The sequence below is a fragment of the Geobacillus sp. TFV-3 genome (assembly GCF_009901865.1).
Classification (GTDB): domain Bacteria; phylum Bacillota; class Bacilli; order Bacillales; family Anoxybacillaceae; genus Geobacillus; species Geobacillus thermoleovorans_A.
Map to the genome: position 1 here is coordinate 2,544,647 of NZ_MPSP01000001.1, position 111,476 is coordinate 2,656,122.

Consider the following 111,476-nt stretch of genomic DNA (forward strand, 5'->3'; position numbering starts at 1 on the left):
CATGAACCCGATTCCTTGGTTAGAATAGATGTGTCACCAAACCATTCACACAAGGAGGTTCATGTCTCATGAATAGATTAGCACATCATCAAGGAATCCACAAGTTTTTCATAACATTGGGATTAGCACTTTACTTCTCGAAACCGGTCTTGAAGCATCTCGTTCATATCGTCGATGTCTTGACGACCAAAGGATTTTCAGGAACGCTGACCGATCTCCATCATGGGAGCTTTCATCCGAACCATCGCACGACACTCAGCCATTTTTTCACGAAAAGCCCTTGGGATGAAGAGACGTTGCTTCGTAAACTCCAGCAGTGGATTCTTCGTCGTGTCGAACGCAGCTCGAAACGAGAGAATTCCCCTCTTTTTGTTTCGATCGATGATACGATTTGCCAAAAAACGAAGCCTTCGTCACGGGCTATGCACGCCATTCAAGGGTGTGATGGGCATTATTCTCACACAGAGAAAAAATCAAAGACCAGCTGAAGCCAGGTGGATACCGCGTTCGCCACGTTCGGGCGGTCAAACGGTATTGGATCACCGTGTTGTTGGCTTGCGTGTACAGCATCGCCGAATCTCAACAAGACCTCTCCGCCGGACTGGAGCTTCTTCGATCGCGGAAAGGACACAGCCTAGTCGAGTTCATTTACAACGCAGCGAAGCAAGATATTCCCATTAATGTGATCAAAAAACAGCTCCATGTCGCCTAAGGGGTACCCTGTTTGTCTCTTTATACATGGAAATTATTGTAATAAAAAATGCTCATCTACAGTTCCTTATTATTTTGGGAATCATTTTTTGTAATCCACGGCCAAAATATTAATGCTATTAAAGCATAAAATTGCACCAGATAAGATATATCTTCAGTATATGGAATTATTTCTTTTGGATAAAAGAGTGGATCATTATAATCAATTAAACCATGAATAAAAATAGACACATATAGGTTACTCGTTCTAAGATAAGCAAGTACAAAAAATATACCAAGTACGAAGGTTTGAATCAAATAATCCCATGCCATTCCTAACTCTAATAATTTAGGTAAGTGACTCATACTAAAATAAGCCTGTGATATCATTAAAGAAATGAAAATGCTCCACTCTTTGTTTAATGAAAATTTACTTAAAAAAAGCGAATAAAGTTGAATAAACATAAACCCCCGCATGAAAAACTCCTCGGGTAATCCCACACCAAAAATATACGCGAAATAATTGCCAAGCCATTCTGCCGGCATGATGTGATCATAGCTAAATACCCAAACAACTTTATTCGCCAAAAAATAAACAACTACAAATTGTGTGAGCTGAACCAAAATCCAAATAAAAAAAAATATTGCGATACCGTTTATCAAGCTCAATGCATGGAATAGCTCTAACCTTCTAATATTTAACTTGCCAAACAACTTTATGCTTATTAAAAGCAGAATAAAGCTAACAGCACCAATCACCAGAACTGGTTGAATAAAATGAAACGTTTTGTTTTTGAGATATTGGGTTATGTAAAAAATTTCTTTTCTACAAATTACGATTGTTATTGTGATAAAGAATTCAACTATAGCGATAACAAGTAATCCGATAAAAGAAGAGGTCTCTGACGGTTTACTGATCGGAAGCTTCTTAATAGCTAATACCATTAAAATTATCTGTAATAACAATAAAACATTAATGATCGTGTCCATATTGTATAAAGGAATAAATTTAAAAATATAGGGGCCAATAAAGAAAAAAATGCAACAAACGCCTACTAAACTATAAAAAATTAGCTTCTTTTGGAGTTGGAAAGGTTTCTTTTTTTCCATTACCAAAATAATATTTAATATTACTAGTAAAACCACAAATATAAATTCATCTTTGAGTACGAGTGTTTTCCGATTCTCTATGAACAATTCTACTAAGCTATATGCAATACGTGTAAAGAAAAAAGAACATATTAAGATTATGAATAAAAAACTAATGAAAAAAATAGTGAAGTTTTTTATATTTATTTTTCTTTGCAGGTGAGTCACTATTCATCACTTCCTCTATTGTATAAAAATTCCACAATTGAGGTTCTATTACTTTCTGTTCATTTCTTTAGGAGCAATATCGACTAAATGTGCCAATGTTATTTATAATAGAGGACGAATCACTGAGTAACATTATATAGAATAAACCCGTGGTGCTAGATAAAATCGAGTAAGCAAAAAAATAGCTCTTGCCTGCGGATCTCCCGTAGAATGAAAGTGCGACCAAACATTCGAAAGAAAAGTCCCCATGCAGGAGCACTTTCATTTTACTACAGATCAAGCGAAGATTCCAAAACAATATGCAGCCATTTTCTTTTTTGTTTCTGCCCAACTTCCATCCATTCAAATGTATTTGCAACGCCGAAATGTTCATTTAGTGAAGCAAGAAGATGCGGTCATCATTGCCGTTCATCTGTTAGGAAAACGGTTGGGTTTCTTCTTCGGAACGCGCATGGCATCGTTTTGTCACTGGCGACTTGTTCGCTGATCAATCGTTTCTCGAACGTTCTCGATACAATCGCCGTTGTCGAGCGCTACGCTTTGCGATCAAATGGATTCGCCATGAGCTTGCCAAACGTGGACAACATCATGCCTATGCGGTCGTAGACAGTATACCGATGGAGTTGTGTCACCACGCAAGAATACATCGCGTTCAACGATTCCAAGGCATAGCTGACATCGGGCATTGTGTGTCGAAAAAGCAGTGGTACTATGGATTCAAGTTGCATCTTCAAGTGACCGATCAAGGACTGCCGATGGGATACGTGGTAACCGAAGCATCCTGTCATGATCGAAACGCTGCTGAAACTGTGATGACGCAAATTCCTCACCCCTACCATTTAGGTGACAAGGGATTTATTAGCAATGATTTACAAAGAAAGCTATATGAGGAATATCAAATCGCCCTCTGGACTCCATCTCGCAAAAATCAGAAGCATCGCCCATCTGCATCATGGGAGAGGTGGCTCACGAAAAAACGAAAAGTGATTGAGACGGTGTTTTCCGTCCTTGTCGACCAGTATCGGATCACAGATATTCGTGCCAACTCTATTTCAGGGTTTGAGGCTGCACTCGATGGAATCTTGTTGGTCTATTCACTTGTCACACTCAGGCTAGTTGAGCGTTAGGGTTCAACTAGCACCACGAGTTTATAAAAAGATGAAATTAGAAAAGGATATTACATTGCACTCATTAAGGCATACACATGCAACTTTGCTGTTACAACAAAATGTTCATATGAAGGTCGTTTCGGAACGGTTAGGACATGCGAGTATCAAAATGACAATGGATACTTACTCTCATTTGCTTCCAAGCATACAAGAAACAGCAGCCGAAAAATTCGAGCAATTGTTTGAGGAGGAATAAAGTTTTAAATCAATCACTCCAAAAATCACACCAAATCACCAAAAACACCAAAAATAACGAATGACAACAGAAATAAAAAATCCCTTGAAGCCTTGTGGCTCAAGGGATTTCACTTGATGATTCCGACTGGGCTCGAACCAGCGACCTCCACCCTGTCAAGGTGGCGCTCTCCCAGCTGAGCTACGGAATCATATGTTGTTGTTCGCTGTTGAACACATTTTTAATTATATAAACGGAAATACAGGTTGTCAACTATTTTTTAAAAAATAAGTGTTCACTGTGAAAAAAGGGAAGCTCGTGCCGTCCTCGATCAGAACAACCCGTGATCGAACGGCTCGAGCAAAAGCGGGGTATACCGGCGGCGGGCGGATTCGTACTGTGTGATGATGCGGCGGCGCTGCTGTTCGGGCGAGAGTCACAGTTTCAACCAGCTCAGTGGCAAACTGCGGACTGACGGTCGAGCCGACGCCGCGTTCAAGGATGAGTGAGGCGGCGAAGTGGAATATTATTGACACACAGACGGACAAATAACCAACACGGAGGGAGATCGTACAGCGCATCGCATTTTTCTATTACATTCTCATTGTCCTATGAAACGAGAATCAGTATATTAGAAATAAGTCCGTAGTCTTAGAAGAAAGGCGGAACAACATGTATCGTTCATTCGTGCACCAGTTGCTGCGTCATTATGTTACCGGCTCAGCCATCGCTGTGATCGGCGTCGGCGCGACATTGATGTTGACGACGCTCGTCATCTCATGGGAAGAAGCCAAATGGCTGATCGGCATTTTGTTGTTTTCAACCATCGTCATGGGGGCGTCAGAATGGACGGTGTTTCATCGCGATTTGGCGCCGATTCGGCAATTTTTTGGCGCTAAGCATCCGGACGAAAGGTTGGCTGCGAAAGCCCTAGAACAAGCGCGCCGCTTGCCTCTATTGGCGGTTCGCCGCATTTTAGGCCCGCACTTGTTCGGGCTGTCGATTCCCGGCATGGGGCTGACGGCTTTATGCATCCACTACCGTGTGCTGTCCCTTCCATATCGATACATTTTGTACGCCTTTATCGGCGCCATTTTGATTGCGTCACTTCACGGGTTGGTTGAATTTTTCTTAACAACGAAAGCTTGCCGGCCGCTGATGGCGTATTTGCTTACGAAGGGTGTCAGGATCGATGAAGGGCATTCGCCGCTCCCTGTGTCGCTCAAAACGAAACTGCAGCTGACGGTCTTGTTCAGCAGCACGTTTCCTGTCTTATTGTTCAGCTTAGCGACCGAAATCAAATGGTCGCTCACCGAGCCGAGCGCCTCTCACTGGTCGTATTGGCCATGGGCGGCCGTCATCTTGCTGTTTTCGATCACCTTCTCCGTTTTTTTGACTCGCTTGTTGGTGGATGAGATCAATGAGCCGGTCAGCGTGCTGGCAACCCATATGGAACGGGCGGAAAACGAAACGTATGAGCCTGTCGCCCACAATGTGTATACTGATGAATTTGCCTACTTGCTTCGCGGATTCAACCATATGATCGATGCTGTGCATCGACGCGACCAAATGAACAAAGAGCTGCTCAACAGTTTTATCACTGTCCTGACAGCAGCGCTTGACGCCCGCGATCCCTATACAGCGGGGCACTCGTCGCGCGTGGCCCGCTATGCGCTCGCGATCGGGAAACAGCTTTCCCTACCGGATGAACAGCTTGATGCCTTGTATCGCTCCGCGTTGCTGCACGACATCGGAAAGATCGGCATCCCGGATGCCATTTTGCTTAAAGACGGAAAACTAAGCGATGACGAATTTGCCTGGATTAAAAAACACCCCGCCCTTGGAGAAGCCATTTTGCGCGAAGTTAGGCCGATCAAACCGATTGAGCCGCTTTTAGCCGGCATCCGCTCCCATCACGAACGCATCGATGGAAAGGGATACCCAGATGGTTTAACAGGCGACGAAATTCCGTTGTTTGGCAAGATTATTGCCGTCGCGGATGCGTTTGATGCCATGACTTCGGACCGTCCGTACCGTAAAGGCATGGATATTCGCCAAGCCGTGGACATTTTAAAAAACGGAAAAGGAACACAATGGGATGAAGAAATTGTCGATGTATTTTTACAATATGTAGAACAACAACTTTTGCCTTCGTCCACAGCTGTCTCCTAATCAGCACTGTCCAAACCTTCTTTCTAGCACGAAGCATTATTCGGGCTGCGTCTTTCTTCCGTTCACACAGTGCAAACGGTACGCCCCCGTCGCAAGGGGCATACCGTGTGACGCCTTGCTAGGTGGATGGGACGGACCGCTGTTCTTTCACAAACGACAACGCCCGCTCAAAATCGGCGATCAAATCGTTCACATCCTCAAGCCCGACGCTCAGCCGCAGCAGTCCGTCGGTAATGCCGCGGCGGAGCCGCTCGTCTTTTGGCATCGCCGCATGCGACATTTTCGCTGGGTACGATAAAATCGACTCGACCGCCCCAAGGCTGACGGCGAACACGGGCAGGCCGACGTTTCGGACGAACGTCCGGGCCGCTTCTTCATCGGCGAGTCGGAACGACAACACAGCGCCAAACCCAGCCGCTTGGCTGCGTTGAATGTCATGGCCTGGATGGTTCTTCAGTCCCGGATAATACACGTCTTCCACTTTCGGGTGGCGCGCCAAATAGTCGGCGATGGCCATGGCCGATTCGGATGACTGCTTCAAGCGGACATGGAGCGTTTTGATCCCCCGCAGCACAAGCCACGCATCTTGGACGCCGAGGACGGCGCCAAAGGCGTTTTGCAGTTTGTACAGCTCTTTTCCCAATTCTTCATCTTTCACCACCGCCAGCCCGGCGACGACGTCGCTATGGCCGGCTAAAAATTTCGTGGCGCTGTGGAGGACGACATCAACGCCAAGATCAAGCGGCCGCTGCATCGCCGGCGTCATGAACGTATTATCCAAGAACGTCAAACAGCCGTGCGCTTTCGCCAGCTTGACGACGCCTTGAATGTCGGTCACTTTTAAGAGCGGATTGGACGGCGTTTCCATGTAAATGACTTTCGTGTTCGGTCGGATGGTTTCGGCGACGGCGCGCAAATCGGTCATATCGACAAACGTATATTCAATGCCAAAGCGGCTCAATACTTCGGTGATCATCCGGTACGTGCCGCCGTAGACGTCTTCCGTCACGAGAACGTGGTCGCCTCGGGACAAGAGCAAAAACGCCGTCGAAATGGCGGCCATGCCAGAAGCGAAGGCGAATCCGCGCACGCCGCCTTCTAACGCCGCGATCGTTTCCTCGAGCGCCTCGCGCGTCGGGTTGCCGGAGCGGCTGTAGTCGTATTTGCCGAACGAGTCGAAATCGAACTGATGGAACGTGGAGGCGTGCTGGATCGCCACGCTCACCGCCCCTGTACGGCGATCGAATTTCCATTCGTTATGGAGCAGTTTCGTCGAAAACGACCATTCCCGTTCCATCGCTCACACCTCTTTCATGTTTTTCAATGCCTGCGCCAAATCGGCGATCAAGTCGTCGGCGTGCTCGATGCCGATGGAGAAGCGAAGCAGACGGTTGCAGACGCCGTTTTGGATGCGAATTTCTTCTGGAATGTCGGCATGCGTCTGCGTCGCCGGGTACGTGATGAAGCTTTCGACTCCGCCCAAGCTTTCCGCGAACGTAATGAGGCGCAAGCTTTTTAAAAACCCGTTCACCCACTTCTCATCAGCAATCCGGAACGACAGCATCCCGCCTCTTCCCGGATACAACACATCGGTGACATCTTCATGTTCGCGCAAAAAGGCGCTGATGCGCTTGGCGTTTTCTTCGTGTTGGCGCATCCTTAGGGCCAGCGTTTTCATCCCGCGGATCAGCAACCACGAATCAAACGGCGACAAAACAGCGCCGATGGCGTTCTGATACTCGGCCAGGCGTTGACAGAGCTCCTCGCCCTTGGCGACAACAAGGCCGGCCAAGACGTCGTTATGGCCGCCTAAATATTTCGTCGCGCTGTGGAGGACAATATCGGCGCCCTGTTCGATCGGGCGTTGAAGCACCGGTGTATAAAACGTGTTGTCAACGATCAACAAAAGCCCGTGCCGCTTGGCGAGCTCGGCGACCGCAGAGATATCCGTCTCGTGCATGAGTGGATTTGTCGGTGTTTCCAAAAAGATGGCTTTTGTTTTTTCCGTAATTTTTTCCTCTACAGCAGCAAGATCGGTAAAATCGACGTAATGGAACCCAAGACCGTACTTGCGCCAGCCGCGCTCAAACAAGCGGTACGTGCCGCCGTACAGGTCGGCCGATACGAGAAACTCATCTCCGCTCTCAAACAAGGCGAGCACTGTCTGAATGGCGGCCATGCCGGAGCTGAACGCATAGCCTTGGTCGCCGCCTTCAAGCTTTGCGATCGCTTCTTCGACGATTTTGCGCGTCGGGTTGCCGGTGCGGATGTAGTCAAATCCGGTCGACTCTCCGATGCCGGCATGGCGGTAAGCGGTGGAAAAATAAACAGGCGGGTTGACCGTCCCCGTCGCCGTTTCGCTCCGGTTGCCGATTTGCGCTAACAACGTCTCCAGTTTCTCCATCTCATCTCTCTCCTTCTGCTGAAAATTCCATCATGGGTCAACGGCCGACCGCTTGGCGCAAAACGAAGCGCCGCTGTCTCTCGGGCAGCGGCCGAGCGCCTCGGTCCTAGACCGCCACGCGGTTCATCGGAGCGGCCGCTTGAATAAATAAAAAAAGTCTTCTAAGAAGAAGACTTTTCCATACACATGGTCATGCTTCTTCTTATCTGCCGAATTGAATGCTCAATTCGCTGGATTTAGCACCTGGCCGCCGGGCGGCTGGTTGCTGAAGCTTCATTGGGCCAGTTCCCTCCGCTTCTCTTGATAAGAATGAGACGCGTATTCAATTTTTCTAATTTAATAAAAAATGTAGCGCATTCCCCCTGTTTTTGCAAGTCATTTTTTTATCAATGGCACCATTCGGCAAATTCACAAAAAATTCGAGCCGTTCATTAACATCTTTTGGTGCAAATATGTTACAATAACAGATGAACTTACGCTTTCATGGAGGATGGTCATGGCGACAGCAACAGGAATCATGCGCGACTACAAGCTGTACAGCGGAGAGCTTCAAGAAGAAATCGAACTGCTCGTCTACTTGCCAAGCAATTTTTCGCCGCTTTACAAATATTCTTTACTAATCGCGCAAGACGGCAAAGATTATTTTATGTATGGAAAAATAAAAACGGTCATCGAAACGCTGATGGAAGAAGGAACAATCGACCGGACGATCGTCGTCGGCATCCCGTATCGGAACGTCAACGACCGCTACGAGAAATACCACCCACAAGGCCGAAAGCTCGAAGCATACATTCGTTTTTTAGCCCATGAACTCGTCCCGTTTTTGGACCGCGAACTGCCGACGTATCAAATGGGCAAAGGCCGGGCGCTGATCGGCGATTCGCTCGGCGGAACCGTGTCGCTTCTAGCCGGGTTGTTGTATCCACATACATTTGGGAAAATCGCCATGCAGTCCCCCTATATCGATGACTCGGTATTGGCGCGCATCGGCTCATTTCGCGATCCATCGCTCCTTTCGTTTTACCATTCTGTCGGCACGGAGGAAACAGCGGTGAAAACGACGGACGGTCATGTGCGCGATTTTATCACCCCGAATCGAATGGCGCGGGACTTGTTTATGGAAAAACGGTTTGCTTATACGTACCATGAGTTCGAAGGCGACCATGCGTGGACGTATTGGCAGCCGGATGTGCCGCGGGCGGTAGCCGCTGTTTTATCGTTATAGGCCAAAACAGAACGGCTTCGAGGATATCGAGCCGCTGCATCCTTTCCGTGCGCCGTTTGCGCATGGAAAACAAACTGGTTCAAGGAGGGAAACCAAAATGAAGTACGGCATCGTGATCTTTCCGCCAAAACAAATTCAAGATTTTGCCAACTCGTACCGGAAACGGTACGACAGCCATTACGCCCTCATTCCGCCGCACATTACGCTGAAATATCCGTTTGAAGCGGGTGAGGAGCAGCTGAAGGAAATGACGAAAGAGCTGCGCCGGATTGCGGCAGAAACGCCTCCCATTCCAATCAAAGTGACGAAATTCAGCTCGTTTTATCCGACAAGCAACATCATTTATTTGAAAGTGGAGCCAAACGACGTGCTCGAGCGCCTTCATGAACAACTGCACAGCGGTTTGTTTGCCGGAAAGCCGGAGTTTGTGTTCGTGCCTCACATTACGATCGGCCGCGATTTGCCGGGAGCGGAATATGCAGACGTCTACAGCCAGCTGAAGCTGCAAGAGGTGCACTTCGAGGAGACCGTCGACCGCTTCCATCTCCTTTACCAGCTTGAGGACGGTTCGTGGACCGTGTATGAAACGTTTGTTGTTGGAGGAAAGGAAACAATCTGACATGAACGTCGCGATTGGAACGACAAACGACCTCGCCTTGTATGCAGACGCCCTGCGCGTCCGCCGGCTCGTGTTCATTGAAGAACAAAACGTCCCCGAAGAAGAGGAAGTCGACGCATTCGAGCACGACTCGTTCCATCTCGTCCTGTATGACGGCGAAGCGCCGGTCGGCGCTGGCCGGCTTCGCTTCATTGACGAAGGCGTCGGCAAAATCGAGCGCATTTGCGTCCTGCCGTCCCACCGCGGCCGCGGCGCCGGACGGATGGTGATGGAAGCGATCGAACAGCTGGCAAAAACAAAAGGGGCGAAAACGGCGAAACTGAACGCCCAGACGCACGCGGAACCGTTTTACAAAAAGCTCGGCTACACGACCGTCTCCGGCGTCTTTATGGATGCTGGCATCCCGCATGTCACGATGGTGAAATCGCTCGAATGATGGCCATTAGAACAGCCTCGTCTACACTGATCCGAGGCTTGGAGGCATTGAACATCATTTCGCTCCCCTGAGCCAAGCAGAGCAAAAGGGAGCTGCGCGCGCAAGCTCCCTTTTGCTTATTTTTTATTGTTCAGCATATTGGCAATCGTATTGAAATCAATTTGCTTGCCGTTATGGACGATCGCCTTGACGATTTGGTCTTCAAGTTCTTTTGGCACTTTTCGGTTGGCGATTTGCGCCACCCGCTTCACGACTTGGCGCACCGTTTTTTCGTCGCTGAAATTGGCGTTTTGCAGCGAGTTGGCGAGCTCCAAAATGTCTTTCATGTTGACGCCCGTTTTCTTTTCAATGTTTTTAAAAAATTGTTGATCCATCTCTCCGCCTCCTTCTCCCTGCTATATCGTATGATGCTCCCGCGTCGGCGTGCATCAAAGGAAAGAAAAATACGAGCCGCTCCGTGGCGCCGAAACGGCCCGTATCCCATTCGCTTTTTCCCGTTAGGCGACAAATGCCGCGCCGACAATAATCAACAAGATAAACAACACGACAATCAGCACAAAACCACCGCCATAGCCACCGCCATAGCCGTAGCCATAAGGATAACCGTAGCCGCAGAAGCCCATCATAATGTGCACCTCCTTCTCCGTTTACTGTATCGTATTCACCGGCTTAGTGAGGCGTATGGGCGCAAACGCCATTTTGTCATCCAAATCGGCGGAACAGCTCGGCAAATTCCCGCTCCTTCTTCGCAAACCATTGCTCGATGTAGTCTAAGTTGCCTTGCACACTTTTGAGAAACCCATTGTTCAATTTTTCGATTTCTTGCAGCTGTTTGTTAAAGTCCTTTCCCCATTGTTCAAACAGGCGGATGAACGTTTCATGCCCTTCTTTGCGCGACGCAACCCAACCTTCGAGCGCCTTTTCCAGCTCTTTGCTCATACGTTTCCCTCCTTTTCTTACTGTTGTATGCAAAAACGGCTGCCCGTGGTGAAGGCGTCACCGTTCTTTTTTTGCCTCGCCATATGATAAAGTAAAGATGAACGGCAACATGAAAGGGAGGGAACGAATATGAAAACAATTGAAACGACTGAACAATTCCAAGTTGCCATTTCCAGCGGCAAACCAGCCATCATCAAATTTTATACGACTTGGTGCCCAGACTGTATGCGCCTCAATATGTTCATCGATGACATCGTTCGCGACTATGGGCAATACGACTGGTTTGAAATCGACCGCGACCAGTTTCCGGAACTTGGCGAGAAATACCAAGTGCTTGGCATCCCGAGCTTGCTCGTCTTCCGCAATGGAGAAAAAATTGCTCATCTGCACAGTGCTGACGCCAAAACGCCAGAAGAAGTGCGCGCCTTTTTGCAGTCTCTGCCGGAGTAAGGCAAGTCAGCGCCCTTGCAAGAGCAACAAAAAGAGAGGCTGTCCGAGAAGGAAGTTTTCCTTCCCAGACAGCCTTGCGAATGAACAGACAGCTCCTTATGATCGGCGATTGTGGAAACGGAAGCCGTCAATATTCGATTTCGTCGTAGTCTTTCGGCTGGCGCGTCAGCTGTGGGCTGTCAAACATCAATTCAATCGAAATTTCCTCATCAGTCGTTCGCGCCCGCTCGGAGCGGTCGTTCGTTTTCAATTGGATTTGGATTTCCTCATCGGTCGTTTTTGTCCGTTTGTCTTCCATCGTCGTTTCCTCCTGTGTCATCAGTTTCGCAAGAGCGGCTCGACTTTTTGCACAAGCTCTTGCATTTTCGAGGCGTTTCGTTCATACAGCGCCTTCGCCTCTTCGGAATTGGTCTGCAATGCATACAGCTCCAAGTCAGCTTGCACTTTTTTCATCGCGGCCAAAAGCAGTTTTTTCTCCTGCGGCTCGGCAATTTGGATCTTGTCGTCATACAAATCGATTGTCAGTTGCCCGTATGAATCGACTTGGGCGAGAAAGACGTTTTCGACCGCCACCCCTTGCTTGTCGAGCTGCTCCTTCAGCCAGCCGCGCCCAAGCCCCATCGTAGCGAGCGGTTCATCCAAAATTATGCCGTCCATAATGACTGTTTGCGGCTCTTTTTCCCGCGGCGGGTTTGGGAACACGTCTCCGACGGTGAGCGGCTGCTTTTCCCGTTTCAGCAGGATGTTCAAATCGCCGTTGGGCTCAAGCACCGCAAATTCGACGTCGGCGACGCGGAACACATCTTTTTTGCGCAGCTGTTCGAGCAGCTCGTCAACCGTATATTTCTCCCGTTTCAAGTTTTCCTCTAAAATTTTGCCATTTTTAATAAAAACCGTGGAATTGCCCTCGACAAAATCACGAAATTTCTTGTTGCGCAGTGAGAGGCGAGCGACAGCCACTGGAAACAGCGACCAAATCAAAATGCTGGTGATGCCTTCTTGCAACGAAATGCCTAAATCGACGGACATCGTTCCAGCGATATCGCCAACGGTAATGCCGACGATGTATTCAAAAAACGACAATTTTGATAATTGCTTTTTGCCGAGAATGCGGGTGATCACAAACAACCCGATCAAAATGCAAATCGAACGAATGGCGGTTTCTAACCATATAGGCATCGATCATGCTCCTTACTTTCCGTGATATTGCGGCTCTTCGAACTCGAGCCGGCCGATCCGGTTTTTGATGTCCGCGATGATCTCCTCTGTCGCAAGCATCGCTTCATGAAACGTCCGCTGCGCCGTTTCATCCTGGGAAGTGAGCGCCAGCTGCTGCAGCCCAGCGTGAATGCCTTTTAAGCTCGCCAACGTTTGTTTCACCTGCGAAGCAACGGTCATGGAAGATCCCTCCTATCCTTTCGGGCGGAACAAGAGCGCTCCGATAAACCCAAAGACGATCGCCGCGGAGATCCCTGCGCTCGTCACTTCAAACATGCCGGTCAATACGCCGATAATGCCGTGTTTTTCCGCCTCTTGCATCGCGCCGTGAACGAGCGCATTTCCAAAGCTCGTAATCGGAATCGTCGCCCCGGCGCCGGCAAAATCGATGAGTGGCTCATACAAACCGAATCCATCCAAAATCGCCCCGACGACGACGAGAATCGTCAACGTATGCGCAGGTGTCAGTTTAAAGACATCCATCAAAATTTGCCCGATCACGCAAATCAGCCCGCCGACGACAAACGCCCAAAAAAACATAGCCAACACGCTACGCCTCACCTCCATACTCGATCGCCACCGCGTGGGCGATGCACGGAATCGTCTCGTTTTGCTGGAACGACAGCGGTGACAATAGCGCTCCTGTCGCGACTGCCAAAATGCGCTTCAGCTCGCCGCGCCGCATCCGTTTGATGAGATGCCCGTAAACGACAACGGCGGAACAAGCCGCCCCACTTGCCCCGGACAAAACCGGCTGCCCATCGCGGTAAATGAGCAGTCCGCAATCTTGGTAGCGCTCTTCATCGATGTCAATACCGTGCTGACGCAGCAAGTCAAGAGAGACTTGGCGTCCGATTCGCCCTAGATCGCCGGTGACGATCAAATCGTAATACGATGCATCGATTTGCCTATCGCGCAAATGCGCCTCAATCGTATCGACCGCCGCCGGCGCCATCGCTCCACCCATGTTGAACGGGTCGGCAAGCCCCATATCCACAACGCGGCCGATCGTCGCCGCGGTCACGCGCGGCCCGTCCCCTTTCGGGCTGACGATCGCTACGCCTGCTCCCGTCACCGTCCATTGCGCCGTCGGCGGCTTTTGCCCGCCGTATTCGGTCGGGTAGCGGAACTGCTTTTCGACGGCGGCATTGTGGCTTGAGGCTCCGGTTAATATATAATCTGCCCCGCCGTAGTTCGTAATAAAAGCGCTGAGCGCCAGTCCTTCCATTGAAGTGGAACAGGCGCCAAAAACACCGAGATACGGCATGCCGAGCGTCCGGGCGGCAAAGCTTGTCGGGGTCATTTGGTTGATCAAGTCGCCGGCGATGAGAAATTGCACTTTTTCTTTCTCCAGGCCCGCTTTTTCCATCGCCTGAAACGCTGCTTCTTCCATGAGCACGCGGTGCGCCTTCTCGTATGACTCTTCGCCGAGCCATAAATCTTCATGGAGAAGATCAAAGTCTTCCGCAAGGCGGCCGTTCGCCTCAAACGGCCCGCCGACTGCCGCTGTGGCGATGATCGCCGGCTTGTTCGCAAACACCCATGTGCGGTGTCCTTTCAGCATTACAATCCCCCCCACTGGGTCGCAATCGTTTTGACAAGGGCAATGACAAAGGCGGAAAACGTACCGAACAAAATGACAGAGCCGGCAAGCTTGAACATGTTCGACCCGACGCCCAACACAAATCCTTCCGTCCGGTGCTCAATCGCCGCCGAGATGACGGCGTTGCCAAACCCTGTCACCGGCACGGCGCTTCCCGCCCCGGCGAATTGGGCGATTCGGTCATAGAAGCCAAGCCCAGTTAAAATCATCGATAAAAAGACCATCGTCGCCACTGTCGGATTGCCGGCCGTTTGCTCGGTGAAATCAAAGAAGTACATATAGAAATAAGAGATCGCCTGCCCGATTGTGCAAATGATTCCGCCAACGAGAAACGCGCAAACACAGTTGCGCACGATGGGGCGCTTCGTTTCCCGTTCTTTTTCGAATAAATGATATTCCTGTTGAACTGGGGTCAGCTTTTTCCGTTTCTCATTCGCCATAATGACACCTCTTATGTTTGCTCTTTGCTTAGCTTTTCAATACGCCTAATTTCCCGATTGACTTTTCGTTCATCCCAGCGTCGATTGTCCATGTTAGCTTTTAATTCCTTCGTCTTCCAAAAAATTTTCAAATCGCTCGAGGAAACGACGTCGTAGCCGGGAAACATGCCGCGCAGTTTTTGGTCAATGTCTTTCTCAATTTGCTTTCGGCTCCACCGCTTCATATGGGGAATTTGATAAGCGACAAGCAACCGATCCCCGCTGTTGACTGCCACCACGTCCCGAACATCGTCGCGCCCGCGCAAATAGCTGGCCGCCCGCTCGGCCGGACCTTGGTTCAGCTCCGCATGTTTTGCCGTCCCGGACGTGTGGGTTCTCAGCAAGTTCGCCCCTTGCAGCGATTGTTTTTGTTCCGTTTCTTCCTTGGCGCAGCCGCTCGTTGCCATGATTGCCGCCACGGCCGCCAACCACCATTTTTTCATCTCCATCAACCCATTCGTTTTATGTATTTCCGCAAAGCCGGGAAAAGGTTGGCGTGCTGCCAACCTTCCCGCCTGAACCATCCTATTCGCCTTAACGAAGGTTATTGTTGTTTATATTGTGGCTCTTCATTTTGAATTTCTTGCATGCGTGAGTTTACCAAGTCAATCACCGCCTGCGTTTGTTGGGCAGCTTGTTGGTAAAGCTGTTTGGCAGCTTGGTTTTCCGTTTGCAAAGCAAACGTTTCGAAGCTCGCTTGCGCCGATTTTAACCCCGCCAATGTTTGCTTCACTTGTGTTGCAACTGTCATGATTCATGTCCTCCTTATATGGTGTAAGAATTGGGGGTGACAATGTTTAGAATGTTTTTTTGCCGAAGCTTCCGTTGTCCGCATCCTTGGCTTCACATAGATGACAATGTTTAGAATGTTTTTTTGCCGTCAAATTATAATTGTCATTTTCTGCAAAACGTTCTTCCGCCTTTCCCGCCTTTCCGGGCGCGAAAAGGGCGCCTTCTGCAGGCGCCCATACGGTTTACGGCTTGTTATCAACTTTATCAGAATAACCGCGGCCGAGCGACGGGTTGTTTAAAATACCGGCCATCACCAAAATGCTTAACAACGCATGATACAACTGTTCATACTTGCCAAGGTCGATGTCGACACCGAACGTCTCAAGCGCAATCACGACAAATGACCCGATTCCGAGCCAAAGCCCGTAATTTTTAAAACGCTCCACCGTTTGCGTCCTCCATTTGCTTTATGGCTAGATCCACGAGAACGGCCTCCGTTCTCCTTCGTTTCGATCATGGCCTCCTTCACCATGTTCTTCCTTATCCAAGTCCCGCACATCTTCAACGGCTTCCATTTCCGTATCATCACGGTGCGGGAACAACCATGGATCGCGAATGCGGCCGCGCGGCATAATGACGATGTCATCGGCATGAATGATCAGTTTATCGACATGGATCACTTTTGCTTTTTTCCGATCCGACATGCCCTTCCCCCCTTCCTTTCGCCTAGTTGCACTGTTAGACTATGCAAGGAAGCGAAGCAAAGTATAGGCATCTCTCACGGATTTCAGCTATTTCTTCTTGATGACGGCTGGCCGGCCGCATCCGCATCCACTCGGACGCCGCACAGGCTGCGTTGTCGAGGAAAGCACCCTTGTCACCGGTTTCGACGGAGTTGGTTTCTTCATTTCTCATCCCCCCATCCTGAAAAAGTGTAGCCTTCGCCGATCAATCCATTTATGTTCAAGTTCATTTCCGTACGATTCGTCTCTAATCGAAATGTCATTCAACGGCGAGAGGAAAAGCGAACGGCTACTGCTATTGTATGGCTTGGTGAGCCAAGGGTGCCTCTCATTTTTCTTTGTTTCGCTCCAGGCGGGGCACGATGGCATTTTCTTGCCTCAGTGTGCGGAAAAACCAACTGTCCGGCCGTTCGTCCTCATCTGTCTTGCCCGTTTTTTCGCTCCATGGCGATTGCAACAGCTGACGGCGAAGCTCGTCATTTTCCTTCGCCAGCTGTTTGATCTGCTCGTAGCGCTTGGCGCTTTGGTAAGCCAGCTCCTTTAACACAATGTTTTCGGCTTCCACCTCTTTCAGCCGGCGCTCCAGTTCAGCCATTCGCTCAGCAAGCCGCTGTTCACCCGTTCCCCTTCTCTCTGCGCTCATCGCCCCGTGTTTGTCTTTCATCATTTGACATCTCCCCCTTTGATTCATCGCTGGCTGCGCCCACCAGCAAAAAATCCGCATCTGTCCCAACACATTTACCTAAGCCATTCCATAGTATACAGTAGTCCCAAACCACCAGGCGTTGGGGAACCAACTGAACGATAGGAGGAACGAAGAAAATGGGTCATCATCACCGTCGCGATACAGAAAGAGTATGCATCAGAACGCGCAAAATTTACGACTGGGTGACGCGCCAAGTCGATGTACCATTGCGAAGCTTCAGCGGTGAGGATTTGGAAGCGATTTTCCCGATGGACCACTGCCGGCGGGAAGGAACAATTTGCGATTTTTTAGGAACGCAACATACAAACCCGCAACACTTGACGATCCGCTGCTTCCTGACAGACGCCGACGGAAACCCGATCGACTCGGTCGTTGACCAAGACGCATTGATTTGCCAGGAAATTACGCAGCCAAACGGCCGGCAGTCCGTAAACGTCACCCTTCCTTCTGGAGAAACGGTGACGTTGCAAAAAGTCAAAGCGCTCATCAAAGGGCATGTCGTCGTGCAAATTGTCAGCCCAGCCGGCACGGTCATTTGCCAATCGAAGCCAATTCCGTTCGCTACCGCCCAAACGTTCATCTTGTGCGCCCCGGAAGGCACGCAGCTCAACTGCCATATTTCGTTCTTCGAATGCGACACGAGCCTAGTCTGTACAGACAACTTTGCACAACTTGATGTTTCCATCACCTTATGCCTTGAAGTTCAAGTGGAAGCTGATGTCAAAATCGAAGTCGAAGCTCGTTTCTGCCAACCGCGCGAAGAATTGGCCGAAGCCGTGCTTTGCCCGACAACCAAATTCCCGCCGCAATGCCCGGACGTATTCCCGGCCATGTAGCATCCTGCACTGTTCAGGCTGTTGTTCCCACAACAGCCTTTTTTATATGGCATGCTCCTGCAACGGATACATAAGATGAGAATGGAAGGGGTGGAAACGGTATGAAAAACAAAAATGACCAACATCTCCGTCTGCAGCAGCAAATCATCCACTACCGGTCAGAAGCGGCCTCATGCCGGCAACAAGTGCAACAACTGGAGGCCGAGCTGACCAAGGAAAAAATGCGCAGCGCCTATTTGAAAGAAAAGCTGCGTGAAGCAGAAACAACCACCGTTGAAACGTACAAGAAAAAAATCGCCGCCTTGGAACGCCAGCTTTTGTTGTGTGAAATTGCACTGGAAGAAACGCGATCGAACCTCTCAAAGGAGACAGAGACACCAGCGTTGGAACGAGCCGCCGCCGTGTCGTCGTTGTTTCACTACTCTGTCGTCATTCCGACACATTTTGACGAGGAAGAACTGACCATCATTGGTGATTTCATCATTCGTAATCACGGAACGACATCGCTTCACCATTTGATTGTCTGTCTACGCCTTTCTCCTCCAAAAGCAGCGGTGCTCAGCGGGAAAATCATTTTGCCAAACAGCGTGCGGGCCGAGCAGGAAGCGATGATCTCCAACAGCGCGGAAAGCTGGACGTTCACCCACGAAAACTGGCGGGAAAAAGTGCGGCAAAGCGGGGAATACTGGCTTGCCCCGCTTTATGACGCCCCGCTTGAACCGGGTGGGGAGCGGCGCTTTTCCCAGTTTGAAATCACGGTTCCCTCGTCCAGCAATGCCCGCTCATTGACGGTCGATGGATTCGTGTATTGCTCGGAACTGCCAAAGGGCGTTCCTGCCGCCAACCATATTGCCATTCAATGGTGACCCGCTCGTTTTCCGCCTTCATGCCGACAAGCGGCGCACCTGCTGTTTTGGCCGGCCGTTTTGGACCGGCCTCGCGATTTTAAACATAGCAGTTGGGCGTTTCCTTTCATCAGTGTCATCCCGACAAACTGCACGGCTGTTTGGGCATCACCAGTTGACGACGGCTTGACGACTTCCATCCACACCGCGGCCATCCCTTCAGCGAACGTTTCCCAACCAGCAACAGCAGTTCGCTGTCCATTTTTTGATCAAAACGACGCCCGCTGGCATCCCTCATCGGTTGTGCCATGACTGCCATGGACGCCTTTCTCTTACGCCAGCCATTTACTGACGATCGTCTCCATGATCGCCGCCCCGCCGGCAATGGCTAGAAGCGTAATAAGCGGCTCAAAAACGGCCGGCCACAACGCCAAGCCGAGGTAACAAAACGCGGCGCACCAGATCCCCGTGCACCAGTAACAGCTCAATAGTTCCCCCATCCATCGCCGCAACCCATCGCCCTTGAAAGAAAGAAATACTTGTTTGCTTCCATCTGGGAGCTCCTGCTCTGCCCATTCGTGAAATGGACGGCGAATCCAGGCGGTGATCGCATCATATACAATCAGCCGTGTCAGACGAAAGCTGGCTAAACAAAGAAGGATAAATGAAAACGGATCGTCCATGCTCCTCTCCCCTTTCCGTCGATCGTGACCATCCAAAACCGATTGCCTTCTGTCGTTCCAACTTGGCAGCCAGCGAATTCCCTTTAGCGCGGACGTTTACCCAAACGCTCTCCTACGCCAATCATATGATGGAATATAGGTTTTTAACACAAGGACCAGAAAGGAGGCGACGCGATGTACCATGTCTTTTTCGACCGGCGCCCAGCCCGCCCCCGCCTTCCACACGCCCTTTACGAACAGTTGATTGCACTTCCGCCCTACGTTGAAATCAACGTGCACACCGCCAACGAGACGCATTACAATGCGCTTTTTCTCGGCTTCGAGCCGCGGACGAACAGTGTTTCGCTATTGGTCGACCGCTTTTATAAAGAGGGAGAGCGCTCGCTTACGATCGATGCTGCCACGATCACCTCAATCGATCTCCCTGCTTCCATGAGGCCAGCTCCATCCGCTGGTACAGATGAAGAAGAAGAATAGCTAGAAAAGAAGGCACAGCCGGCTGACGCCAACCAGCGCGGTCGGCGCTTATTTTTTGGCGGCGCCGTTTTCTCATTGACTAGTGCGCTTGTCTATACTTTCTCTTCTCGGATGACATACACTTTTACTAATCGACAATGGATGCTAGGAGGAACTGATCTTGGCTTCGAAACGATCCCGCCTGTTGTTTGACATTTTAAGCCATTACGACCTGTATGGAACGGAAATCGACATCATGAAGGAACTAAAAAAGGAAAAAGTATGGCTTGTGCAAAACAAAAAAACAAAGGAACGGTACGTGCTGAAACGACTGAGCGAAGACAAAACGAATTTTCCGATTTTGCTCCATTCAAAGCTGTACCAAGAAAGATTTCATGTCCCAAAAATCTTCCAAACGAAAACAGACCAATATTACATCCACCGAAAAGGCCATTACTACTATTTGATGGACTACATCGTCCCAAGCGGAATGAAGCCCTCTTTCCAACAACGAATCGAAGGGCTCGCCCGCTTTCATGCTCACAGTCTGTTTGCCGATTGGATCGCCCCCCGCCCTTCATCGTTTCTGGAGCCGAAAGACGTGCTGAGCGCACATCGACAAAAAGCAGCACAGTTAGAGGAGCAGGCAAAGGCCATCGATCATGGTGACGCTCTTTCTCATATAATGAAACAGATGGCCTGGATCGCTAATCAAAGTTATGCATGGCTTGAAAAAAGCAATCTAGCTGATTTTTGCCGCACAGCGAAAGAACGAAAGGCCATTTGCCACGGGGATTACAACAGCAACAACCTTTTATTGGCGAAAAACCGCGAAATCATGATGATTGACTTTGACCGCGCCTACTACGGCCTCCCGCTTGATGATTTTCGCTTTCTGCTTGTTTCGTTGATGAAAAACCCGAAAAACGACGCTGTAAAGCGAACGAGGCTGCTATTTGCCCTTTATTTCTCCATTTGCTCGCTGTACACTCCGTACAAGAGCGTCTATGCCGCTGATGCGATGTTTCCTCATGTGTTTTACAGCGAAACGGTCGGCCGGGAAAAACAAAAGCAAGTGTTGCACAGCCCATCGTCCTTGGACTTGCTCACCCGCCTCGCCGAACAGGAAACAAAAAAATTCGCATTCTTGTCCGATTTTTTCAAAAGCGAGGGATAGAGAAAAATGAAACAAACGATCGCCCACTTTCTTCATGAAAAAATGAAAATCAATCAACGCTTTATTTACAACCAAATGGTTCATTTAAAAAAATATCGCCCGATCATGATCGGGTCATTCGCCGATGACGGCAGCCATCCGTTTCCTCTCATTAACTACTATCGTCTCAACGACATCGACGATTTCAGCCGCTTCGCCAAAAAACAAAATATTGTCGCCATTCACGCTCACCATGGAAAGCATGCCGTCGAAATTCTCCCACTTTGCATCGCCCATCGCATTCCACTTGTCGTCAGCATCCGCGGCCGCGATGGATCGGCGAAACATCAAAGTTTGCGGCGCAATCAAACACGGTACAATTTGCTCAAACAACACGGGGCGCTCTTTCTTCCTGTCTGCCGCTATCTTGCCAATGAACTGATCACGCTAGGCTTTCCGCCGGAAAAAATCCAAGTTCTCTACGGCGGCATTGAGCTCGATTTATTTCCGTACCGGGAACGGACGATTCCTAAAAACGGAGGCAGCATCATTCTCTCGATCGGCCGGCTCGTCGAGAAAAAAGGGTTTTTAACGCTCGTGCGCGCCTTTCAGCGTGTGCATGCCAAACATCCGCGCTGCCGCCTTCGCATCATCGGCAGCGGCAAAGAGGAAGAAAACATCCGCCGGCTTGTCAGCGAGCTGAAGCTCGATCCGTTTGTCGATCTGCTTGGCGCCATGGACGCCGCTTCGATCGCTCGCGAAATGGAGCGCGCTCATCTATTTTGCCTGGCGAGCGAGACTGCTTCTGATGGAGACGTCGAAGGCATCCCCAATGTATTGAAAGAGGCGATGGCCAGCGGGCTGCCGGTCGTCTCGACAAACCACGCCGGCATCCCCGAATTGATCGAACACAAACGCACCGGCTATCTCGCGCCAGAAAGAGACGACCTTGAGCTAGCGAACGGCATTCGCTTTTTTCTGGAACATCCGGAACGAATTCCGTCCTTCACGAAAAAAGCGCGCAAAGTGATTGAACAGCGGTTTGATATCACGAAACAAATCAAGGTGCAAGAACGGTTGTATGATGAATTCATCAAAAAAACCAGGTAACTGTCACCTGGTTTTTTTGTTGCTCAATTCTTCCCTTTTCCTTTCCAAACAGTAGAAGCGCCATATAGCCGTCTGCCGCGCCAATATCAAAGCGCTTCCCAGCGATCAGTTTTCCGCGGCATCCTTTCGTTGTGCCAGACAACGGCGGCTGGCTTCCGTCAGTTGAAGTTCCTCTCCCCTAGAAGGCTGGTGATTTAGTGAAAAGTCGCGGAAAACGGACTCCCTTCTCAAATTGAGAATTCCTGTAAAATCAACGCTTCTCTTTCATCCGAAAGCAACGGGTTCGGCGAAATCGGTCGTTTTTCACCATCCCTCTAGAGGCTTTTTAGTGATGCTAAATATGGAAAAATGGCCGGCGTGAACACGTAAGGGATAATCGCGTTTTTGACCACCGCTTTCCCACCTTCTCTTTTTTTATATCCTTATCGTATTCGCTTTCGAATGACGGGGAAGGTTGTCCGACGAAAATACGATGCTTCATTTCCAGCGTTTTAGGCGCTTGCCATGTAGCAAACCGCGCTTGTCTGTTAATACGCTATAAAAGCCGGAGATTTCACGAAGGAGGCCTATTAGCATGAACATCTGCATCATCGGCGCTGGCTATGTCGGACTGACCACCGCAGCCGTCCTTGCTGAACTTGGACATGAAGTGCATTGCATTGATCATGATGAACGGAAAATCCGCCTGCTCCATAACGGAGAAATTCCGTTTTATGAGCCGGGGCTCAAAGAATTGATTGTCAAAAACTATCATGGTCTGACGTTCAGCGGCCGCTGGGATGATATCAAACGGGCGGCCGTCGTTGTCATATGTGTCGGCACCCCGCCGCGGCCCGACGGCGGCACCGACTTACGCTATATTGAAGCGGTGCTCGACCGCTTGGCAGCGACGATCAAATCGTACAAAACGATCGTCACGAAAAGCACTGTCCCGCCGGGGACGAATGAATGGATGCGCTCCGAGCTCATCCGCAAAGGAGTGAAACCGCAGTTGTTCCGCATCGTATCCAACCCAGAGTTTTTGCGCGAAGGGTCGGCTGTCTACGATATGTTTCACCCGGACAAAATCGTCGTCGGACTCGAACCAGATGATGACCAATCGCTTGCCATCATGCAGGCGGTGTATGCCGGCATCAAAGCTCCTTACGTCATCACGAGCCTGGCCGGCGCGGAACTGATCAAATACGCTTCCAACGCATTTTTGGCGACCAAAATTTCCTTTATTAACGAAATGGCACGCATCTGTGACGCGTTTGCCGTCGATGTCAATGACATCGCCCTCGGGATCGGCTTCGACCCGCGCATCGGCCCACACTTTTTGCGGGCCGGCCTCGGCTATGGAGGATCTTGTTTTCCAAAAGATATCAAAGCGCTCGAACATGCGGCGCGCTCGCGCCAAGTGGAGCCGCATTTGCTGAAGGCAGTGCAGACCGTCAACGCCACCCAGCTTGACGTTTGCTTCCAAAAACTCAATGAGCAACTTGCCCCCTTGACAGACAAAAAAATCGCCGTGCTTGGCATCGCCTTCAAGCCGAATACAGATGATACGCGTTTTTCCCCCGCTGAAGCGCTCATTCGCCGATTGAGTGAAAACGGCTGTACAGTTGCCGCCTACGACCCGAAGGCAACGCTCTCGGAGCCGCTCGCCCGCGTCACACAAATTCAGTCGGTGCACGAAGCGATCCAAGGGGCGGATGGCTTGGTCATCGCCACCGATTGGGACGAATTCCAAACGCTTGACTGGGGGCAAGTGAAAGCGGCGATGAATGGGACGCTCGTGTTTGACGGTCGAAACTGTTTGGATCGCCATGCAGTCGAGCAAAGCGGTTTGCGCTACATGGGGGTGGGGCGCCCGTGAACATTCTCGTCACCGGTGCGGCCGGATTTATCGGCTCCCATTTATGCGAAAAACTGCTCAAAAACGACGAGCATCATGTGATTGGCGTCGACGGCTTTCTCGGCCCGACGCCAGCGCCGCTAAAAGCGAACAACATTGCCCATCTGCAGTCTCATCCGCGGTTTACCTTTCTTAAGCTGGATTTGCTGACAGCCGATTTGCCGTCCTTGCTGCAAAACGTCGAAGCGGTCTACCACTTAGCTGGCATGCCCGGCGTGCGAACGAGCTGGGGGACGGAGTTTGCCGGCTATGCTGCCCACAACATTTCCGCTACCCAGCGGTTGCTTGAGGCATGCAAAGACCGGCCGCTCAAACGGTTCATCTACGCTTCGACCTCATCCGTCTACGGCGACCGGGGCGGCCCGTTGTCGGAAACGCTTGAACCGGCCCCGCTCTCCCCATATGGCATTACGAAGCTCACCGGCGAACATTTATGCCGCGTCTATTTTCGCGAGTTCGCCGTACCGATCGTCATTTTGCGCTATTTCACCGTCTATGGCCCGCGCCAGCGCCCGGACATGTCGTTTCACCGCTTCATCCGCCAGCTGCTCGCCGGCCAGCCGCTCACCGTGTTCGGCGACGGGACACAAGCGCGCGATTTCACCTATATTTCTGACTGCGTTGATGGAACGATCGCCGCGCTCGATCGGGATAGCATCATTGGAGAAACGATCAATATCGGCGGAAAAGAACGAGCATCGGTCAATGAGGTGATCCGTCTGCTGGAAACGCTGACGGGAAAACAAGCAATCATTCAGTACACCCTCGCCGCCCGCGGAGAGCCGAAACAAACGTGGGCCGACTTGACAAAATCGGAGCGGCTGCTCGGGTACAAGCCGGTTGTAACGCTTAAAGACGGCCTTCAAAAAGAGATCGAATACATCCGTTCGCTGTATGAGGGTGAACATTCATGAAAATCGCCTATATCTGCACAGAAAAGCTGCCCGCCCCGGCAGTGCGGGGCGGGGCCATTCAAATGATGATCGATGGGATTGCTCCATTGATCGCTCGCCGCCACGAACTGACGATTTTTTCGATCGCTGATCCGCTTTTGCCGCCTGAAGAGACAGACGGAGACATCCGCTACATCCGTTTTCCGAAGCTGACATATGAAAAGGATGTGGCACGTGCGCTGGCCGCGCACAAATTCGATGTCGTCCACGTCTTCAATCGTCCTGTTCCGCTCATCGATTACCAAGCGGCGGCTCCGCAAAGCGCCTTTGTGCTAAGCCTGCATAATGACATGTTTTCGCCGCTGAAAATCACAGCCAAGCAGGCGAAGCGTGCACTAGACGCCTGCACCTTGCTGACCGCCGTCAGTGAATACATCAAACGAACGGTGACAAACCGCTATCCAATCGATCCTCAGAAAGTAAAAGTCGTTTATTCCGGAGTCGATGCTTCCCAATACATCCCCGTCTGGACAGAAGAGGGCAAGCGCATCCGCCGGGCGGAACGGGAAGTGCACGGACTGACCGATAAAAAAGTCGTGCTGTTTCTCGGCCGGCTCAGCAAAACAAAAGGACCGCATTTGCTAATTCAATGTCTGCCCTCCCTTTTGACCCGCCATCCCGAGGCAGCGCTTGTCATCGTCGGCGGAAAATGGTTCAGCGACACCGGACGAAGCGAATACATCGACTGGCTTCACGAGCTCGCGGCGCCGATGGCCGATCGCGTTCTGTTTACGAATTACGTTCCGCACAGTCATATTCCCAAACTGCTCTTAATGGCCGATGTGTTTGTATGTAGCTCGCAATGGCACGAGCCGCTCGCCCGCGTCCATTATGAGGCGATGGCCGCCGGCATTCCGGTCGTGACGACCAACCGCGGCGGCAACACCGAAATTGTCCGCCACGGCGAAACCGGCTTTGTCATCGATGACTACCAAAACCCGCACGCTTTTTTGGAAGCGATTGATTACATGCTGGTGAACAAACAGGAAGCGGAAACCATGGCGAAAAAGGCAAGAACGCTCGTTGAACAGCAATTTCAATTCCACCATGTGGCTAAGCGGCTTGAAACAGTTTATATCGAAGCATGTTCCTCCGTTTCCCCAAACCAATAAGGGCTGTCTAAAAGAAAGTATTTTCGGGACAGCCTTTTTCTTGTTTCTGTGAAACCAATAATGCTATGCTACTTCTTTTCCATTGCATCCCTGTGGGTATGCTTCCTCCGCAGCGAACGCCATCAGCTTCAGGATCATAGAGAAAGATCCCTAATAAGTTAATGAGCTTACCCAGTCCAATTTCGTTCTCCATACATATCCTAGTAGCAATCACACCTATTTCGCTTCGTCCATTTCCCAATACCCGACAGGAGGGATAGCGTGAAGAACATCATGATTGAGCCATGGCTCGGCGATGAAACGACCCATGAATTTTTCGTCCCTGAGTATATTATCCAGCTGGCAGAAGAAGTGCTGAAAAACTACGATTTATCCATTCAAAACATGCAAATCATCACAACAAAACCAGACAAAGGAGGAGCCATTTGGAAACTCGAAACAAAATCAGGCCCGAAAAGTTTGAAGCTATTGCACCGAAGACCGACGAGAAGTTTATTCAGCCTCGGCGCACAGGAATACTTGGCGGAAGTGCGCAAAGCAAGAGTGCCGCCGATTGTCAAAACAAAGGACGGAAAAAATCATGTAGAAGCGGGAGGAAAACTATGGTTTGTGGCGGAATGGATTGAACCGTTGACGCCGGTTGCAAAGGATTTGGAAGGAGCAAGAAAGCTTTGTTATGCCCTTGGTGAATTCCATCGGCTAAGCAAAGGGTACATCCCCCCGAAGCAGGCAGAGATGGCTTCGCGGCTGCACAAATGGCCAAAAAACTATGAAAAAATGATCACGAAAATGAACTGGTTTCGCAACATTGCCCAATACTACCCTGAAATGCCGGCAAGCGCGCCGTTATTCGATGCCGTTGATCGATTTGAAGAACAGGCGCGAAAAGGCATGGAACGATTTCAGCAATCCAGCTATGTCGAATTCGTCAAGCAAGGAACGGCTCATTGGGGATTGGTTCACCAAGACTACGGTTGGTCCAACGGCCAAATGGGTGCGGACGGAATGTGGATTATTGATCTCGACGGAGTTGCCTTTGACCTTCCGATTCGGGATTTACGAAAACTCATCAGCGGTACAATGGAAGATTTATACAAATGGGATGCAACATGGGTGCGGGAAATGATTCTAGCGTACCATGAAGCAAACCCCATAACGCCTGAACTATACGAGCTTTTGATGATTGACTTGGCCATGCCAAACGAATTTTACAAAAATATAAAAGAAATCGTCTATGAACCGGACATGTTTCTCAATGAACAAACCGGACAGCTCATTCAAACGATTGTCGAAACCGACCAGTCAAAGTGGCCTGTATTGGCAGAAATCGAACATGACTGGAAAGGAGTGGGATAAATATGAGGATTTTGATGGTTTGCACAGAAAAACTCCCCGTTCCCCCTGTACTCGGCGGAGCCATTCAAACATATATTTCCGGCATTCTTGCACATGTAAGCCAATTCCATGATATCACCGTTTTAGGCATCAGCGATTCGGCGCTTCCCGAGCAAGAAACGATCCATGGCGTTCACTACGTGCGCGTGCCGGGAAAAATATTTGAAATATACCGAGAAAACGTTGTTCGTTATGTGGCAGCAAACAAATTCGATCTCATCCATATCTTTAACCGCCCCCGCCTTGTTCTGCCCGTCCGGCAGGCAGCTCCCGACGCCAAAATAACGTTAAGTATGCACAATGATATGTTTCAACCGGAAAAAATCGATCCAGAAGAAGCAGCGGCGGCCATCGCAGAAGTGGCCTACATCGTAACCGTGAGCGATTATATTGGCAATGTCATCCGAAGTCTATATCCGCAAGCATCGCCAAAATTGCGCACGATTTATTCTGGAGTAGACAGCGAACGATTTTTGCCGGGGAATCATCCGAAAATGCAGAAAATACGCGATGACATTCGGCGTGCGCATGGATTGGAAAACAAAACGGTTATTTTGTTCGCCGGAAGGCTGTCGCGTAATAAAGGGGTCGATAAACTCATTCTAGCATTGCCGGAGCTGGCAAAAAAATTTAAAAACTTAGCCCTGGTGATTGTCGGGAGCAACTGGTTTAGCGAAAATGACATGACGGATTATGTCGCATATGTAAGAGCACTGGCGAAGCGAATGCCTGTCCCCATTGTCACGACAGGCTTTGTCGCACCGAATGAAATCCAAAATTGGTTTGCGGCAGCCGATTTGTTCGTATGCACCTCGCAATGGCAGGAACCGTTGGCGCGCGTCCACTACGAGGCCATGGCAGCAGGCCTTCCGATCGTCACGACCGCGAGAGGCGGCAATCCGGAAGTCATTGTCGCCAATGAAAACGGCCTTATCGTCGAAAATCCGGGGGACCCGAGTGATTTTGCCGACAAGATTGCCCAAATATTATCGAATCCATCATGGATGAGAAGAATGGGAGAAAAAGGCCGGCAGCTTGCAGTTTCGATGTATAATTGGGAACGGGTAGCTTCCGAGTTATTGGAAGTTTGGGAGCAGGCGGAGAAAACAGAACAAGCTGCAGTGAGTGAAGAACAAGCAGCCGGCATGACAATAGAACCGCTGAAAGAAGAGGCAACAGAACAACTGAACCTGCCAACCCCTAAAGCGCATGCAAAAGAAAACGTCCACTCGAAGGAGAACGCGGCAGCGTCATCCGACAAAACGAAAAAGGGAAAAGCCAAAAAAGAGCGGGCTGCATCAATGGAAGACCATCAACAAACAGCCAAACAAAAAGAAGCTGCGGCAGAGCGAACCAAATCCGCGAAAAGCGCCCCAGCTCCTAAACAGAACCAAATCGTCCGCCACACAAAATCGTTTACCATTACAAGCGGCAACCAACAAACGCTGGACGCGTCGCCTAAAACGCATTGGAACCGCAACCAAGCTCAAGCGAAACATGACAGCAAACATTTTACGATTGCAAGTTCACACTAACACGAATCGAAAATCGCCAACGAAGAAAATAACGGGCATCCAAAATCAAAACGATCCCACAGCAAATGAGGAAAACAAACCATAACCATCCCGTCCCTTTCCCAGATCCGCAACGCATTCGGATAAAGATGTGCTTCCTCACAAGAAAGGAAAGACATTACTGCATAAACCCGATCATCGTCACCGCCAGAAGCTGCGCACGCCCGATGATCGTTTCGTTTCCTTGTTCATCGGCGATCGTCAACTCGGTCGCCGTGCACTTCTTTAATATGCCTTCATAGCTCTTATCCTTCATGACAAATTGGCATTTCAGCGGCGGCAAATGACCGGGAAGCTCCGTCAAAAAGGCCAGCCGCTCGTCAAGCGCCATCGCTTGGAACTCTTTTTTGGCAAAAAATTCAGTCGGTTCCTCCTCGCTACCTCGTTCATCGTTCGAACTTCCTTCCTCTTCCTGTTGCATTCGGCTAGTCCACATAAACGTTTCTTGCATATGCGCCGCCGCCCGCATCGCTTTTGGCTGCACAATGTAAAGCAACGGCTCCGTCTCCACAACGTTTTGTTTCCGCACGTTGATCCCCCTTTCCATGCTTGCCTTACCTTATATATGTATGCCTGTGATCTCCATAATTGCCCAAGTCAAGCAAAAAACAGCCGCTCCATCAACAGGAACGGCTGCTCGCACGTCTTTAATATCCTAAAATGTGGTATCCCGAGTCGACGTGAATAATTTCCCCAGTGATGCCGCGCGACAAGTCGCTGAACAAAAACAGCGCCGCATCGCCGACTTCTTCTTGGGTCGTCGTCCGGCGGAGAGGAGCGCGTTCTTCGATTTGCTTTAAAATCGAGTTGAAATCGCTCACCCCTTTAGCCGACAGTGTGCGAATCGGTCCAGCGGAAATGGCATTGACGCGGATGCCGTATTTGCCTAAATCGTTCGCCAAATATTTCACGCTCGCATCAAGCGACGCTTTCGCCACACCCATAATGTTGTAGTTTTGCACGACGCGCTCGCCGCCTAAGTACGTGAGGGTGACGATGCTGCCGCCTTCCGTCATCAGTTCTTTCGCCTCGCGCGCAACCGCGGTGAGCGAGTAGGCGCTGATATTGTGGGCGAGCAAAAAGCCTTCGCGGCTGACGTTCATATACTCGCCGCTCAAGTCTTCTTTATTGGCATAGGCGATGCAATGAGCAACGCCGTGGATGACGCCGACTTGTTGTTTGATTTGCGCAAAACATTGAACGATGTCTTCATCTTTTGCCACATCGCATGGCAGCAGAAGCGAACGTTCGTCCCCAAGCGTATCGACAAGCGCCCGCACCTCTTTTTCAAACCGCTCTCCGGCATACGTAAACACTAACCGAGCGCCGGCAGCGTGAAGCGAACGAGCAATGCCCCAGGCGATGCTTCGTTTGTTCGCCACCCCCATCACGACATATGTACGCCCTTCCAACGATAAGACCATTCGTTCATCCTCCCAATTATCATTTATTATTAGCACCAGGTGTTAATTCTATTATAGGCGATGCGGCGGGCGATGTAAATGCATGCTTCCCTTTTGCCTTCCGATTCCTTCATGCTGGCGGCCGTTTTTCCCACTTTGCAAAACCGGCGCGATTCGCTAATATGGTATATGGCACATTTGAATGGAGAGGATCGTTCCATGGATCATGATCGTTTTTCCCAGTCGAAGCTCGATTATCATTTGTTGTTTCTTTTATTCTTAATGGCTGTTATCAGCGCCATCGCCATCCATAGCGCAGAACCGATGCTGCCGGAGAAACTGCAAAACGTCAACTTCGCTTCAAAACAGCTGCAATGGTACGCCATCGGCGCTGTCGTGATCGCCTTGACGATGATCATTGACTATGATCGGCTGTTTCAAATCGCTTGGTATTTGTATGGATTCGGGATGTTGCTGTTGCTCGGGCTGGAATTGAACGTTCCCGGATCGGTGACGATTAAAGGGGCAACTAGTTGGTACCATCTTCCAGGTGGAAATTTCCAACCATCCGAACTGATGAAAATTTTTATGATCATCGTCCTAAGCCGCATCATCGTCAACCATCGGGAAAAACATCCCGAACCAACGATAAGGGACGATTTTAAGCTGCTCGGGAAAATCGCCCTCGCGGTTTTGCCGCCGCTCATTTTGCTCGCCAAGCAGCCAGACATGGGCATGTCGATGGTGTTTATGGCCATCACCGCCACCTTAGTGCTCGTTTCCGGCATCCGCTGGCGCATCATTTTCGGCATTGTCTTATCCGGTGTAACAATGGTGGCAGTCGTTGTGTTCATTTTCTTTTATTTTCCTGATTTCTTCCATAAATACATTATTCAAGAAGATTACCAGTTGAACCGGTTTTACGGCTGGCTGGCTCCATATGAATATTCCAACGAACAAGGCTTCCAGCTCATCCGTTCGCTCATGGCCATTGGGTCGGGAGAACTGTATGGGAAAGGATTAGGCAACTTGCAAGTCTATTTGCCGGAGGCGCACACAGACTTTGTGTTTGGCGTCATCTCAGAACAGTTCGGATTTGTCGGCTCAAGCATCGTCGTGTCTCTCTTTTTCCTGCTCATTTATCGCATGATCCATATTGCACTCGAGAGCAACGATTTATACGGCAGCTATTTATGCGCCGGCGTCGCAGGCATGATTACGTTCCAAGTGTTCCAAAACATTGGCATGACGATTGGACTTTTGCCGATCACCGGACTGCCGCTTCCGTTCATCAGCTATGGAGGAAGCTCGCTGGCGACTTATATGCTGGCGATCGGCCTCGTCTTAAACGTTCATTCGCGAACGCGGAAGTTTATGTTCTCGAGCGATGAATAAAGCCGCTTGCTGTGTCCGCAGGCGGCTTTATTTTAGCCGTCATCTGGGCCAGGGACCCTTCTTTGCTTCGCTCCCCGCCGCGGCTACTGCTTTTTGAACAGCGCCTTCGATGGATAGAACAAGGCTGCCTCATCTTTTCTTTTCCTTGTCGAACGGACATACTGGTAGTATAACAATTCGGGCTAGAAAGGAGCTCATGTATGCAGGTGGACATCATCGGCGACATTCATGGCTGCTTCCGGGAATTCGCCGCATTGACAGAAACACTCGGCTACCATTGGGACGAAGGGGTGCCGATTCATCCCGACGGACGAAAGCTTGGTTTTGTCGGCGATTTGACCGACCGCGGTCCTGAATCGCTGAAAATGATCGAAATCGTCTGCGACCTAATCGAGCGGAACCTCGCCTATTACGTGCCGGGCAACCATTGCAATAAACTGTACCGCTTTTTCTTAGGACGAAACGTGCAAATCGCCCATGGGCTTGAGACGACGGTCGCGGAGTACCGCGCCTTGCCCCCAAGCGAGCAGGAGATGATCCGCCGCAAGTTCATCCGTCTGTATGAACAGGCGCCGCTGTATGCGGTGCTCGATGAGGGGCGCCTTGTCATCGCCCATGCCGGCATCCGTCACGACTATATCGGGCGGACGGACAAACAAGTCAAGACGTTCGTCCTGTATGGGGACATCACCGGCGAAACGAACCCGGACGGAACGCCGGTGCGCCGCGACTGGGCGAAACGGTATCGCGGCAGCGCGTGGGTTGTATATGGCCACACGCCGGTCGAAAAACCGCGGTTTGTCGGACGGACGGTCAACATCGACACCGGCTGTGTATTCGGCGGCGCGCTGACCGCCTTGCGCTATCCGGAAATGGAAACGGTCTCCGTTCCTTCCTCGATGCCGTTCGTTCCCGAAAAGTTCCGCACGTTCTCCTAATCAGCACTTCGTCTGCGCATTGCCTCGATCAGGCGCGCCATATCGCCAGGAAGCGGGGCGGAACATGTATACCAGCGCCCGGCAAACGGATGAAAAAACGACAGCTGCCGGCTGTGAAGCGCCTGGCGTCCGATCATCTCCCGGCACCCGCCGTACAGTTCATCGCCGGCGAGCGGGTGGCCGAGATAAGCCAAATGGACGCGGATTTGGTGCGTGCGCCCCGTCTCCAGCCGGAGCGAAACGTATGTATAGCCATAAAGCCGCTCAAGTACACGAAAATGAGTGACAGCCGGCTTCCCGTCTTCCCGCACTTCGCGTGCGATGATGCTTCCCTCTTGGCGGCCGATGGGAGCGTCAATCGTCCCTTCATCCTCGACCATGACGCCATGGCAAATGGCTTCATACGTGCGCACAACGTGCCCTTTTTGTTGCAACGCCGACAACAAATGATGAACATGGCGGTGCTTGGCGACGAGCACGAGCCCGGACGTGTCGCGGTCAAGCCGGGTGACGATATGGACGGTCGAGTCGAGCTGCTGCTGGCGATAATGGTGAAGCAAGCCATTGGCAAGCGTCCCGCCCGGATGGTGGCGCGACGGAATCGTCGCCAATCCCGCTGGTTTGTTGACAACAAGGACGTAATCGTCTTCATACAGAATGTCAAGCGGCATCGCTTCTGCGTCCATCCAATCGCTTGTCCGCTCCGGCGGAAAGACGACCGACAGCGTCTCGCCGGCGCGCAGCACATGGCGGACGGTGACGGGCCGCCCGTCAACCAACAGCTCCCCGCCATGGAATTTAATATCGGTAAGCGCCGTCCGCGAAATGCCGTTCTCTTGCAAAAACTGGCGCAACAGCTTTCCGTCGTGCTGTTCATCGATGGAAAAGGTCATGGTAAACGGCGGCAATGTTCGTCACCTTTCTGATAAAAAATCTCCGTCTTGCTCATCGTGTTCCATCTACTTTTCTTTGGCGCTGCTGCAACGGAATCGTCATCCGCGCCAAACGATCATCACCTCGCCGCAAACGGGAAGCGTTGCCTAACCAAGGAGGCTGGCTTTCCCTCAGTCGGCAATAAACGAGTCACGCACCCGCCGCCAAAACGGAAACGGCCGAAAGCGGGCGAAACGCACCTTTTCATCGGCTACTCGACATTGAATCGACTTCACTTCTTTATGCAACAGTGACAAATGGTCGATCGTAATTTGAAAATCGACGTGGTTGACCGGCTTGAGTAAACACGTATGGTGCGCCGGCAACACGAGCGGCGAACCGATGGTCCGAAACACGCGGTTGTTGATCGACGCCATCTCGGTCACTTGAATCGCCTCCAGCGACGGATGCAAAATCGCCCCGCCGAGAGCCTTATTGTAAGCCGTGCTTCCGGTCGGCGTCGAAATACACAACCCGTCGCCGCGGAACCGCTCAAACAAGTCGCCGCGAATTTCAACGTCCATCACGAGCGTCCCGCTGACGCATTTGACCGTGCATTCATTGAGCGCTAAATACTTTGCCTCGCTTCCGCCGTTCAGATAGCGAATCGTCACCTCAAGGAGCGGATATTCGACCACTTGATACGGCGTCTTGGCAATGGCGATCACAAGCTTTTCAAGTTCCTCCGGCACCCAGTCGGCGTAAAAGCCGAGATGGCCGGTATGGACTCCGACGAACGCCGTCTTGTCCAACCGGTGGCAATAGCGATGGAACGCGTACAACAGCGTTCCATCGCCGCCGACCGAAATGACAAGGTCGGGTTCCTCTTCATCGCAACGCAAGTCAAAGTCAAGCAAATACGTTTTCATTTTTTGCGCCAAGGCGTTCGATACGTCGTCGCCTTTGGACGTGATGGCAAACACAAGCGGCGCGTCCGTCCGTTTCATTGTCCTTCTCCTTTTGCTTCTTGTTTTCGGGAAAAAGCAGCTTGCGCTTCTTGAATTTCAAAGCGGATTTTCGACATCTCCTCATCGAGGCGATAAGCCGCCTCCGCGGCTCGCTGCAACCGAATTTTGATGTCTTCGGGAAAACGCCCGCTGTACTTATAGTTCAACGAATGCTCAATCGTCGCCCAAAAGTTCATCGCCAACGTCCGGATTTGGATCTCCGCCAAAATGTTTTTCTCGCCGCGGATCGTCTGCACCGGGTAGCGGATGACAAGATGATACGAGCGGTAGCCGCTCTCTTTTTTTTGCGTGATGTAATCACGCTCCTCGACAATCGTAAAATCGTTGCGCTGGCGCAACAGCTCGACGACCGTCTTAATGTCATCGACAAACTGGCACATGATGCGCAGTCCCGCAATATCTTGCATCTCTTCCTCAAGACGGTCGAGCGGGATGTTTTTCTTTTGCGCCTTATCCAAAATGCTGGCGACGGGCTTCACCCGTCCGGTGACAAACTCAATGGGCGAGTGCGCTTCAATCATCTCGAATTGGGTGCGAATGCCCCTTAGCTTCACTTTCAGCTCCTCAACAGCCTGCTTATACGGGGCTAAAAACAAATCCCAATGGTTTACCATCGTACCACCTGCCTACATGTTTTCAATCTCCCGCGGCTTAAGTCAAGAGGGCGCAACCGCGCCTCTGCCTTGTTGCTCGATGGAACCGCTCATCTGCCGAATTCACCGGGCCGCTCGCTGTTCTAACGCGCCGAAAGAGAAGCCGCCAGCTTATGGCTCAAAAAACACGTCTTGCACCGCCTGTTCAAGCGTCTCGCCGTAGTTGGCGTTGTCACGGATATTTTCAAGCAAATAAGACAGTTCATCGTGAAACTGTTCAAGCTCAAGCGTCCTCTCTCCACATCGAAGCCAGACCGGCTCCTCGGCGTCAAGCGCCGCCTTCAGCTGAGGCCACCATGGCTTCGGAACCATGACATATAAAAAGCGGTCATCAGCTTCCAAAAGGTACACAAACGCCAATGCATCCGAGTCCACAAGCATATGGCGTTTCGGCGTCACGCGGGCGAGTGAAATCGGAGCATCATGGACATGCAGCCAAAGCCGGCCATCCTTTCGCTCTGCCCGCCTAACGATCACTTTTTCGTTCATGCTTCCTCCCCTTCCGCATCAACCATCCGCCCTTTATTTTACCATATTCACCATATGCAGACGAAATTAATTGATATTCGCCGAAAAACAGCTGATAATAGAGGGAGACGACTATCCCGTCTTGAAGGAGATTCACGATGCATCAAGAAATTGAAATCGAACTGAAAAACTTGTTGACGGCAGCGGAGTTCGCGACTGTGCGCGCCGCCTTCGGCCTTGATGATGGGGCTTTCTTCCGCCAGGAAAACTATTACTTTGATACCTCTTCGTTCGCTCTAAAAGAGCAGGCGGCGGCGCTTCGCATCCGGGCGAAAGAAGGGCGGTTTACGTTGACGCTGAAACAAACACGTGCGGACGGGGCGCTTCTCGAGACGCACGAATCGATCACGCCATCCGAGGCTGAGGCGCTGCTCGCAGGCGCGCCATTGCGCGGAACGATCGCTGTCTTGCTGTCGGAAATGGGCATCAATCCACACGAGGTGCGCTGCTTTGGCTCCCTTGTCACCGACCGCGCTGAATGGCCGCATGAAGGCGGCACGTTATGCCTTGACCATAACCGTTACTTGCAAAGCGAAGATTACGAACTTGAATATGAAGTGGATCACGTGGAAACGGGTGAAAAGCGGTTTTTGCGCCTGCTTGGGGCGCTTGGCATTCCGCGCCGCCCGGCGCCAAACAAAATCGCCCGCTTTTACGCCCGCAAGAAGGAAATGGAGGAAAGACGATGACCGTTTCGCCATTAAAGCTGCTCGTTGAATGGCAGGCGCTCGATGCGTTCTCATCCGGGCGCTCGAGCCTGTTGCCATCGCCCGTGCCATCCTTGTTTGCAAGCTTGCTTGCCGAATCTCTCAGCCGGGGGAGGAATCATCTGCCGAGGCGCCTCAAGCCGCCTCAGGCGGTCAGCCTCCCGCGCCCGCCGGCCACAGCGGCGCCCTGCTCAAACATAAAACGGGCGCCGCAACCCAATCATCTTCTTCCGTCGATGCTTTGATTGCAGCGGCAGCGGAAAAATACGATGTTGACCCGCAGCTCATCCGCGCCGTCATTCGCCATGAGTCAAATTTCCGTCCTGATGCGAAAAGCCCAGCTGGAGCGCTTGGACTCATGCAGCTCATGCCAAGCACGGCGAAAATGCTCGGTGTCAACGATCCGCTTGACCCGGCGCAAAACATCGACGGCGGCGTAAAATATTTGCGCCAGCTCCTTGACCGGTACAGCGGCAATATCACTCTCGCCTTGGCCGCCTACAACGCCGGGCCCGGAAACGTCGACCGCTATGGGGGCATGCCGCCGTTTGCCGAAACGCGGGCGTATGTCGAACGCGTGTTGAAAAGCTACCGCACATAAACGAGCGGCGCTCGAGTCACTTTGTTTGAGATCCATGCGTGCTGCTGATAAAATAGCTATCAAACGACAACGAATGAGTCTCAAGCAAAAGGAGCATCCGCGATGGGAGAACAATGGCAAACTCTTTATGAGGCGATCGGCGGAGAGGAAACGATTGTGAAGCTTGTCGAAGCATTTTACCGGCGCGTGGCTGCACATCCCGACTTAAAGCCCATTTTTCCTGATGATTTGACGGAAACCGCCCGCAAGCAAAAGCAATTTTTAACGCAATATTTAGGCGGGCCGCCGCTTTATACGGCGGAGCATGGACACCCCATGCTGAGGGCGCGCCATCTCCGCTTTGAAATCACGCCGAAGCGGGCGGAAGCGTGGCTGGCCTGCATGCGGGCGGCCATGGACGAAATCGGCTTGTCCGGTCCGGCGCGCGAACAGTTTTATCACCGGCTTGTGCTCACCGCCCATCATATGGTCAATACCCCGGATCATCTGGACAGAAAGGAGCATACCCTTGAGTGAGAAGTTTGCTGGGAAGATGACATCAACTTGCCACCCTTCCCAGCCGCTAGGCAACACGAACAAACCGCTCGAGCTGTATTTGTTTATCGATCCTTTATGCCCGGAATGCTGGGGGCTTGAACCAGTCATTAAAAAATTGACGATCGAATACGGCCGTTTTTTTACCTTAAGGCACATATTGAGCGGAACATGGGCGACATGGAGCGCGCGCAAAGGAACGAAGCCGGAGGCAATGGCAAAAGCGTGGGAGTGGGCGGCTTGCCGCACCGGTATGTCATGCGATGGAAGCGTTTGGCTGGAAAATCGGATTTCGAGCCCGTTCGCTCCATCACTCGCCATTAAAGCGGCGGAAATGCAAGGAAAGCGGGCTGGCCTTCGCTTTTTGCGCAAGCTGCAAGAACAACTCTTTCTCGAAAAACAAAATGTCGCTGATTTGTCAGTGCTCACCGAATGCGCCGTTGAAGCGGGCTTGGATGTCGATGAATTTCTGCGCGATATGCACTCGCCAGGAGCAGCGAAAGCGTTCCAATGCGATTTAAAAATCACCTCGGAAATGGACGTCGATGAAATTCCGACGCTTGTGTTGTTTAACGAAAACATCGAAGACGAAGGCATTAAAATTTCCGGATGCTATCCGTACGACATCTACGTCGAATTGATCGCTGAAATGCTCGGCTTCCATCCTGAACCGTCCTCTCCTCCTCCGCTGGAATCATTTTTAAGCCATTTTAAATTCGTCGCCACACAGGAAGTTGCCGTTGTATACAACTGGACGATCCAAGAAGCGGAAACGGAAATGAAAAAGCTGCAGCTAAAGCAAAAAGTGGAGCGGGTGCCCGTCAAACACGGAACATTTTGGCGCTATATCGATGATGCTCGCCCCTAACAGCAGGGATGGGCACAAGAAAAAGCCCGGCGTCAGCCGGGCTTTTTCTTGTTTTCTTGTTGCCAAGACAACAAAGGGGATGGGAGAAATTGTTCACGGTCAAACAAAGGGGTATCAGGTTTTGTCTTCCGTTCACGCTTTTATCTTACCAAACGTCCAACCAATTGGCAACCCGTTTGCTCGTTTGTTCACATTATTGTCATAATTCGCCCTGCGTCATGATCAAGCAGACAAACAGCATATAATCAACTAAAGCAAATGGGAAGAGGGGGCCATCGCCATGAAGCAGCGCATCGTCTTATCCCTTTGGGCGGCGGCATCCACTGCCGCCTTTATCCTGAACTTGTTGGGCCTCATGCAGCTCCTTCCGCTTTGGGCGACCATGCCGCTTTTGTTTCTCTCCTTGCTCGGGTTGGTGGTAACATGGAACCGCCGCCATCAGTTTCGTGGATTTCCGTCCAAACGAATGCGGCTGTAACGCCGCATTCGTTTCATTTCTCAAGCAACCGCTCCATCTCTTCCAGCTTTTCAGCAAACACTTGGCACGCTTGGCGGATCGGCTCGGCGCTCGTCATGTCGACGCCGGCTTTTTTCAACACTTCAATCGGGTAATCAGAGCTGCCGGCTTTCAAAAAGTCGATGTATCGTCTCACCGCCGGTTCGCCATCTTCCAAAATTTGTTTGCTGAGTGCAGTCGCCGCGCTGAAGCCGGTCGCGTATTGGTACACGTAGTAGTTGTAATAAAAATGCGGAATGCGCGCCCACTCAAGGCCGATTTCTTTGTCCACGACAATATCATCGCCAAAATACGTTTTATTTAAGTCGTAATAAAGAGCCGTCAACGCCTCGGCCGTCAACGCCTCGCCTTGCTGCTCCTTCAGATGGATCAAATGCTCAAACTCCGCAAACATCGTCTGGCGGAAAACGGTGCCGCGGAATCCCTCAAGATAATGGTTGAGCAAATAGAGCCGACTTTTCTCATCATCGATCGTTTTCAGCAAATAGTCGTTCAACAGCGCCTCATTGCACGTCGACGCCACTTCAGCGACAAAGATTGAATAATGGGCGTACGGATATGGCTGCGTTTTGCGTGTGTAGTAGCTGTGCACCGAATGGCCAAACTCATGCACAAGTGTAAACAAATTGTTCACATTGTCCTGCCAGTTGAGCAAAATGTACGGATGGGTGCCGTACGCTCCCGACGAATAGGCGCCGCTTCGCTTTCCTTTGTTTTCGCGCACATCGACCCAACGGTTGTCAAGACCTTCTTTCACGATCGCCACATATTCCTCGCCAAGCGGCGCGAGCCCTTCCAGCATGTACTGCTTCGCTTCCTCGTACGTTACTTCCATTTTCACATCTTTAACAAGCGGCGTGTACAAGTCGTACATATGCAGTTCATCAAGCCCAAGCACTCGTTTGCGCAGCCGCACGTACCGGTGCAGCAATGGCAAATGTTCATGAATAGTGGCAACCAAATTGTCATAGACGCTCTCCGGAATGTTGTTGGCGTCTAATGCCGCTTCCCGCGCCGAACGATAACGGCGGACGCGGGCGAAAAAGTTGTCTTTTTTCACCGCACCGGCAAGCATATTGGCGAACGTGTTTTGAAACTTCTCATACGTATGGTATACGGCGTAAAACGCATCGCGGCGGACACGGCGGTCCATGCTTTCCAAAAAACGGATGAAACGGCCGTGCGTCACTTCCACTTCTTCTCCGTTTTCATCGATGATCGCCGGGAATTTCAAGTCGGCATTGTTCAACGCACTGAACGTATTGGATGCTGCCTGCATCACCTCGGCCGCCTGCGCTAATATCGCTTCTTCTTCTGCCGACAATACATGGGGGCGTTGGCGCGTAATCTCATCCAGCGCATGCGCATACAAGCGAAGCGGCTCGTATTGTTCGAAAAACGTGCGCAATCTCGTTTCATCGATCGCCAAAATTTCCGGCACAATAAACGCCATTGCGCTTGAGGCCTCGCTGTACAAGCTTTTCGCCCGAGCATCGAGCCCTTGGTAAAATGAATTCGTCGTGTCTTGATCATAACGCATATGGGCGTATGTATACAGCTTGCCGAGGCGCATCGACACGTCATCTTGATACTGTAATGCTTCATACAGCACTTCCGGCGATTCACCAAGCCGTCCTTTGTATTCGCCGATTTTCGGAATCATCGCCTTCACGTGTTTGAACTCTTCTTCCCACGCTTCATCGGTCGGAAAAATGTCCTCAAGCCGCCACGTTTCTTCCACAGGGATTTCGCTTCGCAACGGGAGCGATTTTTTCGTTTTCTTCTCTTCCACCGTCATCCTTCCTCCTTAAAAATCATCATACACGAATTATTATTCACCATTTCGTTCATCTTTTCCTGTTTTCTGCTCATTTTTTCCACTCTCCCGAACTCAAGCGCCGAGCAATAGCAGCTAAGCGCTGGCGTTTGGCCGATTTGTTCAAGAAGCGCGGCGTCTTGGCGAATCACTTCGTCGACAGTTGCCGGAAACGACAGCGGCTTCACCAAATGAAGCCGTCCGCCCTCTTCGCGATGGAGATAGCCGAGCAGGCTCAACCAATGCAAATACTCGCCGACGGCCTCGCGATGCGTATCCCGGCCGACAAGCGGCAGCCGGCGCGGGGCGAGGCGGCCGGTGCGGATTTTCTCGTCAAGCCATTGAAATAAAGACGATGCTGTCATCGGCCGATCCGTCTTGCCAAGAAGAAACAAAAGCACGTACGTTTGCCAAATAAACGGCGCCGTTTCCCACAAATATCCACGCGGCAACGGCCAGCCTGCTTCGGTCGGAAACAGCGGCGGAACGATGCCCGCCTGGTAAAAATCAGCACAAATGCGGCGCACGGTTTGGTTCGGATACAGCGGAAACGTCCGCCGCCATTGCTTTTTGCGTTCGAGCCAACGTTCCCAAAACGCGGGCGGAAGCGGCAACGGGCGAGAATCAATCCACTCGGAGAAAGAAAGGGATGAAAGGGGAAGGGAATCAACGGCGGCCAGCGCCCGCTGCACGGACAGCGGTTGCGGACGGAAAAGGCGGATGAATCGTTTCCGTTTTGGACTGTAGTACCATATATGTGGAGCGGCTGAATGTGGGGCACGATGGGCAAACAGCCATTGAAAACGCGAGAGATGCACTTCGTCAAGGCATTTGGGCGAATGTCGAAAATGATGGGCTCCTAACACCCACAACGGGCGGATGCCAAGGCGCCGGTAGCCGTCATTGCGTTCACAAAACAGCGATTCGTCGATCGTGGAACATTGGTATTCGAGGGCATAAAGGTAGGGGCCATGGCGGAGCAGCACGTCGGGGCGCTGCCTGATGGCGGGCAAATACGGCTCGAGCTTCGCCTCGATGCCTTGGCGGATGAGCCACGCGAACAAGTCTCGCTTACCGGTTAAGTGGCGCTCCGACTCCGGCTCGTGCTCGACCGGGCAGGTCGCCCCTTTTCGATGGGCAAAATGCGGCAAACGATAGCGGCCCGATCGGAGCACCACTTCTTGGCGGCACGCGGGACAAAAAAACGGTTCCTGTCGTTTCAGGCGCATCAGCCGCTCTCGTTCCCATCGTTCCGCCCCGGCAAGCGAAACCGTCCTGCCATCAACTGAGAGAGCAACAAACAACTCGATCACTTCCTTTTCTAAAAAATGGCCGATTTCGGGTGCAGACATGCCCATTCCTTCTTTGACGCTCTACACAGCTAAAGCCCTGGGATTCTTGGGAGCACTCCCGTACCCGAGCGTTCTGCCTTTCGCTCCCAAGCGATCTCCGTGTGTCCCACGGGTCATCGTCCAAGTTTTCTCTATTCGCCAACCATTGCTGTTTTTCCTGCCGTGAGCGGGGTTGCAGCGAAAAAAACTGACTAAAGAAGGAATATCCCCTAAGCGAAACATGCTGTGCAACGACAAAAAAGGGGTCCCGCCTCTTTTCGGGACACCCTATGTGATGTCAAACGGTTGATTACAGCAAAGGGGACAACAGCCTAGAGACCGACTCCGCTATGCGCACCCGAAACGGGCGCTGTTGAAACTGTTCGTAATCGATTATGGAAGCGTGGCAAAAATCTTCCAAAAAGTCGCGGACAAGTTTCTGAATGCTGTCGGTATAATACAAAAAAGCGTTCACTTCAAAGTTTAAATGAAAACTGCGCATATCCATGTTTGCCGTGCCGATCGAGGCGAGCTCGCCATCGACGACGATGACTTTGCTGTGCAAAAACCCTTTTTCATACTCGTAAATTTTCACCCCGGCCTCGAGCAGCTCGGGAAAATACGAGCGCGAAGCGTAAAAGACAATTTTTTTGTCCGGACGCTTTGGCGCCAGCAGGCGAACATCGATGCCGCTTAACGCCGCCACTTTGAGCGCCGTCAAAATGTCTTCATCCGGCACAAAGTACGGCGAGGCAACCCAAATCGATTGTTTCGCCGACGTAATCATGGCAAAATACAGCTGTTTGATCACTTCCCACTTTTGGTCCGGACCGCCGGCAATGAGCTGCACCCCGCCTTGCCCTTCCTCGACGATGAGCGGCGGCGACAAATAGTCCGGCGTCAACAAGCGTTCTCCTGTCATGTAATACCAATCTTGCAAAAAAATGAGCTGGAGCGTCCGCACTGCTTCACCACGGATCAATAAGTGCGTATCGCGCCAAAATCCGAAATATTTGTTTTTTCCTAAATACTCATCTCCAATGTTCAGCCCGCCGACAAAGCCGACGCCTCCATCGATGACAATGATCTTTCGGTGATTGCGGAAATTGATTTGGTTGCTTAAAAACGGGAGGCGCACTGGTGAAAATGGGATCATCTCCACTCCAGCCGCGCGCAGCTCCTCGATATAGGCGTTCGACAACTTCCAACTTCCAACGGCGTCGTACAAAAAACGGACGCGCACCCCTTGGCGCGCCTTTTTCATCAAGACGCGCTTCAACTGTTGGCCGATTTCATCATGACGGACGATATAATATTCTAAATGAATATGGTGTTCCGCTTTTTCCAGTTCAGCAAAAATAGAAGAAAACGTCTCCTCTCCATTCGTCAACACCGCCGTCTGCGAGGCGAGTGAAACCGGATGCTGGCCGATGCGATAAGCAAGACGCAAAAGCGGACGCTGATGGGGCGCCATCGGCAGCTGCTCGACGGCAATCGGCGACGGCTCTTGAAACTTGAGCAGCACCGCCTCATCAAAATCGGCTTTCTTTTTATAGCGTCGTTGTTGCCAGTAATTGCGTCCGAACAATAAATAGAACAAAAAGCCCACGATTGGAAAGCTCCCCAGCACCGCCAGCCAGGCGATCGTCTGCGCCGGCTTTCGATTCTCAAGAGAAATGACCAGCGCGATAAAGATGACGGAACAAGACATCAATACGCTGAAAAGACCAAGCAGCTTCCCTTCCCAAAACCCGTTCGTCAATGCCAGCAACGCGCCGACAATGACGACGAGAATCGCCACTCTCGATGTGTTTCGCAATAAAACCCCTCCACCCGGCTCTTCCTGATGGCCGTTTTTCTTCCGCTAACGTAGAAAACGCCGATTTCTGGCGGCGAAATCGGCGGAATGGAAACATTATGGGGCTGGAAAATACGTTTTGATCGTTTCCAGTGCATTGTCGCCCATAATTTCAGTCCCGTATTCTTCAAGTCGATAAATCGTCAGCTGGGAATCACTTCCGTATTCCAACAGAAGGCTGAGCATATTGTCCACTTCCTGCTCGGTGTAGTGCTCGTCAAACTCGACGAACAAGTAATAGCGGCCTTCAAATTGGAACAGGCGGTTCGACAACTCAGAGAAGTCAGCGCGATGGGCCAAGGAAATGACATCCTCGATATCTTTGAACGAAAGGATGAATTGAAGGACATCTTGCTCTTCTCTCTCCTCGGCGTCCCTGTTTTGACCAAAGTGGAAATGGTGGCCGAACAGCGATTCCACCTTTTCATCAGCTGACAGCGAAAACTCGCGCCATTTCTCTTCTGGAAGCGGCAGTTCGAGCTTGCTTCCGTCTTTGGACAACTGCGCTTTCGTCACGACGACTTCAAGCCCTTTTTCGAGCGCCTGCACTTGGATCCAAAGCGGGCCATCGAGCGAAAAATCGCTTTCCCCATGAACTTCATCCATCATTTCCCAAAACAATTCTTCGCTTCGTTCCCGGTTGTACCAAATTTCCTCGCGGTCAAAGCCGCGCTCCTCTATATCAACATATGAAATGTAAAATTTCACGGTATGCTCGTTGATGCGTTCGATTTCCATTTTCTCAACTCTCCCTTCTAAAACCGAGAAATAAAAAAGGAAGGGATTGTGCCCCTGAAACTATTTAAATAAAAACTTATGATCTTGTACTTTTATTTTATGATAAAAAGCGAAAGAAGGGAAATAAAAAAACGCATTTTTAAAAATTGGTTATGAAACCGGCCATGCCCTACTATAATGATGATGAACACGGACGGAATGAGGGACGCCTATGGTGGATGAATACATCGTTTCCATCTTGCTGATTATCGGGATTGATGTCATTCTTGGCGGGGACAATGCGGTTGTCATTGCGCTAGCAAGCCGCAACTTGCCCGAACAAAAGCGGAATGTGGCCATTATTGTCGGCACCGCGCTGGCGATCGCTGTTCGCATTGTCTTGACGGTGGCCGTCGTTTGGCTGTTGACGATTCCGTTCTTGCAGCTCGCTGGAGGCGTCGTCCTCTTTTGGATCGCCTTGAAACTGATCGGGCAAAAAGACGCAAAACCGACTATGATCAAAGCCGAACCGTCGCTTTGGAAAGCCATCCAGACGATCGTCGCCGCCGATGTCGCCATGGGGCTTGACAACGTCATCGCCATCGCTGGAGCGGCTCAAGGCCATATCGGACTTGTTGTGTTCGGTTTTCTCTGTTCCGTTCCTATCATTATTTTAGGCAGCAAAATCATCCTTTATGCCATGGAACGGTTCCCAATCCTCATTTATGCCGGCGGCGCCCTCTTGGCATACACCGCTGGAAAGATGATCGCTGCCGAAGAACGGTTGCGCCCGTTTTACCCCCCGAATGGGGAGGCGCTGTTTCCAATGGCGGCGGCCGTTCTTGCCGTTTTGCTCGGCTTGGCGGCCCACCGCCGGTCGCGCGCCGCATAAAGCAAATGATAAAAAACTTCTACATGGCAGACCATGTAGAAGTTTTTTATTACCCGTTCACCAGCCGCTGCGCTTCACGAAGCTGATACGCCCGCACTTTGCGCGGCAGGAAGCGGCGGATTTCATCTTCGTTGTAGCCGACTTGAAGCCGCTTTTCATCAATGATGATCGGTCGGCGCAAAATGCCTGGGTTTTTTTGAATGAGTTCGTACAAATCTTGCAACGGCAGAGACTCCAAGTTAATGTTCAGCTTCTGGAATACTTTTGAACGTGTGGAAATAATCTCATCCGTTCCCGTTTCCGTCATCCGCAAAATCTCTTTAATCTCCTCGACCGTGAGCGGCTCGGAGAAAATATTGCGCTCGACATAAGGAATATTGTGCTTCTCGAGCCACGCCTTCGCCTTCCGGCATGACGTGCAGCTCGGTGATGTGTATAGCTTGACCACTTCGATCACTCCTTTTGACAAGGAATCCCTTGCTTCCCTCGTCCGTCACACGACAGACGTGCACCGCTATGCCGGTTTGACGTCTGACAGCACAGCGGCACGGCCTGGACGCCAGTCTGGCGATCAGCCGCTTTGCCAATCGTTTGCAAATTGAAATGACTTTAACATGATATATTATACAACACATCAGCCAAGAAAGATATAGTTTTTCGATGATAAATTCAATTTTCTTTCCTCTTCCAATGCGAAGGCAAATCCTCTACAATCAAAGTAGAAGAGGAAAAGGGAGGAAGAACCGATGGCCGGCTATTTCATCGACTTTGCCATTGCTTCGGCATTGATCGTCGTCCTCACTGCATTGATGGGGAACATCAGCAACACAATCGGGGAGCGGATGTTCGGCCGAAACAAAAGCGGAAAGCATGTCGAGGCCTCTCGCCGCATCCAACAAGGATGGAAAGTCGTCGGGGGAAAAAAATAACGCGCCAAGACAGGCGCATAGGTGGACGCCGCCTCTTTCATCGTCTGCACATGCGGCGATGAAAGAGGCGATCTTTTCTATTCTGCTAGGTATACATCGCCCGATACCGCTTATACTCTTCCTCCGAACAAAGCACAAAATGGCCAGGCGTAATTTCACGGAATTCAAGTTCCTCTCCATCTTTGTAGCCATGTTGCGCCGGGTCGTAAACGATCCGCTTGCGCGTCCGCTCGGTTTCCGGATCAGGAAGCGGAATGGCCGACAACAAAGCTTTTGTGTACGGGTGGATCGGATTGCGGTACAGCTCTTCCGATTCAGCGAGCTCGACCATTTTCCCGAAATACATGACGCCGATCCGGTCGCTGATGTATTTGACCATCGACAAGTCATGGGCAATAAACAAGTACGTCAACCCTTTTTCACGCTGCAGGCGCTTCAGCAAGTTGACGACTTGCGCTTGAATGGAAACGTCAAGCGCCGAAATCGGCTCATCGGCAATGATGAATTCCGGCTCGACGGCAAGCGCCCGGGCGATGCCGATCCGCTGGCGTTGACCGCCGGAAAACTCATGCGGGTAGCGGCTGGCATGCTCGCGGTTCAAGCCAACCGTCTCAAGCAATTCATACACGCGCTGCATCCGTTCTTCTTTCGTTTTCGCCAGCCCATGGATGTCGATGCCCTCAGCAATAATATCCGCGACCGTCATCCGCGGATTCAAGGACGCATACGGATCTTGGAAAATCATCTGCATTTTCCGGTTTAACTCTTTCAACTCTTTTTTCGATTTTTTGCCGTGAACATTGACCCCGTTAAACAGCACCTCCCCGTCTGTCGCCTCATAGAGCCGGATGATCGTCCGCCCCGTTGTCGACTTGCCGCAGCCTGACTCGCCGACAAGGCCGAACGTTTCCCCTTTATAAATGTCAAACGTGACGCCGTCGACCGCTTTCACCACCTCACCGCGGCCGGCTGGGAAGTATTGTTTTAAGTTTTTCACCTCGAGCAGCTTTTGTCTAGCCACGCGGTTTCCCTCCTTTTCGGGCGACGATGTCAGCGAACCGTTCCATCCGCTCTCGCACGATAGCCGGCGGTTCCACTTTCGGCGCCATTTCATGCAACAGCCATGTCGCCGCATAGTGCGTATCAGACACTTGGAACATCGGCGGCTCAAGCTCGTAGTCAATTTTGAGCGCATACGGATTTCGCGGCGCAAACGCATCGCCTTTTGGCGGGTTTAACAAATCCGGCGGCGAACCCGGAATCGAATACAGCTCCGTATCTTTATGATCAAGGCTTGGCATCGATGCCAGCAACCCCCACGTGTACGGATGCTTCGGATTGTAAAAAATTTCATCTACCGTACCGATCTCCACGATTTTCCCGGCATACATCACCGCCACGCGGTCGGCCATGTTGGCGACGACCCCTAAATCATGGGTGATGAAAATAATCGACATGCCGAGCTTTTTCTGAATGTCTTTCATCAGCTCCAAAATTTGCGCTTGAATCGTCACATCAAGCGCTGTCGTCGGTTCATCGGCGATCAAAATTTTCGGATTGCACGCCAAGGCAATGGCAATGACAACACGCTGGCGCATCCCGCCGGAAAATTGGTGCGGGTATTGCTTCATGCGCAACTCGGCGTTTTTAATGCCGACGAGCTGCAACAGTTCAATCGCCCGTTTGCGCGCTTCGTCTTTCGACAGCTTTTGATGCTTTAAAATCGCTTCCATAATTTGTTTTCCAATCGTCATCGTCGGATTGAGCGACGTCATCGGATCTTGGAAAATCATTGAAATTTTCGCACCGCGGATCGACTGCATTCTTTCTCCGACAGCTTGGTCAAGTCTTTTCCTTCAAATAAAATTTCCCCTTGCTTAATCCGGCTCGGAGGTGTCGGCAACAGGCGCATCAACGCCTTGGATGTCACGGATTTTCCTGATCCCGACTCGCCAACGATCGCAAGCGTCTCCCCTTTATACAAGTCGAACGTGACGCCGCGCACGGCTTGCACTTCACCGGCATGGATGTCAAAAGAAATGTGCAAATCGTTCACCTGCAAAATTTTCTCCATCGGTTTCACCCCTTCCGTCGGTTATTTGCGCATTTTCGGGTCAAGCGCATCGCGGATTCCGTCTGCCACCAAGTTGAAGCTTAAAATGAGCAAACTGATGACAATCGCCGGAATAATCATCAAATGCGGATACGTCTGAATCGATTTGTATCCATCATTGACAAGCGAGCCAAGCGACGCTTCCGGTGGACGGATGCCAAGGCCGATAAAGCTCAAAAACGCCTCAGTGAAGATGGCCGATGGAATCGTGAACATCGTCGTAATAATGATCGGACCGATGACGTTCGGGATCAAATGTTTGAAAATAAGCCGTGATGTCGGCGCCCCAAGCGTCCTTGCCGCCAACACGTATTCCATGTTCTTTAATTTCAACACTTGTCCGCGCACGATCCGCGCCATCGTCGTCCAACCGGTAATGACCATCGCCAACGTGATGGAAATGATTCCAGGCTCAAAAATCAAAATGAACAAAATGACCATAATTAAATACGGGATGCCGTTTAAAATTTCGATGATCCGCTGCATCACATTGTCGACGCGGCCGCCATAGTAGCCGGAAATGCCGCCGTACGCAATCCCGATCAACAAGTCGATCAACGCCGCCAGCAAACCAATGTAAAGCGAAATGCGCGTGCCATACCACGTTCTCACCCACAAGTCACGGCCTAAATCATCCGTGCCGAACCAATAGTACTCTTTCACGCCGCGCTGTTTATACACATCAACGCCATTCGCATCCCGGCCGTCAAACGGAAGCCAATGAACATGCTCGAGCACCGGGATTTTCGGCGGAAGTTTCGCATGTCGCAAGTTTTGATCTTTATACGTTCGGTCGCTCGCCATCGGGGCGATGATCGCCATGAGCGTCAAAATGATAATCATCACGAGCCCCACGATCGCTGCCTTGTTTTCCCGAAGACGAAGCCAAGCATCTTGCCAAAACGTCAAGCTCGGACGATTGATTTTTTCCTGTTCACCGACGTTCGGCGGGGCGGGCTGAAACCATTCCGGTGAAAGTTGTTCGTATTGTTGTTTCGCCATCATTTTTTCCCTCCCGCTAACCGGATGCGTGGGTCGACAACCCCGTACAACACATCAACGATGAAGACTGCCAAAATCAACAAGGCGGAATAAAACAACGTTGTTCCCATAATAACCGGGTAATCGTTCAGTTCAATCGAACGGACAAACTGCTCTCCAAGACCAGGGACAGCAAACAATTTCTCAATGACAAGCGTTCCCGTCATTAAATTGACCGTCATCGGGCCTAAAATGGTAATGACAGGAATAAGCGAGTTGCGAATCGCGTGCTTCATAATGACCCCTGCTTGGCTGATCCCTTTCGCCCGAGCCGTCAAAATGTAGTCAGAGCTCAACACTTCCAACATCTCGGTGCGCATAAAGCGGGCGATGCTGGCGATGACCCCGACAGACAGCGCCAATGTCGGGAGAATCGTATATTTGAAACCTTCCCAAAAGGCGACTGGAAGCCATTGCAGTTTCACAGCGATGAAATATTGCAAAAACCCCCCTAACACAAACGACGGGATCGAGGCGCCCAACACCGCAATGACCGTAGCTGTGTAATCTTCCCAATGATTATGTCGAATCGCCGCGACAATTCCGAGAATCAACCCGACGATCGTTCCAAAAACAATCGCTTGAAACCCGAGCTGAGCCGACGGGCCGATTCGATCGCTGATGAGTTCTGTCACTGGGCGGTTGTCATATTGGAACGATACCCCCAAATCCCCCTTCAATAAATTCCCTAAATATTGAATGTACTGAACAGGCACGGGCTTATCCAATCCGTACTCTTTTAAAATGAGCGCCTTCTGTTCCGGCGTCAATTTTTCTTGGTTTTGCAGCGGCGAACCAGGCAGCAGCTTCATTAAAAAGAACGTCAACGTAGCAATAAGAAACAACGTGATGATCATATAAACGAACCGCTGAAGCGTATACCGCGCCATGACCGCACCTCCTCTGCTTTTCTATAATCTTCGTTGTTTTTCGACATTTTTCGCCTTATCAGTCAAAAGGAGAGTATATGCCTATGCATATACTCTCCTCCGCATCTCTCAAGAGAACGGTTACTCAACATACGCCCATTTCAAGCTGTAGTCGGCGCCGAACGTGTGCGTGACGAAATCTTTGACGTACTCGCGTTGCAAATACGCAGCGCCGCGTTGGTACAGCGGAGCGATCGGCATTCCTTCAAAGACGATTTTTTCTGCTTTCAGCATCGCATCCCAACGAGCTTGTTGATCGTTGGCAAGCGTCGTTTGCGCGTCTTTGATCAGCTTGTCGTACTCAGGATTCGACCAACCCGTCTCGTTGTGCGGGCTTGTCGACGTCCAAAGCTGCAGGAACGTCATTGGGTCTTGATAGTCCGGGCCCCAGCCAGAGAACGACAAGTCATATTGCATGCTGCTTTCGAGCTTCAGTTTTTGCGCAAATGGTTGCTGCTTGATGTTGATCGTCAAGCCCGGCAAGTTTTGTTCAAGCTGCGCTTTCACATACTCGCCGATTTTCTTCGCGTTGTCGGTGTCATAGTTCAACAGCTCAAGCGTAAATTTGTCTTTGCCCAGCTCTTTTTTCGCTTGCTCCCACAGTTTTTTCGCTTCATCCGGATTGTAATTGACCAAATCGCCATTCACATCGCGGAAGTCTTTGCCGTCCGGACCGGTGACGAAGTCTTTCGGAACGGTGAACTTCGCCGGAATTGAACCATTGTTCAGCAGCGTATCGACCATCGCTTGTGTGTCGATCGCCATCGCAATCGCTTTGCGGGCATTGACGTTGTTCAACGGTTCTTTTTTCGTGTTCATGCGCAGCCAGTAGAGCGACGGATCCAATTTCGTGTGGAAGTTTTTGTCGTTTTTGTACTTGTCGACGAACTCCGCCGTCAAGCCGACGCGGTCCGCTTGCTTCGTTTCATACAAGTTGACCGCTGTCGCCGTGTCTTTCACGACTTTCACATTGACTTTTTCCAGCTTGACGTTGTCTTTATCCCAGTAGTTCGGGTTTTTCGTGTACGTCCAGCCTTGTTCATGCTTCCACTCGCTTAACACGAACGGGCCGTTGTACAACGTCGTGTTGGCTTCAAGGCCGTATTTCTCGCCTTGCGCTTTCACAAATTTTTCGTTTTGCGGCATAAACGTGCCAAACGCTGTCAAGCCGACGAAATACGGAACCGGGTTTTTCAGCTCGACTTTAAGGGTGTAGTCATCAAGGGCTTTGACGCCGACTTGGTCAAGCGGCACCTTGCCTGTGTTGGCTTCTTCCGCGTTTTTAATGTCGTACATAATGTACGCATATTCCGATTTCGTTTTCGGATCAAGCACGCGCTTCCAAGCGAATTCGAAATCGTGCGCCGTCACCGGATCGCCGTTTGACCATTTCGCGTCTTTGCGGAGCTTGAACGTGTACGTTTTGCCGTCTTGGCTCACTTCATAGCTTTCCGCAATCCCTGGCACCGGCTTGTTGTCTTTGCCTAAACGGTACAGACCTTCCATGACGTTGTTCAACACAATGAACGACACCGCATCAGTGGCGAGCGCCGAATCAAGCGACGGGATTTCTTGGCTTTCAAGCAAGTTCAGCACCTGCTCCTTCTTCTCCGCCGGCTTTTCGCCGCCCTGGCCGCCTTGGGCGTTGTTGTTGTCCTTGCCTCCGCCGCACGCTGCGAGGAACGTCGACAGCGCGAGAAGCAGGACGAGGAAGAAAGAAAATCGCTTCTTCACTAAAAAACCCCCCTTAAATTTTATGTAGCGTATTACAAATCTTCTGAACCATTTGGTTTCAGAAGATTGTACTTACATCGCTTATTATATCCTGTGTTAGTATATTTGAAAAGAATTTTTTTATTTTCTTAAATAAAAAAATTTCAAACTACTTACAAACGGGATGAAGATCGGATTGCATTCTCATCTGCATTGTAACGACTTTTGTCACAATTGTAAATAAAAAATTTCTGCCTACAGAAAAAAGAAAACGCTTACAATATAATTTTTTTGTCCTCCCTCTCAGCTTCGAAGCAAATCTCTCCTGAACTTCCATATTTCTTCTATATTTTTTAATATAATTTTGTTAATAATTTTGACAACCTTCCCGCCTACACGGTTTATGATAAAATAAAAATGACAGCAGAAAGGCGGGAACAATGACATGAAACAGATCGCTGTTCGAACCGGATGGCTCGTCGCCGCGATGCTGGCGGTGAGCGCACTCATCGTCGCGGGACAAGGTGCATGGACCACGGTGGCCTTTATTAACATTTCGTTTTTGCTCTCCCTTTTGCCTCTGTCGCTCGGCGGGCTTTTGTTTGTTTATGAACGCGGGTTTTTCAGCGGATTCGCATACGGGTTTCGCCGATTGCGCATGAACAGAACGAAGGTGGAGCGGTATCTTGAGGAAGCGGCAGCAGAACATGAATCGGATGAGCCGCTCGGTCCGCGGCGTTTCGCCATCACGTATCCGCTTCTCTTTTCTGGTCTGCTTCTGTTTCTGGCGATGATTGCCGCCGGATATGCCGTGCAATAAGGTTGCAACAGCTGAATGTTTTCCGTATAATGTAAGGCAAATGTAGGATAAACTAAGCGATGAGAAAGAAGAGTACATATGGCGATGCCTTCAGAGAGCTTGTGGACGGTGCGAACAAGCGGCTAGCCATATGGAATGGGCTTTCGAGCTTCCCGCTGAACCGGCGGCGCAGTAGGCGAGGACGTTTCTCCGCGTTACAGGGGGCCATGCGCGAAGCATGGGCTGAGCGATTGCGCTTTTGGCGCAATAAGTAGGGTGGCACCGCGGTCCTACCGTCCCTATCAGAGGGATGGCAGGGCCTTTTCATTTTTCATTACCATCGAGGAGTGAGAACGATGAAAACGATTTTTTCCGGCATTCAGCCAAGCGGCGTCATCACCCTTGGCAACTACATCGGGGCGCTGCGGCAGTTTGTCGAGCTGCAGCATGAATACAACTGTTATTTTTGCATCGTTGACCAACACGCCATTACCGTTCCGCAAGACCCACACGAACTGCGGCAAAACATCCGTCGCCTCGCCGCTTTGTATTTAGCAGTCGGCATCGACCCGACGCAGGCGACGTTGTTCATTCAGTCGGAAGTGCCGGCGCACGCTCAAGCCGCATGGATGTTGCAGTGCATCGTTTATATCGGGGAACTTGAGCGGATGACGCAATTTAAAGAAAAATCGGCCGGCAAGGAGGCGGTCAGCGCCGGACTGCTCACGTATCCGCCTCTGATGGCTGCTGACATTTTGCTTTATAACACAGACATCGTTCCGGTCGGCGATGATCAAAAGCAACATATCGAATTGACGCGGGACCTTGCCGAGCGCTTCAACAAACGATACGGGGAGCTGTTCACCATTCCCGAGGCGCGCATTCCGAAAGTCGGCGCCCGCATCATGTCACTTGTCGACCCGACGAAAAAAATGAGCAAATCCGACCCCAACCCGAAGGCGTACATCACACTGCTTGACGATGCGAAAACGATCGAAAAGAAAATCAAAAGCGCGGTCACCGACTCGGAAGGAACGATTCGCTACGACAAAGAAGCGAAACCAGGCATTTCGAACTTGCTCAATATTTATTCGACGCTATCCGGCCAATCGATCGAGGAACTGGAGCGGCAATACGAAGGAAAAGGATACGGCGTCTTCAAAGCCGACCTCGCTCAAATGGTCATCGAAACGCTTCGACCGATTCAAGAGCGGTATCACCATTGGATGGAAAGCGAGGAGCTTGACCGCGTGTTGGATGAAGGGGCGGAAAAAGCAAACCGGGTGGCATCGGAAACGGTGCGCAAAATGGAGCAAGCCATGGGGCTCGGGCGGCGGCGGTAAATACCCCCATCCAGCGAAGCCATACAAAAACGGGCAGGCGCCTATCGCCTTGGCCCGTTTTTTAATTGACTTTCGGTTCTTGTTCCATTTCCCACAGTTTTTCGAAAAATGGGTGCCCTTTGATCAAGTTTTCGCACAGTTGCTCATGTCGTTCGGACCACCCGTATTTCGTCTCGTTATACAATTGTTCCCACGCTTCATCAAAAGACATTTTTTGAATAGCGGCGTATTTTTCCGGCGCCCATTCCGTATACCAATAGCGCATCTGGGCAGTATTTTTTGTCGAATAAAGCTGGTCAAGCGCCATAAACAGCAGCTGTTTCAACTGCCGCTCTTTGCGCGTGAGTCCGCACATCAGTTCCGGCGCCGGCGATAAAATGTGGTATTCTTTTTCATACTTCGGCAGCGGATAGTCCTGTTCCTCCGCTTCGGCTGCCATTTCGTAGACGAGTTGTTCCTGGCGCGGAATGAGGCGGCTTTTGCGAATCGGGATTTGATAACCGATTGTATCGACAGCCAAAACGCCGGCGCCGTCCGTGACAACGAAACAATAGTCCAACTGAATGCGTTCATGGTTTTTGCGGACATACGCCTTCTGATGCACATCGTCTAGCAGCGGTTTCGGAAGGTCGGACAAACTGTTTTCAATGTAATGAAACAGGGCCGGGGATACTTTTAACAGCGGCACTTGGTCGAGCAGCTCGATTTGATCATCCTTGCGCCATTCGTGAAAATGACAGACGTTGTATCCGTTCTCTTCGCCTTCAAACCAGTTGACCCAAATGTCGTGCAGATAAAGCATGCGAGACCCCTCACTTCCAGACGTGTTTGTCCATCAGTATAGGCAGGGGAGGGGAATTTTATTCCATTTCGTCCTCTTTTCCCCTCTAGGGGCTGCGGCTTGGAAACGTCAAGCTCCCCCACATCAAAAGAAGGCCAATAGGGAATAAATAACATTCCACCCTTGTCGAAATATAAGATAAATATTCGCTAAAACCGCGCTCTGGAGTGATGATGTTCAAATAGGCGATCACCATCATGCCGCCGACGACCGAAAAACCGAAGCCGACCAAATAACAAAACAGGCGGACCACCGGGCTTTCCCTTCCTTCTTGTCCACGTCCTTGTTCTACATATATGTCGGCGCCATGGACAACATGCCTGTTTGCGCCCGATGCCCCCTAAGATTCTTGTGATCACCGGACAGCGTCGGTCACCATGCGGTTTCGAGCTAAGACGCTCCTTGATGTTCGCCTGAAAAGCCCGCCAACTCTGCGATGTCTTTCGCTTCCATCGTCATCAATTGGGCGAGCGAATATCCTCTTTCTAGGCAACGACGGACGATGGCATACCCAACGGCATAGCCCCCCATTTTCGGCTGCCATCCAAGTCCGTACAAAATTCGGGAAGTATGTGGATGCGAAACAGGCAAATGGTGGTTCGGGACAATATAGCGCCGCCAAAACCGTTCCATCTCTCGATCGGTGTAATACTTCGTCCAGACCGCGCACTGCTCGACGCCGACCATCTCGGCGACGGCATGTTCCGCCAATCCTTCCATAACGACTGCATCCAGCAACGTCGCATCTTCGCCTTCATTCGGCAATTGTTTGAGACGGCATACATGGTTGTATTCATGCACCACCAACGCAGCGATCTCCTCGTCGCAATGATCAGGCAACAAGAAGAAAAACAATTTATCGGCAAACGCCACCCCGCCTTTTCCTTGGAACTCGCGCGCAAGCTTCCGATTTTCATCATCAGCCGGCAGCAAAAATACCGGAACGTCTGGTCCCTTCCATATCCGCCGTTGCCGTTCGTACAAACGGTCAAGACGTTCCCAAAGACGGCGCTCTTTCATCTCCGGCAAAAGCCGCGCGGCCTGCCGGGCGCTTCGGTACATGCCATACAGCCGTAAATAGCTGTAAATCTCACGCGCCGGCATCTTGCCAAAAAGTGGCGCCAACCGCGCGCACAACCGGAGCGGATCGCCTTCATCCTCTTCCAGCCATCGATCGGTCGGAAGCAATCCCATCGCTTTCCCTCCTTTTCTCTTACGTTATGTCGGCAGAGAAAAGACGGTGAAACAAAACAAAAAAGAGAGCCTGATGCTGAACCGAACCCGCCGTTAGTCACGCGTTTTCAGCTCCGCTCACCCAAGGCTCTCCTTTTCATCCATTACGCATATTTTTTAAAAATCAATGTCGCATTATGGCCGCCAAATCCAAATGAGTTGCTTAAGACCGCGCGCACGTCTTGCTTGCGCGCTTCATTCGGCACATAGTCGAGGTCGCATTCCGGATCCGGCGTTTCGTAGTTGATCGTCGGCGGAATGATGCCGTCGCGGATCGCCAGCACGGAGAAAATCGCTTCCACCGCGCCGGTCGCCCCGAGCAAATGCCCGGTCATCGACTTCGTCGAGCTGACAGCGAGCTTATACGCATGATCGCCGAATACTTCTTTGATCGCCGCCGTCTCATACTTATCATTGTACTCGGTGCTCGTGCCGTGGGCGTTGATGTAATCGATCTCCTCCGGCTTTAGGCCAGCGTCATGAAGCGCCTGGCGCATCGCCCGCACGCCGCCTTCGCCGCCCGGCGCCGGCGCGGTGATATGGTACGCGTCGGCGGTCGCACCGTAACCGACAATTTCTGCGTAAATCTTCGCGCCGCGGCGCAACGCATGCTCCAATTCCTCAAGAACAACGATGCCCGCTCCCTCACCCATGACGAAACCGTCGCGGTTTTTATCGAACGGACGGCTCGCCGTTTTTGGATCTGGATTGGTTGAGAGAGCCGTATTGGCGCAAAAACCGGCGAACGACATTTTCGTAATGGGCGCTTCCGTCCCGCCAGTGATCATAACATCGGCGTCGCCGCGCTGAATGACTTTAAACGCATCACCGATCGAGTTCGCCCCGGTCGCGCAAGCGGTCACCGTGCAAGAATTGATCCCTTTCGCTCCGAGGATGATCGATACTTGCCCAGCGGCCATATCCGGGATCATCATTGGCACGAAAAACGGGCTCACTCGGCGATAACCGCGCTGCTGGAAAATCTCAAACTGCTGTTCAAACGTCTCCATGCCGCCGATGCCAGAACCGATCCAAACACCGACCCGTTCAGCGTTGCTTTCATGAATGTCGAGATTGGCATCTTTGACCGCCATGAGCGCCGCAGCGACGGCGAATTGGGTAAATCGGTCCATCTTCCGCGCCTCGCGGCGGTCGATAAACAGCGACGGATCGAAGTCTTTCACTTCCGCCGCCACTTTCGCCGGAAAGTCGTCCGGATTGACGCGGGTGACCACATCGATGCCGGACTGGCCGGCGATAATGTTTTTCCACGTCGTTTCTGCGTCATTCCCAAGCGGGGTGACGGCGCCTATGCCTGTCACGACGACTCGTCTTTTTTCCATCGTTTCCGTCTCTCCTTTTATTTCGATAATATACGTGCCGTTAACGGCCCCAGCGCAAAGCGATCGCGCCCCACGTCAGCCCGCCGCCGAATCCGACCATAATGATGAGATCATCGTCATGGATTTTGCCCGCTTCCAACTCTTCGACAAGCGAAATCGGAATGGATGCGGCCGACGTGTTGCCGTACCGACGGATCGTGGTCGATATTTTCTCTTCCGGCAGCTCGAGCCGCTGTCTGGCCGCTTCGACGATGCGAATGTTCGCTTGATGCGGAATGAGAAAGTCGACATCGTCTTTCGTGAGCCCTGCTTTCTCAAGCACCCGCACGCTCGACTCTCCCATTTGCCGGACGGCAAACTTGAATACTTCGCGGCCGTTCATGACGATATATTCGTCTTTGTATAAATGTTTTCCTCCTGTTCCGTCAGCTCCTAATTCGAAAGATAAAATGCCGCGTCCGGGAGACACCGGACCCATGACAACCGCTCCGGCGCCGTCGCCGAACAGCACCGCCGTGTTGCGGTCGGTCCAATCGGTGATTTTCGATAGTTTGTCCGCCCCCACTACTAATATATACTTGTAGACGCTGGTGTCAATAAATTGGGCGGCCGTAACCATCCCATACATAAACCCCGCGCAGGCGGCGCTAATATCAAGCGCAGCGGCATTGACAGCGCCAAGCCGCTCTTGAAGCATGCAAGCGACCGACGGAAACGGACGGTCCGGAGTGACGGTGGCAACTAAAATGAGATCAATATCCTTCGCTTCCATGCCAGCGTCTTGAAGCGCCTTTTCTGCGGCAAAATACGCCATATCAGACGTATCGATATCATCCGGAGCGATGCGGCGCTCCTCGATCCCGGTGCGCGTCCGGATCCATTCATCCGATGTATCCATCATTTTTTCCAAATCAAAGTTGGTCAACACTTTTTCCGGCACATAGCGGCCGACCCCGATAATTCCTGCTCCCATATCATCCATCTCCTCTTTCTTTCCCAAAATGGAAAAAAACGCTCACACTGACCACCAAACTTGAATGTACAATCAGTCTACATCACCAATTATTATTACTTGGTACTAATTTTAGCCGAAAGAGCACGGATGCGCAATAGAAAACGAAAGTTGAACCAGCACTTTCCGTGCCCCTAAGTCATTTGTCCAAACCGCTTTTTCCTTTGTGCCATACAATACAAATACGAGCAACCATCGCATGAAAAGGAGGATCACCCGTGGCCAACGGCGAAGCACAAGAACAATATTCCGAACGAAAGGACCGTTTTTCTCGATTAATGTTCGGTTATTTTCCTTCTCGCGCAACCGGCGAGCGCGAAGATCAAAGGAACGGGACAGAGCCGCCTTTACTGCCGAACATCGATTTCATGAAGCTGTTTGAAAACGTCAATACGCTAGCCGACTCATTGCAACAATTAAAACCGCTCGTGAAAAAGATCACCTCGCTCGTCGACTTATTGAAAAAATAGCAGACGCAGCGATCGATGCGTCTGCCCTTGTCGTTTACGGGAGTTCATTGTATTGGCAGAAAAATTGCCCGATTTGCCGAGCCAGTTGGCGCCGTTTCTCCGGCAGCTCGTAAACGACGCGCACCCGGTTGTTTGTCGTTTTCATCCATTGTTCATATTTACGGGTATGCAAGGCGGATGGATACGGACTTACTCCGGCCAGTTGCCAAATCGTCACCGGAACGTCATGAAGACTTAGAAAGAGGGACGGAACAGCCTCCAGCACCTCTTCTTCTTTCAAGCCATAGGCAGTTGCGATTTCCTTCACCATCCGCCGGTACACGAATGGATGTTCCTGTTCATAGTCAAGCTGGGCGCGTACGTCAAGGCAGGGGTTGATCATGGCGACGGCGCGGATTTGGCTTGGCATGGCGCCAAGCAACTGCAAGGCGACGAGCGCGCCCATTCCTTCGGCGACGATGTAGATGCGCTGGTTCACAATTTCGCTTTTCAACACCGAGTAAATGAGCTGGCGCGCCAGTCGGACCGCTTTCGGGCTTCCCCAATGCCGACCGTACAAATGGGACGAAAAGACCGTATACCCACGCTCCAGCCAATCATCCAGCCATTGGCGCCGCCCCGGATGCTCGAGCCAAAAACTCGTCTGTTCATTCACAAAATGATCGCCGTCGCCCATTAAAAAAAGGGCAAACCCATTGGGGCGCTCCGGCACGTGAACGATGCACCATTGCTCATCGAGTTGAAAAAACCGCCGTTGTCCTGCCATCGTTTCCGTTCACCCTTGTTTGGCAATGCATAATGGTACAGTATACGATATGCGCGGCTGAAAAAAACGTCCGGGTATATGCCTACGCGGCAAATTGTGATAAGATAAAAAAAGAAATGACGCGAAGATGGGAGGGACAAAGATGCGCTTGTTTTGGACGTTTTTCTGGACGTTTTTGCTTGTGCAAATGGCGACGTACGTCATGGGCTCGATGCAGGGCATCGGCTACAACTTCGCAACCGGTGCTTTGCTTGGCGTCATCGTGACGATCTTAGTCTTCGTAATTGCAGCCTTGATTCCGGACGAGCCGGCCGGGGATCACCATCATTGATCATTCGCTTTATAAGACAACGCCTTGGGACGAAAAAACCCCAAGGCATTGTTTTTTGATGAACGGTCCATCCCCCATTATGTTTCGCGACTATATAGATGCAGCGAAAACGTTTAACATATCCTTGATGGAAAAGCGGCTTGTCCATTTTTGACTGTCGAAGGCAAGCCGCGGGCTTCTTCGTCACGCCTTGACGTGACGGAAGACCGAACAACCACCTCTTCACAGACCCATACATGGGTGTGGAATCGGCGCTGTTCGGTCGATCGACAGTCGATCCAATGCTCGGTAAAAGCTGCAAAAGGTAAAGCTTCAAATTGCATCTATATAGACACCGCTGTCACGTTCAACCCGCCTGCACCGACGGGCGAATGACCAGTTTCCCGTTTTCCGCATCGACGATGACGGTGCTGTAATCTTTCACCCGCCCAGCGATCAGCTCTTTGGCGAGCGGCGTTTCGATTTGCTTTTGCATAAACCGTTTGAGCGGCCGAGCTCCGTATACCGGGTCAAAGCCCGCTTCAGCGATGTATTGCTTCGCCGCTTCGGTCAGCGCGAGTTCGATATGCCGATCGGCCAAACGGGCCGACAGCTCGCGGGCGAACTTTTCGACGATGCCTTTCACTTCATTCATCGACAATGGCTTAAACAAGACGATATCGTCGATTCGGTTTAAAAATTCGGGGCGGAAATGGGCGCGCAGTTGGTCGAACACTTGTTTGCGCGTTTCTTCATCAATGTCGCCATGTTTGTTTTCCAACAACAGCGGCGATCCGATGTTCGATGTCATAATGACGACGGTGTTTTTAAAGTCGACCGTCCGCCCTTGCGAATCGGTGAGCCGTCCGTCATCAAGCAGCTGCAGCAGGATGTTGAACACTTCCGGATGAGCTTTTTCGATTTCATCGAACAACAGAACGGAATACGGCTTGCGCCGCACCGCCTCGGTCAGCTGGCCGCCCTCCTCATAGCCGACATAGCCGGGCGGCGCTCCGATCAAGCGGGAGACGGCGTGTTTTTCCATATACTCGGACATGTCAAGACGGATGAGCTGCTCCTCACTGTCAAACAGCGCCTCGGCGAGCGCTTTGGCAAGTTCCGTTTTGCCGACGCCGGTCGGTCCGAGGAACAAAAACGATCCGATCGGGCGGTTTGGGTCTTTCATGCCGGCCCGCGCCCGCAAGACGGCGTCAGCGACAAGCTCGACCGCTTCGTCTTGACCGATGACCCGTCTATGCAGCAATTCATGAAGGCGAAGCAGCTTTTCCCTCTCTCCCTCGACGAGGCGGGTGAGCGGAATGCCCGTCCAGCGCGACACGATTTCGGCAATCTCTTCTTCCGTCACTTCCTCGCGCAGCAATTTCCCTTCACTTTGCTCACTGATTTCTTCCTCGAGCTGTCTAAGTTGCTTTTCCAACTGCGGAATGCGGCCATGGCGAAGCTCCGCCGCCTTGTTTAAATCATACTCGTTTTCCGCCTCTTCCAGTTCGCGTTTTGCCCGCTCGAGCGCCTCGCGCAAACGACGGACGCGGTCAAGCGCTTCTTTTTCTTTTTGCCATTGCGCTTTCATGGCGTTCGCCTTTTCACGCAAATCGGCAAGTTCTTTTTGCAATGCCGCAAGCCGCTCGCGGCTCGCTTCATCCGTTTCTTTGCTTAAGGCCGCCTCTTCAATTTCAAGCTGCATGACACGGCGCATCACTTCGTCCAGCTCCGACGGCATCGATTCCATTTCCGTCCGAATCGTCGCGCACGCTTCATCGACCAAATCGATCGCTTTGTCAGGCAAAAAGCGGTCAGAGATGTAACGGTCGGACAAAACGGCGGCCGCGACGAGCGCGCGATCGTGGATTTTCACTCCATGGTGCACTTCATACCGCTCTTTCAATCCGCGCAAAATCGAAATCGTGTCCTCAACGCTCGGCTCTTGGACAAGCACTTGTTGGAAGCGGCGCTCGAGCGCCGGGTCTTTTTCGATGTATTGCCGGTACTCATCAAGCGTCGTCGCCCCGATGCAGCGCAGCTCGCCGCGGGCAAGCATCGGCTTGAGCATATTGCCGGCGTCAATCGCCCCTTCCGCTCTGCCAGCGCCGACGATCGTATGCAGCTCGTCAATAAACAAAATGATGCGGCCGTCGCTTTTTTTGATTTCGTTCAATACCGCTTTCAGCCGTTCTTCAAATTCACCGCGAAACTTCGCTCCGGCGACGAGCGCGCTCATATCAAGAGCGAAAATCGTTTTGTCTTTCAGCCCTTCCGGGACGTCTTTGCGCACGATGCGTTGAGCGAGCCCTTCGACAATAGCGGTCTTCCCGACGCCCGGCTCGCCGATCAACACCGGGTTGTTTTTCGTCTTCCGCGACAAAATGCGGATGACGCGGCGAATTTCACTGTCGCGGCCGATGACTGGGTCGATTTTTCCAGCTTTCGCTTCCGCGACAAGGTCGCGCCCGTATTTTGCCAACGCTTCATAGGTTGCTTCCGGATGCGGACTCGTCACGCGTTGATTCCCCCTTACGTTTCTCACTGCCGCTAATAGTGCTTCCTTCGTCAGTCCAAACGACGCCAGCTGCCGAGCGACCGGCTCGGCGCCATGAGGCAACGCGAGCAGCACATGTTCGACCGATATGTACTCGTCTTGCATTCGCTTCGCTTCGTTTTCCGCCTCCTCAAGCAACCGCGCCAAGGCGGGCGCAACATACAGCTGCCCGTCCACCCCATGCACTTCAGGCTTTTGGCGAAGCTGGCTGCGAAGCCAGTCAGCGGCCTTTTCCTTGTCGGCGCCGGAAAGCTCCACGAGCCGCGGCGCCAAGCCGCCTTCTTGTTCGAGCAACGCAATCAGGAGATGCTCGACATCAAGCTGTTGATGATGTCGTTCTTTGGCGAGCGATTGCGCCGCCATGAGCGCCTCTTGCAGTTTTTCCGTCAAACGGCTTGCATCCATGCCGTCCCCTCCATTTGACCTTCTTTGACCATAAATCATTATAGCGCATCGCGAAGTGCATGGCAAATGAAAAGCCACTCCATACTTGGAATGGCTTTTGTTGTGCTTCACGGTTTGCGCAAATACGTCCAATGCCGGTTATGGTTCGACGTTTCGGGGAACGTATCGCCAGCTTTCAGTTTCAGCTTTTTCGGATGTTTTACGTTGTCGCCCGTTTCGCCGATTTCAATGTACACACCGTTGTTCGGCGCTTTATCTCCTGGTTTGAAATGGCGTGGTTGGCCCATTTGTTTCATCCCCCTTGCTTCGATTGCATTTGTTAGCATTCCCGGTTCCGCCGCTGTTCATAAGAAGGGAAATGATGGGGGCCGCCGCACACGAAGACTCAAGCCTTTCATAATAAAAACGTTTTTTCCTCATGGAAATCCTTTTCCTTGCGAAGAGCGAAAAAGGAACTCCCGAAACGGGAATTCCTTTTTCCTATAGGATCGACACTAAAATCGCTTTTTGCGCATGAAGCCGGTTGCCGGCTTGTTCAAAGACGAAGGAGTTCGGGCCGTCCATGACGCCGGCCGTCACCTCTTCGCCGCGATGGGCCGGCAGGCAATGCAAAAAGAGGTAATCCGGCTTCGCTGCTTTGACGAGCTGTTCATTCACTTGGTACGGCTGGAATACTTGAAGCCGCTCGGCGCTTTCGCTTTCCTGGCCCATGCTCGTCCATACGTCTGTATAAATCGCATCGGCTCCCGCCGCTGCCTCAAGCGGGTCGTGCGTCACGACAATTGTTGCTCCGGTTTTCTCGCCGATCCGGCGCGCTGACTCGACGTATTCCGCCTTCGGCTCATAGCCCGGCGGACAGGCAATGGAAATATCCATTCCCACTTTGGCTGCGGCCGCAAGCAAGGCGTTGGCGACGTTGTTGCCGTCGCCGACATAGGCGAGTTTGACGCCTTGGAACGTTTTTTTCACTTCATAAATCGTCAGCAAATCCGCCAACGCTTGACACGGATGATCATCGTCCGTCAACCCGTTGATGACCGGAACGGACGCATATTCGGCCAGTTCTTCCACTTTTTGATGAGCAAACGTCCGGATCATAATGACATCGACGTATTGCGACAAGACGCGCGCCGTATCCGCCATCGTTTCGCCGCGGCCAAGCTGCAAATCGTTGCCGTTTAAATACATCGCCTGGCCGCCGAGCTGGATCATGCCGACTTCAAACGACACGCGCGTGCGCGTTGACGGCTTTTCAAAAATCATCGCCATCGTTTTGCCGGAAAGCGGCGCATACGGCACGCCGGCTTTTTGTTTCGCTTTTAAATCGGCTGCTAGCGCCAACAAGTCCATAATTTCGTCTGTTGAAAAATCGAGCAGCGTTAAAAAATCTTTCCCTTTTAATGACAACACTGCATTCATGCGATCACCGCCTGTTCTGCTTGTTTTTTCTTTTCCAACCAGCCGTGGATCGGCTGCACATCAAGATGATCAATATCGAGCGCCTGCAAGAAAAGCTTCACCGTCTCGCATTCCGTAAAGACGAGCAATTGTCGGGACAACGCAGCCATTCGTTTGTTTGCCTCGTCTTCCTCTTTGCCCAAGTTGATCACCGCGAGCGCTGCGTCGCGCTTCACCCACTCGGCAAACGGGAGATCAGACACGATTACAAGTTGTTTCGCTTCGATTTCCGCTGCCAGTGCCTCATCGATGCCGCCGATCACATACACTTCATTGGCGTTTGCTTTCTTTCGCAAGTAGGCATAAAACGCTTTGTACGCCGCTTCTTCCTTCGTCGCGGCGATGCTGATGCCTTCGCCGGTCGATTTCATCTCCGGCCCGACCATCGGGTCAATCCCCGGCAACTTATGGGTTGAAAAGACGGGATACTTTAACACGGCGTACGGCATGACCGCCAATCCGCGCGCTTTTTCGTCAACGATGTCGACGAGTGATTTCCCAAGCAATAACTTTGTCGCAATTTGCGCCAGCGGCACGCCGGTCGTTTTGCTGACGATCGGCACCGTCCGGCTCGCGCGCGGGTTCACTTCAAGGACGTATACATTGCCGTCCGCAATGACGTATTGAATGTTCATGATTCCTTTAAAGCCAAGTTTTTTCGCAATCCGGCCCGCATAGTCGATGATTTTCGCTTTTTCTTCGTCTGTGAGCGTCTGCGCCGGCAGCCATGCATAGCTGTCGCCGGAGTGGACGCCGGCTTTTTCGACATGTTCGATAATCGTCGGCAGGAAAATGTCCGTCCCATCCGTGGCGATGTCGGCCTCCGCCTCTTTCCCTTCCAAATACGCATCGATCAAAATCGGATATGCCAACTCGCCTTGCTCAATCAAAGCGGCGAGCTGCGCCTCGCTATGGACGATAAACATGCCGCGGCCGCCGATGACATACGACGGGCGAAGCAGCACCGGGCAGCCGATCTCGGCCGTTTTGGCGGCGAGCTCCTCGGCGTTGTTCGCCATCAAGCCCGGTACGTGCGGGATGTCAAGTTCCTCAAGCAACTGGTAAAAACGATCGCGATCCTCAAGCTGGTCAATCATATCGTACGTGACGCCCAACAGCGGCACACCTGCTTCTTCGAGTCCTTTGACCAAATTGATCGCCGTCTGTCCGCCAAACTGAACGATGACATGCTTGATTTGTTCCGCTTCAATGACATCCAAGACGCTCTCTAAGGTGAGCGGCTCAAAGTAAAGGCGGTCGGCGACGGCAAAGTCCGTGCTGACGGTTTCCGGATTGTTGTTGATCATCACCGTTTCATAGCCTTCTTTTTGCAAGGCGAACACGCTATGGACCGAGCTGTAGTCAAACTCAATGCCTTGGCCGATGCGGATCGGCCCAGCGCCGATGATCAGCACTTTCTCCTTGCCGCTCGCTTTCTTCCGCTCGTCTTCGCCGAAATAGGTCGAGTAGTAATAATCCGTTTCCGAATGAAATTCGGCCGCGCACGTGTCGACCATTTTGTATGATGGCACAATGCCAAGTTCCTTCCGCTTGTTGCGCACATCAAGCTCCGTCACGCCCCACGTTTCGGCCAAAAAGGCGTCGCTAAACCCTTTTTCTTTCAAAAAGCGGAACGTCGGCTCATCGATCGTGTCGATTGTGGTGGCTGCCGCCTGTTTTTCGAGCGCCACGAGCCGCTCGAACGAACAAAGGAAAAAGCGGTCAATTTTCGTCCATTCATGAATCGCCTCAACCGTCACCCCGCGGCGGAGCAGCTCCAAGATGGCGAAAAAGCGGCGGTCGTCTTTATCGACAAGCAGCTGCTTCAGCTCGTCATTCGTTTTGGCCTCAAGCTCCGGCCAAAACAGCCCGTTGTTTTTCCCTTCAAGCGACTGCACCGCTTTTTGGAACGCCCGCTCCATATTACGGTCGATCGCCATCACTTCCCCGGTCGCTTTCATTTGCGTGCCGAGCTTCCGGTCCGCATTCGGAAACTTGTCAAACGGCAGGCGCGGAAACTTGACGACGACGTAGTCCAAGGCCGGCTCGAAGCTGGCGTACGTCGTTTTTGTCACCGGGTTGACGAGCTCCGCGAGCGTGTAGCCGACCGCGAGCTTCGCCGCAATGCGGGCGATCGGGTAGCCGGTTGCTTTCGACGCGAGCGCCGACGAGCGGCTGACGCGCGGATTGACTTCGATCAAGTAATATTGTTTGCTGTTCGGGTCAAGGGCGAACTGAATGTTGCAGCCGCCGATGATCCCTAATGCGGAAATGATTTTCACCGCCGACGTGCGAAGCATTTGGTATTCCTCATCCGTCAACGTCTGCGACGGTGCGACGACGATCGAATCGCCCGTATGGATGCCGACCGGGTCGACGTTTTCCATATTGCAAACCGTAATGCACGTATTCGACTGGTCGCGCATCACTTCGTATTCAATTTCTTTAAACCCGGCGACGCTTCGTTCGATTAAACATTGGCTGATCGGACTTTCGGCAAGCCCTTTTTCCACGAGAGCAAGAAACTGCTCCATGTTTTCTGCGATGCCGCCGCCCGTCCCGCCGAGCGTATACGCGGGACGAATAATGATCGGAAAACCGATTTGTTCAGCAAACGCGACCGCTTCCTCGACGCTCGTGACAATTTCGCTTTCCGGCACCGGTTCGCCAAGCTCATGCATCAACGCGCGGAACGCTTCGCGGTCTTCCCCGCGCTTGATCGCTTCAATCGGTGTTCCGAGCAGTCTCACCCCATACTTTTCAAGCACCCCGGATTCATGCAGCTGAAACGCCAAGTTGAGTCCGATCTGGCCGCCAAACGTCGCCAGCAGCCCGTCCGGACGTTCCTTGGCGATGATCGCTTCGACCGCATCGACGGTGAGCGGCTCAAAATACACAGCATCGGCATGGACCTCATCGGTCATGATCGTCGCCGGATTGTTGTTCACTAAAATGACGCGGTATCCTTCTTCCTTTAAGGCGATGCACGCTTGTGTGCCGGAATAGTCAAACTCGGCGGCCTGACCGATGACAATCGGCCCCGACCCAATCAGGAGAATCGACTGAAGCGAGGAATCTTTAGGCATATACTTTCTCTCCCTTGAACACGGTTTGCAAAAATTCGTCGAAAATATAGCCGGTATCTTGCGGCCCCGGATGCGCCTCCGGATGATATTGCACCGACAAAATCGGTTTATGGCGATGAACGATTCCTTCGACCGATCCGTCGTTGACGTTGATGAAGCGGATGTCAAACGGCGTGGCCACTAGGCTCTCTTCTTTCACAACATAACTATGGTTTTGCGACGTCATCATCACTTGTTGCTTCACGGCGTCCCACACCGGCTGATTGGCGCCGCGGTGCCCGAAGCGGAGTTTTTCCGTATCCGCCCCGTACGCCAAGGCGACAAGCTGATGGCCAAGGCAGATCGCCAGCGTCGGATACCGGTCGATGAGCCGGCGAATGGCTGGAAGCTGAGCGCGCAGCTGCTTCGGATCGCCCGGACCGTTTGAGAGGACAAGCCCGTCCGGCTTCAGCGCGTCAATCGCTTCCGGCGCCGTATCATGCGGCACAACGGTCACTCGGCAGCCGCGTGCAAGAAGCGACTGCAAAATCGATTTTTTATAGCCAAAATCGATCAGCACCAAATGCGGTCCGCTTTGACCATGCGTCTCCATCGTTTTCGTCGACACCGCGCGCACTGGAAACGCCGCTTCCTCATCAGCAACTGCTGGAATCGGCGACAAACTTAATTCCGCCATCATCGTCCCAGCGGTGCGGATTTCTTTCACAAGGGCGCGCGTATCCACATGCGTCAGGAGCGGAATGTTCCAATGCCGCAAGTATTCCGCCAAACTGTATTTCGCCCCGTAATGAAACCCTTCTCGGCTTGCCTCATAGACGACGACTGCTTCCACATGCGGCCGCTTGCTTTCAAAATCGTCTTCATTAATGCCATAATTGCCGATCAGCGGGTACGTAAACACGATGATTTGGTTTTTATACGACGGGTCGGTCAACACTTCTTGATAACCGGTCATGCCGGTGAAAAAAACGATCTCCCCGCTCACCGTTTTTTCCAGCGGAGCGGCGAGCTCGCCGCTGAACGTTTTTCCGCTCGCCACATGCAAGTACGCTTTCATTAGCGCCACCTCATCGTTTGAGTTTTTATAGCCGTTTTAGAATTTTTATGCATGAAGAGGAATAAAAATTAAGCCGTCGGCCGTCCGTTTACAAGACGGCTGAGGCGTTGGCGTTTTTCAACACGTTTGTTAAAATGTCCACCGCTTTATCGATTTCCGCTTTCGTCACGACAAGCGGCGGCAGCAGGCGGATCACCTTCGGCCCCGCCGAGAGGACGAGCAAGCCGTTTTCATGAATCAATGGCAACAGCGGTGCGACGTCCGTTTGGCACTCGACCCCGACAAGGAGCCCGAGCCCGCGCACGTCCTTGACGATGTCAAGCGGGGCGAGCGCTTCATTTAACCGCGCAACCAAATAGTTTCCTTTTTCTTGGACGTCTTGCAAAAACGACGGATCAAACACCACTTCCAATGTCGCTTTGGCAGCGGCCATCGCGATCGGGTTGCCGCCGAACGTCGACCCATGCACGCCAGGCCCGAACGACTCTTTCAAAAACGCTTTGCCGATCATCGCACCAACCGGAATGCCGCTTCCAAGTCCTTTCGCCACGGTGATGATGTCGGGCTCCACGCCGAAATGCTGGTAAGCAAACGGCTTTCCGGTCCGGCCGATGCCGGTCTGTACTTCGTCGATGATCAGAAGCGCCCCATGCTGTTGACACAGCTCCGACGCTATTTGCAAAAACGTCGGGTCAACCGGGCGGACGCCGCCTTCCCCTTGAACGACCTCAAGCATCACCGCCGCCACTTCCTCACTCATTGCCTGTTTGAGAACGTCGACATCATTCAACGGCAAGTGAATGAATTCCGGAAGCAGCGGACCGAAGCCGCTATGCACTTTCTCCTGCCCGGTCGCGGCCATTGTCGCGAACGTCCGGCCGTGAAACGACTGGGAAAACGTGATCACTTTATGTCTTCCCGTATGTTTGCGCGCCAGCTTCAGCGCCGCTTCGTTCGCCTCGGCTCCGCTATTGCAGAAAAAGACGCAGTCGCCGGCGCTGTGGGCGGCAAGCAAGGAAGCGACCTCTTCTTGAATGGGAATCGTAAACAAATTCGATACGTGCCAATATTGATTCAGCTGCGTTTCAATCGCCTTTTGGACGTGCGGATGGCGATGGCCGAGATTGCAGACGGCAATGCCCGAGACAAAGTCGAGATATTGTTTTCCATTTAAGTCGGTCACAACCGTCCCTTCCGCCGCTTGGACGGCGATCTTCCAACGGTTGTATGTCGGAAACAGCGCGCTCATCAATATACCCCCACTTCTTTGCGAATCGTTGTGCCGTGCCATGTTCCGTTTTGATAAAACGGCGTTTTGCCGCTGACGATCATCACCTCGGGCAGCGCATCGGACAGGGCGGACAGCGCCGCTTTCACTTTCGGAATCATCCCGCCGGTGATGACGCCGTCTTCGATCAATCGTTCAATCGTTTCCGCCGTCGCCTCTGACACGAGCGCACCGTTTTGCAAAATGCCGGGCACGTTCGTCACAAACGCGAGCTGGCTGGCGCCGATGGCTGCCGCGACCGCGCCAGCCGCCATGTCGGCGTTAATGTTGTATGTTTGCCCGTTTTGGTCGGCGCCAAGCGGTGAAACGACCGGAATGTAGCCCGCCTCAAGCAGCGTGCGCAAAAGGCTGGAGCGAACCGCTTTTACACGGCCGACATAGCCGAGTTTGGCCAAGTCAATCGGTTCAGCTTCAAGCAGCCCACCGTCCACGCCGGAAACGCCGACCGCCGACAAGCCGTGCTGCTTGAGCATCGCCACAAGCTGTTTGTTCACTTTGCCCGAGAGCACCATTTCTACAACGGCAAGCACCTCTTTCGTCGTTTTCCGCAAACCGTTGACAAACTCGCTCGGCACCCCCAGTTTTTTCAGCATCTGTCCGATTTCCGGCCCGCCGCCGTGGACGATGACGATATCCATCCCTTGTTCTCGCATCATGTTCACGCTGGCAAAAAAGGCTGGAGACAGCTCATCGAGCACGCTGCCGCCGCATTTGATGACGACCGTTTTCCCCATCGTTCTCTCCCCTTACGTCCGATAGCTGGCGTTGATTTTTACATAATCGTACGTCAAGTCGCAGCCCCACGCGACGCCGAAGCCATCGCCCAAGTGCAAATCCACCTCAATGACGACCGTCTCTTGTTGCAAATACGCCGCCGCTTCTTCTTCCGAGAACGGCTGCGGCTCGCTTCCTTTCAACATCACAATCGGCCCGATCGCGACATCCACATTATTTGGATCGACGTCCGCATCGGCATAGCCGATCGCGCCGATGATCCGCCCCCAGTTGGCATCCGCGCCGTAAACGGCCGTTTTCACTAAGTTTGAGCCAACGATTTGCTTCGCGACTTTTTTCGCCTCATCGTCCGTTTTCGCGCCGCGCACGCGCACTTCAATGAGCTTCGTCGCCCCCTCGCCGTCTTTGGCGATTTGCTTCGCCAAATCTTCGCACGTTTTCCGCAGCGCTTCGTAAAAGTGTTCCCAATCCGGATGGTCCGGCGTCAATTCGTCATTTCCAGCGAGGCCGCTTGCCATCACCACAACCATGTCGTTCGTCGACGTATCGCCATCGACCGTAATTTGATTGAACGATACATCGGTAATCGACCGGAGCGCATCATGCAGCATCGCCGAAGAGATGTTGGCATCGGTCGTAATGAACGCGAGCATCGTCGCCATGTTCGGATGGATCATCCCCGATCCTTTCGCTGCCCCGCCGATGGTGACCGTTTTCCCATCGACGGCCGTTTGATAACAGGCGCGCTTCATCACCGTATCCGTCGTTAAAATCGCTGTTTGAAACGCCTCAGCATCCGCCATCGTCGCACCGGGAACGAGCTTTTCGATGCCCGCGCGAATTTTTTCCATCGGCAAATATTCCCCGATTACGCCCGTCGACGCCACCGCCACATAATGCGGCGCGAGGCCGAATTGTTTCGCACACAGGTCGCGCATTTCATACGCATCGCGAAGCCCCTGCTCGCCGGTGCAGGCGTTCGCGCATGCACTGTTGACGATGACCGCCTGCAATGTTTGTTCTACAGCGAGGCTGGCCTGCGTCACTTTGAGCGGCGCCGCCTGGAAATGGCTTTGCGTATACACCGCCGCCGCCGAAGCCGGCACGTCGCATAGAATAACCCCTAAATCTTTTTTCGAATAGCGCAGCCCGGCGTGCACCCCAGCCGCTTGAAATCCTTTCGGCGTGACAACCGTTCCGTCAGCGACCGCCGTCACTGGCGCCGTTTGTTTCGTTGCTGTCATGTTCGTTCCCCTTCCCTCACGGATAGATCGGCAAGGATTGGAGGCCCTCGGCCTCATCCCACCCCATCATCAGATTGAAGTTTTGCACCGCCTGCCCGGCGGCGCCTTTCATCAAGTTATCGATCACCGACACGACCGTCACCCGTCTCGTCCGCTCATCGTAGGCGAGGCCGATGTCGCAATAGTTGGAACCGTACACTTCTTTCGTCGCCGGAAACTGTCCAAGTTGACGGATGCGGACAAACGGCGAACCTTCATAACTTGTTTTATATAAATCTACCAAGTCGTTTGGCGAAAACGGCTGTTTCGCCTTTGCATAAATCGTCGCCATAATGCCCCGTGTCATCGGAATCAAATGAGTGCTGAACGTAATCGGCTCCACCGCTTCATTCCACGTTTGCAGCATTTGCTCAATTTCCGGAATGTGCTGATGGACGTTCACTTTATAAATTTTCACGTTTTCGTTCACTTCGGAAAAATGCGTCCCGAGCGCTGCTTTCCGCCCCGCGCCCGATACGCCGGACTTGGCGTCAACGATGATCGAGTCTTCCTTAATCAATCCTTCTTTGACAAGCGGCGCCAGGCCAAGCAGCGTCGCCGTCGGATAGCAGCCCGGGTTGGATAGGAGCACGGCCCCGCGGATCGCCTCTCGGTTCCACTCCGTCAGCCCGTATACGGCGCGCGCCAAATATTCCGCGGGCGCCGCCTCCCTCCCGTACCATTGTTCATACACCGCTCCGTCTTTCAAACGGAAATCGCCTGATAAATCGATCACTTTCACTCCCCGATCAACGAGCGCCGGCGCCCACTCCCCCGACACCCCGGGCGGCGTGGCGAAAAAGACCGCATCGTAACGGGAAAGCGCCTCGATGTCAAGTTTATGCAACACCACACCATCGATATCACCGACGTGCGGGAAACTTTCCGATAAATGAACCCCGTCCTGCGACGACGAGAAAACATCGCAGCGGCTCACACGCGGATGCCCGTATAGCAAGCGCAGCAACTCCGCCCCGCTGTATCCCGTCGCCCCGATAATGGCTGCGTTCATCAACCGTTCCCCCTCACCTGTATGCCTCATGTAGTTCTCATTATAATACTGTATAAAAATAAAATCAAATGTATATTTAATAATTTTTAAAGGATTTTCTTCTTTCTTGCCCCCTTATGTTCACCAGGCCCACGGGAAAACGAAAACCGCTTGGGCTCCGCTGCCGAAGCGCATGATCTTGTCCATCCCCCTCACGCACTCAGGCGTAAAGCCTCTCACAAACAATTCCACCAATGTTCAACAAGTTTTCAATCTTTCCACTATCCTTATATTGACTTCCCTCTTTTTTCCTGTACACTTTTAAATAGCAGCACATTTTATATAAGGTTGTGATCCGATGAACGAGGTTGAATCTCGTGAATGGCAGAAGTGGCTTACATCGCTCGGGCGCGATCTTCGCCTTGAGAAGGGAACGTACTTGTTTCAAGAAGGAGAAAAAGCAGACGACATTTACTATATCCAATCGGGGAAAATCCAAATCAGCAAAATGGACATGAATGGACAGGAGCTCGCGCTGCGCATTTGCAGCGAGGGTGATTTGATCGGTGAGCTGACGCTCTTTTGCCCCGGCGCCCGCTACATGCTGACGGCAAAAGTGCTCGAAGACGGCGTTGTTTCCGCCATTCCGCGCGAGAGGCTCGAACAAGAACTCGTCAACCATCCAACACTGGCCGTCGAGTTCATGAAATGGATGAGCCTCCATTTCCGGAAAACACAGACGAAGTTCCGCGACCTCATTTTGCACGGCAAAAAAGGAGCGCTCTATTCGACGCTCATCCGTTTGTGCAACAGCTACGGCGTGATGAAAGAAGACGGCATTTTGATCGACGTGCCGCTCACGAACCAAGAACTCGCCAACTTTTGCGGCACCGCCCGCGAAGTCGTCAACCGCATGCTCGGCGACTTGCGGAAAAAAGGCGTCATCTCCGTGCAAAAAGGAAAAATCTGCGTCCACGACTTGCAATATTTGCGCGACGAAATCTCCTGCGAAGGCTGCCCGCCCGAGCTGTGCCGCATCGACTGACGGGCGGGTGCGGCCAAAAAGAAGGATGTCCTCGCGTACAAAGGACATCCTTTGCTTTTTCGCAGAGAAAAACGATCGTCTTCCCTTCCGATAGGGATTCACGTCGTTTTTCCCGTTCCTTCACGTCCCAGTTCTCGCAAAACAGACGACCACGTTTCACATATGTACTCACATTCGACGATAATGAGCACCGTATTCCACCATTCGCTCTTTTCCATGAGCAAGTGTCTCATCTGGCGCTGCGACTCAACATCAAGTCCCAACGTTGTCATGCAAAAATCGGAATGCTCACTTTTCTGACCAGCCTGCGGTAATATATTTGATCACCGCATCCATCACCCGCCGCAAATCTTCATGATGCAACGCCCCTACTTTGAATAGCAGCTCTACACTGCTTACCGTTTTTAATTTTGAGCAGCGAACAACCGATGGCTTATGGAGCCCCGCTTCCTTCCAATGTTCGATGGGGACATCAAACATATTTCGAATCCCTTGGCTCGTCACTTTCGCAAGAGTGACATCGATATCAGCGATGGTTCCGCCGTCCGCAATAATCACACCCGGCCTTCTTTTCGAACTTTCGGTATCCATGTACACCCATATTTCTCCTCTCATTCATCGTCCTCCTCCCATAATCGCTCAAGTTTTTCTTTTTTGATTAAGTGTTCTTTCGAATAATACAAATCATACATCTTATCAAGCAATTTCCATCGTTCTTCATTGCTCATGTTTTGAATGGCTTTTAAAATTTCTTCTGCTGTCATTTGTTTTTCCATAAACATATACAGCCTCCTCCAATGTACTCTTTACTCTTATTTTAACGAAAAGAAAGTGAAAAAACGATTCTTCCCTAATCAACAGCCAGACAAAAACATGCCGAGGGCGATGTCACTTAACCAAAAGAAAAACCCCAAACGGTCATGGATGCCTCCCGTTTGGGGGTCGTTCAAGAGTAAAGGACGATCATCGCAATGAAAAAGTACGCCGCGTTGGCGATTTCCAAGATGCCAAGTTTCATGATCGGCAGCGGCTTGCCGTACAAATAGACGGCGCGGATGACGCTCGGCGCGTAGGCCAAAACGGCGAACGGCTCGCCGATGGCGATGAGGCCGACGATCAGCAAGGCGTGGTAACCCCATGACAGCCATTTGTAACGCGCGTTTTTCTTTTCGCGAATCATCGTTTTGACGTAAAACGTGCTGCCGAGGAAAAAGAGGAAGGAAAACAGGGCGAGCTCAAATGCTTCGATCGCCAACGCCCCGCGGCCGACGTAAAAGGCGGCGAGGCCGCCGATGCAAAACGCCGCGATGGCCGCGACATCATTCCAAAAGGCGCGCTCGTTCTTTTTCTTGCTGTAGTACGTGTTCACCAAGAAAAACGGAACCATGGCGATCCCGAAGTAGAGAAGCGCCGGCTGCTGCCAAAGGGAGACGGCCAGCCCGGCCGCGGCGATGGCGCCATAGCGGGCGGCGGGCGCGTACGGCTCTTTCCGTTTCGTTTTCACCGCCATTAAGAGCGGATACGTCGCCAAATAGAGCGCGGTCCAGGCGATAAAGAGCGGAACGTGAACCCACGAAAGCCCGCCCGCGTATGCCCCAAGCCAAAACGGGATGATGAGCATCGCCCAAGCGCCGTGTTGCTTCGGCATCACCCATTTGCTTTTGTTCGCCATTGGTCTCATCCTCCGCTTACCGGTGGGATAAAGGCGACCGTGTCGCCTTCGTGAAGCGGCGCTTCGTCGCGGGCGTACTCCTCATTGACCGCGGTCATGACGCGCCCGAGTGAGACGCCGTAGCGCTCTTCCACTTCGTCTTTCAGTTGTTTCACCGTTTCCGGAACATGCGGCCACATCACTTCCCGCTCGCCGGTTTGTTCGCCCAAATGGGCGAAAAACAATAGACGGATCATTCCTCTTTCACCTCCGGTTTTCCGGACGGATACGCCGTTGTTTCAAGCTGGTCGCCCACCCAGGCGCTTCCGTCCTCCCATTGCTCTTTTTTCCAAATCGGCACGATTTGCTTGATCCGCTCAATGGCATAGCGGTTCGCCTCATACGCTTCGGCGCGGTGCGGCGAGGAAACCGCGATGACGACGGCGATATCGCCGATCTCGAGGCGTCCGATCCGGTGGGTGATCGCCGTTTTCGCCCCCGGCCATTTGTCAGCAATTTCCGTCCCAATTTGCGCGAGCATTTTCTCCGCCATCGACACGTACGCCTCATATTGCAAAAAGAGCGTCCGCTTGCCATTCGTCCATTCGCGCACCGTGCCGGCAAAGACAGCGACCGCCCCCGCTTCCGGACGCATCACTTTTTTCATCACATCCTCGACCGAAATCGGCTGGTCGGTCACCACAAATAACGGTTCGGTCATGTTCGTGTTTTCACCTCGTTCATGAGCCATGGAATATATTCGTCATCATCGGCCAGCGAAAACACTGGATATGGAAGCGGCCCTTCAAGCGGTTCCCAAGCGATGACGGCGCGAATGTCGGCAAGGTGCTGAAGCGACGCCCAATCTTCTTCGGAGCGCACGAGCACAACTTTCGGATGCCGCTCTTGTTTGTAGCCCTCCACCAACACGAGATCGAGCCGAAGCGGCGCATAAAGCGCCAAAATGTCATCCAACCGCCATAACGGGCGGCGGAGATGAAGCTGCAACAGCCCGCCCCCTTCGACCGCCGTCGCCGCCGCCCCGGCCCGCTCGTGGCGGACGGAATCGACGCCTTCGGGCTGTGCGGGCTCGCCGCCATGGCCGTGATGCTTCACCGTCCCGACGCGCCATCCTTCCCGGGCAGCGGCCGCCACCCATTTTTCCATAAGCGTCGTTTTGCCGCTATGTTTATAGCCGACGACTTGCCAAACGTTCATTCGCTTGATCCCTCATCGTCATCCAAAAGCCACACTTCGACCTCGTCTCCTGCCGCAAACCCCCGCGTTCCGCCCGGCAGCACCATCAAGGCGTTCGCAAAGGCAAGCGAGGTGACGATGTTCGATTTGTCCATGCCGACCGGTTTCACGACAAGCCGCCCGTCGACCGCTTCGACCCGGCTGCGCACGAAGCGGGTGAACGGGTTCGGCTTCGGAAAATCGGCGCCAAGGACGGCTTTTGCTTTTTTCAAATACGGCTTTGTGGAAAACAACCGCGTACGCACGACCGGGCGGACGAACAGTTCATAGCCGACATAGCACGCCGACGGGTTGCCGGATAAGCCGAACAGCAGCTTGCCATCTCGTTCGGCGACGGTCGTCACGCTTCCCGGGCGCATGGCGATTTTGTTAAACAAGACGTTCGCTCCGAGCCGTTCGTAAATGGCGGGCAAATAATCGAAGTCTCCCACCGAGACGCCGCCCGTCGTAATAAGCATGTCCACTTGATCGAGCGCCTGGCGCACAGCGTGAAAACACGCCTCGAGGTCGTCGGCGAGCTGGCCAAAATAAATCGGCTCGGCGCCGCTTCTCAGCACCTGCGCCTCGATCATGTAGGCGTTGCTGTTGCGAATTTTTCCAGGCACGAGCGGTTCAGCAACATCGAGCAGCTCGCTGCCGGTCGCAAAAATACCAATCCGTGGCTTTTTCGCCACCTTCACTTCGGCGTAGCCGAACGTCGCCAAGAGAGCCGCCACCCCGGGATTGATGCGCGTTCCTTTTTCGACCAACGGTTGCCCTTTTTTCGCATCTTCTCCTTGAAATGAAATGTTGTCGCCAGGGCGGAACGGGCGCTTGATGGCGATATACGTTTTTCTATCCCGTTCGTACTGTTTGGCAAGCTCGAGCATGACGACCGCATCGCACCCTTCCGGAATTTGCGCCCCGGTCATCAGTCGCACCGCTTGAAACGGGCCGACGAGCCGCTTCGCCACTTGCCCGGCGCCGATCGTTTCGATCACTTCAAACTCGACCGGACGATCCAGCCCCGCTCCTTCGGAATCGGCGGCGCGAATGGCAAATCCGTCATACGGCGAACGGTCAAACGGCGGCACGTCATGGTCGGCGCATAAATCTTCCGCTAAATAGCGGCCGTACGACTGCCTTAGCGGCACGATCTCCTTTTTCCCTCTTCCAGCGTAACGCATCACCCGATTGATCGCTTCCCGTACGGGAATGGGGGTTCGTCTTTCGGCCAACGGTGTTCTCCCCTTTCTTTCCCTCACTCACTTCACTAAGCCCATTTTATCGCTTCATCACGATGATTGCCAATCTTGCAGCTGCTTGATCGATTTCGCCAACTTTTCGTCAACGACGGTGGCATCATCAATATGTTGCAAAATCATCGCCCGCGTTTCTCCGAACAAAGCAGCCGACCGCTCAAGCTCCTTCATCACTTCATCGGCATAGCGGAACTGTTCTTGAATATCGTTGAGCACATCGCCAACCCGTTTTTCAACTTGATCGATCAGCCCGATCATCGCCGACCATGTCCGTGATGTATCAATGCTCATTTGCACCACTTTATCAATGATGGCCGAAATGGCACCAGTTTGCGTGAGCGATCGTTGAATTTCTTGCTGCACCGCATCGGTGAGTTGATGAATCATTTCCGTGCTGTCTGCCGTATGTTCCGCCAGCTTTCTGACCTCGGCGGCCACGACGGAAAACCCTTTTCCATGCTCCCCGGCGCGCGCCGCCTCAATCGAGGCGTTTAAGGCAATCAAATTCGTCTGTCCTGCGATCTCTTTAATGACCTTGACAATTTGCTCAATCTCTTGCGAACGGTCGCGCAGCCGGTGCATCGCTGCCGACGTCGCCTCCATCTCGCTGCCGAGCTGCCCCATCGCCTTCTCCATTTCCCCTGACATGCGGATGCCTTCTTTTGCTGCCGCGACCATCTGGCCAGCTGTCTCCGCCAATGAGTTTCCTTGTTCGCACAGACGGTCGGAGATCGCGTATGATGACTTGCTGAGCATACTGACATTATCGACTTTTTCTTTCGTTCGGTCAACAAGTCGGCCTAATTCATGATGTTGTCCGTTGACCATCACATGTTGATGAACGATTTCCTGCAACTCCCCGAGCAAGCCGGCCACCGTCTCGTGAATCGATTCCTTCTGTCTAGTGAGCTGGTCTTTCATCTCGGCGATTTGCTGCTCTAGTTTTGCTTTTTCCTCCTCCCACTGCCGTCCTTTCACCAACGGCCACATACCCGTCTCCCCTTTTTCTGTTTATGGAACTCATTCTTTTGTCAAAATGTTGTATGTTACCTACTGAGCATGTATTCTTTCGATTATGAAGCGGACACTTCCTTCCATAAGCAGTCAGCAAAAGTCCGCTTTTCTTTATTGTACGATACAGAAGAAGAAGGCTGTTGTGATGTTTATCACACGCATCACTGTCCACTTTTTTTCGTATATGTGAGATCCATCACAACACCTTAGCGGCAAACACGTTATGCTGAAACTGTAACGATTTGATCAATGGAGGGATCCGAAATGGAACAGCGTTTTACCGAGCAATCGTTGATCGGCGATATTGTCACGAAATTTCCGAAAGCAGCCGACTTATTTAAAGCGCGACGCATTGATTTTTGCTGCGGCGGACAGCGTACGCTGAAAGAAGCTGCCGAAGAGCGCAGGCTGGATGGCGAAGCGCTCCTTCGCGAGCTGAACGCCCTTTATGCGGAGGCGCAAAACAAGCCGGCCGGAAACTGGGGTGAAGCGCCGCTAGCCGACTTGGTCGAGCATATCATCAACACGCACCACCGCTATTTGAACGAGGAACTGCCGCAGCTCAGCCCATATGTCACAAAAGTATTGCGCGTACACGGCATGCACCACCCGCACCTTTCTCGCATGCATAAACTGTTCCATGAGTTGAAAATGGAGCTTGAACAACACTTGATTAAAGAAGAAACAGGAGCTTTTCCGCTCATTTTACAATTTGCCGACAACCCATCGCCGGAAAACCGAGAGGCGGTCGAGCGGGCTGTTCGCGAACTCGTCAATGAACATGACGCGGCCGGTAATTTGATCAAAGAAATTCGCGACATCACGAACGATTTCACCCCGCCGGAGGACGCATGCGGCACGTACCGCCTCGTCTACAACCGGCTCGCGGCGCTTGAAGACGATTTGTTCACCCACATCCATTTGGAAAACAACATCCTCTTCCCGCGCGTGTTGGCGGCGGTGAAGGCATAAAGAAAAAAACGCCGATTCGCACTTCCGAAAACATAAACCAAACGGGATCGCTTCTTCTATATGAAAGAGCGCTCCCGTTTTTCTTCACCCTCCAATATACGACATTTCAATTTTGGGGCGCTGTTTCGCTGTTTCTGCCGTCCGTTCCTCGGAATAGCGATCTGCTCGTTTGCTCCAGACTGCGGCAATCAGCGCCTTCAGCTCCTCTTTTCCCGCGCCGGCGCGCAGTTTGTCTTTCAACGACACGCCCTCAGAAGCAAACAAACACGTGTACAGCTTGCCTTCGGCGGAAATGCGCGCTCGTGTGCAGCTTCGACAAAACGCTTCTGTCACTGAGGCGATAAAGCCGACTTCCACGTTCGTGCCCGCGTACCGGTAGCGGCTCGCCACTTCGCCGAAGTACTCCTTTTCCACCGGCTCGAGCGGGTGCATGGCGTTGATTTGCTCATACATCTCTTTTTTCGTCACGACATGGGAGTAATCCCAGCCGTTCGTTGTGCCAACGTCCATAAATTCAATCAAGCGGAGCGGAATGCCTAAGTCTTTAAAATACGACGCCATCGGCGCGATTTGCGAGTCGTTCCATCCTTTTTTGACGACCATATTGACTTTCACGCCAAGCCCCGCCTCGCGCGCCGCTTCAATGCCTTTCAACACCGGAGTAACACCGACGCCGATGCCGTTCATTTTGCGGAAGATGTCATCGTCCAACGCATCCAAGCTGACGTTGACGCGCTTCAGCCCGGCCGCTTTCAACCGTTCCGCCCATTTCACCAAATGGATGCCGTTCGTCGTGAGGGCAATGTCCCGCAAGCCGGGAATCATGGACAACCGCTTAATGAGCGCATCCAAATCGCGCCGAAGCAGCGGCTCACCGCCCGTCAGGCGGATTTTTTCGACCCCGAGTTCAACAAAACATTCCGCCAACAGCGCCATTTCCTCAACGGTCAACAGCTGGTCTTCCGCCAAGAAGCGAAAATTCGGACCGAACACTTCAGCGGGCATGCAATAGACGCAACGGAAATTGCACTGATCGGTGACCGACAACCGCAAATCGCGAAGCGGGCGGGATAAACGGTCGATGACGTTCATCCGGTCGCGCTCTTCCATGGCGCTCCCTCCTTTCTCTTTCATGGGCCGCGTGATGTTCCAACGGCCTGTTCTTCTATCGTTGCAAACGGCCTAGTTTCGCCGCACAGGACAACAAACTAAATGACAATCCAATGGTGACCGCCACCCATGCCCACGCCAATTCCATCCGCCCCGACTCCATCGCCATATAGACGGCGGTCGGGATCGTTTGCGTTTTGCCTGGGATGTTCCCAGCAAACATGAGCGTCGCGCCGAACTCCCCGAGACTGCGGGCAAACGACAGCACCGCCCCGGATAATAACGCGTGTCTGGCAAGCGGCAGCGAAATATGCCAAAACACTTGGCGCTCATTCGCCCCATCGATGCGCGCCGCTCCTTCAATGGTTGGATCAACCGCTTCCAGACCCGCTTTGGCCGCCTGGTACATGAGCGGGAACGACACGACGACCGCCGCCATCACCGCTGCTCCGGGCGTAAACAGCACCGTCGTATGAAACCAATCCTCGATCCATTGTCCAATCGGGCTATGCCGCCCAAACAGCACAACAAGCAAAAACCCAACGACCGACGGCGGCAACACCAACGGCAGCATAAACACCGTCTCCACGATCGTCTTCCCGCGAAACCGGCGGCGCGCCATCCACCTCGCCGCTGCCGCCCCGAGGATGGCGACGATCAAACCAGCGAGAAGGGACACCTTTATTGACAACCATACGGGTGACCAAAAATCCGTCATAGATAATGGGCCTCTCTTTGCATCGTCTCTATTAACTATACGAAACTGTTCAATTGCTTGCTGTGACACTGTTCACATTGATTGTATCATATGAGCGGGGAAATCCGGCTTAGAAAAATTTGTGACCATGTGCACAAAAATCGGCCAATGGTGATTTTTTTCACTCAGTTTCCACTGTGATGTTTTTAAAATAGAAATAGCTGAACAAATGGAGGTGTCCATCATGGAAGGACAAATCCGCAAAGCGTCGAATCGTGATTTTTCCCATTTGCGCGCTTTGCTGCAATCATCCAAAAAAGTGATTCCGTTGCGCAAGCACTCATTTTTGTTCCAAGAAGGGATGCCAGCCAATGAGCTTTACTTGATTCTTTCCGGCAAAGTGCAAGTCAGCAAAATTTGCCCGGACGGAAAAGAAATGTGCTTCCGCATTTGCGGAAGCGGGGAAATCGTCGGTGAATTGACGCTGTTTACGAGCGACCCGCGCTACTTATTAACCGCCAAAGTGATGGAACCCGGCGAAGCAGCGGTCATGGATAAGAATGAATTGGAACAGCAGCTGCTCATCAATCCAACTCTTGCTCTTGAATATATGCGCTGGATGAGCAAGCATGCCCGGCGGACGCAAACAAAGTTTCGCGATTTGATTATGAACGGCAAAAAAGGAGCGCTCTATTCGACGCTCATTCGCTTGTGCAACAGTTATGGCGTCCCGCTTGAAGACGGAAGCATCTTCATTGATTTAACGTTAAAAAACCAAGACTTGGCCAACTTTTGTGGCACGACGCGTGAAAGTGTCAATCGGATGCTCAACGCCTTGAAGCAGGAAGGGATCATCTCGATGAAGCGGGGCAGAATTACCATCCACGACTTGAACTATTTGAAAACGGAAATCCAGTGTGAAGACTGTCCGGCGGATATTTGTTGCATTGAGTGAGCGGAGCGCCATGGCTAAAGGAAGAGAACGTCTACCCGATCGTTTCCCATGGCCAAAGCAACGACCAAGCCGTTTTGGCGCGCTGATTGGAAGAGCGCCCGATCAGCCGTTGTTCGCGGCCTGCCGGACGCTCTCTTTTTCTTTTAAATGTGATGTGAATCACTTCTTTTTCTTTTCGCCGCGATATAATTAAGAATCATAAGGCTTTGGGCGGCATCAATCCCGTTTTGGGAGAACGGGATGCGGTCAATGCCCGCTCGCTTCCGTGCCGTCGTCTTCGCCGGTTTCAGTCACTTTCAGTATGGCGACGGCTCCTTTTTGTGCGTCATTGAACTGGTGAGTGACGATCGGATATGTTCCCGGTTTGGTGACGTTAAATTCGACGACCGCACCGCCGCTTGCCGGAAGCATCACCGTTTGCATCCCTTTCAGATGATTGTTCGGGTTGCCGTCAAGGTATACATCATCCAACACCGTCCCAACAACGTGGAACGAGCTCACTTCGTTCGGACCGACGTTGTTGACATACAAGCGGATTTTCTCACCGACTTTCGCAAGCAGCGGTTTTTCTTTCAGCGTAAACGTATCGCCGTTTGTATTCGGATCGCCAGGTTTGAGCGCCTTTGTCGAGAAGACGACGTAGCTTGGCACGCCGTTTTGGAAATCGTTCATATCGTTATATTTGTACCACTCGTTTTGGATAAGCACATATTCGCGGTCGACTTCTTGATCGGTCGGGTAGCCGTTTTTCGGCTTGACGATGATCACGCCGTGCATGCCGTTGGCGATATGTTGCAAGACCGGCTTTGTGCCGCAATGGTACATGAATACGCCAGGATTATTCGCCGGGTACGTAAACGTTCCCGATTTTCCCGGCATCACATCGATAAAGTCTTTTGATGGTGCGGCATGGACGGCATGGAAATCCATGCTGTGCGGGATGACGGGGTCCATGTTTTTCAACGTAAAGTGGATCGTATCCCCTTCATTGACGACGACGAGCGGTCCGGGAGCTTGACCGTTAAATGTCCATGCCTTATACGTTTTTCCTTTGTCGATTTCAATGTCAGTAATTTGCGCCGTCATTTCGACGCGGACGTCATGCGGACCGATCCGTTCTAATTTTAATGGTACTGGCACTTGGTTGACTCCTTTGTGCGCCAATAACACGTCCACGGCAGACTGTTGCGCTGACGTCCCATTTTTGTTTTCTGCCTGCGCCTCTCCTCCTCCGTTGTTGCTGCATGCTGCCAAAAACGACGCAGCCAACGCAACTGACAACAACGTAGACACATTTCGTTTCACCGTTTTCTCCCCCTTCAGGTGATTTGATTTACACCTTCAGCGTACGCCATTTCTGCCTTTCCCCTAGTGATTTGTATCACCAATGAACACGCATATTTGAAGGGTTTGTGAAATAGTGAGCAATATGTTTTATCACTACTGTGAAAACGATAATAGGCGTTCTCACGTTGGCTAACGGAAAACCCTCCTCCTTCGCCTCTTGATCATCTCCGCCTCCGTCACTTGTCTTTCTTTCGTTAAATCCGTCGTCTTCCCAAATGAAAAAGAGGTCAAAAGCACATGCTTTTGACCTCTTTAGGGTGTTACGATGCGTACCGATTTGCCGGTTCGCCGGCTTTTTTGCCAAATACGAGCCGGTTGAGCAAGAAGCAGATAAAGGTAAACAAGCTAAGGAGCAGAAAACCAAGCACGTACGAACCGGTCGCGTCTTTGATGATCCCCATGACAATCGGCGGGAAAAAGCCGCCAAGCCCGCCCCAAGCGCCGACAAGTCCGGTGACGGCGCCCGTTTCCGCCGGGAACAGCTGCGGCACGAGCTTGAACACCGCCCCGTTGCCCAGCCCGGACATCACGGCAACAAACAAACAAGCCGCTGTCATCACCCAAATGTTCCCCATTCCGAACGCGATCGCCAACGCGCCGGTCGTCATACCGGCGTACACAAATGCCAACACCCGCTCAGCACCAATTTTATCGCCGAGGTAACCGCCGACTGGCCGTGCAAGCGTCGCGATGACCGTAAACCCGGCCGCCCGCATCCCGGCATCCACTGGCGTCAACCCATACAAGTCAACGAGAAGCGATGGCAAGTAAATGCCGAAAGCGACAAACGCTCCAAACGTGACGAAGTAAAAAAGCGACAGCGTCCACGTATGTTTATACTTCAACACCGACAGCGATTCGCGCACCGTTTTTTGGTGCTTCGGCTTCGGCATATCCGGTGTGAAAAACCAAACGAGAACGAGCATGATGACAACCGGGATGATCATCCCCCAAAACGCCCACGGCACCCCAAACGCCGCAGCAATTGACGGAACGAAAAATGTTGCGACCGCCGTGCCGAAATTCCCCATCGCGTTGATCCCAAGCGCTGTCCCTTGCTTTTCCGGCGGGGTCAAGCGCGACACGAACGTCACCGAGATCGCAAACGACGTTCCCGCCATGCCGATGAAAAACGCCCAAAACATGAGCATCGCGTACGAGTCGGCAAACCCTGCACCAACAAGCGGAATGTTCAAAAACAACAGCAACAGCGAAAACAGTCTCCGCCCCCCGATCCGATCCGTCCAAATGCCGAGCGGCAAGCGCATGACTGAGCCGAGCAGCACCGGAATGGCGACTAAAATGCTTTTTTGCGTCGATGTCAGCCCGTACATTTGTTGAAACGTGCTCGCCAACGGCGAAAACACGGCCCACACCGCGAACGAAAACATCATCGCCAACGTCGTAATCGGCAGCAACGCCTTCTGTTTGTTCACCATAAACCCCTCCCGTAGATCGGCTTACCGTTGAACAGTTGGTAATGCCATCATACGGGAGATGACGAAAAAAATTTGTGATGTTGATCACAAAATCAACGGTTTTCACATAATCGTCAAAAAAGCGGACTTGTGTAGCCATTGGCGCAGACTTTCTGCCATTACCGCGATGGAGTATAAATCTTGCTTCCAACAGCGCAGCCAAACCATCATCCACCTCGATCCCTCCCTACAGAGAACGGGGGTTAGGCAAGGTGTTCTGCTGCATAAAAACAAGGCGGCCGCAAGAAGGGCCGCCTTTGAAATCGGTTGGCCATTGCAGTTCTATTACCCATGCGCCCGTATCTCCTGCCTCATAAACAACAGATAGGCGATCGCAAAGCAGACGAGGGTGGCGGCAATGAGCGCGGTCGCTTGCGGCCAAATGAGCAATAAACTTTGCGAAAGGGGCAATGGGGCCGCGACAGCGCCGGCCGTTTGTTCCACAGTGACGATCCCTAGCGTCCGAACGTCCGGCGAAAGCAAGGCGGTCGTCGATTCATTGAACAAATAGCTCGGCGACAACCTCATGAGGCCAAGCACCAGTTCTTGACGCCCGATTGCCTGTTCGACGGACGTAATGGCGTCAGACTGCAAAAACGATTTCGCAAACACTTCCACGATCATCGAGTAGAATAGATTAAAAAACAGCCAAACGGCCATCGACGACAGCGCCGAGGTCGCCGCTTGGCGGAAGACGACGGAAAACAAAATGCCGAGATTCAGCCAAAAGGCGATATACACAAGGCATAACAACAAAAAGCATATGATGCGGGCAAACTCTTCGAAAGTAGGCGGAATCCCCAAGACCAAAATGCCCAACGCCGTCACAAGCAGGCCGAGCGAAAGAAACAAAGCGGCATTTAACAACAGTGCAGCGACAAACTTGCCGTTGATCACATAATCGCGCGGAATCGGCTGGGCCATGAGCCGGCTTAACGTCCCCCGATTCCGCTCCGAATTGATGGCGTCAAATCCGAGGGCGATGCCAAGAAGCGGCCCGAGAAAACTGACAAACGTTAGAAACGAAGGAAGCGTTCCGTCCGAGACGGTGAACAATTTGAGAAACAAGTAGGCGCCTTTCGCGATTTCTTTCGCTTCTTCCGAGGAATCCAACGCGTCGCGAATCGCCGTCATCGCCGTATACAGTGACCCGAAGCAAGTGAGCAAGATGAGAGCGATCAAAATGATCATGCGCCAGCTCGTCAAATAATCAGCCAATTCTTTTTTGACAATGGCCGAAAAGGCGCTGTTTGCCTCTCTTGTCCGTTTCTTCTCATCAAGCGCACCCGCTTTCAGTCGTTCGCTCCATCCTTTCACATATGAAAAAACACCGTTTGCCCATCGCCCCTCCTTACTGGCCTTCACGTACATCCCTCCCTTCAAAATAGCGGTGATAAATCTCATCGAGGCCGAAATTGCGGCGGCTCAGATGAAACAAGGAAGCACCTGATTCGATGATCGTTTTGCTGATGTCGGCGCTCACATCCGTTTGGCAATACACATCCCATCCATTTTCCGTTTGCTCCACTTTGTTGACGCCCGGAATCGCCTCGATTTTGAACTGTAAGGAAGCGTCAAGCGGTGAAGCGATCACATGGATGACATAGGCATCCTGCAAAAACAGCTGCTGCGCCAGACGTTCCATATTCCCTTCGGCCAGCAATTTCCCGTTGACGAACAAACCGACCCGGTCGCAAATTTGCTGCACATGGTGCAATTGGTGCGAGGACAATAGAACGGTGATGCCTTCATGGCGGCTCAAATCGCGGATCAGCCGGAGCAGCTCACGCACCCCCTCCGGGTCGATGCCCAACGTCGGCTCATCCAAAATGATCACTTCCGGGCGCTTCATCAACACATCGGCCAAACCGAGCCGCTGCCTCATTCCCCGCGAGTATTTTCCTGCTTTTTTATGAGCCGCATCAGTCAAATTCACCTTCTCGAGCAGCTCCCACGCCCGCTTTTCCGCCTCGGCGCGGGGAATGCCGTTTAACGCTGCCGTATACAGCAAATTTTCCATCCCTGTCATATGATGATAAAATCCGACATCATCCGGCAAGTACCCGACTTTCCGTTTGACGTCAATCGGATTTCGCACGGGATCGATCCCGCATACTCTCACGCTGCCGGACGTCGGCACGGTGAGCCCGAGCATCATCAAAATCGTCGTCGTTTTTCCCGCTCCGTTCGGGCCGAGGAGGCCAAAAATTTCCCCTTTTTGAATGGAAAGCGACAAATGATCAACCGCCCGATGGTCGCCATACGTTTTGCACAAATCGCTCAGCTCAATGACGGCGGATGCCCCCATGCTTACCTCCTCCCGTATGTTTTGATCAAATAGTACAGCCCTCCGGCCACCCCGAGAATGATCAACACCGCCACCACGCCCCAAACGGTCGACGTTTTCACCGAGACTCGAAATGCCGCCTCCGCCGATGTTTCCGCGGTTTGCGCCTGGAAGTTGACGACGTAATCCCCGGCGATCGCCTCATCCGACGCTTTCACTTTCGCCTTGACGGTTTTCGATTCACCGGGGTTCAGCTGGGCGATCGTGCTTTGGTCGAATTCCACGTCCCAATCCGGCGGAGCGTCGGCCGTCATATTGATGTCCAAAAGCGGGGCGCTTCCAGTGTTTTTGACGACGAGATCGATCACCCGTTCATGCCCTGCGGTCAAGTCGGTGCTCAAATTTCCTGACGGCGTCGTCAGCTTGAGCGCATACGTGCCCGTAATGACCGCTTCTAACGCCAGCTCAGCCGACGTATCGCTCGTTTGCGCTTTGATCGGGATTTTGTACGTGCCCGCTTTCACATTTTCCGGCGGTTTGACCTCGACGGTAATGTCTCTCGACTCATTCGGCTCGAGTTTCACCGACGTAACGGAATTGCCTTCCGATTTGAACGTCACTTGCCAACCTTTTTCCGCCGCCGAACTTAACGCGTAATTTTGCGTCTTGGCGGTTCGGTTTTTCAGCGTGACATCATACGTGAAGCTCGAATCCGCGTGCCCCTCGAGGTTCGTTTGTTCCGACGTCAGTTCAGTTTTAAACGATCCTTGTTCCGTCACGCGGACAAGCAGCGGCAATTTGGAGACGCCGCTCTCCCCTTTGGCGACGAGCCAAAAGCGGTAATCCCCTTTGTCAACATCCAACGGCACGGTCACTTCCAACGTGACCTCTTCTTCTTTCCTGCCTCGGACGGACAGCTGCTCAATCGTTCTCCCCTCAGCGGTAATCGAAGTCGACCATCCTTTCGGCAGGTGGTCAAACGAGAAGGTGACGTTTTCAATGTTGGAACCATTGTTGATGACATTGACCGTATAGTCGATCGTTTCCCCCGGCGTCACGGAAAGCCCGGTGTACGGCGTGAAGAGAACAACACCGCTTGCCGCCGATGCCGAGCGGGTGGGAAGAAGAAGAGAAAAGAGAGTCAAAATCATGACGAACATAGTGATGCCCCTGTTTCGCACGACGTTCACTCCCTCCTTCTGTTTTCATTTCGTATACGCCAGAAATGGATCAATGGATTTGTTTTGCAGGGAAAAAATTATAGAATGTACAGTAGGAGCTCAAACTTGATCACCAGTAGAGCCGGGAGGTGGGGCAAGATGGAAGATCGACGGGAAGACGCAGAACTGCTTGCGAACATCGCCAAAGGTTCCCGCGCCGCCTTTGACCGTTTTTACGAAAAATACGCCCCGATGGTCTATCACATCGCCCTTCAGATCGTCGGCGACGAGGCGGAGGCGGAAGACGTCAGCCACGATGTGTTTCTCGAAATCTTGCAAAAGCCCCATCAATTCGATCCGAAGCGGGGAAGCGTTCAAGCCTTTCTTGCCGTGAAAACGAAAAGCCGGTCGCTCGACCGCCTGCGCAAGAAACGGGATCTGTTGGTGAGCCGCCTTGAAGAAGCGTCCTTAAAAGAAAAGGGGGCGGAATTTCATTTTCTCCGCCAACTGGAACAACGAGTCATCATCGATGCGTTAACCCATCTACCCGAGGAGCAGCGGCAAGCCATCATTCACTTTTACTTTCACGGGGAAACACAGCGGGAAATCGCCGCCGCGATGAACAAGCCGTTAGGCTCCGTCAAGTCGCTCATCCGCTACGGTTTGCGCAATTTGCGGAAACAAAAAGAGCTGTTCCGCTGGATGGAGGCTGGCCGAGGTGAAAAACAGCATGAAGCATAGCCATATTCCTGAAACAAAAATCGTGGACTGGCTGTTAGACGTGCTGCCGGAGCAAGAAAAAGAAGACGTGTCCAACCATCTAAAGCAGTGCCGTGAATGCCAACGCTTGCTTGAAGCGTGGAAAAGCATCGGGCTGAAGGCAGAAGCCCAGTATGAAGCACCTCCCCTTTCCCATCAAGAGCGAATTTGGGCCCAAGCAGAAGCGCAAAAACAAACAAAGCGGATGCGGCGCGGTCTCCGCATTGCTGGAGGGCTGATCAGCGCGGCTTTGGCCGTCTCCCTTTTCGCCTTGCGCCTTTCCGTTTCGGACGGTGGGCGAGATGCTTCGCATGACCAACCGAGCGAAGCATATCGATACCAGATTATCGAACAAAATCACGACATTCCGATCGAGCAGATCATCCATAATCCAGAAACGAAACAAATTCCGATTGAACCATCGGCGTTCTTTCAACAGCTGGACGGCACGGTTTGGCTCAACGATGAAACGGAGGAAATGCTGATGGAAATTGAAGGGCTGCCGCCGTTTGCGACCCGCGATTATCAATTGTGGATCATTTACACCAACAACGAAGTCAAAGGGGAACTGTTGACGATCCGCCACGGAGCGGCGCGCGTGTTGATCACCGGCGAGGATGTCAAACAGTTCAAGCAAATTAAAGCGAGCCTCGAACCAAAAGGAGGAAGCGCGGCGCCGACCGGGCCGGAGACATTTATTGCCGATTTGGACCATGAATGATCTTTCGCATCAACCGATGAAAACGGGGAAGGCGCATGCTCCTTCCCCTTGCGTCTAAGAAAAACCGTCATGTTGAATCGCCACAAAAACGATTTCGCGAACAAAAAAACAAGGTTGTTGCACGCGCCCCATCCGCCATTGTCCACCGCAGACGCCCAGACACCGCTGGAAGAAAATCCGACGTTTGCACCAAAAACGTCCTCCCTTGGCCTAGCATTGGCTTCGCTCTTTTGTCCGCCACGCCTTCGGAATATAAACGCAATACGGCTCGCTTTCCAAATAATCCCCCGTCACGGCGTACGCCCGCGAGCGTGAGCCGCCGCATACATGACGGAATTCACAAACGCCGCATTTTCCTTTATATTTGTCCGGATTGCGCAAATCTTGGAAAATCGGCGAGTACCGGTAAATGTCAGCGAGCGGCGTCTCCCGAACGTTCCCGGCTTTCACCGGCAACAGCCCGCTCGGGTAGACGTCGCCGATATGGGAAATGAAGACGAAGCCGTTGCCGTCGTTTACTCCTTTCGGCGCGCGGCCGAGCCCGTCGACTTGTCCGGTTAAGCCTTTGTTCAACACGTCTTCATAGCGGATGCCGCCTTTTGCCGTTTTTCCTTCGCGCATTTTTGCCTGCAGCACGACGCGGCGGTAATGTTGGCCTGCGGTCGTTTTAATATCAAATGAAACGCGCTTGCTCGTTTCATACAGCCAGCGGAACACCCGCTCATGCTCAACCGGGGAAATCATGTCCTCCTCTTTCCCCCTTCCGGTCGGCACAAGGAAAAAGACGCTCCAAAGGACGCATTTCAGTTTCTCCACCAGCGCCACCATTTCATCAAGCACATGAACGTTGTACCGGGAAATGACGGTGTTGATCTGCACGGGAATGTCGAGTTCATGCAAGTAGTGAATCGCTCGGATCGTCAAATCAAACGAGCCGCTCGTGCCGCGGAAATGGTCGTGAATCTCGGCGTTCGGCCCGTCAAGGCTGAACGCCCAGCGCGACAGGCCGACCTCTTTCGCCTTGCGGATCGACTCTTTCGTCACATTCGGCGTCGCGCTCGGCGTCATCGACACGCGTAATCCTTTGTCAACCGCGTACTTTGCCAAATCGTACACATCCGGGCGCATGAGCGGATCGCCGCCCGTAAAGACGAGCATCGGCTGATCCATCTCATAAATCTCATCGATCAGTTTTTTCCCTTCCTCGAACGTCAACTCGCGCGGGTCACGGTGGTATTGCGCTTCGGCGCGGCAATGAAGGCACTTGAGTTGGCACGCCCGCGTCAACTCCCAAATGACGATAAACGGGTTTTCCTTGAAATCACGCATCATGTTCCCTCCTCGGCCTTCATTGTATCGCAATGGCCAAGCGCATTATGTGATCTCCATCACATCAACAGCGAAGCCGCAACAGATGGTGATCGTGCCATGAACGAAGATGACAGCCGTCTGAACAGGCGATATAATAAGCAAAAGCGAGGAGTGAATGAAAATGAATAAAGCCTTTCGTTTACTCGTAGAAGATCTAGAACAGGAAAAAGAGAAAGCGATCAAACAAGCCGAAAAACAGAAAGCCACCGAAATCGCGAAAAACTTGCTCGACATCCTGCCCATTCACGAGGTCGCGAAACGAACGGGGCTGACCGTTGTCGAAGTCGCGGATTTGGCGAAGGAAATGGACAAAAATCAACCGACGACTCGATAATACAAAAGAATCGCGGCCCGTGCTGTTCTTTTTTCGCGCTGTTGCCGTTTCATGAAATTCAAGGTCATCACCAAAAGGTGTACTTGACCTTTCATTGATAATAGAAACGTTATCGTACAGGCGAAATCATTTTTAACTTGCGTATCATAAGCGTTTTTCTGTATCAAGTGCATTTTGTGGTGAAGAGCCGGGGAAAAGAACAATTCCGTGGTCAAGGACGGCTCTTCTGACCGGCAAAAGATGTATGCTACGTCTGCTTTGGCCAACATTCCCGCCCGTATCGATACTCTTCCTCAGTATTGACATTGCGCCATACGTCTTCATCCGCGGCAAGCTGTTTGGCATCAACATAGCGGACGCGTGCGCGGTCAAGGAGCGCCGCCATCCGGCGTTCGCCGGCATCAAGCAGCTCGGCGATCACCGGGCCAAGCCGCCGTTGATACAAAGCGACAAGTGGTTCGGGGCGTCCGCCATGGAGCGGGACGATGGCGTCAAACGTCGGATCGATGTATGAGGCGAGCTGTTCTGTCACTTCCTGACGCATGTACGGCATGTCGCACGGCAAGACGAACATCCAGTCCGCTCGGCTTTGTTCCATGATGGTGTAAATGCCGGCAAGCGGCCCACAGCCGCGGTAGCGCTCCACATCGAGCAGCACCGGGATGTCCGTTTGCCGGCGGAATTCATCGACAAGCGCCGGATGGCTAATGATGTACAGCTCATCGACAAGCGGGCGCAGCGCTGCGATGGACCAAGTGAAAAACGGAGCACCGCGATGCTCGGCAAACGCCTTCGGACGCCCGAACCGGCGCGACTGGCCGCCAGCAAGCACCGCTCCGGCAATGGTTGGTTTCATGGCGATTCCCCTTTCCGGACATCATCTGTTCCTACCGTACCATATGAACCGGCGAAAAAAAAGATTTCCGCCTGCAGACGGAAATCCCGATGGACGCGATTTATTTTTTTCCGATCGCCACCCGCCATACGTCCGGTCCTTCTTCTAAATACTCCCACGTAAATTGGTCCGGACGCTCCATCATGAATTGGTAGTGCAGCGGACGCGGGTCATGGTCATTGACAAGCTCCATCACTTCCCCCGGCTTTAAGCGGTCAAACAGCTGGAAAATCGCCGGATGGCGGTCGCGCGGCGGATAGTCGGGAGCGTGGATTTTTGCGGCAAATTGGTTCATAACATTCGCCTCCTTTGTAGTATAATGAATTATATACTTTATCATAACCGCTTGAACCTTGGAGAGTAGTGACGAGCGTCACAGCCCGAAGGTGAACATGTTCAATCCCCGTGAAAGGAGAAATGGCGGTTGGAAGAGCTTGTTGGCTTTTGCGCGCAATGCGGCAAGCCGATCCATTGTCTGCATGGGTTTTTAAACGGCGTCGTCAGCCGAGAGACAGAAACGTTGTACTGCTTTCCATGCCATGACAAGCAAAAGGAAACCGAACACGCCAAGCCAGACAAATGCCACAAGTAATTGAAAACGTTCACAAATGAAAGGCACAGCGGAATCCCGCTGTGCGTTTTTGTTTTATTCTTCCTGCGCCAAATTCGCCACCGGCAGCTCTTCCCCTTCCCCATGCGTCGGCTTGCGCAAGTGGAACATCGCTTTGATGGCAAAGGCAAGCAGCGCGGCGACGCCGATTAAAAAGATCGTATCCGGAATGAAGCGGACAAGCAGCAAGTTTTGCACGATGTCTTGCTTGAGGAACGAAGGCGAACGCGACGCCCAATAGCCGTGTTCGAACGCTTCTTTGATTTGCAATATCCCGACCGGGAGAAGCGTGATAAGAACCATGCCAGCCAAACCGTTGTTCAGCATCCAGCATGAGAATTTCAGCCATTTGTCGTTCCATGCTTCCGGTTTGACGATGTTGCGCAGCGAGTAAAGGAGCACGGCAATGGCAAACATGCCGTACACGCCCATCATCGCCGCGTGGCCGTGAGTCGGTGTTAAAAACTGTCCGTGCTCAAAGTAGCTGACCGCCGGCAAGTTGATGAGAAAGCCGAACACCCCGGCGCCGACCAAGTTCCAAATCGCTGTCGAAATTAAGAACCAGAACGTTGCTTTGTACGGGAAGTTGACCCCGCCGTCTCGCATCATTTTGTATTGCTCGTACGCTTCCAAAATGAGCAGCGTGAGCGGAATGACTTCGAGCGCCGAGAACACGGCGCCGAGGGCGATCCAAATTTCCGGCGAACCGTTGTAGTAATAGTGGTGGCCGATGCCGATCACGCCGCTGCCCAACAAAATCGTAAATTGGAAATACAGAGCTCGGACCGTCGATGTTTTCGTCACAAGCCGCAGCTGGACGAGCAAAAACCCAATGACGACAACAGCAAACACTTCGAAAATGCCCTCCACCCATAAGTGGATGATCCACCAGCGCCAAAAGTCGGCCATCGTAAAGTTCGTATCCGGCTTGATAAAAAAGGCGAAAATATAGAAGAGCGGAACGGCGATGGCCGAATAAAACAGCAAGTGAATGAGCCCGCCTTTGTCGCTTTCTTGTTTCAGCCCGCGCTTGACGCCGCGGAAGACGATAAACAGCCAAAGGAGCATGCCCACGACTAAAATGATTTGCCAAACGCGGCCCAGCTCAATGTATTCCCAACCTTGGTGGCCAAAGAGGAACCATTCGTTTCCTAAATAGCCGTTCACACCGAGCCATTGGCCGATCATGCTGCCGCCGACAAGGACGACAAGCGCCCAAAAGAGCAGATCGACAAGCAAGCCTTGCTTTTTCGGTTCTTGCCCGCCGACAAGCGGGGCGATGAAAATCCCCATGCCAAGCCAGGCGGTCGCAATCCAGAAAATCGCCAGCTGCAAATGATACCCTTTGGCGATGTTAAACGGCAACAAGTCATGAATCCATTTGATGCCAAAGAAGCTGTCCGGTTCCGTATAGTAGTGGGCGAGCAGCGCCCCGAACATCGCCTGGACGAAAAACAGCGCGGCGACGACGACGAAATATTTGCCCGCTTTCACTTGCGACGGAGTAAGCGGCTGCCGCCGCAAATCGATGACCGGAAACGTCCCTTCCGCATACGCTTCTTGCATGCTTAATTGATAGCGGTAAAACACGTACAAAATGATCCCGATGAACAAAATCAAAATCGTCACGCTCGCACCGCTCCACCAGACAGCGGAGAACGACATCGTATTGCCGGCGTCTTCATAGTACGGCCAGTTGTTCGTGTACGTGATGTTATCCCCAAGCCTTGGCGTGCTGGACAGCCAAGCCGTCCAGAAGAAAAAGTCGGCAATTTGTTTGATTTGGTCGCCATCCGCCACCCAAGCACGGCCCGTTTTCGGCATATCCGATTCTTGAATCAACCCTTTTTTCAATCCCCAGCCGTCGCCATTTGTGAACACGTCGCGGTAGTAGTTGCGCACTTTCTCAAGTCCGTACACTTGGGCGTCCGTCAACACAAGCACATCGGTTATCGGATTGTAGCGGTTTTGCCGCATTTCTTTGATGACTTGTTCGCGGATGATTGTTTTCTCATCGGCTGTTAAATCAGAAAATGGTTTGTGATACCGCTCGTTCGCTTTATAATCTTGCATGCCTTCCGTATACACTTTTAGCGCTTCCGCCGTATAGTCCGGCCCCATATACGACCCGTGGCCAAGCACCGTGCCGTAGTCCATCAGCCCGTATTTTTGGAAAACGGCCTGCCCGCCGATGATCGTTTCTTTCGTCATCAGCACTCGGCCGTCTTCACTGCGCACTTCCTTCGGTCTTGGCGCCATTTCTTTAAAGATCCAATACCCGCCGACAAGCAGGACGGTAAAGCTGATCAAAATGGTGAAAATGAGAATCGATTTAAGAAAACTGTTTGTCGTTTGCCGCCCCGGCCGGACGTTGGGGCGAACGGATCGATGAACTTCCATATGAGACAACCTCCTTCTCGTTTGTTCGCTCCCATTGTAGCGCGTCAAACCGCAACCCGTTTGTGAGCCGGGGCAAATGTCGACTATGATTTATATCACAGCTTTTCGGTGTAAGAATTTATACAATGAAAGCAGAATGTGCTGAACGACGCAAATTTTCAAAAAGAGAACCGATCGAGGCCCCGCTCGGCCATTGTTATCATTTTGTCACATTTTTATAAGGAGAGAACCCCATGGCGAACCATTGGATGAAAGACCGCCTAAAAGCTGTTCCATTGTTTCGCGAACTGTCGGATTACGAGCTCGATTCGCTCGTCGCCATTTCCCACGTGCGCGTCTACAAACCGCGGACGTTCGTCTTTATGCAAGGCGACCCGTTAGAGCGCGTCTATTTCATTCATTCCGGCACGGTCAAAATTTATAAAACCGATGTCAGCGGAAAAGAACAAATCGTCTCGATTTTGCAGACGGGAGAAATGTTTCCGCACGCCGGCTTTTTCTTAAAAGGCACGTACCCAGCCCATGCTGAAGTAGTGGAAGAAGCGACATTGATCGCGATCCCGATCCATGATTTTGAACAAGTGTTGATGGCAAGCCCCGAGCTATGCATGAAACTGTTTCGCGTCATGGGCGAAAAAATCGTCGACTTGCAAAACCGGCTTGAGGCGCAAGTGCTTCATAATACGTACGAGCAAATCGTTCTTCTCCTGCTGCGCCTGACGCGGACGAACGCTGTCAAGCAAGGAAAATGGCACCGCCTCACCGCCCACATGACGAACCGCGAGCTGGCCAACATGATCGGCACCGCCCGCGAAACGGTGAGCCGCACGTTGAGCCAGCTGAAACGAAAAGGGCTGATTGATGTCGATGAACACGGCTTTTATTTAATTGACCGCGAAGGACTCGAACAAGAAATCTTTTTCTAACTCCTTTATCCCCATCGTCCGGCACCGGCCGGGATGCGCAATGGAGCTGATGGGGTTTCCTTCCCGCTCTTTCAAACGAAAACGAAACCTTTTTTCCAAAACGGAATTGTCATGTTTCGGCCGAAAGATGTGAGCTATATCACAACATTTCACAATGAAAATGATTATCATGATAGTCAAAAAGGAGGGAAAACGCATGGCTATGACGATTGAACTCGATGTGCGCGAAGATTTGCAGAAGAAACGGGAACCGTTTGAAAAGATTATGAACGCCATTAAGCCGCTCAAACCGGGCGATACGTTCATTTTGCATGCCCCGTTCAAGCCGCTGCCGCTGTTTCCGATTATGAAAGCGAAAGGATTTACGTACGAAGCGGAACAAATCGAGAAAAAACATTGGAAAGTAACGTTCGTGAAGCAGGGGGGAGAACGATGATCCTCGATAACCGCGGACTCGAGCCGCCGCAGCCGATGATGCGGACGCTGGCCGCCCTCGCCAAACTCAACCGAGGCGAAACGCTGACGATCATCAATGACCGCCGTCCGATGTTTTTATATGAACAGCTCGATGAGCTCGGCTACCGGCACGAAACGGTCGCGCGCGAAGACGGCAGCTTTGAAATCCGCATTACGAAAGGATGAGCAGCGTGTTTCCCACTCGCACGGGGACGGAAACAGACGTCCGGCTGCCGTTTTCGTTTATCACGTTTGCTGTTTTGTCGTTTGTTGCGTCGCAAGTGTTGCTTCTGACCGTCATTCCGTCACTGGCCAGCGGTGCGTTCCGGTTGCCGCTCGTCTGGGCGGCGGCTCACCTCGGCTTGCTTGGCTTCGCGTTGATGACCGCCATGGGGGCGATGTACCAGCTTGTCCCCGTCGCCTTTTTGACGCCAATTTGGAGCGTGCGGCTTGGCTTTTGGCAGTTTGCCGTGACAGCCATCGGCATCGTCGCGTTTGCCGCGAGCCTGGCGGCGGCGCCGACTTGGGCTTTTCTGCCCGGCTTGCTCCTGCTTTTGGGCATCGTGCTATTTGTCTGGCAAATGGCGATGACGTTGAGAAAGCAAGGAACGAAAAACGTGATGACGCTCTTTGCCGCCACGTCGCTGTTGTTTTTGCTGCTGACGGCATCCGCCGGAACGTCGCTTGCCTTTCACTTTTTCACCGCCACAGGCGCCAACCGCCATGAAGCGGTGTTCGGCCTGCACATGCTGTTTGGACTGTGCGGCTGGTTTACGCTTCTCATCATGGGCTTTTCGTACAAAATGGCGCCGATGTTTTCGCTCGCCCACGGCTTTTCGCTGCGGCCGGCGCGCTATGTGTATGCGCTGTATACCGGCGGGATTGTGGTGGCGTTCGCCAGCCTATTCTCGCCAAGTCAGGGGTGGCTTGCGGTCGGTGTGACATTGCTGACGACTGGGTTCGCTCTTTTTGCTTGGCATATCCGCGCGATTTTGCAAAAGCGGATGAAAAAGACGCTCGACCGCCCGTTTCGGTTTTCGTTATCCGCCGTCGCCATCGGCCTTGTGCTGCACGCGGCTGCCCTTGCCGCCATCATGGCCGGCAGCGGACGGTGGCTTGGCATCATCATCTACCTTTCGGCGGTCGGCTGGATCGGGTTTAGCATCATCGGCTATTTGTTCAAAATCGTGCCGTTTTTATGGTGGACGCATCGCTACAGCGAAAAAGTCGGCCAACAACACGTGCCGACGTTAAAGCAAATGATGAACGAGCGAGCCATCGCCGTCCAATGCCGCCTATGGCTTGCCGCCCTCGCGCTCGCGGCCGTTGCGCTCGCGACCGCTAGCATGCCGCTGCTGACCGTCGCTCAAGTATTGCTGACTGGACTAAGCGTCGCCTTTGCCGGAACGATTGTAGCGGTCTTCCGAAAATAAGCGAATGAGGAGGAAACTACGATGGATGTCCGCGAACTCGCCATGCAACAACTGAAAACGGTCATTGACCCGGAGCTTGGCATTAACGTCGTCGATTTGGGATTGATTTATGACTTGAAAATTGAGAATGGCCATATCGATGTCCTGATGACGCTCACGACCCCTGGCTGCCCGCTTCACGACTCGATTGCCGGCGGCGTCAAACGGGCGCTCGAACAAATCGACGGCATCCGCGACGTGCGCGTCCGAGTGACATGGAACCCGCCATGGACGCCGGACCGGATGAGCGAAGAAGCGTTGCGGCAGCTTGGGTATTTTGCCTAAACAGTTTCACTTTTCTTTGGCTGTTCCCCATGTTGGGCGAGCAGCCTTTTTCATCGCCACTTTGGCTGCTTGCCACTTCCCCTTCCCTGTCCAGAACAACGTCGGCAATATTATGAGGCGCTGGAAGAAGCGAGCGTCAAAGGAGAAGTCACTCCGTTCATTCAACTGATCACCGCATGTGGCGAAGAAAGCTTGCACCACTATTTGCACGCGTTAGGGATTGAGGGAGAATGAAACAGCGCAAAACGAAAAAGACACGGAAGTGAACATGATTCCGTGTCTTTCTTGCTCCAATCCTCCGGCTGGCATTCGATCCGCTATTCAAGCAACACATTCAACAACCATGCCATCAAAGGAACGATGACAAAGAAGGCCAAGGCGATGTACCCGAAGCACCGAATCCACCAGGGAAATCCTCGCCAATCGAGGGCTTTCCGCTTCATCGCCCCTCCCGCTGCTATCCGATCCAACTCTTCGGTCGACGAAAACACCCGGTCATCCATCCGTTGAATCTCTTCTGCCCATTGTGCTTCGTGCATCTCTTCTTCTCGAGAGCCCTTCATGACGCCCCCTCTTCCCCATTGATTTTCATGAACAGACAAAAACGATGTTTCCATCCAACAACGGCGATCCCCAAGTTCAGCCATTCGCTATGTTTCATCTTCATGATACCATCTCTCATCGACAAAGGCTATCTATCTTTTCCAATCATTTCATACACGAAAACAAACACTAAGTTAGACAATGCATCGAAACGCTGCCCGCAAGCCCCCTCTCATTCCTTCACCCGCAACAGGCGCATGCTGTTCAGTGTCACGAGCAGCGTTGCGCCCATATCGGCGAACACCGCGAGCCAAAGGGTGAGCCAGCCCGGGATGGCGGCGGCGAGCGCCAACGCTTTGAGCCCTAAGGCGAAAGCGATGTTTTGCCGGATGACGGCAAGCGTTCGGCGCCCGAGACGAACCGTGTACGGCAGTTGGCGCAAATCATCGGCCATCAGGATGACATCAGCCGTTTCCAAGGCGGTATCCGTCCCCGCTCCGCCCATCGCCACGCCGACATCGGCTGCGGCCAAGGCAGGGGCGTCATTCACCCCGTCGCCGACCATGGCGGTCATGCCGCAACGTTCTTTCAGCTCGCGAATCGCAGCCAATTTCTCTTCCGGAAGCAATCCGGCGCGAATATCGGATACGCCCGCTTGGCGGCCGATGGCCTGCGCGGTTTGCTCGTGGTCGCCCGTGACCATCACCACTTCCGCCACCCCAAGGCGCCGCAGCGCGGCGATCGTGTACGGGGCGGACGCCCGCAGTTGATCGGCCGCGGCGACAAGCCCCAACAACCGATCAGCGGTGCCAACGGCCATCACGGTTTTTCCTTCTTTGCGGAAGGCCGTGATTTGTTGTTCCGCTTCATTCGGCAACTTGCCGACCAAACTAGTGAACAAGGCAGGGCTGCCGATATAGTACGTTTTCCCCGCAATCACCGCCTTCACCCCTTGGCCGGTCAGCGACTGAAACTCGTCAACCTGTACGGCAGAAAACGGCGCCCCCTCTTCTTCCGCTTTGCGGACGATGGCCGAAGCGAGCGGGTGCTGCGACCGATTTTCGATGGCGGCGGCGATGGCCAACAGTTGTTCGCGGCTTCCTTCATACACGACGATATCGGTCACAGCTGGCTCTCCTTTCGTCAACGTCCCGGTTTTATCAAAGGCAACGGCTCGCAGCCGACCGATTTGTTCGAGATAGACTCCGCCTTTGATGAGCACGCCGCGCCGGGCCGCGTTTCCAATGGCCGTCACAATCGCCACCGGCGTCGAAATGACGAGCGCGCACGGACAGCCGATGACAAGAACGGCAAGACCGCGGTAAATCCAAACGAGCCAATCTCCCCCCATCACCAGCGGCGGCACGATGGCAATAAACAGCGCAAAGACGATAATGAACGGGGTATAGTAACGGGCAAACCGGTCGACAAACGCTTGCGATGGGGCCCGCTCCGCTTGCGCCTCTTCGACGAGGTCGATCATTTTCGCTAGCATCGTCTCGTCCGCTCGCTTTGTCACTTCGACTTCGAGGAATCCTTCTCCGTTCAGCGTCCCGGCAAACACTGCATCACCCACCGTTTTTTCCATCGGCAGACTTTCACCGGTGATCGCCGCTTCATTCACGGTCGAGGCGCCGCTTATGACGATGCCGTCCAAGGCGATTTTTCCACCCGGCTTGACGACCATCACCTCCCCGACGCCAACGTCCTCAACAGGAACGGTCATTTCCTCCGCGCCGCGCCGAACGATCGCTTCAGCAGGGGCCATCTCCATCAGCGAAGCGATCGACCGGCGCGCGTTCTCCATCGAATAGCGCTCGAGCGCTTCGCTGATGGCGAATAAAATGACAACAACCGCCCCTTCCTGCCATTCACCGATCGCCGCCGCACCGAGAATGGCGATCGTCATTAACGTCTTCATATCAAACTGCCAGCGGACCAAATTCCGAATCCCTGCCCAAAACAGCGAATGACCACCAACTGCGATCGCCGCGAAATACATCACGACCGCCAACATCTCCTTGTCTGCCGCATCCGCTGCAACACCAAACAGAAGCAGCGCCATAGAGGCGAAGACATTTCGATTTTCTTTTCGCTTCCAAAACGGCTCTCTCTTTCCAGACGGCTCGCGTTCTTCCCGAATTTTCAGCTGTTCAAACGAGCCTGCTTGCTCGAGCTCATCCATCGTCGCTTCGCCCCAAACGGTAAGCTTAGCGGCGCCGAAATTGACTTTCGCCTCCTTCACGCCGGGCAAGGATTTCACGTTGCGCTCAAATTTGGCCGCGCAGTTCGTGCACGTTAATCCTTGCACGCGGTACGTTTTTACCTCGAACCGGTCCAATGCTTGTTCATTCTCCACAGCGATCCCCCTCTTTCTGATGGGCGAGCGCGACAAGCAGCAACTCGCGGATATGTTCATCATCAAGCGAATAAAAGGCAAGTTTCCCATCTTTTCGATATTTAACAATTCCTTGCTTATACAAGATGCGCAAATGATGCGATGTCGTCGCCACCGTCGCCCCGATCACGTTGGCCAGATCGCAAACGCACAGCTCTCCCTCACTGCACAGCGCATACACGATTTTCGCTCGGTTTTCATCGGCAAGCGCCTTGAAAAACGGCACGATCGCGGCAATGTTTTCATCACGAAGCCGCCGCTGAACCCGCTCGACCTTCTCTTCGTCATAACAGTAAACGTCGCACACATCATGACGGTGCATTCCTTCTCGCTCCTTGTCAATATTCAAATATTCGTTTGAATATAGAATAGCATATCTCCCTACGATATTCAAATATTCATTTGAATGAAAAATGTGCCCAAACAAAAAATCCGCCTTCTTTGTTTCGAAAGGCGGATTTTCGTTTCGTGAAGCCAACTTTGATTTGCCGCATCAATGTGTCCACTGTCGTCGATGTCGCTTACACATGCTCGCGAAACCAGCGCACGGTCTCTAAAAACGCCTGGCGCGTCACTTTATGGCCGGCGTGCGGATCAGCGATGAACTGCAGACGATCCTCTTTTCCTTCGTAAAGAGGTTTAATTTGTTCGTAAAACTCATATGTATAAGCATACGGAACAACTTGGTCGGCTTTTCCGTGCCAGATGAACAACGGCCGTCCGGCAAGCTTTTCCGGCTGCTTGGATAAATCGTAGCGGGCGAGCTTTTCTTTTTCGAGCGCAAGCAGCGTCGGCGGCATCGGGATGTCGATGCGGCGCCGCTTTCCTTCTTCAATCATCTCATCAAAAAAGGCGCTGTAGTTCGGACAGCCCATGAGCGCCACCGCCGCCTTCACCCACGGATAAACGGCAAGCGCGCCGAACGTGATGATCCCGCCCATCGACGTCCCGGCGAGCCCGATCCGTTTTGGATCGGCAAGCCCGTGATTCACCAGTTCGCTTTTCATCTCGTCGATTTCGGTGATCGTTCGTACGACAATGTCCCAAAATGACAGCTGCAGTTTCCGTTCGCTTAAGCCCTGCCCACGCTCGCCGTGAAACAGCGCGTCGGGAAGCACGGCGCGGTAGCCCGCTTCCGCAAGCAAATAGCCGAAATGCAAATTATGTTCTTTCGCGCTTGTAAAGCCGTGGATAAAGAAAATGAGCGGCAGCCGTTCGTCCCGCTTTTCCAGCTTGACAACGTGAAGAACCGGCACGCCAGCCAATAGTTCTTTTTCAACGATGACCATTGCAGTTCAAACCCCTTCTGTCTTTTTCCATCGCTGTATAGTGTATCATATAGACAGCGATTTTGGAAAAGAGTTACACTATGTAGTGTGAAGAATAACGAAGGCAAAGGAGTCGAACATGAAGCCGTATTTAATCGCGTTGGATTTAGATGGAACACTGCTTAAAGAGGATAAAACGATTTCTCCATTCACCAAAGACGTCATCCGCCGCGCCATCGACGCCGGCCATACGGTCGTCATCGCCACCGGCCGGCCGTACCGGGCAAGCCGCATGTATTATGAAGAGCTCGGGCTTACGACGCCGATCATCAATTTCAACGGCGCGTTTGTCCATCACCCGCGCCAGCCGTCGTGGGGTGTGCGCCATTCCCCGCTGCCGCTTGCGGTCGTCAAAGACATTGTCGAGCTTGGGGAAACATACCGAATCAAAAACATTTTAGCGGAAGTGATGGATGACGTGTATTTTCACGAACATGACGACATCTTGCTTGACATTGTCCGCCTCGGCAATCCAACGATTGAAATCGGCGATTTGCGCCGCTCGCTCGGCAAAGACCCGACAAGCGTGCTCGTATATACCGACAGCGATCATATCGAACACATTCAATCACATTTGTCAAACGTATACGCCAACGTCCTGCACCACCGGCGCTGGAACGAACCGTGGCATGTCATTGAAATTATCCGCCATGGCGTCCATAAGGCCGCGGGCTTAAAACAAGTCGCCGACTACTTCGGCATCCCAAGGGAGCGCGTCATTGCTTTTGGCGATGAAGACAACGACCTCGAGATGATCGACTGGGCCGGTCTCGGTGTTGCGATGGGCAACGCCGTCGAACCGTTGAAAACCATTGCTGACGATGTGACAAAAACCAATGAAGAAGATGGCATCGGCTTGTATTTGCAAGACATCCTAGGCCTGTAGCCTTCTTCCCGTTCAGAAAGACCCGGAACGGATAACACCTCGCTCTTGTGATGCCATCAGCCCACGCGATTCCCCATCGAGCGAAACGGATGGATGAACAATCCGTTTGTAACGAATTTCCTTACTACTGTTCCCTGCCCGCGGTTACACTATACGTGACGCAACGCGCGTCTTCATATTTTAAAGGGGGAATCGGTCATGGGCAAACGGAACAAATCGAAGCGTTTCGTCCAACAAAGCGTCGATGCGGTTGAACGGCATGACAAGCGAATCCCTTATCACTTGACGTACGCCGAGGCGGAAGCGCGCAAAGCAGAAAAAGCGGTGGAAACGTCGCTTGGAGGAGCGTAAAGATGGGCAATCGTCTTTTCCAGGAAGCGCGCAAAGCAGTCGCGCAGGCGAAACAAGCCGCGAACGGCGAGATCAACATGAGCGTTGACCGCGCCATTGCCATTGCCAAAAACGCTTTGTCATCCGCGTACGCGCATTCCAACACGGCGGAAAAAGCGCAGTTGCGTCAATTTCAAGCCGAGCTTGATGAGCTCACCCAATAACGGCTGCGGGCTTTCCGCAGCTGTTTCTTTCGCCCGTTGCTGATTTTCCATTGTATTCCGAACGAAAAACCGCTACACTAAATAAAGATATGAATCGTTGTTCATCGGCCAAAGCCGCAAATTCATCCCATGCGGCTATAGGCAGCACAGGCATTTTCTCAAGCAAGAAAAGGGGGACGAAACATGTCCATTCAAATCATCACCGACAGCGGAGCGGATTTGCCGCAGTCGTACATCCGCGAGCATCACATCGCCTTTTTGCCGCTTGTCGTTCATTGGAACGGCCAAGATTACGAAGACGGCGTGACGATTGAGCCGAAACAAGTGTATAACGCCATGCGCGGCGGAGATGTCGTGAGAACCGCACAGCCAAGCCCCATGGCGATGAAAGAGCTGTTTTTGCCATATGCCAAAGAAAATCGGCCATGTCTGTATATCGCCTTTTCATCGAAATTATCCGGTACATACCAAACGGCGATGGCCGTCCGCAGCGAGCTGCTCGACGAATATCCGGACTTCCGGCTGACGATCATCGATTCGAAGTGCGCCTCGCTCGGCCAAGGGCTCGCCGTCATGAAAGCGGTCGAGCTGGTCGAAAAAAACACGCCGTACAACTTGCTTTGTGAAACGATCGAAGCATATTGCCGCCATATGGAGCACATTTTCACCGTCGACAACTTGGACTACCTCGCGCGAGGCGGACGCATCAGCAAAGCCGCCGCAGCGTTCGGCGGACTGCTCAACATCAAACCGCTTCTCCACGTCGAAGATGGCGCCCTTGTCCCGCTTGAGAAGCTGCGCGGGCGAAAAAAAGTGTTGAAACGCATGGTCGAACTGATGGGCGAGCGCGGCGACGATCTGCAAAAGCAAACAATCGGCATCAGCCATGCCGATGACGAAGAAACGGCGCTCGAGTTGAAGCGAATGATCGAGGAAACGCACGGCTGCACGCGCTTTTTCCTCTCCGACATCGGCAGCGCCATCGGCGCCCACGCCGGTCCGGGGACGATTGCCCTCTTTTTTCTGAACAAGTATATTGAAATATGACATCTTTCCCGCTGAACGAAACAAAGGCGCCTGCACAGCAGAGGCGCCTGTTTTCATCACCGAAGCTGATCAAGAAGGTTTTGACACTCTACACGGCTAAAGCCGTGGGATTCTTGGGAGCACTCCCGCACCCGGGAGTTCTGCCTTGCGGCACCAAGCGATCCCCGTGTGTCCCACGGTTGAGCCCGCTTAAGCGGACAAAATACGCAATCCTTCGTGGAGAATGTTTCTTGCGGCGTTGACATCCCGATCATGGGTCTCGCCGCACTCTGGGCACGTCCACTGCCGGACAGACAAGTCTTTCGTCCCGGTGTTTCGGTGTCCGCAGCAGGAGCAAAGCTGGCTGGACGGAAAAACAGACGACACGATCACCACCTGCCGACCGCACCACTTCGCTTTGTACTCCAACTGCCGCCGGAATTCCGACCAACTGGCGTCGGCGATGCTTCCCGCCAGCCGGTGGTTCTGCTGCATGTTCCGCACCCGCAGATCCTCCAGGCAGATCACTTGGTTCTCGCGAATCAGCCGGGAGGACAGCTTGTGCAGGAAGTCCAGCCGGGCGTTTCGCACCTTCTCATGAAGCCGGGCCACTTTTAGCCGAGCCTTTTCCCGGTTCTTCCCGCCCGGCTTCCGGCGGGAAAGAATCCGTTGCCAGCGTTTCAGTTTCTTTTCGTGTTTTTGCAGGTGCCGGGGATTCGGGATGGTTTCCCCGGTGCTGAGCACGGCGAAGCTCTTTAACCCCAGGTCGATGCCAACGGCGTTGGAGTTGGGCTTCAAAGGCTGAATCTCCGTGTCCACCAGGACCGATACAAAGAACGTTCCCGAAGGCGCCAGACGAACCGTGGCCGATAGGATGCGCCCCTGCACTTCGCAGGACTTGGCAAACTTCACCCATCCCACTTTCGGGAGTCGAATCCGGCTGCCCTCAATGCGGATGGTCGCCTTGTCATCCTCTTTGCCATTGCGTTTGGACGTGTAGGACTGCTTTGGGTGCTTCTTGCTCTTGAAGCGCGGATAGCCTTTCTTCTCCCGGAAAAACCGCTGGAAGGCATCGTTCAGCCCTTCCACCGCCCGTTGCAGGGCTGTGGAATCGACTTCTTGGAGCCAAGGGTGTTGCTGTTTCAATTGAGGCAATTCCCGCATACAGGCGTACTGGTTCAGGGTGGTGCCATCCTGCTCATAGACTTGCTTCCGGCGAGCGAGGAAGTGATTGAACACGAATCGACAGCACCCTATGGTACGCCGGATGTGCTGTTCTTTTGTCGGATAGAGACGAAAGGAATAGGCTTTGTGCATATCGTTCACCCGCGCTTTTTCTGAGCTTCGACGTACCGGCGGATCGTATCACTGGACACGTTTCCTGCCGTGCTCACAAAGAAAAAACGTGTCCACAGGCTGGGAAGGTGTCTTAGATGCAGGAATTTTTCACGCAGTCTCCTGGATGTGATCCCCTTGATCGTCGCCATCATTCCGGAAGGCGAATCTGTCGGGAGACAATGGAGAAACAAATGGACATGATCCGGCATGACTTCCATCGCAAGAATCAGCCAATCGTTTTGGGCGCAAATCTCGTTTACCAGTTCTTTGAACCGTGATTCCACTTGACCAACGAGAACTTTCCGCCGGCATCGCGGACAGAACACGAAATGATCGTTGATGAGCGATATGGTTGTTTTCGTATGACGATATTCTTGTCCCATACCATGATTGTATCAGTTCTATGGATGGACTACAACGGGGCTGACCCAAAAGTCCGCCAAAAAGCGGACTTTTAGGGTCAGCTCCCTTTATTTTTTACATGTTTTGCTAAATAGAGGGGGATTCCACTGCATACCCATCAAGTTAAGAATTTTGGTCTTTGTGCATCGTCAAAAACATGGTATCCTTTCTAACGAACACTCCACGTTAGAAAGGATTTTTTGCATGGAAAAACAAATGCAAGCATGGATTCAAACCATTCGTCAACTCTTTTCTCCCGAAGAATTAACCCGTCTCGCACGGAAAACAGGATTTATCCGGCGGCAGCGTTCGTTAACGGCGGAAGCTTTTCTGACTCTCTGTGCATGGGGAGATGGATCACTGGCAAAACAGTCGCTTCAGCGGTTGTGTGCGGCCTTGACGCTCTGGCATGGCTGTTCTCTTTCAAGCGAAGGCTTGAATCAGCGTTTTACCGATCGGGCCGTGGCGTTTTTGCGAGAAGTGTTTTTCCTTCTCCTCCTGCATCAACGTCCGTTGCTTTTGTCAGCCGTTGAGACCTATCGAACTTGTTTTACCCGCCTACGGATTTTGGACTCAACCAGCTTTTTGGTTCCCGCTGACTATGGGGAAGACTATCGAGGTTCCGTTTCGTCGGGGGCGAAAATTCAGTTTGAATATGACTGGTTATCCGGCGCCTGCCTTCAGCTATGCGTTCAATCGGCCAATGACTCGGACGCCCGTTTTGCCTATCATGCCCAGCACACGATTTTACCGAATGACATATGTATTCGGGATTTGGGCTTTTTCTCCGTTGCCGCCCTGGCCGAGATCGACGCCCGCGGAGCGTATTATATGACTCGGCTCCGTTCCGATATGAAAGTGTATATCAAAGAGAATGGTCAGTGGAAGGAATGGGATGGGGAATCCCTTGGGAATCAATTAGAGGAAGGGGAATCAGTGGAAATGGAACATGTGTACATCGGACATGAACACTTGTATGTTCCACGGTTGGTTTTCCGCCGTCTAACGGCGGAAGAATGGCAAAAACGGATGGCGTATGTGCGGAAAAAGGAAAAAAGAAAAGGGAAGGCGCTGGCACGCCAAACCCTCGAACAACAGAAATACCACATCTTACTGACGAATTTACCACAAGAGTCGTTTGATGGTCAACAGGTTTATGAGCTCTATTCCCTGCGCTGGCAAATTGAATGGTTGTTTAAAGCCTGGAAATCCGTATTTGATTTGGAGAAAGTCAAGGAGATGAAGAAAGAACGTTTCGAATGCCATTTATACGGGACGTTGATTGCCATTTTGGTCACCCAGACGTTTCTGTTTCAAGCTCGGATGTATTGGCATCAAAAGGAAGACATTCAAATCAGTGAACGGAAAGCGCTCGATCTTCTCCAATCGTATTGGCACCAGTTGCTTTTGCGTTCGCATATTGCGGAAATCAACCTTTCCTCTCTCCTTTCCCTGTTACGAAAACATGCCAAGAAAGATCGAAGGAAAGGGGAAGAAACGGCATCGGATATCTTAACGAAATTAGAGATATGGTAGAATCAGATATGGATATAAATGCCAAATACCCCTCTTCTGAAGGGGTATTTGGCATGCCCAATAATGGATGTTATCCCCATCATTCACTGGGGGGATGAACACGAGTATCGTCTTAAAAATTTTATACCGCTAAACTTGACGGGTATGGTCCTCCTCCCCTCCTCTGAACCGATGGATTTTCTCTTCCGAAATAATTCACAAAAAATTTAGCACATTCTTTCAGAAAAGGGGAGAGGGCTTTCTGAAGCAATGTGCAAAAAAATGGCTCTTTTGTTGTGAAATAAAGTGATAATTTACAGACAAAAAGGTGAGGCTGATCCCAAAACGCCCTCGCGTTTTGGGTCAGCCCCGAGATTTCTGTAATCCTTCCATTTTCGTCGACTGAACCACTTCCTTCAGCATGATCGGTTTGAGCAGGAATCGAGGATGCAGCTTTGAATGCCGAAGCATCGTTTGGTACTCAACCATCGCCTTATTCGCTTCGATCAACTCACGAAGAAAACGCATTTGATTCACTACATCTTCACCAAGCGGAAGCTTGAAGGGGACAAACGGTTTTCGCTTCCTTATTTCATTCCCCTTTACACACATTTTAGATAAAATCGATCGTTAACGATCCATATTTATCATGTTACAAACATTGATCATACTCTGAAGCGAACCATTTGTTAAGAAAAATTCTCATTTCGCCCTTCCACAAACTACCTCCGCCCATTTCGATATATTTCATTTCCATTTGCCACATACTAATGATGCACGATCGGAATTAAGGGAGGGCGACCCATGCCAAACACAAGCGACAACGACAAAAAAGCGCGCGACAACCAAGCGAAGCGCCATGAGAACAACATGACGCGCGAGAAAAACCGCGAAGCGGGGAAATTCGCTTATTCGAAGAAGACGGATCATTTATGATTGGCGTAATGAAAGGCGGCTGAATAACCGCCTTTTTTGCTTTGTCTTTCTCCATTTCAGCATGATGTCATATACCAGCCACTTCCAACCAAAAAGACGAAACGAACCTTCTTGTCCCCTTGCTTATTGTTGCCTTCCCACCCACCATTTCCTATAATGAAAGTACATCACACGCCCGGGAGGTTGCTTATGTCGAAAGAAAGTTCGTTTGACATCGTTTCAAAAGTCGATTTGTCGGAAGTGGCGAACGCGATCAACATCGCCATGAAAGAAATTAAAACACGCTATGATTTCAAAGGAAGCAAAAGCGATATTTCGCTGGAGAAAGACGAGCTCGTTCTCATCTCGGACGACGAGTTTAAGCTTGAGCAGCTGAAAGACGTGCTCATCGGCAAGTTGATTAAGCGCGGGGTGGCGACGAAAAACATCCAATACGGCAAAATCGAGCCGGCTGCAGGCGGCACGGTGCGCCAGCGCGCCAAGCTTGTCCAAGGGATCGATAAAGAGAACGCGAAAAAAATCAACACGATCATCAAAAACACCGGCCTAAAAGTGAAAAGCCAAGTGCAAGACGACCAAATCCGCGTCAGCGGCAAAAGCAAAGACGACTTGCAAAAGGTGATCGCCGCCATTCGCGAAGCCGATTTGCCGA

General features: G+C 52.2%; 123 protein-coding genes, 1 tRNA gene, 5 pseudogenes, 1 riboswitch and 1 other annotated feature (2 of these 131 running past the window's edge). Of the genes and pseudogenes, 51 read left to right on the forward strand and 78 right to left on the reverse strand.

Annotation, left to right across the window (positions count from 1 at the left end; translation table 11 throughout):
* A protein-coding gene (locus tag BJQ97_RS18175; RefSeq protein WP_201451696.1) for an SHOCT domain-containing protein crosses the window boundary here: on the reverse strand, nt 1–3 show its beginning. It extends 180 nt beyond the left edge of the window; the window shows 3 of its 183 coding nt (coding positions 1–3); the start codon lies at nt 1–3; its stop codon lies beyond the left edge, outside the window.
* A gap of 65 nt (nt 4–68) precedes the next feature.
* Between BJQ97_RS18175 and BJQ97_RS12780 the strand changes: the two are divergent.
* Nucleotides 69–712: pseudogene (locus BJQ97_RS12780) on the forward strand (hypothetical protein).
* A 56-nt stretch (nt 713–768) separates the two neighbouring features.
* On the opposite strand, the gene BJQ97_RS12785 reads toward BJQ97_RS12780, so the two are convergent.
* Nucleotides 769–2,007, reverse strand: coding sequence for a CPBP family intramembrane glutamic endopeptidase (locus tag BJQ97_RS12785; protein ID WP_160156870.1), 1,239 nt, complete (start codon nt 2,005–2,007; stop codon nt 769–771).
* 247 nt (nt 2,008–2,254) lie between these two features.
* Here BJQ97_RS12785 and BJQ97_RS12790 point away from each other — a divergent pair.
* Nucleotides 2,255–3,134 (forward strand): annotated as a pseudogene (locus BJQ97_RS12790) (IS982 family transposase).
* Nucleotides 3,135–3,165: 31 nt separating this feature from the next.
* On the forward strand, nt 3,166–3,372 hold the full coding sequence (locus BJQ97_RS12795) for a tyrosine-type recombinase/integrase (RefSeq protein WP_160156871.1): 207 nt from the start codon (nt 3,166–3,168) through the stop codon (nt 3,370–3,372).
* A 117-nt stretch (nt 3,373–3,489) separates the two neighbouring features.
* Here BJQ97_RS12795 and BJQ97_RS12800 read toward each other — a convergent pair.
* Nucleotides 3,490–3,562 (reverse strand) — tRNA-Val (locus tag BJQ97_RS12800).
* Nucleotides 3,563–4,023: 461 nt separating this feature from the next.
* Here BJQ97_RS12800 and BJQ97_RS12805 point away from each other — a divergent pair.
* Nucleotides 4,024–5,523, forward strand: coding sequence for an HD-GYP domain-containing protein (locus BJQ97_RS12805; RefSeq protein WP_160156872.1), 1,500 nt, complete (start codon nt 4,024–4,026; stop codon nt 5,521–5,523).
* Nucleotides 5,524–5,641: 118 nt separating this feature from the next.
* Here BJQ97_RS12805 and metC read toward each other — a convergent pair whose 3' ends face one another.
* Together metC and BJQ97_RS12815 are read right to left on the reverse strand one after the other, a co-directional pair.
* Entirely contained in the window at nt 5,642–6,820 is a 1,179-nt protein-coding gene (gene metC / locus BJQ97_RS12810; protein ID WP_160156873.1) for a cystathionine beta-lyase, read from the reverse strand.
* 3 nt (nt 6,821–6,823) lie between these two features.
* Entirely contained in the window at nt 6,824–7,927 is a 1,104-nt protein-coding gene (locus tag BJQ97_RS12815; protein WP_160156874.1) for a methionine biosynthesis PLP-dependent protein, read from the reverse strand.
* A 199-nt stretch (nt 7,928–8,126) separates the two neighbouring features.
* A riboswitch (SAM riboswitch) is annotated at nt 8,127–8,237 on the reverse strand.
* Between the two features lie 186 nt (nt 8,238–8,423).
* On the opposite strand from BJQ97_RS12815, the gene BJQ97_RS12820 reads away from it, so the two are divergent.
* The 3 genes from BJQ97_RS12820 (at nt 8,424) to BJQ97_RS12830 (ending at nt 10,207) form a co-directional block, all read left to right on the forward strand.
* Nucleotides 8,424–9,152, forward strand: coding sequence for an alpha/beta hydrolase (locus tag BJQ97_RS12820; protein ID WP_160156875.1), 729 nt, complete (start codon nt 8,424–8,426; stop codon nt 9,150–9,152).
* Between the two features lie 97 nt (nt 9,153–9,249).
* Nucleotides 9,250–9,771 (forward strand): YjcG family protein, encoded by a 522-nt coding sequence (locus BJQ97_RS12825; protein WP_160156876.1) that lies wholly within the window; start codon nt 9,250–9,252, stop codon nt 9,769–9,771.
* Nucleotide 9,772: 1 nt separating this feature from the next.
* Complete coding sequence (locus tag BJQ97_RS12830; RefSeq protein WP_044732018.1) at nt 9,773–10,207, forward strand: GNAT family N-acetyltransferase; 435 nt, start codon at nt 9,773–9,775, stop codon at nt 10,205–10,207.
* Between the two features lie 116 nt (nt 10,208–10,323).
* Here the strand turns inward: BJQ97_RS12830 and spoVIF are convergent, their stop codons facing one another.
* The 3 genes from spoVIF to BJQ97_RS12845 form a co-directional block, all read right to left on the reverse strand.
* Entirely contained in the window at nt 10,324–10,581 is a 258-nt protein-coding gene (gene spoVIF / locus BJQ97_RS12835) for a sporulation-specific transcription regulator SpoVIF (protein WP_044732019.1), read from the reverse strand.
* Nucleotides 10,582–10,704: 123 nt separating this feature from the next.
* Nucleotides 10,705–10,833, reverse strand: coding sequence for a YjcZ family sporulation protein (locus tag BJQ97_RS12840; protein WP_013146038.1), 129 nt, complete (start codon nt 10,831–10,833; stop codon nt 10,705–10,707).
* Between the two features lie 76 nt (nt 10,834–10,909).
* Nucleotides 10,910–11,146 carry a hypothetical protein gene (locus tag BJQ97_RS12845; protein ID WP_011230361.1) on the reverse strand — a complete coding sequence of 79 codons (237 nt, stop codon included), beginning with the start codon at nt 11,144–11,146 and terminating at the stop codon, nt 10,910–10,912.
* 129 nt (nt 11,147–11,275) lie between these two features.
* Between BJQ97_RS12845 and BJQ97_RS12850 the strand changes: the two genes are divergently transcribed.
* Nucleotides 11,276–11,596 (forward strand): thioredoxin family protein, encoded by a 321-nt coding sequence (locus BJQ97_RS12850; RefSeq protein WP_160156877.1) that lies wholly within the window; start codon nt 11,276–11,278, stop codon nt 11,594–11,596.
* 127 nt (nt 11,597–11,723) lie between these two features.
* Here the strand turns inward: BJQ97_RS12850 and BJQ97_RS17445 are convergent, their stop codons facing one another.
* The 11 genes from BJQ97_RS17445 to BJQ97_RS12900 all read right to left on the reverse strand — a co-directional run bounded on the left by BJQ97_RS17445 (nt 11,724) and on the right by BJQ97_RS12900 (nt 17,038).
* Entirely contained in the window at nt 11,724–11,894 is a 171-nt protein-coding gene (locus tag BJQ97_RS17445; protein ID WP_197071929.1) for a hypothetical protein, read from the reverse strand.
* A gap of 20 nt (nt 11,895–11,914) precedes the next feature.
* Nucleotides 11,915–12,775, reverse strand: coding sequence for a DUF421 domain-containing protein (locus tag BJQ97_RS12855; RefSeq protein WP_160156878.1), 861 nt, complete (start codon nt 12,773–12,775; stop codon nt 11,915–11,917).
* A gap of 12 nt (nt 12,776–12,787) precedes the next feature.
* A complete protein-coding gene (locus BJQ97_RS12860) occupies nt 12,788–12,994 on the reverse strand; it encodes a DUF1657 domain-containing protein (protein ID WP_044736205.1) in 207 nt (68 codons plus the stop codon).
* A 12-nt stretch (nt 12,995–13,006) separates the two neighbouring features.
* Nucleotides 13,007–13,363, reverse strand: a complete 357-nt coding sequence (spoVAE, locus tag BJQ97_RS12865) for a stage V sporulation protein AE (protein WP_013146042.1) — start codon at nt 13,361–13,363, stop codon at nt 13,007–13,009.
* Nucleotide 13,364: 1 nt separating this feature from the next.
* Nucleotides 13,365–14,378, reverse strand: coding sequence for a stage V sporulation protein AD (spoVAD, locus tag BJQ97_RS12870; RefSeq protein WP_160156879.1), 1,014 nt, complete (start codon nt 14,376–14,378; stop codon nt 13,365–13,367).
* Nucleotides 14,378–14,857, reverse strand: coding sequence for a stage V sporulation protein AC (spoVAC, locus tag BJQ97_RS12875; RefSeq protein ID WP_066232148.1), 480 nt, complete (start codon nt 14,855–14,857; stop codon nt 14,378–14,380). Before spoVAC ends, spoVAD begins: the two co-directional genes overlap by 1 nt.
* Before the next feature lie 11 nt (nt 14,858–14,868).
* Entirely contained in the window at nt 14,869–15,345 is a 477-nt protein-coding gene (locus tag BJQ97_RS12880; protein WP_160157617.1) for a YhcN/YlaJ family sporulation lipoprotein, read from the reverse strand.
* A 95-nt stretch (nt 15,346–15,440) separates the two neighbouring features.
* Nucleotides 15,441–15,647 (reverse strand): DUF1657 domain-containing protein, encoded by a 207-nt coding sequence (locus BJQ97_RS12885; RefSeq protein WP_011230352.1) that lies wholly within the window; start codon nt 15,645–15,647, stop codon nt 15,441–15,443.
* 223 nt (nt 15,648–15,870) lie between these two features.
* Nucleotides 15,871–16,074 (reverse strand): holin, encoded by a 204-nt coding sequence (locus tag BJQ97_RS12890; RefSeq protein WP_160156880.1) that lies wholly within the window; start codon nt 16,072–16,074, stop codon nt 15,871–15,873.
* A gap of 27 nt (nt 16,075–16,101) precedes the next feature.
* A complete protein-coding gene (locus BJQ97_RS12895) occupies nt 16,102–16,332 on the reverse strand; it encodes a hypothetical protein (RefSeq protein ID WP_160156881.1) in 231 nt (76 codons plus the stop codon).
* Between the two features lie 367 nt (nt 16,333–16,699).
* Nucleotides 16,700–17,038, reverse strand: coding sequence for a spore coat protein regulator protein YlbO (locus BJQ97_RS12900; RefSeq protein ID WP_160156882.1), 339 nt, complete (start codon nt 17,036–17,038; stop codon nt 16,700–16,702).
* Between the two features lie 155 nt (nt 17,039–17,193).
* Between BJQ97_RS12900 and BJQ97_RS12905 the strand changes: the two genes are divergently transcribed.
* Both BJQ97_RS12905 and BJQ97_RS12910 read left to right on the forward strand, forming a co-directional pair.
* A complete protein-coding gene (locus tag BJQ97_RS12905; protein WP_160156883.1) occupies nt 17,194–17,913 on the forward strand; it encodes a BMQ_0737 family morphogenetic spore coat protein in 720 nt (239 codons plus the stop codon).
* A 101-nt stretch (nt 17,914–18,014) separates the two neighbouring features.
* Nucleotides 18,015–18,779: a hypothetical protein gene (locus BJQ97_RS12910; protein ID WP_160156884.1), complete on the forward strand. Its 765-nt coding sequence runs from the start codon at nt 18,015–18,017 to the stop codon at nt 18,777–18,779.
* On the opposite strand, the gene BJQ97_RS17720 is transcribed toward BJQ97_RS12910, so the two are convergent.
* Nucleotides 18,770–18,964, reverse strand: a complete 195-nt coding sequence (locus BJQ97_RS17720; RefSeq protein ID WP_236567264.1) for a hypothetical protein — start codon at nt 18,962–18,964, stop codon at nt 18,770–18,772. The genes BJQ97_RS12910 and BJQ97_RS17720 overlap by 10 nt on opposite strands.
* Nucleotides 18,965–19,090: 126 nt before the next feature.
* On the reverse strand, nt 19,091–19,441 hold the full coding sequence (locus BJQ97_RS12920; RefSeq protein ID WP_160156885.1) for a DUF1360 domain-containing protein: 351 nt from the start codon (nt 19,439–19,441) through the stop codon (nt 19,091–19,093).
* A gap of 174 nt (nt 19,442–19,615) precedes the next feature.
* Here BJQ97_RS12920 and BJQ97_RS12925 point away from each other — a divergent pair, with 174 nt between their 5' ends.
* The 8 genes from BJQ97_RS12925 (at nt 19,616) to BJQ97_RS12960 (ending at nt 29,055) form a co-directional block, all read left to right on the forward strand.
* Complete coding sequence (locus tag BJQ97_RS12925; RefSeq protein WP_160156886.1) at nt 19,616–19,918, forward strand: hypothetical protein; 303 nt, start codon at nt 19,616–19,618, stop codon at nt 19,916–19,918.
* 160 nt (nt 19,919–20,078) lie between these two features.
* Nucleotides 20,079–21,074: an aminoglycoside phosphotransferase family protein gene (locus tag BJQ97_RS12930; protein ID WP_160156887.1), complete on the forward strand. Its 996-nt coding sequence runs from the start codon at nt 20,079–20,081 to the stop codon at nt 21,072–21,074.
* Between the two features lie 6 nt (nt 21,075–21,080).
* Entirely contained in the window at nt 21,081–22,163 is a 1,083-nt protein-coding gene (locus tag BJQ97_RS12935; protein WP_160156888.1) for a glycosyltransferase, read from the forward strand.
* 574 nt (nt 22,164–22,737) lie between these two features.
* Nucleotides 22,738–24,021, forward strand: coding sequence for a UDP-glucose dehydrogenase family protein (locus tag BJQ97_RS12940; RefSeq protein WP_160156889.1), 1,284 nt, complete (start codon nt 22,738–22,740; stop codon nt 24,019–24,021).
* Nucleotides 24,018–24,974 carry an NAD-dependent epimerase/dehydratase family protein gene (locus tag BJQ97_RS12945; RefSeq protein ID WP_160156890.1) on the forward strand — a complete coding sequence of 319 codons (957 nt, stop codon included), beginning with the start codon at nt 24,018–24,020 and terminating at the stop codon, nt 24,972–24,974. The genes BJQ97_RS12940 and BJQ97_RS12945 overlap by 4 nt, the downstream gene beginning before the upstream one ends.
* On the forward strand, nt 24,971–26,125 hold the full coding sequence (locus BJQ97_RS12950) for a glycosyltransferase family 4 protein (protein ID WP_160156891.1): 1,155 nt from the start codon (nt 24,971–24,973) through the stop codon (nt 26,123–26,125). Before BJQ97_RS12945 ends, BJQ97_RS12950 begins: the two co-directional genes overlap by 4 nt.
* 261 nt (nt 26,126–26,386) lie before the next feature.
* The gene (locus BJQ97_RS12955) at nt 26,387–27,481 is read left to right on the forward strand and encodes a CotS family spore coat protein (protein ID WP_160156892.1); all 1,095 of its coding nucleotides are present in this window, start codon (nt 26,387–26,389) and stop codon (nt 27,479–27,481) included.
* Between the two features lie 2 nt (nt 27,482–27,483).
* The gene (locus BJQ97_RS12960) at nt 27,484–29,055 is read left to right on the forward strand and encodes a glycosyltransferase family 4 protein (protein WP_160156893.1); all 1,572 of its coding nucleotides are present in this window, start codon (nt 27,484–27,486) and stop codon (nt 29,053–29,055) included.
* Between the two features lie 157 nt (nt 29,056–29,212).
* Here BJQ97_RS12960 and BJQ97_RS12965 read toward each other — a convergent pair whose 3' ends face one another.
* Nucleotides 29,213–29,623 (reverse strand): CotO family spore coat protein, encoded by a 411-nt coding sequence (locus tag BJQ97_RS12965; RefSeq protein WP_160156894.1) that lies wholly within the window; start codon nt 29,621–29,623, stop codon nt 29,213–29,215.
* 118 nt (nt 29,624–29,741) lie between these two features.
* On the reverse strand, nt 29,742–30,518 hold the full coding sequence (fabI, locus tag BJQ97_RS12970) for an enoyl-ACP reductase FabI (protein ID WP_015374168.1): 777 nt from the start codon (nt 30,516–30,518) through the stop codon (nt 29,742–29,744).
* 198 nt (nt 30,519–30,716) lie between these two features.
* Between fabI and BJQ97_RS12975 the strand changes: the two genes are divergently transcribed.
* Both BJQ97_RS12975 and prpE read left to right on the forward strand, forming a co-directional pair.
* Nucleotides 30,717–31,892: an FtsW/RodA/SpoVE family cell cycle protein gene (locus tag BJQ97_RS12975; RefSeq protein WP_160156895.1), complete on the forward strand. Its 1,176-nt coding sequence runs from the start codon at nt 30,717–30,719 to the stop codon at nt 31,890–31,892.
* Between the two features lie 200 nt (nt 31,893–32,092).
* Nucleotides 32,093–32,830 (forward strand): bis(5'-nucleosyl)-tetraphosphatase PrpE, encoded by a 738-nt coding sequence (gene prpE / locus BJQ97_RS12980; RefSeq protein WP_160156896.1) that lies wholly within the window; start codon nt 32,093–32,095, stop codon nt 32,828–32,830.
* Here prpE and BJQ97_RS12985 read toward each other — a convergent pair.
* The 4 genes from BJQ97_RS12985 to BJQ97_RS13000 form a co-directional block, all read right to left on the reverse strand.
* A complete protein-coding gene (locus BJQ97_RS12985; RefSeq protein ID WP_160156897.1) occupies nt 32,827–33,738 on the reverse strand; it encodes an RluA family pseudouridine synthase in 912 nt (303 codons plus the stop codon). The two genes, prpE and BJQ97_RS12985, sit on opposite strands and share 4 nt — an antisense overlap.
* Nucleotides 33,739–33,894: 156 nt before the next feature.
* Entirely contained in the window at nt 33,895–34,710 is an 816-nt protein-coding gene (locus BJQ97_RS12990) for an NAD kinase (RefSeq protein ID WP_160156898.1), read from the reverse strand.
* A complete protein-coding gene (gene yjbM / locus BJQ97_RS12995; protein ID WP_160156899.1) occupies nt 34,707–35,345 on the reverse strand; it encodes a GTP diphosphokinase in 639 nt (212 codons plus the stop codon). The genes BJQ97_RS12990 and yjbM overlap by 4 nt, the downstream gene beginning before the upstream one ends.
* 150 nt (nt 35,346–35,495) lie before the next feature.
* Complete coding sequence (locus BJQ97_RS13000; protein ID WP_160156900.1) at nt 35,496–35,873, reverse strand: UPF0738 family protein; 378 nt, start codon at nt 35,871–35,873, stop codon at nt 35,496–35,498.
* A 137-nt stretch (nt 35,874–36,010) separates the two neighbouring features.
* Between BJQ97_RS13000 and BJQ97_RS13005 the strand changes: the two genes are divergently transcribed.
* The 5 genes from BJQ97_RS13005 (at nt 36,011) to BJQ97_RS13025 (ending at nt 39,100) form a co-directional block, all read left to right on the forward strand.
* Nucleotides 36,011–36,601 carry a CYTH domain-containing protein gene (locus BJQ97_RS13005; protein ID WP_160156901.1) on the forward strand — a complete coding sequence of 197 codons (591 nt, stop codon included), beginning with the start codon at nt 36,011–36,013 and terminating at the stop codon, nt 36,599–36,601.
* Between the two features lie 28 nt (nt 36,602–36,629).
* Nucleotides 36,630–37,220, forward strand: a complete 591-nt coding sequence (locus BJQ97_RS18080) for a lytic transglycosylase domain-containing protein (protein WP_328718581.1) — start codon at nt 36,630–36,632, stop codon at nt 37,218–37,220.
* A 102-nt stretch (nt 37,221–37,322) separates the two neighbouring features.
* Entirely contained in the window at nt 37,323–37,736 is a 414-nt protein-coding gene (locus tag BJQ97_RS13015) for a globin domain-containing protein (protein WP_160156902.1), read from the forward strand.
* Nucleotides 37,729–38,622 (forward strand): ClpXP adapter protein SpxH, encoded by an 894-nt coding sequence (gene spxH, locus BJQ97_RS13020; RefSeq protein WP_160156903.1) that lies wholly within the window; start codon nt 37,729–37,731, stop codon nt 38,620–38,622. The genes BJQ97_RS13015 and spxH overlap by 8 nt, the downstream gene beginning before the upstream one ends.
* 280 nt (nt 38,623–38,902) lie before the next feature.
* Nucleotides 38,903–39,100, forward strand: a complete 198-nt coding sequence (locus BJQ97_RS13025) for a hypothetical protein (protein WP_160156904.1) — start codon at nt 38,903–38,905, stop codon at nt 39,098–39,100.
* 13 nt (nt 39,101–39,113) lie between these two features.
* Here the strand turns inward: BJQ97_RS13025 and pepF are convergent, their stop codons facing one another.
* From pepF to mecA, 4 genes are all read right to left on the reverse strand, one after another.
* On the reverse strand, nt 39,114–40,937 hold the full coding sequence (gene pepF / locus BJQ97_RS13030) for an oligoendopeptidase F (protein WP_160156905.1): 1,824 nt from the start codon (nt 40,935–40,937) through the stop codon (nt 39,114–39,116).
* A complete protein-coding gene (locus BJQ97_RS13035; RefSeq protein ID WP_160156906.1) occupies nt 40,934–42,307 on the reverse strand; it encodes a competence protein CoiA in 1,374 nt (457 codons plus the stop codon). Before BJQ97_RS13035 ends, pepF begins: the two co-directional genes overlap by 4 nt.
* Before the next feature lie 289 nt (nt 42,308–42,596).
* Nucleotides 42,597–44,105 carry a cardiolipin synthase gene (gene cls, locus BJQ97_RS13040; RefSeq protein ID WP_160156907.1) on the reverse strand — a complete coding sequence of 503 codons (1,509 nt, stop codon included), beginning with the start codon at nt 44,103–44,105 and terminating at the stop codon, nt 42,597–42,599.
* 96 nt (nt 44,106–44,201) lie between these two features.
* Nucleotides 44,202–44,882: an adaptor protein MecA gene (mecA, locus tag BJQ97_RS13045; protein WP_160156908.1), complete on the reverse strand. Its 681-nt coding sequence runs from the start codon at nt 44,880–44,882 to the stop codon at nt 44,202–44,204.
* 211 nt (nt 44,883–45,093) lie between these two features.
* On the opposite strand from mecA, the gene BJQ97_RS13050 reads away from it, so the two are divergent.
* Complete coding sequence (locus tag BJQ97_RS13050) at nt 45,094–45,753, forward strand: TerC family protein (protein WP_044736088.1); 660 nt, start codon at nt 45,094–45,096, stop codon at nt 45,751–45,753.
* A gap of 49 nt (nt 45,754–45,802) precedes the next feature.
* On the opposite strand, the gene spxA is transcribed toward BJQ97_RS13050, so the two are convergent.
* Complete coding sequence (spxA, locus tag BJQ97_RS13055) at nt 45,803–46,201, reverse strand: transcriptional regulator SpxA (RefSeq protein WP_044732058.1); 399 nt, start codon at nt 46,199–46,201, stop codon at nt 45,803–45,805.
* A 298-nt stretch (nt 46,202–46,499) separates the two neighbouring features.
* Here spxA and BJQ97_RS13060 point away from each other — a divergent pair, with 298 nt between their 5' ends.
* Nucleotides 46,500–46,682 carry a hypothetical protein gene (locus tag BJQ97_RS13060; protein WP_011230317.1) on the forward strand — a complete coding sequence of 61 codons (183 nt, stop codon included), beginning with the start codon at nt 46,500–46,502 and terminating at the stop codon, nt 46,680–46,682.
* 85 nt (nt 46,683–46,767) lie between these two features.
* On the opposite strand, the gene BJQ97_RS13065 is transcribed toward BJQ97_RS13060, so the two are convergent.
* From BJQ97_RS13065 to BJQ97_RS13085, 5 genes and pseudogenes are all read right to left on the reverse strand, one after another.
* Nucleotides 46,768–47,703: an ABC transporter ATP-binding protein gene (locus BJQ97_RS13065; protein ID WP_160156909.1), complete on the reverse strand. Its 936-nt coding sequence runs from the start codon at nt 47,701–47,703 to the stop codon at nt 46,768–46,770.
* Nucleotides 47,696–48,756 (reverse strand): annotated as a pseudogene (locus BJQ97_RS13070) (ABC transporter ATP-binding protein). The gene BJQ97_RS13065 and the pseudogene BJQ97_RS13070 overlap by 8 nt, the downstream one beginning before the upstream one ends.
* A 21-nt stretch (nt 48,757–48,777) precedes the next feature.
* Entirely contained in the window at nt 48,778–49,800 is a 1,023-nt protein-coding gene (opp3C, locus tag BJQ97_RS13075; RefSeq protein ID WP_044732061.1) for an oligopeptide ABC transporter permease, read from the reverse strand.
* Entirely contained in the window at nt 49,797–50,726 is a 930-nt protein-coding gene (gene opp3b, locus BJQ97_RS13080) for an oligopeptide ABC transporter permease (protein WP_160156910.1), read from the reverse strand. The genes opp3C and opp3b overlap by 4 nt, the downstream gene beginning before the upstream one ends.
* Nucleotides 50,727–50,846: 120 nt before the next feature.
* On the reverse strand, nt 50,847–52,499 hold the full coding sequence (locus tag BJQ97_RS13085) for a peptide ABC transporter substrate-binding protein (protein ID WP_160156911.1): 1,653 nt from the start codon (nt 52,497–52,499) through the stop codon (nt 50,847–50,849).
* Nucleotides 52,500–52,923: 424 nt separating this feature from the next.
* Between BJQ97_RS13085 and BJQ97_RS13090 the strand changes: the two genes are divergently transcribed.
* A complete protein-coding gene (locus tag BJQ97_RS13090; RefSeq protein WP_160156912.1) occupies nt 52,924–53,298 on the forward strand; it encodes a DUF3899 domain-containing protein in 375 nt (124 codons plus the stop codon).
* 50 nt (nt 53,299–53,348) lie between these two features.
* Nucleotides 53,349–53,581: a binding site (T-box leader), on the forward strand.
* Nucleotides 53,582–53,633: 52 nt separating this feature from the next.
* Nucleotides 53,634–54,620, forward strand: a complete 987-nt coding sequence (trpS, locus tag BJQ97_RS13095; RefSeq protein WP_160156913.1) for a tryptophan--tRNA ligase — start codon at nt 53,634–53,636, stop codon at nt 54,618–54,620.
* Nucleotides 54,621–54,681: 61 nt separating this feature from the next.
* Here trpS and BJQ97_RS13100 read toward each other — a convergent pair whose 3' ends face one another.
* The 5 genes from BJQ97_RS13100 to BJQ97_RS13120 form a co-directional block, all read right to left on the reverse strand.
* Entirely contained in the window at nt 54,682–55,422 is a 741-nt protein-coding gene (locus tag BJQ97_RS13100; RefSeq protein ID WP_160156914.1) for a YjbA family protein, read from the reverse strand.
* 85 nt (nt 55,423–55,507) lie between these two features.
* Entirely contained in the window at nt 55,508–55,714 is a 207-nt protein-coding gene (locus tag BJQ97_RS13105) for a YuzI family membrane protein (protein ID WP_160156915.1), read from the reverse strand.
* A 137-nt stretch (nt 55,715–55,851) separates the two neighbouring features.
* Nucleotides 55,852–56,655 carry a DUF2268 domain-containing putative Zn-dependent protease gene (locus BJQ97_RS13110; RefSeq protein ID WP_160156916.1) on the reverse strand — a complete coding sequence of 268 codons (804 nt, stop codon included), beginning with the start codon at nt 56,653–56,655 and terminating at the stop codon, nt 55,852–55,854.
* Between the two features lie 143 nt (nt 56,656–56,798).
* On the reverse strand, nt 56,799–58,037 hold the full coding sequence (fabF, locus tag BJQ97_RS13115) for a beta-ketoacyl-ACP synthase II (RefSeq protein WP_160156917.1): 1,239 nt from the start codon (nt 58,035–58,037) through the stop codon (nt 56,799–56,801).
* 40 nt (nt 58,038–58,077) lie between these two features.
* Complete coding sequence (locus BJQ97_RS13120) at nt 58,078–59,010, reverse strand: beta-ketoacyl-ACP synthase III (protein WP_160156918.1); 933 nt, start codon at nt 59,008–59,010, stop codon at nt 58,078–58,080.
* A gap of 257 nt (nt 59,011–59,267) precedes the next feature.
* Here BJQ97_RS13120 and BJQ97_RS13125 point away from each other — a divergent pair, with 257 nt between their 5' ends.
* Entirely contained in the window at nt 59,268–59,519 is a 252-nt protein-coding gene (locus BJQ97_RS13125) for a hypothetical protein (protein ID WP_160156919.1), read from the forward strand.
* A gap of 34 nt (nt 59,520–59,553) precedes the next feature.
* Here the strand turns inward: BJQ97_RS13125 and BJQ97_RS13130 are convergent, their stop codons facing one another.
* Nucleotides 59,554–60,285 carry an alpha/beta fold hydrolase gene (locus BJQ97_RS13130; protein ID WP_160156920.1) on the reverse strand — a complete coding sequence of 244 codons (732 nt, stop codon included), beginning with the start codon at nt 60,283–60,285 and terminating at the stop codon, nt 59,554–59,556.
* Between the two features lie 142 nt (nt 60,286–60,427).
* On the opposite strand from BJQ97_RS13130, the gene BJQ97_RS13135 reads away from it, so the two are divergent.
* Nucleotides 60,428–60,616, forward strand: a complete 189-nt coding sequence (locus BJQ97_RS13135) for a YjzD family protein (RefSeq protein WP_011230302.1) — start codon at nt 60,428–60,430, stop codon at nt 60,614–60,616.
* 346 nt (nt 60,617–60,962) lie between these two features.
* Here BJQ97_RS13135 and clpB read toward each other — a convergent pair whose 3' ends face one another.
* From clpB to argC, 9 genes are all read right to left on the reverse strand, one after another.
* Nucleotides 60,963–63,557, reverse strand: a complete 2,595-nt coding sequence (gene clpB, locus BJQ97_RS13140) for an ATP-dependent chaperone ClpB (RefSeq protein ID WP_160156921.1) — start codon at nt 63,555–63,557, stop codon at nt 60,963–60,965.
* Between the two features lie 107 nt (nt 63,558–63,664).
* Nucleotides 63,665–63,844, reverse strand: coding sequence for a YjzC family protein (locus tag BJQ97_RS13145; protein WP_011230299.1), 180 nt, complete (start codon nt 63,842–63,844; stop codon nt 63,665–63,667).
* A gap of 193 nt (nt 63,845–64,037) precedes the next feature.
* A complete protein-coding gene (argF, locus tag BJQ97_RS13150) occupies nt 64,038–64,976 on the reverse strand; it encodes an ornithine carbamoyltransferase (RefSeq protein WP_160156922.1) in 939 nt (312 codons plus the stop codon).
* A complete protein-coding gene (locus BJQ97_RS13155) occupies nt 64,973–68,101 on the reverse strand; it encodes a carbamoyl-phosphate synthase (glutamine-hydrolyzing) large subunit (RefSeq protein WP_160156923.1) in 3,129 nt (1,042 codons plus the stop codon). Before BJQ97_RS13155 ends, argF begins: the two co-directional genes overlap by 4 nt.
* Complete coding sequence (locus tag BJQ97_RS13160) at nt 68,094–69,158, reverse strand: carbamoyl phosphate synthase small subunit (protein ID WP_160156924.1); 1,065 nt, start codon at nt 69,156–69,158, stop codon at nt 68,094–68,096. Before BJQ97_RS13160 ends, BJQ97_RS13155 begins: the two co-directional genes overlap by 8 nt.
* A gap of 88 nt (nt 69,159–69,246) precedes the next feature.
* The gene (locus BJQ97_RS13165) at nt 69,247–70,407 is read right to left on the reverse strand and encodes an acetylornithine transaminase (RefSeq protein ID WP_160156925.1); all 1,161 of its coding nucleotides are present in this window, start codon (nt 70,405–70,407) and stop codon (nt 69,247–69,249) included.
* Nucleotides 70,407–71,180, reverse strand: coding sequence for an acetylglutamate kinase (gene argB, locus BJQ97_RS13170; protein WP_160156926.1), 774 nt, complete (start codon nt 71,178–71,180; stop codon nt 70,407–70,409). Before argB ends, BJQ97_RS13165 begins: the two co-directional genes overlap by 1 nt.
* Before the next feature lie 12 nt (nt 71,181–71,192).
* Complete coding sequence (gene argJ, locus BJQ97_RS13175; RefSeq protein ID WP_160156927.1) at nt 71,193–72,425, reverse strand: bifunctional ornithine acetyltransferase/N-acetylglutamate synthase; 1,233 nt, start codon at nt 72,423–72,425, stop codon at nt 71,193–71,195.
* Nucleotides 72,426–72,441: 16 nt separating this feature from the next.
* Nucleotides 72,442–73,476, reverse strand: a complete 1,035-nt coding sequence (gene argC, locus BJQ97_RS13180; RefSeq protein ID WP_160156928.1) for an N-acetyl-gamma-glutamyl-phosphate reductase — start codon at nt 73,474–73,476, stop codon at nt 72,442–72,444.
* 337 nt (nt 73,477–73,813) lie between these two features.
* Between argC and BJQ97_RS13185 the strand changes: the two genes are divergently transcribed.
* Entirely contained in the window at nt 73,814–74,500 is a 687-nt protein-coding gene (locus tag BJQ97_RS13185; protein ID WP_160156929.1) for a Crp/Fnr family transcriptional regulator, read from the forward strand.
* A gap of 288 nt (nt 74,501–74,788) precedes the next feature.
* On the opposite strand, the gene BJQ97_RS13190 is transcribed toward BJQ97_RS13185, so the two are convergent.
* From BJQ97_RS13190 to BJQ97_RS13225, 8 genes are all read right to left on the reverse strand, one after another.
* Entirely contained in the window at nt 74,789–75,115 is a 327-nt protein-coding gene (locus tag BJQ97_RS13190) for a type II toxin-antitoxin system PemK/MazF family toxin (protein ID WP_160156930.1), read from the reverse strand.
* On the reverse strand, nt 75,112–75,282 hold the full coding sequence (locus BJQ97_RS13195) for a hypothetical protein (protein WP_160156931.1): 171 nt from the start codon (nt 75,280–75,282) through the stop codon (nt 75,112–75,114). Before BJQ97_RS13195 ends, BJQ97_RS13190 begins: the two co-directional genes overlap by 4 nt.
* 164 nt (nt 75,283–75,446) lie before the next feature.
* Nucleotides 75,447–76,172 (reverse strand): YwiC-like family protein, encoded by a 726-nt coding sequence (locus BJQ97_RS13200; RefSeq protein WP_160156932.1) that lies wholly within the window; start codon nt 76,170–76,172, stop codon nt 75,447–75,449.
* A gap of 5 nt (nt 76,173–76,177) precedes the next feature.
* Nucleotides 76,178–76,408 carry a molybdopterin converting factor subunit 1 gene (gene moaD, locus BJQ97_RS13205; RefSeq protein ID WP_160156933.1) on the reverse strand — a complete coding sequence of 77 codons (231 nt, stop codon included), beginning with the start codon at nt 76,406–76,408 and terminating at the stop codon, nt 76,178–76,180.
* Nucleotides 76,405–76,872: a molybdenum cofactor biosynthesis protein MoaE gene (locus BJQ97_RS13210; RefSeq protein ID WP_160156934.1), complete on the reverse strand. Its 468-nt coding sequence runs from the start codon at nt 76,870–76,872 to the stop codon at nt 76,405–76,407. The genes moaD and BJQ97_RS13210 overlap by 4 nt, the downstream gene beginning before the upstream one ends.
* Complete coding sequence (gene mobB / locus BJQ97_RS13215) at nt 76,869–77,369, reverse strand: molybdopterin-guanine dinucleotide biosynthesis protein B (protein ID WP_160156935.1); 501 nt, start codon at nt 77,367–77,369, stop codon at nt 76,869–76,871. Before mobB ends, BJQ97_RS13210 begins: the two co-directional genes overlap by 4 nt.
* Complete coding sequence (locus tag BJQ97_RS13220; protein ID WP_160156936.1) at nt 77,366–78,625, reverse strand: molybdopterin molybdotransferase MoeA; 1,260 nt, start codon at nt 78,623–78,625, stop codon at nt 77,366–77,368. The genes mobB and BJQ97_RS13220 overlap by 4 nt, the downstream gene beginning before the upstream one ends.
* Before the next feature lie 57 nt (nt 78,626–78,682).
* On the reverse strand, nt 78,683–79,639 hold the full coding sequence (locus BJQ97_RS13225) for a methyl-accepting chemotaxis protein (protein ID WP_160156937.1): 957 nt from the start codon (nt 79,637–79,639) through the stop codon (nt 78,683–78,685).
* A 288-nt stretch (nt 79,640–79,927) separates the two neighbouring features.
* Between BJQ97_RS13225 and ric the strand changes: the two genes are divergently transcribed.
* Complete coding sequence (gene ric / locus BJQ97_RS13230) at nt 79,928–80,635, forward strand: iron-sulfur cluster repair di-iron protein (protein ID WP_160156938.1); 708 nt, start codon at nt 79,928–79,930, stop codon at nt 80,633–80,635.
* An 84-nt stretch (nt 80,636–80,719) separates the two neighbouring features.
* Here ric and moaA read toward each other — a convergent pair whose 3' ends face one another.
* Together moaA and modB are read right to left on the reverse strand one after the other, a co-directional pair.
* A complete protein-coding gene (gene moaA, locus BJQ97_RS13235) occupies nt 80,720–81,745 on the reverse strand; it encodes a GTP 3',8-cyclase MoaA (protein ID WP_160156939.1) in 1,026 nt (341 codons plus the stop codon).
* A 55-nt stretch (nt 81,746–81,800) separates the two neighbouring features.
* On the reverse strand, nt 81,801–82,463 hold the full coding sequence (gene modB, locus BJQ97_RS13240) for a molybdate ABC transporter permease subunit (RefSeq protein ID WP_160156940.1): 663 nt from the start codon (nt 82,461–82,463) through the stop codon (nt 81,801–81,803).
* A 223-nt stretch (nt 82,464–82,686) separates the two neighbouring features.
* Between modB and BJQ97_RS13245 the strand changes: the two genes are divergently transcribed.
* Nucleotides 82,687–83,397, forward strand: coding sequence for a Crp/Fnr family transcriptional regulator (locus tag BJQ97_RS13245; protein ID WP_160156941.1), 711 nt, complete (start codon nt 82,687–82,689; stop codon nt 83,395–83,397).
* A 246-nt stretch (nt 83,398–83,643) separates the two neighbouring features.
* Here BJQ97_RS13245 and BJQ97_RS13250 read toward each other — a convergent pair whose 3' ends face one another.
* From BJQ97_RS13250 to BJQ97_RS13270, 5 genes are all read right to left on the reverse strand, one after another.
* Nucleotides 83,644–84,702, reverse strand: coding sequence for a multicopper oxidase domain-containing protein (locus tag BJQ97_RS13250; protein ID WP_160156942.1), 1,059 nt, complete (start codon nt 84,700–84,702; stop codon nt 83,644–83,646).
* A 302-nt stretch (nt 84,703–85,004) separates the two neighbouring features.
* Nucleotides 85,005–86,180: an MFS transporter gene (locus tag BJQ97_RS13255; protein WP_160157618.1), complete on the reverse strand. Its 1,176-nt coding sequence runs from the start codon at nt 86,178–86,180 to the stop codon at nt 85,005–85,007.
* Between the two features lie 327 nt (nt 86,181–86,507).
* Nucleotides 86,508–87,587, reverse strand: coding sequence for an ABC transporter permease (locus BJQ97_RS13260; protein ID WP_160156943.1), 1,080 nt, complete (start codon nt 87,585–87,587; stop codon nt 86,508–86,510).
* On the reverse strand, nt 87,574–88,530 hold the full coding sequence (locus tag BJQ97_RS13265; RefSeq protein WP_160156944.1) for an ABC transporter ATP-binding protein: 957 nt from the start codon (nt 88,528–88,530) through the stop codon (nt 87,574–87,576). Before BJQ97_RS13265 ends, BJQ97_RS13260 begins: the two co-directional genes overlap by 14 nt.
* A 2-nt stretch (nt 88,531–88,532) precedes the next feature.
* Nucleotides 88,533–89,699: a COG1470 family protein gene (locus tag BJQ97_RS13270; RefSeq protein ID WP_160156945.1), complete on the reverse strand. Its 1,167-nt coding sequence runs from the start codon at nt 89,697–89,699 to the stop codon at nt 88,533–88,535.
* A gap of 129 nt (nt 89,700–89,828) precedes the next feature.
* On the opposite strand from BJQ97_RS13270, the gene BJQ97_RS13275 reads away from it, so the two are divergent.
* Nucleotides 89,829–90,410 carry a sigma-70 family RNA polymerase sigma factor gene (locus BJQ97_RS13275; protein ID WP_160156946.1) on the forward strand — a complete coding sequence of 194 codons (582 nt, stop codon included), beginning with the start codon at nt 89,829–89,831 and terminating at the stop codon, nt 90,408–90,410.
* Nucleotides 90,388–91,149: an anti-sigma factor gene (locus BJQ97_RS13280; protein ID WP_236567268.1), complete on the forward strand. Its 762-nt coding sequence runs from the start codon at nt 90,388–90,390 to the stop codon at nt 91,147–91,149. Before BJQ97_RS13275 ends, BJQ97_RS13280 begins: the two co-directional genes overlap by 23 nt.
* A 210-nt stretch (nt 91,150–91,359) precedes the next feature.
* Here BJQ97_RS13280 and BJQ97_RS13285 read toward each other — a convergent pair whose 3' ends face one another.
* Complete coding sequence (locus BJQ97_RS13285) at nt 91,360–92,478, reverse strand: TIGR04053 family radical SAM/SPASM domain-containing protein (RefSeq protein WP_160156947.1); 1,119 nt, start codon at nt 92,476–92,478, stop codon at nt 91,360–91,362.
* 157 nt (nt 92,479–92,635) lie between these two features.
* Between BJQ97_RS13285 and BJQ97_RS13290 the strand changes: the two are divergent.
* Nucleotides 92,636–92,854: pseudogene (locus tag BJQ97_RS13290) on the forward strand (transcriptional regulator); the annotation flags it as partial.
* A gap of 247 nt (nt 92,855–93,101) precedes the next feature.
* Here BJQ97_RS13290 and BJQ97_RS13295 read toward each other — a convergent pair.
* Nucleotides 93,102–93,710, reverse strand: coding sequence for a molybdenum cofactor guanylyltransferase (locus tag BJQ97_RS13295; RefSeq protein WP_160156948.1), 609 nt, complete (start codon nt 93,708–93,710; stop codon nt 93,102–93,104).
* Between the two features lie 100 nt (nt 93,711–93,810).
* The gene (locus BJQ97_RS13300; RefSeq protein ID WP_044732102.1) at nt 93,811–94,044 is read right to left on the reverse strand and encodes a DUF2249 domain-containing protein; all 234 of its coding nucleotides are present in this window, start codon (nt 94,042–94,044) and stop codon (nt 93,811–93,813) included.
* A 129-nt stretch (nt 94,045–94,173) separates the two neighbouring features.
* Here BJQ97_RS13300 and BJQ97_RS17450 point away from each other — a divergent pair, with 129 nt between their 5' ends.
* On the forward strand, nt 94,174–94,341 hold the full coding sequence (locus BJQ97_RS17450) for a hypothetical protein (RefSeq protein WP_201451697.1): 168 nt from the start codon (nt 94,174–94,176) through the stop codon (nt 94,339–94,341).
* Between the two features lie 54 nt (nt 94,342–94,395).
* Here the strand turns inward: BJQ97_RS17450 and BJQ97_RS13305 are convergent, their stop codons facing one another.
* Nucleotides 94,396–96,759 carry a nitric-oxide reductase large subunit gene (locus BJQ97_RS13305; protein ID WP_160156949.1) on the reverse strand — a complete coding sequence of 788 codons (2,364 nt, stop codon included), beginning with the start codon at nt 96,757–96,759 and terminating at the stop codon, nt 94,396–94,398.
* A 233-nt stretch (nt 96,760–96,992) separates the two neighbouring features.
* Here BJQ97_RS13305 and BJQ97_RS13310 point away from each other — a divergent pair, with 233 nt between their 5' ends.
* The 6 genes and pseudogenes from BJQ97_RS13310 to BJQ97_RS18245 form a co-directional block, all read left to right on the forward strand.
* Nucleotides 96,993–97,685, forward strand: coding sequence for a Crp/Fnr family transcriptional regulator (locus BJQ97_RS13310; RefSeq protein WP_160156950.1), 693 nt, complete (start codon nt 96,993–96,995; stop codon nt 97,683–97,685).
* A 196-nt stretch (nt 97,686–97,881) separates the two neighbouring features.
* Nucleotides 97,882–98,121 carry a DUF2249 domain-containing protein gene (locus BJQ97_RS13315; RefSeq protein ID WP_160156951.1) on the forward strand — a complete coding sequence of 80 codons (240 nt, stop codon included), beginning with the start codon at nt 97,882–97,884 and terminating at the stop codon, nt 98,119–98,121.
* The gene (locus BJQ97_RS13320) at nt 98,118–98,327 is read left to right on the forward strand and encodes a DUF2249 domain-containing protein (protein WP_160156952.1); all 210 of its coding nucleotides are present in this window, start codon (nt 98,118–98,120) and stop codon (nt 98,325–98,327) included. The genes BJQ97_RS13315 and BJQ97_RS13320 overlap by 4 nt, the downstream gene beginning before the upstream one ends.
* Nucleotides 98,324–99,574, forward strand: coding sequence for a hypothetical protein (locus BJQ97_RS13325; protein WP_160156953.1), 1,251 nt, complete (start codon nt 98,324–98,326; stop codon nt 99,572–99,574). The genes BJQ97_RS13320 and BJQ97_RS13325 overlap by 4 nt, the downstream gene beginning before the upstream one ends.
* A 21-nt stretch (nt 99,575–99,595) precedes the next feature.
* Complete coding sequence (locus BJQ97_RS13330) at nt 99,596–99,898, forward strand: metal-sulfur cluster assembly factor (RefSeq protein WP_160156954.1); 303 nt, start codon at nt 99,596–99,598, stop codon at nt 99,896–99,898.
* A 90-nt stretch (nt 99,899–99,988) separates the two neighbouring features.
* Nucleotides 99,989–100,132: pseudogene (locus tag BJQ97_RS18245) on the forward strand (Fic family protein); the annotation flags it as partial.
* A gap of 83 nt (nt 100,133–100,215) precedes the next feature.
* On the opposite strand, the gene BJQ97_RS13340 reads toward BJQ97_RS18245, so the two are convergent.
* The 4 genes from BJQ97_RS13340 to BJQ97_RS13355 all read right to left on the reverse strand — a co-directional run bounded on the left by BJQ97_RS13340 (nt 100,216) and on the right by BJQ97_RS13355 (nt 104,128).
* The gene (locus BJQ97_RS13340; protein WP_066231154.1) at nt 100,216–100,461 is read right to left on the reverse strand and encodes a hypothetical protein; all 246 of its coding nucleotides are present in this window, start codon (nt 100,459–100,461) and stop codon (nt 100,216–100,218) included.
* 212 nt (nt 100,462–100,673) lie between these two features.
* Nucleotides 100,674–102,800: a heavy metal translocating P-type ATPase gene (locus tag BJQ97_RS13345; RefSeq protein ID WP_160156955.1), complete on the reverse strand. Its 2,127-nt coding sequence runs from the start codon at nt 102,798–102,800 to the stop codon at nt 100,674–100,676.
* Nucleotides 102,790–103,161, reverse strand: a complete 372-nt coding sequence (locus BJQ97_RS13350) for an ArsR/SmtB family transcription factor (protein ID WP_160156956.1) — start codon at nt 103,159–103,161, stop codon at nt 102,790–102,792. The genes BJQ97_RS13345 and BJQ97_RS13350 overlap by 11 nt, the downstream gene beginning before the upstream one ends.
* Before the next feature lie 199 nt (nt 103,162–103,360).
* Entirely contained in the window at nt 103,361–104,128 is a 768-nt protein-coding gene (locus BJQ97_RS13355; RefSeq protein ID WP_160156957.1) for an alpha/beta fold hydrolase, read from the reverse strand.
* Nucleotides 104,129–104,246: 118 nt separating this feature from the next.
* Here BJQ97_RS13355 and BJQ97_RS13360 point away from each other — a divergent pair, with 118 nt between their 5' ends.
* The 4 genes from BJQ97_RS13360 (at nt 104,247) to BJQ97_RS13370 (ending at nt 106,654) form a co-directional block, all read left to right on the forward strand.
* Nucleotides 104,247–105,053: a Cof-type HAD-IIB family hydrolase gene (locus BJQ97_RS13360; protein WP_160156958.1), complete on the forward strand. Its 807-nt coding sequence runs from the start codon at nt 104,247–104,249 to the stop codon at nt 105,051–105,053.
* Nucleotides 105,054–105,251: 198 nt separating this feature from the next.
* Entirely contained in the window at nt 105,252–105,404 is a 153-nt protein-coding gene (locus tag BJQ97_RS17455) for a hypothetical protein (protein WP_015374103.1), read from the forward strand.
* Nucleotides 105,405–105,406: 2 nt separating this feature from the next.
* Nucleotides 105,407–105,607: a DUF3813 domain-containing protein gene (locus tag BJQ97_RS13365; protein WP_160156959.1), complete on the forward strand. Its 201-nt coding sequence runs from the start codon at nt 105,407–105,409 to the stop codon at nt 105,605–105,607.
* Between the two features lie 183 nt (nt 105,608–105,790).
* Complete coding sequence (locus tag BJQ97_RS13370) at nt 105,791–106,654, forward strand: DegV family protein (protein ID WP_160156960.1); 864 nt, start codon at nt 105,791–105,793, stop codon at nt 106,652–106,654.
* Between the two features lie 189 nt (nt 106,655–106,843).
* On the opposite strand, the gene tnpB is transcribed toward BJQ97_RS13370, so the two are convergent.
* The gene (tnpB, locus tag BJQ97_RS13375; protein ID WP_160156961.1) at nt 106,844–107,950 is read right to left on the reverse strand and encodes an IS200/IS605 family element RNA-guided endonuclease TnpB; all 1,107 of its coding nucleotides are present in this window, start codon (nt 107,948–107,950) and stop codon (nt 106,844–106,846) included.
* Nucleotides 107,951–107,955: 5 nt separating this feature from the next.
* A complete protein-coding gene (gene tnpA / locus BJQ97_RS13380) occupies nt 107,956–108,354 on the reverse strand; it encodes an IS200/IS605 family transposase (RefSeq protein WP_160156962.1) in 399 nt (132 codons plus the stop codon).
* Nucleotides 108,355–108,514: 160 nt separating this feature from the next.
* On the opposite strand from tnpA, the gene BJQ97_RS13385 reads away from it, so the two are divergent.
* On the forward strand, nt 108,515–109,909 hold the full coding sequence (locus tag BJQ97_RS13385) for an IS4 family transposase (RefSeq protein ID WP_236567270.1): 1,395 nt from the start codon (nt 108,515–108,517) through the stop codon (nt 109,907–109,909).
* A 342-nt stretch (nt 109,910–110,251) separates the two neighbouring features.
* Here the strand turns inward: BJQ97_RS13385 and BJQ97_RS13390 are convergent, their stop codons facing one another.
* On the reverse strand, nt 110,252–110,416 hold the full coding sequence (locus BJQ97_RS13390; protein WP_236567371.1) for a Fic/DOC family N-terminal domain-containing protein: 165 nt from the start codon (nt 110,414–110,416) through the stop codon (nt 110,252–110,254).
* 276 nt (nt 110,417–110,692) lie between these two features.
* On the opposite strand from BJQ97_RS13390, the gene BJQ97_RS13395 reads away from it, so the two are divergent.
* Both BJQ97_RS13395 and BJQ97_RS13400 read left to right on the forward strand, forming a co-directional pair.
* A complete protein-coding gene (locus BJQ97_RS13395; RefSeq protein ID WP_160156963.1) occupies nt 110,693–110,824 on the forward strand; it encodes a DUF3941 domain-containing protein in 132 nt (43 codons plus the stop codon).
* Nucleotides 110,825–111,013: 189 nt separating this feature from the next.
* Nucleotides 111,014–111,476, forward strand: partial view of a YajQ family cyclic di-GMP-binding protein gene (locus BJQ97_RS13400; protein WP_013146140.1) — the 5' portion only. The gene runs 29 nt beyond the window's last position; the window shows 463 of its 492 coding nt (coding positions 1–463); it begins with the start codon at nt 111,014–111,016; its stop codon lies beyond the right edge, outside the window.

Coding starts and splice junctions, on each gene's coding strand:
- BJQ97_RS12795 (WP_160156871.1), top strand. CDS start 3,166: ATGAAATTAGAAAAGGATATTACATTGCACTCATTAAGGCATACACAT.
- BJQ97_RS12805 (WP_160156872.1), top strand. CDS start 4,024: ATGTATCGTTCATTCGTGCACCAGTTGCTGCGTCATTATGTTACCGGC.
- metC (WP_160156873.1), bottom strand. CDS start 6,820: ATGGAACGGGAATGGTCGTTTTCGACGAAACTGCTCCATAACGAATGG.
- BJQ97_RS12815 (WP_160156874.1), bottom strand. CDS start 7,927: ATGGAGAAACTGGAGACGTTGTTAGCGCAAATCGGCAACCGGAGCGAA.
- BJQ97_RS12820 (WP_160156875.1), top strand. CDS start 8,424: ATGGCGACAGCAACAGGAATCATGCGCGACTACAAGCTGTACAGCGGA.
- BJQ97_RS12825 (WP_160156876.1), top strand. CDS start 9,250: ATGAAGTACGGCATCGTGATCTTTCCGCCAAAACAAATTCAAGATTTT.
- BJQ97_RS12830 (WP_044732018.1), top strand. CDS start 9,773: ATGAACGTCGCGATTGGAACGACAAACGACCTCGCCTTGTATGCAGAC.
- spoVIF (WP_044732019.1), bottom strand. CDS start 10,581: ATGGATCAACAATTTTTTAAAAACATTGAAAAGAAAACGGGCGTCAAC.
- BJQ97_RS12840 (WP_013146038.1), bottom strand. CDS start 10,833: ATGATGGGCTTCTGCGGCTACGGTTATCCTTATGGCTACGGCTATGGC.
- BJQ97_RS12845 (WP_011230361.1), bottom strand. CDS start 11,146: ATGAGCAAAGAGCTGGAAAAGGCGCTCGAAGGTTGGGTTGCGTCGCGC.
- BJQ97_RS12850 (WP_160156877.1), top strand. CDS start 11,276: ATGAAAACAATTGAAACGACTGAACAATTCCAAGTTGCCATTTCCAGC.
- BJQ97_RS17445 (WP_197071929.1), bottom strand. CDS start 11,894: ATGGAAGACAAACGGACAAAAACGACCGATGAGGAAATCCAAATCCAA.
- BJQ97_RS12855 (WP_160156878.1), bottom strand. CDS start 12,775: ATGCCTATATGGTTAGAAACCGCCATTCGTTCGATTTGCATTTTGATC.
- BJQ97_RS12860 (WP_044736205.1), bottom strand. CDS start 12,994: ATGACCGTTGCTTCGCAGGTGAAACAAACGTTGGCGAGCTTAAAAGGC.
- spoVAD (WP_160156879.1), bottom strand. CDS start 14,378: ATGCTGAAAGGACACCGCACATGGGTGTTTGCGAACAAGCCGGCGATC.
- spoVAC (WP_066232148.1), bottom strand. CDS start 14,857: ATGGCGAATGAGAAACGGAAAAAGCTGACCCCAGTTCAACAGGAATAT.
- BJQ97_RS12880 (WP_160157617.1), bottom strand. CDS start 15,345: ATGGAGATGAAAAAATGGTGGTTGGCGGCCGTGGCGGCAATCATGGCA.
- BJQ97_RS12885 (WP_011230352.1), bottom strand. CDS start 15,647: ATGACAGTTGCAACACAAGTGAAGCAAACATTGGCGGGGTTAAAATCG.
- BJQ97_RS12895 (WP_160156881.1), bottom strand. CDS start 16,332: ATGTCGGATCGGAAAAAAGCAAAAGTGATCCATGTCGATAAACTGATC.
- BJQ97_RS12900 (WP_160156882.1), bottom strand. CDS start 17,038: ATGATGAAAGACAAACACGGGGCGATGAGCGCAGAGAGAAGGGGAACG.
- BJQ97_RS12905 (WP_160156883.1), top strand. CDS start 17,194: ATGGGTCATCATCACCGTCGCGATACAGAAAGAGTATGCATCAGAACG.
- BJQ97_RS12910 (WP_160156884.1), top strand. CDS start 18,015: ATGAAAAACAAAAATGACCAACATCTCCGTCTGCAGCAGCAAATCATC.
- BJQ97_RS12920 (WP_160156885.1), bottom strand. CDS start 19,441: ATGGACGATCCGTTTTCATTTATCCTTCTTTGTTTAGCCAGCTTTCGT.
- BJQ97_RS12925 (WP_160156886.1), top strand. CDS start 19,616: ATGTACCATGTCTTTTTCGACCGGCGCCCAGCCCGCCCCCGCCTTCCA.
- BJQ97_RS12935 (WP_160156888.1), top strand. CDS start 21,081: ATGAAACAAACGATCGCCCACTTTCTTCATGAAAAAATGAAAATCAAT.
- BJQ97_RS12940 (WP_160156889.1), top strand. CDS start 22,738: ATGAACATCTGCATCATCGGCGCTGGCTATGTCGGACTGACCACCGCA.
- BJQ97_RS12950 (WP_160156891.1), top strand. CDS start 24,971: ATGAAAATCGCCTATATCTGCACAGAAAAGCTGCCCGCCCCGGCAGTG.
- BJQ97_RS12960 (WP_160156893.1), top strand. CDS start 27,484: ATGAGGATTTTGATGGTTTGCACAGAAAAACTCCCCGTTCCCCCTGTA.
- fabI (WP_015374168.1), bottom strand. CDS start 30,518: ATGGTCTTATCGTTGGAAGGGCGTACATATGTCGTGATGGGGGTGGCG.
- BJQ97_RS12975 (WP_160156895.1), top strand. CDS start 30,717: ATGGATCATGATCGTTTTTCCCAGTCGAAGCTCGATTATCATTTGTTG.
- prpE (WP_160156896.1), top strand. CDS start 32,093: ATGCAGGTGGACATCATCGGCGACATTCATGGCTGCTTCCGGGAATTC.
- BJQ97_RS12990 (WP_160156898.1), bottom strand. CDS start 34,710: ATGAAACGGACGGACGCGCCGCTTGTGTTTGCCATCACGTCCAAAGGC.
- yjbM (WP_160156899.1), bottom strand. CDS start 35,345: ATGGTAAACCATTGGGATTTGTTTTTAGCCCCGTATAAGCAGGCTGTT.
- BJQ97_RS13000 (WP_160156900.1), bottom strand. CDS start 35,873: ATGAACGAAAAAGTGATCGTTAGGCGGGCAGAGCGAAAGGATGGCCGG.
- BJQ97_RS13005 (WP_160156901.1), top strand. CDS start 36,011: ATGCATCAAGAAATTGAAATCGAACTGAAAAACTTGTTGACGGCAGCG.
- BJQ97_RS18080 (WP_328718581.1), top strand. CDS start 36,630: ATGGCAGGCGCTCGATGCGTTCTCATCCGGGCGCTCGAGCCTGTTGCC.
- BJQ97_RS13015 (WP_160156902.1), top strand. CDS start 37,323: ATGGGAGAACAATGGCAAACTCTTTATGAGGCGATCGGCGGAGAGGAA.
- BJQ97_RS13025 (WP_160156904.1), top strand. CDS start 38,903: ATGAAGCAGCGCATCGTCTTATCCCTTTGGGCGGCGGCATCCACTGCC.
- pepF (WP_160156905.1), bottom strand. CDS start 40,937: ATGACGGTGGAAGAGAAGAAAACGAAAAAATCGCTCCCGTTGCGAAGC.
- BJQ97_RS13035 (WP_160156906.1), bottom strand. CDS start 42,307: ATGTCTGCACCCGAAATCGGCCATTTTTTAGAAAAGGAAGTGATCGAG.
- mecA (WP_160156908.1), bottom strand. CDS start 44,882: ATGGAAATCGAACGCATCAACGAGCATACCGTGAAATTTTACATTTCA.
- BJQ97_RS13050 (WP_044736088.1), top strand. CDS start 45,094: ATGGTGGATGAATACATCGTTTCCATCTTGCTGATTATCGGGATTGAT.
- BJQ97_RS13060 (WP_011230317.1), top strand. CDS start 46,500: ATGGCCGGCTATTTCATCGACTTTGCCATTGCTTCGGCATTGATCGTC.
- opp3C (WP_044732061.1), bottom strand. CDS start 49,800: ATGATGGCGAAACAACAATACGAACAACTTTCACCGGAATGGTTTCAG.
- opp3b (WP_160156910.1), bottom strand. CDS start 50,726: ATGGCGCGGTATACGCTTCAGCGGTTCGTTTATATGATCATCACGTTG.
- BJQ97_RS13090 (WP_160156912.1), top strand. CDS start 52,924: ATGAAACAGATCGCTGTTCGAACCGGATGGCTCGTCGCCGCGATGCTG.
- trpS (WP_160156913.1), top strand. CDS start 53,634: ATGAAAACGATTTTTTCCGGCATTCAGCCAAGCGGCGTCATCACCCTT.
- BJQ97_RS13100 (WP_160156914.1), bottom strand. CDS start 55,422: ATGCTTTATCTGCACGACATTTGGGTCAACTGGTTTGAAGGCGAAGAG.
- BJQ97_RS13110 (WP_160156916.1), bottom strand. CDS start 56,655: ATGGGATTGCTTCCGACCGATCGATGGCTGGAAGAGGATGAAGGCGAT.
- fabF (WP_160156917.1), bottom strand. CDS start 58,037: ATGGAAAAAAGACGAGTCGTCGTGACAGGCATAGGCGCCGTCACCCCG.
- BJQ97_RS13120 (WP_160156918.1), bottom strand. CDS start 59,010: ATGGGAGCAGGAATTATCGGGGTCGGCCGCTATGTGCCGGAAAAAGTG.
- BJQ97_RS13130 (WP_160156920.1), bottom strand. CDS start 60,285: ATGGCAGGACAACGGCGGTTTTTTCAACTCGATGAGCAATGGTGCATC.
- BJQ97_RS13135 (WP_011230302.1), top strand. CDS start 60,428: ATGCGCTTGTTTTGGACGTTTTTCTGGACGTTTTTGCTTGTGCAAATG.
- clpB (WP_160156921.1), bottom strand. CDS start 63,557: ATGGATGCAAGCCGTTTGACGGAAAAACTGCAAGAGGCGCTCATGGCG.
- BJQ97_RS13145 (WP_011230299.1), bottom strand. CDS start 63,844: ATGGGCCAACCACGCCATTTCAAACCAGGAGATAAAGCGCCGAACAAC.
- argF (WP_160156922.1), bottom strand. CDS start 64,976: ATGAATGCAGTGTTGTCATTAAAAGGGAAAGATTTTTTAACGCTGCTC.
- BJQ97_RS13155 (WP_160156923.1), bottom strand. CDS start 68,101: ATGCCTAAAGATTCCTCGCTTCAGTCGATTCTCCTGATTGGGTCGGGG.
- BJQ97_RS13160 (WP_160156924.1), bottom strand. CDS start 69,158: ATGAAAGCGTACTTGCATGTGGCGAGCGGAAAAACGTTCAGCGGCGAG.
- BJQ97_RS13165 (WP_160156925.1), bottom strand. CDS start 70,407: ATGAGCGCGCTGTTTCCGACATACAACCGTTGGAAGATCGCCGTCCAA.
- argB (WP_160156926.1), bottom strand. CDS start 71,180: ATGGGGAAAACGGTCGTCATCAAATGCGGCGGCAGCGTGCTCGATGAG.
- argJ (WP_160156927.1), bottom strand. CDS start 72,425: ATGACAGCAACGAAACAAACGGCGCCAGTGACGGCGGTCGCTGACGGA.
- argC (WP_160156928.1), bottom strand. CDS start 73,476: ATGAACGCAGCCATTATCGGGGCGACGGGATACAGCGGGGCGGAGTTG.
- BJQ97_RS13185 (WP_160156929.1), top strand. CDS start 73,814: ATGAACGAGGTTGAATCTCGTGAATGGCAGAAGTGGCTTACATCGCTC.
- BJQ97_RS13190 (WP_160156930.1), bottom strand. CDS start 75,115: ATGAGAGGAGAAATATGGGTGTACATGGATACCGAAAGTTCGAAAAGA.
- BJQ97_RS13195 (WP_160156931.1), bottom strand. CDS start 75,282: ATGTTTATGGAAAAACAAATGACAGCAGAAGAAATTTTAAAAGCCATT.
- BJQ97_RS13200 (WP_160156932.1), bottom strand. CDS start 76,172: ATGGCGAACAAAAGCAAATGGGTGATGCCGAAGCAACACGGCGCTTGG.
- moaD (WP_160156933.1), bottom strand. CDS start 76,408: ATGATCCGTCTATTGTTTTTCGCCCATTTGGGCGAACAAACCGGCGAG.
- BJQ97_RS13210 (WP_160156934.1), bottom strand. CDS start 76,872: ATGACCGAACCGTTATTTGTGGTGACCGACCAGCCGATTTCGGTCGAG.
- mobB (WP_160156935.1), bottom strand. CDS start 77,369: ATGAACGTTTGGCAAGTCGTCGGCTATAAACATAGCGGCAAAACGACG.
- BJQ97_RS13225 (WP_160156937.1), bottom strand. CDS start 79,639: ATGTGGCCGTTGGTGAAAGGACGGCAGTGGGAGGAGGAAAAAGCAAAA.
- ric (WP_160156938.1), top strand. CDS start 79,928: ATGGAACAGCGTTTTACCGAGCAATCGTTGATCGGCGATATTGTCACG.
- moaA (WP_160156939.1), bottom strand. CDS start 81,745: ATGGAAGAGCGCGACCGGATGAACGTCATCGACCGTTTATCCCGCCCG.
- modB (WP_160156940.1), bottom strand. CDS start 82,463: ATGACGGATTTTTGGTCACCCGTATGGTTGTCAATAAAGGTGTCCCTT.
- BJQ97_RS13245 (WP_160156941.1), top strand. CDS start 82,687: ATGGAAGGACAAATCCGCAAAGCGTCGAATCGTGATTTTTCCCATTTG.
- BJQ97_RS13265 (WP_160156944.1), bottom strand. CDS start 88,530: ATGGGGGCATCCGCCGTCATTGAGCTGAGCGATTTGTGCAAAACGTAT.
- BJQ97_RS13275 (WP_160156946.1), top strand. CDS start 89,829: ATGGAAGATCGACGGGAAGACGCAGAACTGCTTGCGAACATCGCCAAA.
- BJQ97_RS13285 (WP_160156947.1), bottom strand. CDS start 92,478: ATGCGTGATTTCAAGGAAAACCCGTTTATCGTCATTTGGGAGTTGACG.
- BJQ97_RS13295 (WP_160156948.1), bottom strand. CDS start 93,710: ATGAAACCAACCATTGCCGGAGCGGTGCTTGCTGGCGGCCAGTCGCGC.
- BJQ97_RS13300 (WP_044732102.1), bottom strand. CDS start 94,044: ATGAACCAATTTGCCGCAAAAATCCACGCTCCCGACTATCCGCCGCGC.
- BJQ97_RS13305 (WP_160156949.1), bottom strand. CDS start 96,759: ATGGAAGTTCATCGATCCGTTCGCCCCAACGTCCGGCCGGGGCGGCAA.
- BJQ97_RS13310 (WP_160156950.1), top strand. CDS start 96,993: ATGGCGAACCATTGGATGAAAGACCGCCTAAAAGCTGTTCCATTGTTT.
- BJQ97_RS13315 (WP_160156951.1), top strand. CDS start 97,882: ATGGCTATGACGATTGAACTCGATGTGCGCGAAGATTTGCAGAAGAAA.
- BJQ97_RS13320 (WP_160156952.1), top strand. CDS start 98,118: ATGATCCTCGATAACCGCGGACTCGAGCCGCCGCAGCCGATGATGCGG.
- BJQ97_RS13325 (WP_160156953.1), top strand. CDS start 98,324: ATGAGCAGCGTGTTTCCCACTCGCACGGGGACGGAAACAGACGTCCGG.
- BJQ97_RS13330 (WP_160156954.1), top strand. CDS start 99,596: ATGGATGTCCGCGAACTCGCCATGCAACAACTGAAAACGGTCATTGAC.
- BJQ97_RS13340 (WP_066231154.1), bottom strand. CDS start 100,461: ATGAAGGGCTCTCGAGAAGAAGAGATGCACGAAGCACAATGGGCAGAA.
- BJQ97_RS13350 (WP_160156956.1), bottom strand. CDS start 103,161: ATGCACCGTCATGATGTGTGCGACGTTTACTGTTATGACGAAGAGAAG.
- BJQ97_RS13355 (WP_160156957.1), bottom strand. CDS start 104,128: ATGGTCATCGTTGAAAAAGAACTATTGGCTGGCGTGCCGGTTCTTCAC.
- BJQ97_RS13360 (WP_160156958.1), top strand. CDS start 104,247: ATGAAGCCGTATTTAATCGCGTTGGATTTAGATGGAACACTGCTTAAA.
- BJQ97_RS17455 (WP_015374103.1), top strand. CDS start 105,252: ATGGGCAAACGGAACAAATCGAAGCGTTTCGTCCAACAAAGCGTCGAT.
- BJQ97_RS13365 (WP_160156959.1), top strand. CDS start 105,407: ATGGGCAATCGTCTTTTCCAGGAAGCGCGCAAAGCAGTCGCGCAGGCG.
- BJQ97_RS13370 (WP_160156960.1), top strand. CDS start 105,791: ATGTCCATTCAAATCATCACCGACAGCGGAGCGGATTTGCCGCAGTCG.
- tnpB (WP_160156961.1), bottom strand. CDS start 107,950: ATGCACAAAGCCTATTCCTTTCGTCTCTATCCGACAAAAGAACAGCAC.
- tnpA (WP_160156962.1), bottom strand. CDS start 108,354: ATGGGACAAGAATATCGTCATACGAAAACAACCATATCGCTCATCAAC.
- BJQ97_RS13390 (WP_236567371.1), bottom strand. CDS start 110,416: ATGCGTTTTCTTCGTGAGTTGATCGAAGCGAATAAGGCGATGGTTGAG.
- BJQ97_RS13395 (WP_160156963.1), top strand. CDS start 110,693: ATGCCAAACACAAGCGACAACGACAAAAAAGCGCGCGACAACCAAGCG.